Origin of the sequence: Vibrio sp. Makdt (genome assembly GCF_027587015.1) — a bacterium.
Taxonomy (GTDB): Bacteria; Pseudomonadota; Gammaproteobacteria; order Enterobacterales; family Vibrionaceae; genus Vibrio; species Vibrio chagasii_B.
This window is the reverse complement of record NZ_JAPPTH010000002.1, coordinates 57,672-173,014: the sequence shown is the minus strand read 5'-3', so window position 1 is coordinate 173,014 and position 115,343 is coordinate 57,672. Positions and strand designations below refer to the sequence as shown.

The 115,343-nt window shown below is 43.7% G+C and carries 109 protein-coding genes and 2 pseudogenes (2 of these 111 cut by a window edge); 44 read left to right on the top strand and 67 right to left on the bottom strand.

The genetic code is table 11. From position 1 onward, the window contains the following. The 3 genes in view from OH460_RS03060 to OH460_RS03050 are tightly spaced (at most 48 nt apart) and all read left to right on the top strand, a layout consistent with a single transcriptional unit that may run on beyond the window. A protein-coding gene (locus OH460_RS03060; RefSeq protein WP_061030959.1) for an SgrR family transcriptional regulator crosses the window boundary here: on the top strand, positions 1-705 show its 3' end. Its footprint begins 987 nt before the window's first position; 705 of the gene's 1,692 nt are visible here — the last part of the coding sequence; the start codon falls outside the window, past its left edge; it ends in the stop codon at positions 703-705. Positions 706-753: 48 nt separating this feature from the next. Then, positions 754-1,659, top strand: a complete 906-nt coding sequence (locus OH460_RS03055) for a DMT family transporter (RefSeq protein WP_269994954.1) — start codon at positions 754-756, stop codon at positions 1,657-1,659. A 19-nt stretch (positions 1,660-1,678) separates the two neighbouring features. Continuing rightward, on the top strand, positions 1,679-1,930 hold the full coding sequence (locus OH460_RS03050; protein WP_269994952.1) for a hypothetical protein: 252 nt from the start codon (positions 1,679-1,681) through the stop codon (positions 1,928-1,930). Positions 1,931-2,023: 93 nt separating this feature from the next. Here the strand turns inward: OH460_RS03050 and OH460_RS03045 are convergent, their stop codons facing one another. Then, positions 2,024-2,629, bottom strand: coding sequence for a DUF2238 domain-containing protein (locus OH460_RS03045; protein ID WP_008221455.1), 606 nt, complete (start codon positions 2,627-2,629; stop codon positions 2,024-2,026). A 199-nt stretch (positions 2,630-2,828) separates the two neighbouring features. Here OH460_RS03045 and OH460_RS03040 point away from each other — a divergent pair, with 199 nt between their 5' ends. Together OH460_RS03040 and OH460_RS03035 are read left to right on the top strand one after the other, a co-directional pair. Further along, positions 2,829-3,668: an isopenicillin N synthase family dioxygenase gene (locus OH460_RS03040; RefSeq protein WP_269994950.1), complete on the top strand. Its 840-nt coding sequence runs from the start codon at positions 2,829-2,831 to the stop codon at positions 3,666-3,668. Between the two features lie 164 nt (positions 3,669-3,832). Further along, complete coding sequence (locus tag OH460_RS03035) at positions 3,833-4,468, top strand: DNA-J related domain-containing protein (protein ID WP_239937383.1); 636 nt, start codon at positions 3,833-3,835, stop codon at positions 4,466-4,468. Between the two features lie 81 nt (positions 4,469-4,549). On the opposite strand, the gene mrdA is transcribed toward OH460_RS03035, so the two are convergent. The 5 genes from mrdA to OH460_RS03010 form a co-directional block, all read right to left on the bottom strand. Beyond that, positions 4,550-6,448, bottom strand: a complete 1,899-nt coding sequence (gene mrdA / locus OH460_RS03030; protein WP_269994946.1) for a penicillin-binding protein 2 — start codon at positions 6,446-6,448, stop codon at positions 4,550-4,552. Between the two features lie 270 nt (positions 6,449-6,718). Continuing rightward, positions 6,719-8,374, bottom strand: a complete 1,656-nt coding sequence (locus OH460_RS03025) for an ABC-ATPase domain-containing protein (protein ID WP_269994944.1) — start codon at positions 8,372-8,374, stop codon at positions 6,719-6,721. Between the two features lie 120 nt (positions 8,375-8,494). Continuing rightward, positions 8,495-10,402: a sensor domain-containing phosphodiesterase gene (locus tag OH460_RS03020; protein ID WP_269994943.1), complete on the bottom strand. Its 1,908-nt coding sequence runs from the start codon at positions 10,400-10,402 to the stop codon at positions 8,495-8,497. A gap of 178 nt (positions 10,403-10,580) precedes the next feature. Beyond that, positions 10,581-11,780, bottom strand: coding sequence for an enoyl-ACP reductase FabV (fabV, locus tag OH460_RS03015; RefSeq protein WP_269994942.1), 1,200 nt, complete (start codon positions 11,778-11,780; stop codon positions 10,581-10,583). Positions 11,781-11,861: 81 nt separating this feature from the next. After that, positions 11,862-12,485 (bottom strand): arylesterase, encoded by a 624-nt coding sequence (locus tag OH460_RS03010; protein ID WP_269994940.1) that lies wholly within the window; start codon positions 12,483-12,485, stop codon positions 11,862-11,864. Between OH460_RS03010 and OH460_RS03005 the strand changes: the two genes are divergently transcribed. From OH460_RS03005 to OH460_RS02995, 3 genes are all read left to right on the top strand, one after another. After that, positions 12,484-13,158: an ABC transporter ATP-binding protein gene (locus tag OH460_RS03005; RefSeq protein WP_004738017.1), complete on the top strand. Its 675-nt coding sequence runs from the start codon at positions 12,484-12,486 to the stop codon at positions 13,156-13,158. The two genes, OH460_RS03010 and OH460_RS03005, sit on opposite strands and share 2 nt — an antisense overlap. 1 nt (position 13,159) lies before the next feature. Next, positions 13,160-15,598, top strand: a complete 2,439-nt coding sequence (locus OH460_RS03000; protein ID WP_269994937.1) for an ABC transporter permease — start codon at positions 13,160-13,162, stop codon at positions 15,596-15,598. Positions 15,599-16,150: 552 nt separating this feature from the next. Continuing rightward, a complete protein-coding gene (locus tag OH460_RS02995) occupies positions 16,151-17,605 on the top strand; it encodes an FAD-dependent oxidoreductase (protein WP_269995345.1) in 1,455 nt (484 codons plus the stop codon). A gap of 82 nt (positions 17,606-17,687) precedes the next feature. On the opposite strand, the gene OH460_RS02990 is transcribed toward OH460_RS02995, so the two are convergent. From OH460_RS02990 to OH460_RS02980, 3 genes are all read right to left on the bottom strand, one after another. Beyond that, positions 17,688-18,638: a biotin-dependent carboxyltransferase family protein gene (locus OH460_RS02990; protein WP_269994935.1), complete on the bottom strand. Its 951-nt coding sequence runs from the start codon at positions 18,636-18,638 to the stop codon at positions 17,688-17,690. Continuing rightward, the gene (locus OH460_RS02985) at positions 18,631-19,392 is read right to left on the bottom strand and encodes a 5-oxoprolinase subunit B family protein (protein ID WP_269994933.1); all 762 of its coding nucleotides are present in this window, start codon (positions 19,390-19,392) and stop codon (positions 18,631-18,633) included. Before OH460_RS02985 ends, OH460_RS02990 begins: the two co-directional genes overlap by 8 nt. Positions 19,393-19,494: 102 nt before the next feature. After that, positions 19,495-20,238, bottom strand: a complete 744-nt coding sequence (locus OH460_RS02980; protein WP_105058197.1) for a 5-oxoprolinase subunit PxpA — start codon at positions 20,236-20,238, stop codon at positions 19,495-19,497. A gap of 171 nt (positions 20,239-20,409) precedes the next feature. Between OH460_RS02980 and OH460_RS02975 the strand changes: the two genes are divergently transcribed. The 4 genes from OH460_RS02975 (at position 20,410) to galE (ending at position 26,049) form a co-directional block, all read left to right on the top strand. Further along, the gene (locus tag OH460_RS02975; RefSeq protein ID WP_269994929.1) at positions 20,410-22,473 is read left to right on the top strand and encodes a TonB-dependent receptor plug domain-containing protein; all 2,064 of its coding nucleotides are present in this window, start codon (positions 20,410-20,412) and stop codon (positions 22,471-22,473) included. Continuing rightward, entirely contained in the window at positions 22,463-22,981 is a 519-nt protein-coding gene (locus OH460_RS02970) for a YfiR family protein (protein ID WP_269994927.1), read from the top strand. The genes OH460_RS02975 and OH460_RS02970 overlap by 11 nt, the downstream gene beginning before the upstream one ends. Further along, positions 22,981-24,954: a sensor domain-containing diguanylate cyclase gene (locus tag OH460_RS02965; protein WP_269994925.1), complete on the top strand. Its 1,974-nt coding sequence runs from the start codon at positions 22,981-22,983 to the stop codon at positions 24,952-24,954. Before OH460_RS02970 ends, OH460_RS02965 begins: the two co-directional genes overlap by 1 nt. An 81-nt stretch (positions 24,955-25,035) precedes the next feature. Next, complete coding sequence (gene galE / locus OH460_RS02960; protein WP_269994923.1) at positions 25,036-26,049, top strand: UDP-glucose 4-epimerase GalE; 1,014 nt, start codon at positions 25,036-25,038, stop codon at positions 26,047-26,049. 339 nt (positions 26,050-26,388) lie between these two features. On the opposite strand, the gene OH460_RS02955 is transcribed toward galE, so the two are convergent. Then, the gene (locus OH460_RS02955; RefSeq protein ID WP_269994921.1) at positions 26,389-28,536 is read right to left on the bottom strand and encodes a TonB-dependent hemoglobin/transferrin/lactoferrin family receptor; all 2,148 of its coding nucleotides are present in this window, start codon (positions 28,534-28,536) and stop codon (positions 26,389-26,391) included. Positions 28,537-28,762: 226 nt separating this feature from the next. On the opposite strand from OH460_RS02955, the gene OH460_RS02950 reads away from it, so the two are divergent. Beyond that, the gene (locus tag OH460_RS02950; protein WP_269994920.1) at positions 28,763-29,650 is read left to right on the top strand and encodes a LysR family transcriptional regulator; all 888 of its coding nucleotides are present in this window, start codon (positions 28,763-28,765) and stop codon (positions 29,648-29,650) included. On the opposite strand, the gene OH460_RS02945 is transcribed toward OH460_RS02950, so the two are convergent. Beyond that, complete coding sequence (locus OH460_RS02945) at positions 29,639-32,323, bottom strand: bifunctional acetate--CoA ligase family protein/GNAT family N-acetyltransferase (RefSeq protein WP_269994918.1); 2,685 nt, start codon at positions 32,321-32,323, stop codon at positions 29,639-29,641. The two genes, OH460_RS02950 and OH460_RS02945, sit on opposite strands and share 12 nt — an antisense overlap. A gap of 216 nt (positions 32,324-32,539) precedes the next feature. On the opposite strand from OH460_RS02945, the gene OH460_RS02940 reads away from it, so the two are divergent. Both OH460_RS02940 and OH460_RS02935 read left to right on the top strand, forming a co-directional pair. Next, a complete protein-coding gene (locus OH460_RS02940; RefSeq protein WP_008221412.1) occupies positions 32,540-33,103 on the top strand; it encodes an SPOR domain-containing protein in 564 nt (187 codons plus the stop codon). 179 nt (positions 33,104-33,282) lie between these two features. Then, positions 33,283-34,278, top strand: coding sequence for a D-alanine--D-alanine ligase (locus OH460_RS02935; protein WP_269994915.1), 996 nt, complete (start codon positions 33,283-33,285; stop codon positions 34,276-34,278). Positions 34,279-34,390: 112 nt separating this feature from the next. On the opposite strand, the gene OH460_RS02930 is transcribed toward OH460_RS02935, so the two are convergent. Next, positions 34,391-35,359 carry a tyrosine-type recombinase/integrase gene (locus OH460_RS02930; RefSeq protein WP_269994913.1) on the bottom strand — a complete coding sequence of 323 codons (969 nt, stop codon included), beginning with the start codon at positions 35,357-35,359 and terminating at the stop codon, positions 34,391-34,393. Positions 35,360-35,459: 100 nt separating this feature from the next. Between OH460_RS02930 and OH460_RS02925 the strand changes: the two genes are divergently transcribed. Both OH460_RS02925 and yciH read left to right on the top strand, forming a co-directional pair. Further along, positions 35,460-35,828: a DUF3319 domain-containing protein gene (locus OH460_RS02925; protein ID WP_008221406.1), complete on the top strand. Its 369-nt coding sequence runs from the start codon at positions 35,460-35,462 to the stop codon at positions 35,826-35,828. A 3-nt stretch (positions 35,829-35,831) separates the two neighbouring features. After that, positions 35,832-36,143: a stress response translation initiation inhibitor YciH gene (gene yciH, locus OH460_RS02920; RefSeq protein ID WP_008221404.1), complete on the top strand. Its 312-nt coding sequence runs from the start codon at positions 35,832-35,834 to the stop codon at positions 36,141-36,143. 170 nt (positions 36,144-36,313) lie between these two features. On the opposite strand, the gene OH460_RS02915 is transcribed toward yciH, so the two are convergent. Continuing rightward, positions 36,314-36,682 carry a DUF3693 domain-containing protein gene (locus OH460_RS02915; RefSeq protein WP_269994908.1) on the bottom strand — a complete coding sequence of 123 codons (369 nt, stop codon included), beginning with the start codon at positions 36,680-36,682 and terminating at the stop codon, positions 36,314-36,316. Between the two features lie 195 nt (positions 36,683-36,877). Here OH460_RS02915 and OH460_RS02910 point away from each other — a divergent pair, with 195 nt between their 5' ends. The 11 genes from OH460_RS02910 (at position 36,878) to OH460_RS02860 (ending at position 43,422) form a co-directional block, all read left to right on the top strand. Then, positions 36,878-37,069, top strand: coding sequence for a hypothetical protein (locus tag OH460_RS02910; RefSeq protein ID WP_128164302.1), 192 nt, complete (start codon positions 36,878-36,880; stop codon positions 37,067-37,069). A 2-nt stretch (positions 37,070-37,071) separates the two neighbouring features. Next, entirely contained in the window at positions 37,072-37,272 is a 201-nt protein-coding gene (locus OH460_RS02905) for a hypothetical protein (RefSeq protein ID WP_128164305.1), read from the top strand. Next, the gene (locus OH460_RS02900) at positions 37,262-38,374 is read left to right on the top strand and encodes a replication initiation factor domain-containing protein (RefSeq protein WP_269994905.1); all 1,113 of its coding nucleotides are present in this window, start codon (positions 37,262-37,264) and stop codon (positions 38,372-38,374) included. The genes OH460_RS02905 and OH460_RS02900 overlap by 11 nt, the downstream gene beginning before the upstream one ends. Beyond that, entirely contained in the window at positions 38,362-38,709 is a 348-nt protein-coding gene (locus OH460_RS02895; RefSeq protein ID WP_128164307.1) for a DUF1293 family protein, read from the top strand. The genes OH460_RS02900 and OH460_RS02895 overlap by 13 nt, the downstream gene beginning before the upstream one ends. 2 nt (positions 38,710-38,711) lie before the next feature. After that, positions 38,712-38,945, top strand: coding sequence for a hypothetical protein (locus OH460_RS02890; RefSeq protein WP_128164309.1), 234 nt, complete (start codon positions 38,712-38,714; stop codon positions 38,943-38,945). 2 nt (positions 38,946-38,947) lie between these two features. Then, entirely contained in the window at positions 38,948-39,172 is a 225-nt protein-coding gene (locus OH460_RS02885; protein WP_171761997.1) for a hypothetical protein, read from the top strand. 41 nt (positions 39,173-39,213) lie between these two features. Then, positions 39,214-39,414: a hypothetical protein gene (locus OH460_RS02880; protein ID WP_116871524.1), complete on the top strand. Its 201-nt coding sequence runs from the start codon at positions 39,214-39,216 to the stop codon at positions 39,412-39,414. A gap of 130 nt (positions 39,415-39,544) precedes the next feature. Next, complete coding sequence (locus tag OH460_RS02875) at positions 39,545-41,323, top strand: hypothetical protein (RefSeq protein ID WP_269994898.1); 1,779 nt, start codon at positions 39,545-39,547, stop codon at positions 41,321-41,323. A gap of 2 nt (positions 41,324-41,325) precedes the next feature. Further along, positions 41,326-41,667, top strand: coding sequence for a DUF2523 domain-containing protein (locus OH460_RS02870; protein ID WP_108167722.1), 342 nt, complete (start codon positions 41,326-41,328; stop codon positions 41,665-41,667). After that, positions 41,667-43,031, top strand: coding sequence for a zonular occludens toxin domain-containing protein (locus OH460_RS02865; protein WP_269994895.1), 1,365 nt, complete (start codon positions 41,667-41,669; stop codon positions 43,029-43,031). The genes OH460_RS02870 and OH460_RS02865 overlap by 1 nt, the downstream gene beginning before the upstream one ends. A 145-nt stretch (positions 43,032-43,176) precedes the next feature. Beyond that, on the top strand, positions 43,177-43,422 hold the full coding sequence (locus OH460_RS02860; protein WP_171731987.1) for a hypothetical protein: 246 nt from the start codon (positions 43,177-43,179) through the stop codon (positions 43,420-43,422). A 768-nt stretch (positions 43,423-44,190) separates the two neighbouring features. On the opposite strand, the gene OH460_RS02855 is transcribed toward OH460_RS02860, so the two are convergent. Continuing rightward, positions 44,191-44,559, bottom strand: coding sequence for a regulator (locus tag OH460_RS02855; RefSeq protein ID WP_269994891.1), 369 nt, complete (start codon positions 44,557-44,559; stop codon positions 44,191-44,193). A 1,225-nt stretch (positions 44,560-45,784) separates the two neighbouring features. Here OH460_RS02855 and OH460_RS02850 point away from each other — a divergent pair. Next, the gene (locus OH460_RS02850; RefSeq protein WP_269994889.1) at positions 45,785-47,050 is read left to right on the top strand and encodes a GGDEF domain-containing protein; all 1,266 of its coding nucleotides are present in this window, start codon (positions 45,785-45,787) and stop codon (positions 47,048-47,050) included. A 704-nt stretch (positions 47,051-47,754) separates the two neighbouring features. On the opposite strand, the gene OH460_RS02845 is transcribed toward OH460_RS02850, so the two are convergent. From OH460_RS02845 to OH460_RS02805, 9 genes are all read right to left on the bottom strand, one after another. Continuing rightward, complete coding sequence (locus tag OH460_RS02845; protein ID WP_008224757.1) at positions 47,755-47,907, bottom strand: YoaH family protein; 153 nt, start codon at positions 47,905-47,907, stop codon at positions 47,755-47,757. A gap of 41 nt (positions 47,908-47,948) precedes the next feature. Beyond that, on the bottom strand, positions 47,949-49,097 hold the full coding sequence (locus OH460_RS02840) for a conjugal transfer protein TraF (protein WP_061030935.1): 1,149 nt from the start codon (positions 49,095-49,097) through the stop codon (positions 47,949-47,951). Positions 49,098-49,147: 50 nt separating this feature from the next. Beyond that, positions 49,148-50,035, bottom strand: coding sequence for a DUF2861 family protein (locus tag OH460_RS02835; RefSeq protein ID WP_171762131.1), 888 nt, complete (start codon positions 50,033-50,035; stop codon positions 49,148-49,150). Next, complete coding sequence (vxrB, locus tag OH460_RS02830; protein WP_061030933.1) at positions 50,035-50,694, bottom strand: response regulator transcription factor VxrB; 660 nt, start codon at positions 50,692-50,694, stop codon at positions 50,035-50,037. Before vxrB ends, OH460_RS02835 begins: the two co-directional genes overlap by 1 nt. Continuing rightward, the gene (gene vxrA / locus OH460_RS02825; protein ID WP_269995343.1) at positions 50,669-52,141 is read right to left on the bottom strand and encodes a sensor histidine kinase VxrA; all 1,473 of its coding nucleotides are present in this window, start codon (positions 52,139-52,141) and stop codon (positions 50,669-50,671) included. The genes vxrB and vxrA overlap by 26 nt, the downstream gene beginning before the upstream one ends. Positions 52,142-52,418: 277 nt before the next feature. Then, a complete protein-coding gene (pntB, locus tag OH460_RS02820) occupies positions 52,419-53,816 on the bottom strand; it encodes a Re/Si-specific NAD(P)(+) transhydrogenase subunit beta (RefSeq protein ID WP_269994882.1) in 1,398 nt (465 codons plus the stop codon). A 10-nt stretch (positions 53,817-53,826) separates the two neighbouring features. Beyond that, positions 53,827-55,374: a Re/Si-specific NAD(P)(+) transhydrogenase subunit alpha gene (gene pntA, locus OH460_RS02815; protein ID WP_061030931.1), complete on the bottom strand. Its 1,548-nt coding sequence runs from the start codon at positions 55,372-55,374 to the stop codon at positions 53,827-53,829. 391 nt (positions 55,375-55,765) lie between these two features. Then, positions 55,766-56,047 carry an HlyU family transcriptional regulator gene (locus tag OH460_RS02810; protein ID WP_008224143.1) on the bottom strand — a complete coding sequence of 94 codons (282 nt, stop codon included), beginning with the start codon at positions 56,045-56,047 and terminating at the stop codon, positions 55,766-55,768. Positions 56,048-56,087: 40 nt separating this feature from the next. Beyond that, positions 56,088-56,456 carry a late competence development ComFB family protein gene (locus tag OH460_RS02805; RefSeq protein ID WP_008224142.1) on the bottom strand — a complete coding sequence of 123 codons (369 nt, stop codon included), beginning with the start codon at positions 56,454-56,456 and terminating at the stop codon, positions 56,088-56,090. Between the two features lie 395 nt (positions 56,457-56,851). Between OH460_RS02805 and OH460_RS02800 the strand changes: the two genes are divergently transcribed. Next, positions 56,852-58,093 carry a GGDEF domain-containing protein gene (locus OH460_RS02800; protein ID WP_269994875.1) on the top strand — a complete coding sequence of 414 codons (1,242 nt, stop codon included), beginning with the start codon at positions 56,852-56,854 and terminating at the stop codon, positions 58,091-58,093. 95 nt (positions 58,094-58,188) lie between these two features. On the opposite strand, the gene OH460_RS02795 is transcribed toward OH460_RS02800, so the two are convergent. Together OH460_RS02795 and OH460_RS02790 are read right to left on the bottom strand one after the other, a co-directional pair. Further along, positions 58,189-59,199 (bottom strand): Solitary outer membrane autotransporter beta-barrel domain, encoded by a 1,011-nt coding sequence (locus OH460_RS02795; protein ID WP_008224135.1) that lies wholly within the window; start codon positions 59,197-59,199, stop codon positions 58,189-58,191. A gap of 81 nt (positions 59,200-59,280) precedes the next feature. After that, positions 59,281-60,249, bottom strand: a complete 969-nt coding sequence (locus tag OH460_RS02790) for a diguanylate cyclase (protein ID WP_269995340.1) — start codon at positions 60,247-60,249, stop codon at positions 59,281-59,283. 131 nt (positions 60,250-60,380) lie between these two features. Between OH460_RS02790 and OH460_RS02785 the strand changes: the two genes are divergently transcribed. Beyond that, a complete protein-coding gene (locus OH460_RS02785; protein WP_008224132.1) occupies positions 60,381-60,818 on the top strand; it encodes a DUF3069 domain-containing protein in 438 nt (145 codons plus the stop codon). A 318-nt stretch (positions 60,819-61,136) separates the two neighbouring features. On the opposite strand, the gene modC is transcribed toward OH460_RS02785, so the two are convergent. From modC to OH460_RS02765, 4 genes are read right to left on the bottom strand one after another with little or no spacing between them, the layout of a single operon-like run. Continuing rightward, the gene (modC, locus tag OH460_RS02780) at positions 61,137-62,243 is read right to left on the bottom strand and encodes a molybdenum ABC transporter ATP-binding protein ModC (protein WP_269994871.1); all 1,107 of its coding nucleotides are present in this window, start codon (positions 62,241-62,243) and stop codon (positions 61,137-61,139) included. Then, on the bottom strand, positions 62,240-62,938 hold the full coding sequence (gene modB, locus OH460_RS02775; protein WP_061030927.1) for a molybdate ABC transporter permease subunit: 699 nt from the start codon (positions 62,936-62,938) through the stop codon (positions 62,240-62,242). The genes modC and modB overlap by 4 nt, the downstream gene beginning before the upstream one ends. Next, positions 62,939-63,697 carry a molybdate ABC transporter substrate-binding protein gene (modA, locus tag OH460_RS02770; RefSeq protein ID WP_269994867.1) on the bottom strand — a complete coding sequence of 253 codons (759 nt, stop codon included), beginning with the start codon at positions 63,695-63,697 and terminating at the stop codon, positions 62,939-62,941. It abuts the gene before it with no gap. Between the two features lie 5 nt (positions 63,698-63,702). Further along, a complete protein-coding gene (locus OH460_RS02765; protein WP_269994865.1) occupies positions 63,703-65,202 on the bottom strand; it encodes a cobyric acid synthase in 1,500 nt (499 codons plus the stop codon). A 196-nt stretch (positions 65,203-65,398) separates the two neighbouring features. Here OH460_RS02765 and OH460_RS02760 point away from each other — a divergent pair, with 196 nt between their 5' ends. From OH460_RS02760 to OH460_RS27390, 3 genes and pseudogenes are all read left to right on the top strand, one after another. Next, positions 65,399-65,776 (top strand): YgiW/YdeI family stress tolerance OB fold protein, encoded by a 378-nt coding sequence (locus OH460_RS02760; protein ID WP_269994862.1) that lies wholly within the window; start codon positions 65,399-65,401, stop codon positions 65,774-65,776. 98 nt (positions 65,777-65,874) lie between these two features. Then, positions 65,875-66,399, top strand: a complete 525-nt coding sequence (locus OH460_RS02755; protein ID WP_061030923.1) for a hypothetical protein — start codon at positions 65,875-65,877, stop codon at positions 66,397-66,399. Positions 66,400-66,704: 305 nt separating this feature from the next. Continuing rightward, positions 66,705-68,589: pseudogene (locus OH460_RS27390) on the top strand (methyl-accepting chemotaxis protein). A 126-nt stretch (positions 68,590-68,715) separates the two neighbouring features. Here OH460_RS27390 and OH460_RS02740 read toward each other — a convergent pair. From OH460_RS02740 to OH460_RS02725, 4 genes are all read right to left on the bottom strand, one after another. After that, positions 68,716-70,323: an ABC-F family ATPase gene (locus OH460_RS02740; protein WP_269994856.1), complete on the bottom strand. Its 1,608-nt coding sequence runs from the start codon at positions 70,321-70,323 to the stop codon at positions 68,716-68,718. A gap of 290 nt (positions 70,324-70,613) precedes the next feature. Then, a complete protein-coding gene (locus OH460_RS02735) occupies positions 70,614-71,300 on the bottom strand; it encodes a putative ATP-dependent zinc protease (protein WP_061030920.1) in 687 nt (228 codons plus the stop codon). A gap of 11 nt (positions 71,301-71,311) precedes the next feature. Then, the gene (locus tag OH460_RS02730; RefSeq protein WP_269994852.1) at positions 71,312-72,496 is read right to left on the bottom strand and encodes an amino acid aminotransferase; all 1,185 of its coding nucleotides are present in this window, start codon (positions 72,494-72,496) and stop codon (positions 71,312-71,314) included. Positions 72,497-72,688: 192 nt separating this feature from the next. Next, positions 72,689-73,537, bottom strand: a complete 849-nt coding sequence (locus OH460_RS02725; protein WP_269994851.1) for an AraC family transcriptional regulator — start codon at positions 73,535-73,537, stop codon at positions 72,689-72,691. A 90-nt stretch (positions 73,538-73,627) separates the two neighbouring features. Here OH460_RS02725 and OH460_RS02720 point away from each other — a divergent pair, with 90 nt between their 5' ends. Beyond that, positions 73,628-75,055 carry an MATE family efflux transporter gene (locus OH460_RS02720; RefSeq protein ID WP_269994849.1) on the top strand — a complete coding sequence of 476 codons (1,428 nt, stop codon included), beginning with the start codon at positions 73,628-73,630 and terminating at the stop codon, positions 75,053-75,055. Between the two features lie 117 nt (positions 75,056-75,172). Here the strand turns inward: OH460_RS02720 and nrdG are convergent, their stop codons facing one another. Next, positions 75,173-75,643, bottom strand: coding sequence for an anaerobic ribonucleoside-triphosphate reductase-activating protein (gene nrdG / locus OH460_RS02715; protein WP_012600613.1), 471 nt, complete (start codon positions 75,641-75,643; stop codon positions 75,173-75,175). A gap of 156 nt (positions 75,644-75,799) precedes the next feature. Further along, positions 75,800-77,920: an anaerobic ribonucleoside-triphosphate reductase gene (gene nrdD / locus OH460_RS02710; RefSeq protein WP_269994845.1), complete on the bottom strand. Its 2,121-nt coding sequence runs from the start codon at positions 77,918-77,920 to the stop codon at positions 75,800-75,802. Positions 77,921-78,223: 303 nt separating this feature from the next. Between nrdD and OH460_RS02705 the strand changes: the two genes are divergently transcribed. Beyond that, the gene (locus OH460_RS02705) at positions 78,224-79,102 is read left to right on the top strand and encodes an endonuclease/exonuclease/phosphatase family protein (RefSeq protein ID WP_269994843.1); all 879 of its coding nucleotides are present in this window, start codon (positions 78,224-78,226) and stop codon (positions 79,100-79,102) included. A gap of 97 nt (positions 79,103-79,199) precedes the next feature. On the opposite strand, the gene OH460_RS02700 is transcribed toward OH460_RS02705, so the two are convergent. The 5 genes from OH460_RS02700 to OH460_RS02680 form a co-directional block, all read right to left on the bottom strand. Continuing rightward, a complete protein-coding gene (locus OH460_RS02700; protein ID WP_269994841.1) occupies positions 79,200-79,631 on the bottom strand; it encodes a YeeE/YedE family protein in 432 nt (143 codons plus the stop codon). After that, positions 79,631-80,092: a YeeE/YedE family protein gene (locus OH460_RS02695; RefSeq protein ID WP_269994839.1), complete on the bottom strand. Its 462-nt coding sequence runs from the start codon at positions 80,090-80,092 to the stop codon at positions 79,631-79,633. Before OH460_RS02695 ends, OH460_RS02700 begins: the two co-directional genes overlap by 1 nt. A 209-nt stretch (positions 80,093-80,301) precedes the next feature. After that, positions 80,302-81,534, bottom strand: coding sequence for a glycosyltransferase (locus tag OH460_RS02690; protein WP_269994837.1), 1,233 nt, complete (start codon positions 81,532-81,534; stop codon positions 80,302-80,304). A 97-nt stretch (positions 81,535-81,631) separates the two neighbouring features. Beyond that, complete coding sequence (locus OH460_RS02685) at positions 81,632-82,096, bottom strand: GNAT family N-acetyltransferase (RefSeq protein ID WP_269995338.1); 465 nt, start codon at positions 82,094-82,096, stop codon at positions 81,632-81,634. 22 nt (positions 82,097-82,118) lie between these two features. Then, on the bottom strand, positions 82,119-83,216 hold the full coding sequence (locus OH460_RS02680; protein WP_105058219.1) for a ketoacyl-ACP synthase III: 1,098 nt from the start codon (positions 83,214-83,216) through the stop codon (positions 82,119-82,121). Positions 83,217-83,338: 122 nt separating this feature from the next. On the opposite strand from OH460_RS02680, the gene trxC reads away from it, so the two are divergent. After that, positions 83,339-83,773, top strand: a complete 435-nt coding sequence (gene trxC / locus OH460_RS02675) for a thioredoxin TrxC (RefSeq protein WP_061030910.1) — start codon at positions 83,339-83,341, stop codon at positions 83,771-83,773. Positions 83,774-83,881: 108 nt separating this feature from the next. Here trxC and OH460_RS02670 read toward each other — a convergent pair whose 3' ends face one another. Continuing rightward, positions 83,882-85,549: a GMC family oxidoreductase gene (locus tag OH460_RS02670; RefSeq protein ID WP_269994834.1), complete on the bottom strand. Its 1,668-nt coding sequence runs from the start codon at positions 85,547-85,549 to the stop codon at positions 83,882-83,884. Next, positions 85,542-87,149 carry a long-chain-fatty-acid--CoA ligase gene (locus OH460_RS02665; protein ID WP_269994832.1) on the bottom strand — a complete coding sequence of 536 codons (1,608 nt, stop codon included), beginning with the start codon at positions 87,147-87,149 and terminating at the stop codon, positions 85,542-85,544. Before OH460_RS02665 ends, OH460_RS02670 begins: the two co-directional genes overlap by 8 nt. A gap of 389 nt (positions 87,150-87,538) precedes the next feature. On the opposite strand from OH460_RS02665, the gene OH460_RS02660 reads away from it, so the two are divergent. Together OH460_RS02660 and OH460_RS02655 are read left to right on the top strand one after the other, a co-directional pair. After that, positions 87,539-88,570: an AraC family transcriptional regulator gene (locus OH460_RS02660; RefSeq protein WP_186170593.1), complete on the top strand. Its 1,032-nt coding sequence runs from the start codon at positions 87,539-87,541 to the stop codon at positions 88,568-88,570. A gap of 262 nt (positions 88,571-88,832) precedes the next feature. Continuing rightward, on the top strand, positions 88,833-89,984 hold the full coding sequence (locus OH460_RS02655) for an MFS transporter (protein WP_269994828.1): 1,152 nt from the start codon (positions 88,833-88,835) through the stop codon (positions 89,982-89,984). 151 nt (positions 89,985-90,135) lie between these two features. Here OH460_RS02655 and OH460_RS02650 read toward each other — a convergent pair whose 3' ends face one another. From OH460_RS02650 to OH460_RS02640, 3 genes and pseudogenes are all read right to left on the bottom strand, one after another. Further along, positions 90,136-90,471: a winged helix-turn-helix domain-containing protein gene (locus OH460_RS02650; protein WP_269994827.1), complete on the bottom strand. Its 336-nt coding sequence runs from the start codon at positions 90,469-90,471 to the stop codon at positions 90,136-90,138. A 147-nt stretch (positions 90,472-90,618) separates the two neighbouring features. Continuing rightward, positions 90,619-91,041 (bottom strand): annotated as a pseudogene (locus tag OH460_RS02645) (winged helix-turn-helix domain-containing protein). Positions 91,042-91,125: 84 nt separating this feature from the next. Next, positions 91,126-92,019, bottom strand: coding sequence for an AraC family transcriptional regulator (locus tag OH460_RS02640; RefSeq protein WP_269994823.1), 894 nt, complete (start codon positions 92,017-92,019; stop codon positions 91,126-91,128). 50 nt (positions 92,020-92,069) lie between these two features. On the opposite strand from OH460_RS02640, the gene OH460_RS02635 reads away from it, so the two are divergent. Next, positions 92,070-93,467 carry an MATE family efflux transporter gene (locus OH460_RS02635; RefSeq protein ID WP_269994821.1) on the top strand — a complete coding sequence of 466 codons (1,398 nt, stop codon included), beginning with the start codon at positions 92,070-92,072 and terminating at the stop codon, positions 93,465-93,467. A 103-nt stretch (positions 93,468-93,570) separates the two neighbouring features. Here the strand turns inward: OH460_RS02635 and OH460_RS02630 are convergent, their stop codons facing one another. Further along, positions 93,571-93,966, bottom strand: coding sequence for a nitrous oxide-stimulated promoter family protein (locus OH460_RS02630; RefSeq protein WP_269994819.1), 396 nt, complete (start codon positions 93,964-93,966; stop codon positions 93,571-93,573). Positions 93,967-93,969: 3 nt separating this feature from the next. Continuing rightward, on the bottom strand, positions 93,970-94,485 hold the full coding sequence (locus OH460_RS02625) for a GNAT family N-acetyltransferase (protein ID WP_269994817.1): 516 nt from the start codon (positions 94,483-94,485) through the stop codon (positions 93,970-93,972). 97 nt (positions 94,486-94,582) lie between these two features. Between OH460_RS02625 and OH460_RS02620 the strand changes: the two genes are divergently transcribed. Continuing rightward, positions 94,583-94,792, top strand: a complete 210-nt coding sequence (locus OH460_RS02620) for a DUF2986 domain-containing protein (RefSeq protein ID WP_269994815.1) — start codon at positions 94,583-94,585, stop codon at positions 94,790-94,792. A 139-nt stretch (positions 94,793-94,931) separates the two neighbouring features. On the opposite strand, the gene OH460_RS02615 is transcribed toward OH460_RS02620, so the two are convergent. The 9 genes from OH460_RS02615 to OH460_RS02575 form a co-directional block, all read right to left on the bottom strand. Then, a complete protein-coding gene (locus tag OH460_RS02615) occupies positions 94,932-95,855 on the bottom strand; it encodes an ABC transporter substrate-binding protein (protein WP_269994813.1) in 924 nt (307 codons plus the stop codon). A 2-nt stretch (positions 95,856-95,857) separates the two neighbouring features. Next, positions 95,858-96,733 carry a metal ABC transporter permease gene (locus tag OH460_RS02610; protein ID WP_065206162.1) on the bottom strand — a complete coding sequence of 292 codons (876 nt, stop codon included), beginning with the start codon at positions 96,731-96,733 and terminating at the stop codon, positions 95,858-95,860. Then, positions 96,733-97,467, bottom strand: coding sequence for a metal ABC transporter ATP-binding protein (locus OH460_RS02605; RefSeq protein WP_269994811.1), 735 nt, complete (start codon positions 97,465-97,467; stop codon positions 96,733-96,735). Before OH460_RS02605 ends, OH460_RS02610 begins: the two co-directional genes overlap by 1 nt. Further along, on the bottom strand, positions 97,467-98,402 hold the full coding sequence (locus OH460_RS02600) for a metal ABC transporter solute-binding protein, Zn/Mn family (protein ID WP_269994810.1): 936 nt from the start codon (positions 98,400-98,402) through the stop codon (positions 97,467-97,469). The genes OH460_RS02605 and OH460_RS02600 overlap by 1 nt, the downstream gene beginning before the upstream one ends. A 16-nt stretch (positions 98,403-98,418) precedes the next feature. Continuing rightward, entirely contained in the window at positions 98,419-99,015 is a 597-nt protein-coding gene (locus OH460_RS02595) for a DUF6162 family protein (RefSeq protein ID WP_269994808.1), read from the bottom strand. Further along, entirely contained in the window at positions 99,012-99,347 is a 336-nt protein-coding gene (locus tag OH460_RS02590) for a hypothetical protein (protein ID WP_048608222.1), read from the bottom strand. Before OH460_RS02590 ends, OH460_RS02595 begins: the two co-directional genes overlap by 4 nt. 115 nt (positions 99,348-99,462) lie before the next feature. Continuing rightward, positions 99,463-100,299, bottom strand: coding sequence for a DUF4198 domain-containing protein (locus tag OH460_RS02585; RefSeq protein WP_269994803.1), 837 nt, complete (start codon positions 100,297-100,299; stop codon positions 99,463-99,465). A 118-nt stretch (positions 100,300-100,417) separates the two neighbouring features. After that, positions 100,418-100,936, bottom strand: coding sequence for a DUF2271 domain-containing protein (locus tag OH460_RS02580; protein WP_269994801.1), 519 nt, complete (start codon positions 100,934-100,936; stop codon positions 100,418-100,420). 71 nt (positions 100,937-101,007) lie between these two features. Then, positions 101,008-101,637, bottom strand: coding sequence for a PepSY-associated TM helix domain-containing protein (locus tag OH460_RS02575; RefSeq protein ID WP_269994800.1), 630 nt, complete (start codon positions 101,635-101,637; stop codon positions 101,008-101,010). A gap of 342 nt (positions 101,638-101,979) precedes the next feature. On the opposite strand from OH460_RS02575, the gene OH460_RS02570 reads away from it, so the two are divergent. Then, positions 101,980-102,300 (top strand): hypothetical protein, encoded by a 321-nt coding sequence (locus OH460_RS02570; protein WP_102425148.1) that lies wholly within the window; start codon positions 101,980-101,982, stop codon positions 102,298-102,300. A 130-nt stretch (positions 102,301-102,430) separates the two neighbouring features. Here the strand turns inward: OH460_RS02570 and OH460_RS02565 are convergent, their stop codons facing one another. The 7 genes from OH460_RS02565 to OH460_RS02535 all read right to left on the bottom strand — a co-directional run bounded on the left by OH460_RS02565 (position 102,431) and on the right by OH460_RS02535 (position 109,648). Next, complete coding sequence (locus tag OH460_RS02565; protein ID WP_137407428.1) at positions 102,431-103,609, bottom strand: tetratricopeptide repeat protein; 1,179 nt, start codon at positions 103,607-103,609, stop codon at positions 102,431-102,433. Then, on the bottom strand, positions 103,606-104,226 hold the full coding sequence (locus tag OH460_RS02560) for an energy transducer TonB (protein ID WP_008219721.1): 621 nt from the start codon (positions 104,224-104,226) through the stop codon (positions 103,606-103,608). The genes OH460_RS02565 and OH460_RS02560 overlap by 4 nt, the downstream gene beginning before the upstream one ends. Positions 104,227-104,245: 19 nt before the next feature. Then, entirely contained in the window at positions 104,246-104,650 is a 405-nt protein-coding gene (locus tag OH460_RS02555) for an ExbD/TolR family protein (RefSeq protein WP_269994792.1), read from the bottom strand. Continuing rightward, entirely contained in the window at positions 104,647-105,207 is a 561-nt protein-coding gene (locus OH460_RS02550) for a MotA/TolQ/ExbB proton channel family protein (RefSeq protein ID WP_060981266.1), read from the bottom strand. The genes OH460_RS02555 and OH460_RS02550 overlap by 4 nt, the downstream gene beginning before the upstream one ends. Continuing rightward, on the bottom strand, positions 105,207-106,583 hold the full coding sequence (locus OH460_RS02545) for a MotA/TolQ/ExbB proton channel family protein (protein WP_269994786.1): 1,377 nt from the start codon (positions 106,581-106,583) through the stop codon (positions 105,207-105,209). The genes OH460_RS02550 and OH460_RS02545 overlap by 1 nt, the downstream gene beginning before the upstream one ends. Beyond that, positions 106,583-107,350, bottom strand: a complete 768-nt coding sequence (locus OH460_RS02540) for a DUF3450 domain-containing protein (RefSeq protein ID WP_269994784.1) — start codon at positions 107,348-107,350, stop codon at positions 106,583-106,585. The genes OH460_RS02545 and OH460_RS02540 overlap by 1 nt, the downstream gene beginning before the upstream one ends. A gap of 177 nt (positions 107,351-107,527) precedes the next feature. Beyond that, positions 107,528-109,648, bottom strand: a complete 2,121-nt coding sequence (locus OH460_RS02535; protein WP_269994782.1) for a TonB-dependent siderophore receptor — start codon at positions 109,646-109,648, stop codon at positions 107,528-107,530. A gap of 560 nt (positions 109,649-110,208) precedes the next feature. On the opposite strand from OH460_RS02535, the gene OH460_RS02530 reads away from it, so the two are divergent. After that, positions 110,209-111,513 (top strand): dicarboxylate/amino acid:cation symporter, encoded by a 1,305-nt coding sequence (locus OH460_RS02530; protein WP_008219735.1) that lies wholly within the window; start codon positions 110,209-110,211, stop codon positions 111,511-111,513. Positions 111,514-111,654: 141 nt separating this feature from the next. On the opposite strand, the gene OH460_RS02525 is transcribed toward OH460_RS02530, so the two are convergent. The 3 genes from OH460_RS02525 to OH460_RS02515 form a co-directional block, all read right to left on the bottom strand. Further along, entirely contained in the window at positions 111,655-113,049 is a 1,395-nt protein-coding gene (locus OH460_RS02525; protein WP_269994777.1) for a sensor histidine kinase, read from the bottom strand. Beyond that, positions 113,046-113,711, bottom strand: coding sequence for a response regulator transcription factor (locus OH460_RS02520; RefSeq protein WP_032498470.1), 666 nt, complete (start codon positions 113,709-113,711; stop codon positions 113,046-113,048). The genes OH460_RS02525 and OH460_RS02520 overlap by 4 nt, the downstream gene beginning before the upstream one ends. Before the next feature lie 80 nt (positions 113,712-113,791). Then, positions 113,792-114,265 (bottom strand): LabA-like NYN domain-containing protein, encoded by a 474-nt coding sequence (locus tag OH460_RS02515; protein WP_061030885.1) that lies wholly within the window; start codon positions 114,263-114,265, stop codon positions 113,792-113,794. Positions 114,266-114,514: 249 nt separating this feature from the next. Here OH460_RS02515 and OH460_RS02510 point away from each other — a divergent pair, with 249 nt between their 5' ends. Further along, on the top strand, positions 114,515-115,054 hold the full coding sequence (locus tag OH460_RS02510; RefSeq protein ID WP_269994771.1) for a DUF4174 domain-containing protein: 540 nt from the start codon (positions 114,515-114,517) through the stop codon (positions 115,052-115,054). Positions 115,055-115,084: 30 nt separating this feature from the next. Here the strand turns inward: OH460_RS02510 and cobA are convergent, their stop codons facing one another. After that, a protein-coding gene (gene cobA / locus OH460_RS02505) for a uroporphyrinogen-III C-methyltransferase (RefSeq protein ID WP_269994769.1) crosses the window boundary here: on the bottom strand, positions 115,085-115,343 show its end. The gene runs 512 nt beyond the window's last position; only the last 259 of its 771 coding nucleotides appear in the window; its start codon lies beyond the right edge, outside the window; the stop codon is at positions 115,085-115,087.

The window sequence follows — 115,343 nt, the reverse complement described above, 5'->3', positions numbered from 1 at the left end:
GTAGAGCTCGATCCGGGATGTACGTATCTATTGCTCAACAGAAAGAAAGGTATCGCGAAGGACCCTGCATGGGCGGAGTTTTTATCCAATGCGCTAAATGCTGCCGATCTTTTTGTACACATTCCCAAAGAGACCGTCATTGATCTGGGTGTATTGCATGCTTATGGCATCAAGCCTGGTTGGTACGATATCAAGTTAAAAGTTCCGCAGTGTCCACCAGCCGATACTAAGCCTGCAGTAAAGTTAGCCTATCAGTGCCAACACCCGATGTTTCCTACGCTCGCGAAAGCCATAGTGACGGTTCTCAAGCAATATAACGTTGATGTTGAGCTTTTCGGTTACGAAACCGATCCACCGCATGCGGACGATGTAGATATTTGGATAAACCCAATGGGAATTGCAAACAACAGAGACGATGCGTTGGCATGCTGGCTTATGGATTACAGTTTCCTTGATGAGTCGAGCCCAGCAGAAGATTTTGATCAGTGGTGCCATATGATCGATCGTTGGCGCTCTGGTGAATTTGAGCAGTTCCCAGCAAGGCAGCTTGGTAAGCAACTGGTACAAAGCAATCAATTGATTCCCATGTTCCATTGTTGGCTAGGGGTAAACAAAGACCAATGTGGCACCTTGCAAAACGCGAAGTGTAATGCGCTTGGTTGGTTCGACTTTAGCCAAGTTTGGGTTAAACCTGACGTTGATTAATATGCGGATAGCGTCAGCAAGGGCAAGGGCAAGGGCAAGGGAACAATAATGCAAACCGTCTTAGTGACATTAATTACGCTGGTGGCCTTTGCGGCCAACTCAGTGCTCTGCCGATGGGCATTGATGGATCAAACCATCGATCCTTTGAGTTTCTCCGTTATACGTATTTTATCTGGCGCGTTTACTCTATTGATTTTGCTAGGTATAGCGTCCCACAATCGCAATAACACAGCTGAACTTAGCCCTACATCGCTGTTTTCTAAGCTCAAATCTCAATTCAGTCTAGTCTCTGTCGTGTCATTGATCGTTTATATGTTCGGATTCTCGTTTGCATATTTAGAACTGGGAGCAGGGCTTGGCGCGTTAGTGTTGTTTGTTGCAGTACAATTTACCATGATTGCGGCTCATCTCATCTCAGGTAATAAGATGTCCTTGATTGAGTGGGCGGGTTGTTTGCTCTCTGTTTCAGGACTTGTTTATTTGTTAATGCCGACCAGCACAACCAATACACCTGATTTAGTTTCAATTGCGCGAATGTCATTGGCAGGTATCGGGTGGGGTATTTATACCTTGGCCGGAAAGCGATCTTCAAATGCTCTGCTGTCAACAACGGCCAACTTTGGGTTCTGTTCATTGATTGTCTTGGTGTTTATCTCACCATGGCTAGTAGTACCAAGTTCAGCTCTTGATATTTCGATGTCTGAACAAGGGTTCATTTATGCCGTATTGTCTGGTTCTGTAGCTTCAGGGGTTGGTTACAGTTTGTGGTACTACGTAGTGAAGAAGCTCAATACTGTCGTGGCATCAATCGCACAGCTTTCGGTTCCGGTTATTGCGACGCTCGGCGGCGTGATGTTGCTCTCGGAGCCTATCACCATGCAATTTGTTATTTCATCAACCATCATATTAGTCGGCATAAGCTTAGTGCTTGTAGCGCCTAAACTTAAACAATAAGAATCAGCACGTTACCTTTATGGCGAAACCAAACAAGAAGCAACCTACGAAAACCGTTCAAATATTTTGCGCGAAATGCAAAACACAGTTATTCAAATATCGAAAAGGCGGTAAGGGTGCGCTCGTAAAATGTTTTAAGGAAAGGATTGTCGAAGACTTTACTACAGAGCCGTGCATTTGCCCTAAATGTGGAATTGAGTTTGCTCGAGATACCTTAGTACGAGGCACACCCGCATTTAAATTCGTGGGTGGTAAGGTCACTATGAAATAGCCTTGAAGCTAAAACACAAAAAATGCCACAGCGTATAGGGCATGTGGCATTTGAAAGTGAGTCTTGAATAAACTGAGTTAACGAAGTGTTCGGCTAAACTTTGGTACGTCCTTGAAGCTTTAGAAGCAGCAGTGAGACGATAGCTCCGGTCGTATCACATAGCATGTCTTTTTGCGCATCCCAAATATCACCTTGTGAACCAAGAAAAGCGATACCTTCATCACCACCTGCGATTTCAGCATACCACCACTCAATAATTTCATAGCCTGCCGCAACACTCATGATGGCAAACAGTGCAAAGAAGCACGCAATCACGGGTTGAGCCAATTTCTTCCGAATAAGATACTCAGCGAGTGGGTAGGCATAAAGCCCGATAGAAAAGTGCGCGACTCTGTCAAAATTGTTGCGCTCAGAGCCAATTAACTGATTAAACCAATCGAACGGTACCTCCGCAAAAGTGTACTTAGCGCCAATCGTGTGCAGTGCCAACCAAATGAACATCAAAACATAAGCGGTTTTTGAAAATGTTAATTTAGTGGATAGCCACCAAATACCGATAAGAATCATTAATGCCGGTACGATTTCCGCAATCCATACGGCTCTCGAAGAGGGAGCAAACGCTGAGAAAAGAAAAACAACGAGATACAAAACAGTGAGCGAAAGTAGAGGTCTATTTTGAGCAAGTGGCGTAATTGTCATCATCAGATCCTATATAAGTTTTATGTATAGTTACACAATAATGAACGCTGTTCAATTGGGTTTTGATTACCAAATTTGTTGAAAAGTAGCGTTATCGCCCAGTATCTAGACAAACGGTTGCGAGAGTTTCACTAAAGTTTGATTTACAACAAAGCGGACCATAAAATCCCCGTATCACTACATAACAAGAAAGAAAGTCATGAAACTGGAAACTGTCGATTATCTTGCTGACGACGCAGCAGAACAATTTGTTCGCTCTTTACGTGAAACTGGATTTGGCGTACTGAAAAATCACCCAATCCCAAAAGAGCTTGTTGAGTCAATTTACGAGAACTGGTACCAATTCTTCATCTCTGAAGAGAAAGAAAACTTCCACTTCAATGTTGAAACACAAGATGGTTATTTTCCACCTTCAGTATCTGAAGTTGCAAAGGGCCACACAGTAAAAGACATCAAAGAGTACTTCCACGTATATCCTTGGGGGCAAATTCCTGAGCAGCTTAAAGAACAGATTCTAGATTACTACCAACGTGCTAATGCTTTTGCTCAAGAGTTGTTAGGTTGGGTTGAAGCGCACGCACCTCAAGAAGTGCAAGAGAAGTTCTCTATCGCTCTATCAGAAATGATCAATGGTAGCGAACAAACTCTGCTTCGCGTACTTCACTACCCACCAATGCAAGGTGATGAAGAACCAGGAGCAATCCGCGCTGCAGCACACGAAGACATTAACCTTCTTACTGTTCTACCAGCGGCTAACGAGCCTGGACTACAAGTTAAGTCTCAAAATGACGAGTGGCTAGATGTACCGTGTGACTTCGGTAACATGATCATCAACATCGGTGACATGCTGCAAGAAGCATCTGGCGGTTACTTCCCATCAACGACTCACCGCGTTATCAACCCAACTGGCGCACGCCTAGAAAAGTCTCGTATCTCACTGCCACTTTTCTTGCACCCGAAACCAGAAGTGGTTCTTTCTGAAAAGTACACAGCAAACGAGTACCTAATGGAGCGCCTAAGAGAGCTTGGCGTTATCTAATTCGTCTGTTTTCGTATACTAAAGGTCAGCATAATGCTGGCCTTTTTGCTTTGTAAATACATAACTGGTTGAAATTTATTTAGTTTGAAACTCGACAAACCACGACAGATCGCTTATCAATTAATTAGATACACACATGCATATGGCTTCGGGCTCAATTAATTATGTCAGACAATCTAGACTCATCGAGTCATCAAAATATTAGTTGCCAGTTTCAAGCACACATGGAAAACCCGTTGCTTTGGCCAATCATGGAAGTGCTCAAACAAAAGCCGACGGGGTGGAAAGTGCACACCTTGGCTGCGCATCTCAACGAGCTCGGCTTTATTCCTGTCCTTGATCCGGTTCCAGAGAAGGAGTTATTCAAGAAGAACTTCTTAATCATGAACGCGCTTTACCAACTACAAGAGACGCTATACCCAGATAATTGGCTGCAAGTTCAAGCGATGGAGATAGAACTAATGTGTGGCCGATATCACGGAAGTACACACGCTATTGACCACCAAGACCCGTTGCGTGAGTACTACATTGATTGGTTGAACTATGAAGCCGAAGAGGGTGAAGTTAAGCGGCTATTGAATGAGTTTTGGACCCGCTATAAGAAGTTTGTTGGTGGTAGTGAAACAGACATGGACCGAAACCGAGCATTGAGCTTGTTTGAGTTACCACTAGACGCTTCACCGGAAGAAATACGTAAACAGTGGAGAAGGCTTGCGCTTCGTTGGCACCCAGATAGAGATGAGGGTAACACCGCCCAATTTCAAACCTTGTGTGAAGCTTGGCATGTGTTGCGAAGCTAGGTTTTTTACCTAGATGCAATGTTGTTTATAAACGATATAAAGCCCCACTGAAGACTCGTGGGGCTTTGTGCTTCTTGTGTGTTATGAGTTACCTTTACTCACACCGCTTTTATGTTCGAATGCATAATCAAGCACTTTGCGAATGTAAGGAGCACCGACCTTAGAGCCACCATTACCATGTTCAATAACGACAGTTGCAACGTAATCCGGGTGTTCATACGGAGCAAAGGCAGTGTAGAGTGCGTGATCAAGCAAGTGCCTTTCTAACTCTTTCGAGTTGTACACCTGATCTTTTGCTAAGCCAAATACTTGAGAGGTACCGGACTTACCACCACTCGTGTATTTTGTTCCTTTAAACGCTCTTCTACCACTACCACGACTACCGTGGTTCACTAATCTCATCGCATTAATTGGTACATCCCAAATCTTGTCTGGGACTTCATCGATTGATGTCATTTGTTTAGGTTCTACTAGCTGTTGAGTCTCTAAGTCTTCACCGTGATCGAGTGTTGCTCGTAGGATATGCGGAGGCATCACCTTGCCATGGTTGACTAACACAGAGGTCGCTTTAGCAAGTTGTAAGGGAGTCGAGGTCCAGTATCCTTGTCCAATACCGATCGGTACCGTGTCACCTTGATACCAAGGCGTGCGGTAGCGCATCATCTTCCAATCTCGTGTCGGCATGTTGGCGTTACTCTCTTCGTAGATGTCGATGCCCGATGGTTTACCAAAACCAAAACGGTTCATCCACGTGCTAATACGGTCGATGCCTAGGTCGAAAGCCATTTGATAGAAAAAGGAATCGACCGACTCTTCAATCGCTTGTGTCACATCAACAGGACCGTGCCCCCAACGCTTCCAGTCGCGCCAGGCTTTAGAGTTAGATTTAGACCCAGGAATGCGCCATACGCCGTGGTCATTACGAATGGTATTTTCAGAAATAACATGTTCTTCCAAGCCCGCAACAGCCATAAATGGCTTAACAGTAGAAGCGGGCGGATAAACACCTAACGTCGCTCTGTTTACCAATGGATGAGCAGGGTCATTGAGAAGTGTTTGGTAATTCTTGCTAGAAATGCCATCAACGAATAGGTTCGGGTCGTAACTCGGGCTTGATGCCATAGCCAAAACACTGTTGTCTTTCGGGTCTAGGACAACAGCACTGCCAGTGCGATGATCAAGTTGTTCGAACACATACTTTTGCAGTTCAAGGTCAATGTTGAGTACGATATCTTTACCAGCCACAGGCGGAACGTATTTTATCGTTCTGACGATGCGGCCTCGGCTATTTACCTCAACCTCTTGATAGCCTTTTTGTCCATGAAGTATGTCTTCGTAGTATCGCTCAACGCCGAGCTTCCCAATGATAGTCGTCGCTTGATAATTCGCTTCTTTGCCTTGTTCTTCCAGTTTTCTTAAATCGTTATCATTGATATGAGCAACGTATCCTAGTACATGAGTCAGTACCTCACCATTAGGGTAAAATCGTTTTAAGCTGGTATCGATAGATAACCCGGGGAATAAGTATTGGTGAACAGAGAATTTTGCGATCTCTTTTTCCGTCAGGTTCTCTAATAGCGTAACGGACATAAAGCGGCGGGTATTGCGGTAACGCTTTTTAAAACGCGTAATTTGTTCTTTATTCAGCGGGATGTACTCGTTGAGTTTGCTGAGCATCTCATCCACATCTTTTGTTTGCTCTGGGATCATGGTGAGAGAAAAGACCAGTTTGTTTTCAGCCAGCAACACACCATTTCTGTCGTAAATTAACCCTCGCGTAGGGGCGATCGGGAGCACTTTAATTCGGTTCCCGTCGGCGCGGGTTTGGTAGCTATCAAAGTTTTGAACTTGGAGTCGGTATAGGTTACCGACTAAGACGAGAGTGAAAAGCAGAATACCTATGAATGCGACAATAACACGGTTTCTAAACAGGTTTACTTCACTTTTATGATCACGCATTTTTACGCGTTTGTGGTACATCAAATCTTAGCCTGTTACATTTAGTTACACTTGTTTAGGCGGACTTTACCATAGCTTCGTAAAAACAATGTCATGTTTTATGAGCTTCTCAAAGATAACCAGAGTTATATAAATTATGGGAAAGGAAGTGAAGGGCGATAACCAGCTTATTTATCGTGCACAAAGCTCGTGACTTAACATTTGTGGTTCGATAGAGCGCTTTCTAGGACGAGTAGAAATAAAAACGGCCCCATTTGTGGGGCCGAAAAGTTGTATTTGGTTGAGTAAAACTTAGTTCGAAGGCTTGAACTGAGATTTGCGCATGCGGTTAAGAGCTGCCATAACATCCAACGTTCTTGGTTTCGCTAGGTCACCGTAGTTAGGCATATTTTGGTGCCAATCGTTAGCTAGGATCGCGTTAAACTCTTTTGCTGGATTATTTGACCAACCAGGCGTTTGTGCAAACTGGAACCAAGCCCAACCAATCGCGTTGACTTCAGAAGTTGACTCTAGCTGCTCAAGAGCAGACAGGTCGGCAAACTCTTTACCAAAACGCAGAGATTCCTTACCTTTAGCACTCACGCGGAACTTTCCATCAGTAAGAATGTTCATTAGTGATGCACGGTTCAGTGAGCGAGGAACAAACATCTCCAACGGTGTTTCGCACTCGTTAGTACGTTGGGTAGGGTGCTGAGCAATAACATCTTTTGCTTTCTCTGTCACATCTACCGCTTGGTAATCATGCATTTGGATCACGGTGTCTGCTACATCTAGGTAATCACCCGAGCCACCCATAACGACGATAGTAGAGATTTCCATTTCATCACGTAGCTGGCCAATACGGTCAACAAGCGGAGTAATTGGCTCGTCACCTTTTGAAACCAATGCCTGCATACGCTCATCACGGATCATGAAGTTAGTCGCTGACGTATCTTCATCAATCAATAGGGTTTGAACACCGGCTTCAATCGACTCTTGTAACCAAGCCGCTTGAGAAGTAGAGCCCGAAGCATCTTGGGTACTGAAATCAGAGGTATCTTTCTTCATTGGAAGATGATTGATGTAGTTTGACAGATTTAAGCTGTGCACACATCGACCATCTTCAGCGCGAATCTTCATTGTATCAATGGCAGTCACGATGCCTTCACGGCCATCACCAGGAATATGATTGTAGATAGAGCGTTCAACCGCATTCAATAGTGTCGATTTACCGTGGAAACCACCACCAACGATCAATGTAATCCCTTTAGGAATTCCCAAGCCTGTTACATCGCCTTGGTTTGGCGTGTTTAACGTAACGCTCAGTGATTCTGGTGCTGTAAATGGAACCGCATCTTTCATTGGAAGATCACAGTTACCGGCGATACGTGGTAATACACTGCCATTTGCCACAAATGCCGATAGGTTGTGCTCATCTAGCTGTGCACGTAGCGCTTCTTGGTCTTCGATTGTTTCACAGTGCTTGATCATTGCGTCTATGTTTAGCTCACGCTCAAGCGTTGCGCGACGGATAAACTTCGGCAGGTAGAAGGTGATGATGTTGTTCGCTTTCTTCGCAAGAATGCTACGACCATCAGCAGGCAGGTTAATACGGAAACGAATTTCGATACCGTGCTCAGTAAACACGACTGCAGTGTTGTCGAGTACTGTTTGACCCGTTAATGCGATAGAAACGGTCGCTTCTTGTTTTGCGAACTCAGCAAAGCTGCGAGCAATAAAATCACGAGCTGCTACTTGGTATTCGTAAGATTTTTCTTTCAGCCAATCTAACCCAGTCAACGACCACGCGCGTGTTGCACGAAAACGAGAGGCTGACGCGTACGGGTCACCTTGAATGTGGTCGATGTGTAATTCGAAATCAGCAAAGTCGTATTGACCTTTAATTTGTTGATATGCACGGTAGTTTTGTTTTTCGAGCTTTTTAAGCTTTGCAGTCAACTGATCCATAACGAGGAATGCCTATATAAAGGGGAAGATAAAAACAGAAAGGCGGCGATTATAAAAATCACCACCTATAGAGTAAAGAGAAACTAGGCCTAAATCCAAAACTAACTGTGCTTTTCTGCTTTAAGCGTAACGAGTTGTCCCTAAATAGTTTTGATTGACTAAGCTATGCTCGAATTCTTGGCATGGCATCGGTCTGCCATAAAGGTAACCTTGTCCTACGTCACAACCTTCATCAATGATAAATTTCTCCTGAACTTCTGATTCAATGCCTTCGATCGTCACTTTTAGATCTAACTTTTTCGCTATCTGAACGATGGAGCGAACAATTTCTGAATCTTCACTTGAGTTGAGCATTTGGTCTATGAAGCTCTTATCAATCTTAATTGCATCGAATGGAAATTTCTTGAGATAGCTGAAAGAGGCATAGCCGGTCCCAAAGTCATCCAGTGACAATGTAACACCAATATCATGTAGCGATTCTAAGGTGTTCTTTGCGACCACTTCATCTGCAATCAATCCGCTTTCTGTCACTTCAAGCTCCAAGAAATGAGGCTCAAGGTGGTAGGTTTCTAGCAAATGAACCACTTGCTCTGCAAAATGCGCGTTTTTGAGTTGCACCGCAGACACATTGACCGCCATCTTGAAGTCCTCAACATATTCAGACCATTCTTTGGCTTTCTCAATCGCGTTGCGCAGGACAAAGCTGCCCACTTCGAAAATCAATCCGTTTTGCTCGGCCATGTGAATCAAGGTTTCATTGGATATGTCTCCCAAAACGGGGTGGCGCCAGCGGAGCAATGCTTCAGCACCGACCCAACGATGGGTTAGCGGGCATACTTTGGGTTGGAAGTAGAGCATTAAGTCATCGTTACGTACCGCTTGCAGCAAGTAACCTTCGATCTTATTGATATGACTTTGCTCTTCAGTGTGAGATTGGGAGTAATAAGCAAACTTTTGCCCGGAATCCTTGCAGGCCAGCATAGCCTCTGACGATTTCTGAAGAATACTTTCTGCATCGTCTTCGTTATTAGTAGTAGCAATTCCGATAAATGCGTGCAGGTGAACCTTATCATTTTCGATAGCAAATTCAGAATGACCGACTTTTACTAGAGTTTGGCAAAGCTCTTCGAGGCGATTATGCAAATCTTTAACACTGAACGCTAACACCAGATCCACAGAAGTAGGGCGCGCGGTTAACACCTCAATATCGGCAATGCTATCGATACGTTTTCGGTATTCAACTAATACTTGGTCCAGTGCTGTATAGCCGTATCGAGCTTGTATACGCCTGCCGTTGGTAAAACCGATGTGAATGACAGCAAATGAGCAATCCGTCAGCCTGCGTTGAGAAGAGAGTTTGTGGTTTAAACGCGACTCAAATGCACTACGATTTAAAAAGCCAGTTCCTAGGTCATGGTTCTTTTGGAAATTGATTTTTTGTTCAGCGGCTTTTCGCTTATCTATTTCTTGATTCAAGGAGTAATTCAAACTGGCGAGATCTTTGGTTCGTGTATAAACCCGGTTTTTGAGGTCACGATTCATTTGAGTCAGTTTGGCGTGCTGAAAGAGGGTTTTAAGCTGGGACTCTATTGAGGTCCGAAAGCTTTCCAGGAGTTTAATGTAAGTCGGCGTGTAGTGATTTTCTTTAGAGTCCAAGATACAAATGGTGCCGAAAAGCTCACCATTCGGCCAAAGCAGAGGGATACCACAATAGGATATCAACCCTAGCTTGATGTCAGGGTTACTTTCCCATGCCGGGTCAGCGAGAGCGTTGGGGACAAGAAGTTGCCGCTGAGATTCCATAACGGTTTCACAATACAGCCCGTTGCCTAATGTTTCAGAATCGCCCTTATTGTATGGGTTGTTCTCACTACGACTGGTGGAGAAGACTTCGATGTAATTGGAATGAACACGCATAATAAGTGCTGCTGGCACTTGCGTTATTTGAGCCAACAGATCAACGATGTTCTGCCAACCGTGCTCCATATCGTCTGGAATATCTAAATCGAGAGTTTTTATTTTCTTCATATGACTCCGAGTCAATTATGCTAAATGCATCAACACATCCTGTGTTAATTATGATGAACCAAATAAACTGTGAATCTTAAGTTAATTAAGTATAAGAAATGTTGCACAAAAAAACCTCGGCAATTTTGCAGAGGTTTTCAAATGTGAATACGGGTCTCAGTAATGAGATAAATTTCGACTAGGGCTTTAATTTTATAAAGTCTTCGCTATTCAATTTCTTATTGTAGTCTACCGATAGTTGTGCAAAGCCGTTTAGTTGCAAGAATTCATTTTTAAATCCTTGGTAATCGCCCAGAGTTTGGAAGTTGTTTTCATCCATCTTATTGAGCAACTCTGTCACATGGGCTTGTGTCTCTGGGTCTAGTTCCCAGTCGTCCATTCGTATCAACCGTTCGCCATCAAGTGGTACTTTAGATTGACCGTACAGCTTAGTGCTAAACAGGCGCTGCATTTGCTCGATACAGCCTTCATGTGTCTGTTTTTCTTTCATCACTTTGTACAACGCAAGCAAGTAGGGGCTTAAGCCCGGGATGAATACACTTGCTTTGGTAACCAACGCCTTACACACAGTCACATAAGCGTTGCCTTCAAAGTTAGCTAATTCAAGGTTAAGCGCATGACTGGTTTGATGAAGATCGATTTTTGCACGACCTAGTGTACCATCGAGATAGATAGGGTGTGTTACTTCAGGGCCAACATAAGAGAAGGCGATAGTCTTACAGCCGGGAGCGATAGATTCGGCATTGATGAGTTCGTCGATCCAACTTTCCCAATCTTCGCCCCCCATCACTTTGAGTGTGCTTTCTGCTTCCTCTTCAGTGGCAGCTTCAAGCGTGTTGGTCACCCAATTATCGTGCTCAAGAGAAATGGTTGCGCCAGTTACGCTTTCACCAATAGGTTTAATCGCAGAACGCCAAAACTCATCGGAATCAGGTTTAGGGCGAAGGCCAGCAGCCAAGCTATAAATAACAAGATCAACTTCACCTTCGAAGTAAGTTTCTATCGCTTCTACAACTTGAGCGCGTGTTTCTTTAGAGAAGGCATCACCTACGATATTTATAGCTGTGCGCTGTTCGCGTTCCGCTTCTTTTTTGAAGTAGATGTTGTTGTACCAGCCGGCACTACCAAGAGATTTTTCGTTTGGGCCACGTTCGAATGAAACGCCAATGGTGTCGGCTTGAGCACCGCCAAAGGTAAGGGCGATACGAGCGGCAAGGCCAAAGCCTGAAGAAGCGCCGATGATCAATACTCGTTTAGGGCCATCTTTGATTTGCGGCGCACTCTTAACGAATCTAATTTGTTGCTTTACGGCTTCTTGACAGCCAAGAGGGTGAGCGCTTTTTGCTACCACACCCTTGATAATAGGTTCGATCAGCATAAATAACCTTACAGTTAACGGTGATATGCACTCAGGCTAACGTAAAGCTGTGTAAAATTTATTGAGCTAGACCATTAAAACCTAAAGATACTGATATAATTCTTCGGCGACAAATTCAGCAATCCAAGGTTGAGCTTCTGGTTTAGGATGCAAACCATCGTTCATCATCCACTCCGGTTTTAGGATGATGTGCTCTAGGAAAAATGGAAGCAGGGGTACATTTTGTTGATCAGCCAACGCTGCAAATACGTATTCAAACTGCTGGTTGTAACGCTTGCCATAGTTAGGTGGGATTTTAATTTGCATCATAATTGGTTTTGCACCCGCCGCTTTTATCTGCTCGATGATTTGATCTAAGTTTGAAGACATTAGCTTAGGTGGGAAGCCACGAAGACCATCATTGGCTCCAAGCTCAATAAGGACTGTGTCTGGAGCGTGTTCTTCTAGTAGTTGGGGTAAACGAGCTAAACCGTTACCTGTTGTGTCGCCAGAGATACTGCCGTTGACCACGGCAACCGCTTTATCATGTTTCGCTAACGCATCTGGTAACAAACTTGGCCAACTCTGTTTGATATCCATGTTGTAACCAGCACTCAAGCTGTCACCAAGTATCAGTAACTTCGAATCTTGAGCTGACGCAGAGCCTTGAGCCAAAGAAGCGGTAGAAAAGAATATAAATAATAAAAAGGAAATTAGTCGAGTCATGCATACATCCATCATTAAAGCAGAAGCTGTTTCCAAGACAGTGTCTACTAATCAAGAACATTTAACAATCCTAGAGCACGTCGATATTGATATTCGTGAAGGTGAAACAGTCGCGATTGTCGGTACATCTGGGGCAGGTAAATCGACCTTGATGACACTGCTGGCTGGCCTTGATGTCCCTACCAAAGGCGAAATCCATTTATTGGGACAACCACTTTCACAGCTAGATGATGAAGCTAGGGCGAAAATCCGAAGTGAATCGGTAGGATTTGTTTTTCAAAGTTTCTTATTGATTCCGAGCTTATCAGCGCTGCAAAACGTGACACTACCATGCTTACTAAAAGGCGAAGATGAAGACATTGAACGCGCAACTGCGTTACTTGAGTCGGTTGGCTTAAAAGACAGGCTCGATCATCTACCATCTCAATTATCAGGTGGAGAACAACAGCGTGTTGCTTTGGCTCGTGCGTTCATGATCAAGCCCAAAATCCTATTTGCTGACGAGCCAACTGGTAACCTGGACCAACAAACCGCGGCCAAAATCGTCGAGCTACTGTTCGAACTGAACTCTTCTCACGGCACCACACTAGTACTGGTGACACACGATCCTAAGCTAGCACAACGATGTCAAAGAACGCTTAAGATGCATGTCGGACAGATAGAGGAAGTCTAAATTGAATTCATCAAACGGACTGAACAAACGCCTGTTTTCATGGAGCATTGAAGAGATTCGACATGGTCAACTATGGCCGGTATCGATCGCTTTAACACTGATCATTGCCTGTGTTTTCGCACTATCAGCATTGGCTGAGCGCATGGAACAGGTCATCGTAAAACAGGGGAAAGATGCACTCACTGCTGACAGCGTGTTCATCTCAGCAAACCCAATCCCGCAAGCATTGTTAGATGTCACTCAAGTTGAGCAGTTAGAAAGCTCTCAATTAACTCGCTTTTCAACCATGGCATTTAGCGATAACTCGATGCAGTTGGTGACAGTTAAAGCGGTGGAGAGTAACTATCCATTGCGTGGTGAAATGCTACTAGAAGGTGCAGACAATGCATCGAGTAATCACGTTAAGCCCGGTGAGCTGTGGCTCGACGAACGCATTTTCGCGCAGTTGGAAGTAGAGATAGGTGACAATGTCACTATCGGCGATGCCGACTTAACCATTACAGGACGAATCACCCAAGAGCCAGGGTTAAGTTTCAACCCATTCCAACAAATGCCTGCGGTACTGATACACAATGACGACATTGATTCGACAGGTGCCATTCAACCGGGAAGTCGTGTAAGTTTCAGACTGTTCTTAAACGGTGATGATGCAAAACTCAAAACCGCTCAAGACAGTATCGAACTAACCCCGAGTGATCGTTGGCGTACACAAGACTCAGCAAGCCGTACCAACGACATGTTTGAAAGCACCACGCAATACCTATCGTTAACTGTTGCAATTGTTGTGATCATGGCGGCGACCACTTTGGTCTTAACGTGCCAACATTATGTCGCGAGCCGTAGAAAAACCATTGCTATGCTAAAAAGCTTGGGGGCGAGCAAACCGTGGATCATTAAGTGGCTAGCGGTACAAGTATCATTACTTGTCGTTATTGGTGCCGTACTCGGTATTGCGATTGGTATCGGTTTAGAGTTTCTTTTACGTATTCCGCTTGGTGATTTACTGCCATCGCCGCTTCCAAGCTACGGTATCGAACCTGCGATTCTTGCAATCTTATCCAGTGTTTTAATTGGTGTGCCTGCACTTGGCATTCCGTTGATTGGGTTGGTAAATACCTCTGCGATTAGCGTGATTCAATCAAGCCATAAGACGCGCGATAGCTATAAGAAATTCGCTTTGCTGTTGGTGCCTATCATCCCAATGATGTTGATGTATGGTGACAATCTATTGGTGTGGATTGTTTTAGCCGGTATTGCGTGCCTATTTTTAGTCCTAGCCCTGGTTAGTACGTTTGTACTGCGCCTGTTTGGCAAGCTTCCGACATCGACATCAATGCGCTTAGCTTTAAGTCGAATTAATCGTACACCGCTTGCAACGGGCATACAATTTGGCTCGTTAGCGCTTTCGTTGATGTTGCTATCGATTATCTGGTTGGTGAGAAGCGATCTGTTGTCAGACTGGCAACAAACCCTGCCTGAGAATGCGCCCAATGCATTTGCACTGAATATCGCCAGTTATGAGAAAGAGAGCTATTTGGAAACCATTGATGCTAACGGAGTCGAGCGTACTCAAGCTTTCCCGATCATTCGTGGGCGACTGACAACAATCAATGGTGTCGAAGCATCTGAATATAGCGAGACATCTGAACGAACTGATGCGCTAAGCCGTGAAATCAACTTCACGTGGAGCGACTCATTACCAGAGTACAATGAAGTGCTTGAAGGCACTTGGACGAAAGAGCAGGGCGTGTCTGTTGAATCTGATGTAGCAGAACAGCTAGGTTTGGAAATTGGAGATGAGCTCGCTTTCACCATCAATAGTCAAAAGGTATCAGCGAAGGTTAACAGTATCCGTAAAGTAGAATGGCGTGAAATGAAGCCAAACTTCTACTTCATCTTTACTCCAGACGTCTTGAGCTCAATTCCTTCAACTTGGTTAGTGAGCTTTAGAGTCGAAGATCAGCACAACCAAATGCTCAACGAACTCTCACGGAATCATCCAACCGTTAGTTTAATGGATATCCGTGTAATGGGCAGCAAGATCCAAGAGCTGCTTAAACAGATTGTTTGGTCGATTACCGTGTTGGCAGCACTTGGCGTCGTTGCAGGATTATTGCTTATTTTTACGCTCTTACGTCTTAGCTTATCTCAAAGGCAACAAGAGATACGTTTGTATCGTACGTTAGGGGCAAGCAAGAAACGCATCCTTAACACTATCTGGTGTGAATATGGGCTAATGGCACTGGTAGCAGGCTCAATTGCTGCGCTGGGTTCTGAAATGAGCGTGGCAGGTGTGATGAGTTTCGGCTTTGAACTCGCGCCTTCGCTTCATCCGATGTTGTGGGTTGTTTTACCTGTGCTGACCTTTATCACACTAGCCGCTGTTGTGAACAGCTTAATTAAGCGTCTATTGGCTCCTGTAAACAAGGATTTTAGTTAACTCTCTTGAGTATTCGTGATGTAAAGCCGTAAGCTTTTATTCGCTTATTGAAACGGTCTGATTGTGAATTTTTATACTAGGGCGAAAGCTATTTATAGAATTCACGGTTAGACCGTTTTTTATTTGACCAACGGCCAGCACAACTTAGGCATTTAGCACTTTAAAATTGACATTTTTTAGCATTTTTTGAAACGTATTGTGTATTTGTGTCGATTTAATGAACAGCGGTTAGTCCCTGTAAACAAAGGGTTTGCGCAACTTAGCATGAACGTTATCAACAGTTATCCACAAAAACGGTGGATAACTTTAGGGATAAGTTAACATCTTTGTTTTAAGAGTACTGAGGCAGCCTTTGTGTGGCGTCACTTAGGACAAATTTGACTGTTAGAATAACCTCGAAAACAGTATCGGAAGTTAATGAGTCAAGAGATTATTTAAGTTTTTTACATAAGTTCAACGAACCACCAAGCTAAGACCTTGATAAAAATGTGTTTTAATTCATCGTCGAACAAAAGTAGAATAGTGGCAGTTAATCTTATTCTACAGAACACGATGAACCACAACAAAACGGATACAAATCAAGCTTCTATTGCCATTGTTGGCGGTGGTATAGCCGGAACAACAAGCGCTATTCACTTCAGTGAGTTGGGTTTTAAGGTCACTATATTGGAAAAAGGGCCAAGTTTGGTTAATGGTCCACCGATTTGCCACCTACATGCTGGCGGCAATTTGTATCGAGATATTTCTGTAGAGCAGTGTCTTCAATTGCTCACACAATCAATTGACACCGTCCGTTTGTTCCCTCACACGATCAATATTCGTCCAACCGTCATAGCCGTTCCACACAGCGATGGTGGGGAGCCATTGGACTTGCTTCCTCGTCTCAAGATAATAAAAGACGCTTATGCTGAACTCGTTAAGCAAGACAAAAACAATCAAGTACTTGGGGCCCCTGAAGAGTACTACAAGCTTTATGACAAAGATGAGTTATTGGCGCTAGCTAAACTAACGCAGCCACTAAAGCCAACAACGCTTGATGAGTGGTGTATTCCTTTCGCCAAACATACTGATTTAGAAACGCTTAAATATCCCGTTGTCATGGTTCAAGAGTATGGTTGGAGTGTATTCCGACTGTCTGCGACGGCTCAACTATCGTTGGAGCAACAGCCAAATTGTACAGTGTTGACCAACAGCCGCTTACAATCGGTTCAATCTACGGGACAAGGTTGGTCATTAACCTACACGGACATCGATAACAAAAGCCGCACACTAACCACCGATTATTTGATTAATGCCAGCGGCTTTGAAACCGGCATCGTGGATGACTTTGTAGGTTCGAAACAGCAACGACTTGTTGAGTTTAAAGCCGCTTATGTGACGGAGTGGCCATATTCCCAAGAATGTAAGGAAGAGTGGCCCGAGGTTATCTTTCATGGCCCACGAGGCACACCACAAGGTATGGCTCAATTAACACCATACGCCGATGGAGTATTCCAGCTTCATGGTATGACGGAAGGGATCACTCTGTTTGAAGGCGGCTTGGTTTCATCTTCTACAGGCTCTTCACAGCCTCAGCTACCTTCTAAGCTACTGAAGAAAATCGTATCTGGTTGGAGTGAAGAACAACTAGAGCTAAGAACACTTGCGGCGATTACCCACATGTCTCAGTTCATACCAAGCTTTAGCTCTGCACAAGTTGGTGGTAAGCCTCTATTTGGAGCGCAGCAAATTCCGGGGACCGACCCAAGCCTACGCGCTTCAGATGTCTCTTTCTGCGGCGAGCGTTATGCAAGGCTTGAGGTAGTAAAGGCGTCTTCAACATTAGAAGCAGCGCAAAAGGTGGCTCAACACTGGTTCGATATTCCCGAGTCTGACTCGATTGAAGATACACACTCAGTGACAATGTCACTTAAGTTAAACGATATTGAAAATAAAGCGATAGGGTTGACCCAAGAGCGTGGATACCCAAATGCACTGGCGAAAGTTTCAGGCCAAGACCACCACTAAAACGAAAAATCGGCTTACTTAGGTAAGCCGATTTTTTATCCTTTGACAATCACCACTGTGAACGGTGGCTGAAAGCTCATTATCAATAACCGAAGAATCGCGCCCACTGACACCACACATCTTGCAACCCCAAGCGATCCCCCTTACTAAATGAAATCTGATGCCCAGGTTTTGCTTGCGCTAAACGTGGCAAGTCAATTCTTGCAACACACCCGATCTTTGGATAACCGCCAATGGTCTGCCTATCATTAAGCAGAACAATAGGTTGCCCATCTTGTGGTACCTGAATAGCACCCAGCGCAATGCCTTCGGATAACAGTGAGATCTCTGGAGAGTGAACCGATTCACCACTAAGACGATAACCCATTCGATTGGAGTTTTGGTCCACAGTATAAAGAGAGCTATAAAGTGTCTCTTTAGCTAATTCAGAAAATTGTTCGCTCTGATAGCCTTCAATCACTCTCAAATTGACCGGTAGGTTGTAATCTGGTGTGTATCGAAAAGTTACACAGAGAGGTCTAAAGTGCTTTGCAAGAGGGTGCTTAGTGAAGCCTAATTGGTACCCAGATTGGCACGCTTCACCGTCTCGAGTTAATCCACCTATTTTTTCACGAGTTACCGTTGCACAACTGTTGAGTACGACGGGAACATCAAAGCCCCCTTTAATTGCGAGATAAGCTCTTAATCCATTCTTTGGTAAGCCAAACGAAAGCATTTGCCCTTTAAACGCTTGAAATGTACTCCAGTTGGCCAGCGGTTTTCCATCCAAAGTCGCCTGTAGATCACCACCGCAAATCGCCATCTCGCAATCGTCATTAACCTTTAGCGTGCATTGGCCAAGAGTGATTTCTAAAGCTGCTCGATTAACAGGATTTGCTAATAAATGATTAGCCCAACTGTAGGAATAATCATCTACGGGTCCACCTTGTGTTAAACCTAGATGAGAAACGCCAAAACGTCCGAAATCTTGAATCAAACTTAAAGGTCCCGGTTTAATAACGGTGAGTGTCGCCTTATTGATTGATTTAGCCATTATCGACATCTCCTCCAAGTTCAATGAATTCTTGCCTTGAAATTGCTTTAAAACGAACAGAATCACCTACATTGAGTAACGAGAGTTGTCCTTGTGGATTATGTGAACCATGCTGTTGGCTACCGTCGAGCTGGCTATGATCAAACAATGACAAAGGGCAGTTACCAATAATGTTCCAGCCACCTGGTGAGTCAGATGGGTAAACCGCAGTTTTTGAGTCTGCTATCCCGATACTGCCTTTGGGCACACTTAACCGTGGAGTGGATTGACGAGGTAATACCAACGGCTCAACAACATCTGACATGAATGCAAATCCAGGAATGAATCCGATAGCGCTAACACTGTAGATCTGAGAGGTATGATATTCAATGATATCGCCCAGCGATAAGCCTTTCGCTTGGTACTTATCTAAATCAAGGGCAGTGTCAGTAGAGTAGTAAGCAGGAAGTTCGATTGCATTACGCGTATTACTCGTTATCGAAAACGTAGCAACTGCCTCTTTCAGCATCGAATTGAGTTGAGCAATGAAGTGTTGCTCGGAGATTCGATAGGGTAAGTAATCGATCAGTAACGTGTTATAGGCGGGCGTGACATTCATCAACACTGTGGTCAGTTCTTCGCGAATCACCTTTGAAAAATGTGCCATGTATTGAGCGCTAACCACGCTTGAACGATTTCCTGAAGGCAGTAACGTAACAAGTACGCTGCACTCAGCGACGGGCGTGATATTAAATTCTATCTGATTATTCGTCATTTCCTTTCCATACGTTCTATTTCAACGTCCGTGTTTAGCGAGGCATGAGAATGTCGACTTGTCTCAGTCAACGAGCAGAAGCACACTCACGCCACACTGATACTAATTAAATGCGTTAAGGTCTTGGCGAATTTTCCTAATTAATGCGATGGATTGGGGGTTATCACCATGGACGCAAATCGTATCGGCTTCAATAGGTAGTCTTTCACCTTCGATAGTCGTTACCGAGCCGTAATTGACGATTTGCATCACTTGGTTATAGATATCGTCTTGATTCACGTACACCGAACCTTTTTGTGTTCGTGGTGCGAGGTGGCCGTTATTTAGGTATGCACGATCTGCAAACGCTTCGAATAAAAGGGGGAGATCGTGGTCGTCGGCAATATCTAGATATTGTTGGTTGTCAGAGGAAGAGAGGATCATCAGTGGGATATTAAATTCAGCTACCGCTTGCGCCACCGCATTAAAAATATCGGTGCTCGACATCATATCGTTATAAAGCGCACCATGAGGCTTTACGTAACCAACGGTAGTATGGTGATAACGGCACAGGGCTTGTAATGCGCCCACTTGATAACAAACGAGCTCACTGATCTGCTCCATAGTATGGGGGATAGATCTACGACCGAATCCGACAAGATCTTGATAACCCGGATGAGCACCAATTTGAGTATGGTAGTGCTGAGCAAGCTTTATCGTTTTCGACATGACGTGTGGATCGGACGCATGAAAGCCACAGGCAATGTTGGCCATATCTACCCATTCCATGACCGATTCATCATCGCCCATCTTCCAATTGCCGAAACTTTCTCCCATGTCGCAATTAAGCAATATCTTCGTTGTCACTTGCCGTCATTCCTTTAGGTTTAGATATCTAACGACACTCGTACAAATGACGAAATGAAACAGTGACCTGATTCAAAGTTTTGCTACTGTACATTTATTAGTACGCCATTTCATATATAGTTCATCCATCAACAAAGAAGAACCATTTTTATCTTTATATTAGGTGAACGCATGATTTCCCGCCCAATTAGCTTAGGACTAGCATTAACCACATCGGCCTGTGTGGTGGCTCAGGAGAACTCTTTAGATCAACTCATGTCGATGAGCCTTGAAGAATTGTCGATGTTAGACGTTGAGATGGAAACGGCGTCAAAAGTGACTCAAAAGCTCACGGACATTCCGTCGTCCGTGTATGTGCTTTCGAATGAGCGTATTCAACGTAGCGGTGCTAAGACCATTGCGGAAGCGTTGAAGCTCGTGCCGGGTCTAAAAGTCACTAAGTTCAACGAAACTTCATGGTTTGTATCTGCTCGTGGCTTTCATGATGGCTTATACAACAAAATGCTAGTAATGATGGATGGACGAAGTTTATTTAGCCCAGTGTATGGCGGTACGTATTGGAGCGACGTTGACTATGTTCTTGCCGACATTGAACGAATTGAAGTATTAAAAGGGCCTGGAGGAACAATTTGGGGTGGTAATGCGGCTAATGGCGTCGTTAACATTATCACGAAATCAGCCAGTGAAACCCAAGGTACTTATATCTCAGGTCTTGCCTCGAATACTGACAATTATGAGTTCAGTGTTAGGCAAGGGCTTAGCTTTAACGCTAGTGTCAATGCGAGAGCCTTCTATAAATACCGAGAAGAGCCAACGTATCGTTCTAATGAATCCGAGAAATGGAAAGCGCAGTCCGCTGGTATGGTGTTTCAACCAAGCGACAGTGATCAACAATGGTCACTAAGAATCGGCGGTGAAAAGAGCTTTTCCGAATCAGAGTTGTATTCAGTTCAATACGATAGCTCTGGTACGCTCGTTGATTACCAAGCTAATGATTTTGATAATGAAAGCCACTCTTTTTATCTGCAATTTAACGACTCACGAAGCATAAGCGATACCTCGACCTTCTCATATTCGTTGTGGGGGGAATACAATGAAGATAATGCACCGGATGCACCTGGGAGTTATACCACGGTCGATTTTGATTCGACGCTTATCAAGCAACTGTCGGCGACTCATCAAATCACTGTTGGTGGTGGGTTGCGATACCTGTATCTAGATTTTTCGTCGAGTCAGGTTAACGAGGTTGATTGGTACAATCCTGATTACTACGGGCGTGCCTATGACGTAGAGAGCGCCAACGATTACATCGCCAATGCATTTATACAATCACAGGTACAATGGACTGAAGCACTTTCCGTTACCCTTGGTGCAAAGTTAGAGCATTTCACTCAAAATGACTCAACAGAGGTTTCACCTCAAGTGCGTGGGTTATACAAGTTGAATCTTCGCCATTCACTTTGGGCAGGGGTAAGTAAAGCGGTAGTTGCACCATCTTATATGGACAGCAATTCAGCCTATTACTTTAACAGCTACTATCCAGAGACCGGAGTTAGCTATTTGGATTTGTTTAAGCCAAACAACCAATTAAATAATGAAGATGTTGTCACAATAGAAATGGGATATCGATATACGAATAACTGTGATTTTGAGCTCGATGCGACCATTTACTTGAGTGAACACGATAACCTTCGTTTCCATAGTTATGATCCGAGCGACATTCCAGCTAATCATGTTTATGTCGGCACGCTATCGGATGATTACCAAGCGACAACTTATGGGTTAGAGGTCGGTGCGTCATATCAATTAGCACCAGACCTCAGCAGCTATTTCGGATATGCCTATTCGACACTAGAAGGTAAGCGTAAAGGCGATGATCCGAACTCAAGCGCTCAAACCAGTGTCTATTACGATATCGACAATCAACATTTAGCCACAGTACAACTCATGTGGAGCATTACCGACAGTTGGCAATTTGATGTTATTGGGCAATACATCAACGTGAACTACCCAGATTACTGGGTTGCGGAAGATGGCACTCAATACTCATGGCAATCTTACCCACATGAACTCGTCTTTGATGCACGTCTAGCATGGAAAAAATCTCATGCCGCGCCATTAGTTGAAGTAGTGATTGAAAACATTGGAAAAGGCAGTGGCTACCAGGCTGAGCTCACTTCACCAAAGAGTGTTAATCAAGAGTCTGTTTATGTGAGGGTTTCTCATGAATTTTAGACGCTCAGCCAAGCGAGTCGTTTCGTGTATCGCTCTTGTATTTCCCTTATTCACTGCTCTCAATATCGGGGCTGCAGGCTTCAAGCCTTATGAAGTGAAAGCGGTCTACCTCTTCAGAATTGCCAACTTTATTCAGTGGAATGATGAAAACTTGATGGATACGGTTCACTTCTGTGTACTTGGGAACCAAAAAATAAACGATGCGCTTGTTTCCATTACTAACCAAAAGACGCTCCGTTCACTGCCAATCCAAGTCCACCAAACGCTAACGCCACGGTGCAATATCACTTATTTGTCTGATGTGAATGGTCAGCTAAATGAACAGATTTACTCACCGAATATGGTCACTATTAGCGATGACGGCGATTTCACCCAAATGGGCGGCGTGATCGAGCTTATGCACGTTGACAACAAACTTAAGCCTAAAATCAATCTCACCAATGCTAAAAAAGGTAATTACATCATAGGCTCAAACCTCCTTCGTATTTCTGTAGTGGAGGGTAAATAATGCTGTCTTTCATCAATAATATCTCGATAAAAAACAAGCTTATCTTACCGATCATTCTGTTTGTATCGGTTGCCTTTGTTACTATTCAATCAATAAATTACACTGTCACGTTCGAGCGAGAGACACAGAACCTGATACAACGTGTTAAAGTGCTTGCTCAAGGGGTTGCGTATAACCTGCAAGCTGCAATATTGTTCGAAGACAAAGCGTCAGCTAACGAAATCTTATCCGCATTTGTCGCAGACGAAGATATCGTTCGAGTAAAGCTATTCGACACTCAAGAACAGCTCTTTGCCAGTTATCAAATAGGGGACTCGAATATTCCTAGGCCCACCAGCGAAGAGCGTGAAGATATCGCATCTCAACAATTTGCGATTTCAAAGCAGTACATCTATTTATTAGTTCCTGTGGTTCTCGACAACGAAATCATCGCGAATCTACGTGTCACCATTTCAAAGAAAACATTTGAGAAGATCTTAACCAATATTATTAAGGTCGCTGGGATCTATTTCGTACTGCTGGTTATTTTGGGCGCTGTGCTCGTTAAATTAATTCAACGCTTTATCATCGACCCAATGTTTGAACTCAACGAAGCAATGCAAGCGTTTGTGGAAAGGCGTGCTGAGCAGCCAAGATTGGTTACTTCGAACAATGATGAAATAGGTGAGTTGGTTCGTGCATTTAACACCATGCTACAACGATTAAAGCAGCGCGACAGCCAGGTTCATTTTACGCTTGATAAATTACAAGAAGAGAAAGCATTTGCGAATGAAGTGATCGAAACGGTGCAACACTCTTTGCTGGTGGTCGATAGCAAAGGGGCGATCGTACATGCCAACATGGCAACTCGCGATATCTTCAAATGCAGCGAAGCATTTCTCGAAAGCCTATCCATACAAGAGCTTATTCAAACCAAGCAACAGGGGTTCTTGAAAGGAGTTATCGATTCCAATATTGAGCTGAATGACGAGTTAATTGAAGCAACTGATCTATTTCATAATAAGCAATGGCTACAGATCAGCAGCCGATCTTTATCAAAGAATGGCAACACCTTGTTCGCGATCCAAGATGTGACCGACATTGAAACAGCGATGAGTCGCCAACGTATCGCAGCCGGTGTATTTGAAAACAGTAAAGATGGACTCATCGTAGTTAATTCATCCAATGTCATTACCATGGTTAACCCCGCCGTCACTCAGATGCTTGGTTATCACGCGGATCTGCTGGTGGGTAAAACTCCGTTCGAAGTTTTTTCTTGGCAACAATTCTCGTCGTTGATGCCAACTATTCGCACCTCACTAGAGAATTATGGTCAATGGCAGGGAGAAGTATCGGAGAAAAACGTTTCAGGCACCTTAGTTCCGATGTTCATAAAGGTTAACCGAGTCACGTCAGACAACAACAAAGGCGCGTTCGATATGGTGTTGACACTATCTGACTTATCCAATGTCAAAGAGATGGAAAGGCTTGAGCATTTAGCTCATCACGATGCATTGACAGGCCTCGCGAACAGAGCGCAACTGTATAAATTTCTTGATGATGCTGTCTCATCGAACCAGTATTCAAACAAGCATTTTGCGGTCATTTATTTGGATTTAGATGGATTTAAACACGTAAATGATACCTATGGGCATGACGCGGGTGACGAAATCCTTAAAGAAGTCTCAAATAGGCTGTTATCTCAAGTAAGAGCCGGCGATCTTGTTGCTCGTTTGTCGGGTGACGAATTTGTTCTTATTATTAAACAAACCGACAAGATCTTGCTTGGCAAATTGGCCGAGCGCTTGTTGAGGCTTATTGAACAGCAAGTGAGTTATAAACAGCGCGAACTGCACGTAGGCGCGAGTCTTGGAATTCATTTAGTCAAAGGTTCTGAAAGTAATATCGACGTAATCTTACAAATGGCTGATGAAGCCATGTATCACGCGAAACACCGAGGGAAAGGGCAATTTGTGTTCTCAAGTGATGTTTGATTGCTCTGTGGGGTGTGACCTCGCACTAAGTTGTTGTATCATAAGCGATAGATTGAGTATTCATAATTAAAAGGTCTAAACATGAATGTTTTAGTAACCGGTGGCATGGGCTATATCGGCAGTCATACAAGTATCCAAATGATCAACGCAGGTATGACACCTGTAATTTTTGATAACTTGTACAACAGTAAGCCAAGCGTTCTAGAGCGAATTGAAAAAGTGTCTGGCGTTCGTCCTATATTCGTTGAAGGTGACATTCGTAATAAAGCACTGTTAACTGAAACATTGAAGCAACACGACATCGAAGCCGTTATTCACTTTGCTGGCTTAAAAGCTGTGGGTGAATCAGTTGAGAAGCCTCTTGAATACTATGACAACAATGTAAACGGCACTTTGGTTCTCGTTGATGCAATGCGCGAAGCGAATGTTAAAACGTTAGTATTCAGCTCATCAGCAACAGTATATGGTGACCCTGCAAGTGTGCCTATCACTGAAGATTTCCCGACTAGCGCAACCAACCCTTATGGTCGCAGTAAATTAATGGTCGAAGAGTGTCTCACCGATTTCCAAAAAGCGAATCCAGATTGGAGCATCACGCTACTTCGTTACTTTAACCCAGTAGGTTCACACCCAAGTGGCGAACTAGGTGAAGATCCACAAGGCATTCCAAACAACTTGATGCCGTTTGTTTCTCAAGTTGCCGTTGGCCGACGCGAATTCTTATCTGTATTTGGTAGTGACTATCCAACTAAAGATGGCACGGGCGTTCGTGATTACATTCACGTTATGGACCTGTCGGATGGCCACATTGCAGCACTTGATAAAGTAGGGCGCAAAGATGGTCTGCACATCTACAACCTGGGTACAGGCAACGGTTCTAGTGTTTTAGACATGGTTAAGGCGTTTGAACAAGCAAGCGGCAAACAAATCCCATATAAACTTGTTGAGCGACGTGCTGGTGACATCGCAGAATGTTGGGCAGATCCGGCAAAAGCTCAGAAAGAATTAGGTTGGAACGCAACCCGCACACTGACTGAAATGACCGAAGATACATGGCGCTGGCAGTCAACAAATCCTAATGGTTTCCCTGGCTGATCTAGTTGTTTCATGAATGATTAACTTATAAAAAGATGCTTTAGGGCATCTTTTTTGATCTAAATCGAATAAAAAGTAAATTAGTGGTTAAAAAGTATCATTCTGTATTCATTGTGTTACTATGCACGCGAATTATATGTTTAATGTTAATTTTCTTTGGAGTTAATCATGGAACTAGGCCTAATCATCACTTTCATCATTGCTGCTGCGGTAATGGTAAAGAAAGAAATGGCAGAGAAGTAATTTCACTTATTCCTTTTTGATACAATTTTTAGTGAAATAGATAAAAGCCAGCATAAAGCTGGCTTTTTAGTTTCTGCAATTTAGGTTTGTAACGAATTAGAATTCGTACTTAGCTGAAATACCGTAGTTTCTTTCAGCTTGAGAGTTCTCTTTGTAAAGCTCATCATCGCCGCGAATATCATTCCAACGGTAGTACTCTTCGTTAGTTAAGTTGAACACACCACCACGAATAGTCAAATCTTTCATTGGTTTGTAGTAAGCAGTTAAGTCAACAACCGTTGCACTTGGAAGTTCAGCTTGACCAGCATTACCGCCATTCTCGTCATCAAAGTTGATGTCTGAGCCAGATTTATCAGCCGTGTAATTTAACTTAAGGCTTGTACCCCAATTTTGGTTCGGTGCATCGTAGTTCAGACCGAACACAGCGTTCCATGGGTTAACACTGTTTAGTGCATTACCGTTTCCATCTTCACCCTCAGTGTAAGATGCCACGAAATGAGTAGAAATACCCTCTGGCGCACCCACTAACACATCCCAAAGTAACGTATTCGAGAACTCAACACCCTTGATTGTCGCTGACTCTAAGTTAACGTTAGAGTAGTGTGTCGTACCGCCGGTTTTTTTCGTTACTACAGTTTCAATGAAATCATCGTAATCACTGTAGTAAGCTGCAATCTCAGACGATGAAGCTTGCGTGTTGTGACGGTAACCAAGCTCGTACGAGATACTTGTTTCTGACTTAAGGTCAGGATTCGGATCATTTACGTAGCCGTGACCAGGGTTGTCGTATGTGTAGTAGAGTTCATCAAATGAAGGGGCTCTAAAGCCTTGGCTAATTTGACCAAATACAGTACCTGTGTCTGTTAGTTTGTACGTTGTACCTAAACGACCTGTTACTGCAGAATCTGAGAAGTCAGTTAGAGATTCGCCAGTGTTTTTACCAGGGTCTGTAGAGAAGTAGTCGAAGCGAACACCAGGAGTCACAACCAGCTTATTGTTCATTAGGCTGATTTCGTCTTGAACAAACAAACCAAACTTCTGCTCTTTCGCATCAGGCGTGTACACGTAAAGCTGATCGTCAGTCGCTGGATCTGAGTTGTACTCCATATTGGTGTTGCTGATGTCACTATGTGTATAAGTCGCACCATAAACTAGGTAGTGATTGTTAATCTCTTTGTCTAGTTGCGTCTCTATTTCAAGCTTATCTTCGGTGTAATCATAATCTTTGGTTTGAAGGTTGTCGTTATTAGCAGGAACGTAAGGAGGGAAACCTGGGCCTGCAGGCTTAAAGCGTTTCGTAACACCGTTCTCTTCTTTAGAAATGTACGACACTTTACTCGTCACTGTGTCAGCAATCGCGCCGTCTGCAAACCAAATGTGCTTGATTGCGAATCGGTTTTGTTTCGTGTCATCTTCACCAGTGTAGCTATCATAACTAGAGTGGTAGATGTCTGAATCAGAGGTATCTTTAATGAGCTCTGCTAGAAACTCAATGCGATGGCTTTCATTCAATTGGTATTGAAGTTTAACCAATAGATTATCTGCTGATGTGTCTTGATTTTCTACTGCGTAGTTCTCTAAATCACCCGAGTTACGGAAGTTTTGAAGCTCTTCACCATCACGGCGAGTGTAAGCAACCAGAGTTTCTAAATCTCCAAAACGATTAGCTAATGCAACATGTTCGCTGAACGAGTTATCTTCAGAAGAGTAAGACAGTTTAGCTTGACCACCGAAGTCTTCACCATCTTTTAAGAAGTCAGAGGGATCTTTAGTTTCAAACGCCACAACACCGCCAATGGCGTCACTTCCGTGTAAACTTGAAGCAGCACCTTTGATGATTTCGACACTCTTCAACATATCAGGGTCGATAGAAATACCACTAGAATTGATAAATGCATAAGGACCACCGTCAAATGAACCAGGTTGCGATGAACCGTCGACTAGAATCTTAACGCGTTTTCCTTCCATGCCTCGGATGTTGATAGTTTGTGCACCTTGGCGTGAGCTTGAGTTCATCGTTACACCAGGCGTGTACTCGAAAATCTCGTCGACATCTTTTGCCATATTCTCTTCGATTTGCTTATCAGAGATTACGGTGACTGAAGCTGCAGTATTGATAAGTGTTTGATTCGTACGAGTCGAAGATACAACAACCTCGTCAAATAGGGCATAATCTTCAGCTAAGGCTGAGGTTGATGAAAGCGCTAAAACGATTGAAGCAGAGAGTAGGGATTGCTTATACATCTGATAGTTACCTTAATTCCATAGTATTATCTTGATTTCGCGAAAGATAATATTGGATCTAAATGATAATTACTATTATTTGCATTTCAATTTATTTGTAGTTTTGTCATTAAAAGCTCACTTAAACCGTATAACTCATTGTATTAAAAGACCTTTAATGGTTCCATTTATCTGGTGAATGCTTCCATTTTTGTGACCAACCTCTCATTTACAAAGTAGGAAACTGATGCATAGCCCAATAACACTTGAAGCGTTACACATCCTAGACGCCATCGACAGACGTGGGAGTTTCGCAGCTGCGGCCAACGAAATGGACCGCGCGCCATCATCACTCAGCTATCAAATTCAAAAGCTTGAACAAGACTTAGATATCATGATTTTTGACCGTTCTGGCCATCGCGCAAACTTCACAGAGGCCGGTCAGTTGATACTTGAACAAGGTAGGGTGATCCTTGGTGCGACAGAAAGGCTCGTCAACGAAGCCAGCATTCTAGCTAATGGATGGGAGTTGGATTTAACCATCGCTTTTGATGGCATTATCCCAATTGCTAATTTCTTCCCACTTGTTGATGAACTAGGAAAAATCAGTAAAACGCGTGTACGTTTACAAGAGGAAATTTTGGCGGGGTGCTGGGAATCGCTGTCAGATGGTCGAGCTGACTTACTGGTTTGCCCAAAGGTAGATACCATTCCCAATGACATGAAAAGTGACGTAATAGGAAGAATGAAAATGGTTTGGGTAGCAGCATCCAACCACTACGTACATAAGCGCTCTGGAGATTTCGATCAAAAGGCTAGAGAAAGTTACAGGGTGATCGCAATTGCAGATACTGCACGCGATCAGCCAGCATTAAGCATCAATATTTTAGAGAAACAACCGCGCTTAACGGTGACGAGCTTCCCAGCAAAAGTAGAAGCTTTAACTAGTGGGCTCGGCATTGGTACCTTGCCGTGTAGCGTTGCTAAACCTTTGATCGAATCTGGTGTTTTAAAACAGATTGCAGGGACGGAGCCGCAACCGATCGACATTGTGATGGCTTGGCGACGCAACAAAATGGGCGACGCCAAATCTTGGTGTATTCAACACCTTAAAAAAACATGGTCACTCAAGTAACGGAAGCACCATATCTGCCGTGCCGTCTTCAAAACAGATATCTAGCTTGAAACCAAGTTTTTGAGCTAGTGTCAGCATTCCTCTGTTGGTTGGCATTGTCATTCCCGACATCTGTTTAGTTTGCTTGGCACGGCAGTAATCAATAACCTTAGTCATCAGAATTCGACCTAAACCAACGCCTTTGAGATCAGAGCGAATCAATATCGCGAATTCGGCATCCGTATTCTCTGGGTTAATCAGAGCCCGAGATACGCCAATGATTGCAGGTACACCTTGTTCTTCACGCACCACAACAAAAGCAATCTCTCTATCAAAATCAATCTGAGTAAAATTAGCTAACGCTTCATGATTGAATTCACCCACATCACTAAAGAAGCGTTTGTAGAGATCCTCTTTAGACACTCGGTTAATAAAGTCGGCATGAAGTGGTTCATCTTCAGGAAGAATAGGGCGTAGCAACACTTCTGTACCATCTTTTAACTGGATGCGTTCTTCAAGCTCCACGGGGTATGGGCGAATCGCCAGCCTTTCTTGCGGATCACCTTCGTAGGCTTTCAATACAATATCTGCATCCAATATCGTGAACTTATCGCCATTCGCAAGCACTGGATGTATATCCAGGTCATGTATTTCTGGGCAATCAACCACCATTTGTGAGATACGAACCAGCAACTCCGACAAGCCTTCTATGTCGATAGGGTTAGGAAGCTTCTGTAGACGAATCTTGCCACTCTTTATCGCTCGAATAATCAAGTAGCGAGCCAGTGTCATATTCAGTGGTGGGAACGCTGCAGCCGCATCAATCGACTCATCCCATTCCGAACCACCTTGACCGAGTAGAATAATAGGACCGAATGTTTCATCGGTTGTGACTTTCACGCGAAGCTCTTGTCCGCCAGCAAGCTTCGCCATGCCTTGTACCAGCAAGCCATGGATATGTGCTGTAGGAAACGACAGTTGAGAGCGATCAAGAATCGCTTGAGCCGCATTTGCGACTTCACTGCAGTTTCTTAAATTAAGCATTACGCCTTGAACGTCAGATTTATGCGCGATATCTGGAGAGCGGAGTTTAACTGCGACAGGATAACCAATCGTTTCTGCAATATGTACCGCTTCACTAGGATCTGAAGCGATCCAAGTAGGCAGCACATCTAGGTTGAAGTGTTTGAAAAACTGACTGTTTTGATGGGTATCAAGGCTAACTGTATCTTTATCCAGTAATTGGCGTTCTATCCAATTTCTGGCATCGGCTAAATCTTCAATATGGACTTTCTCAGCCGTGGTTGGCGTCTCCATAAGCTGACGTTGGTTGCGTCGGTACTCGACCAAGTGCATGAATGCGACCACTGAGCTCTCTGGTGTTCGATAGGTTGGAATACCAGCTTCAGTGAACAGCTTTCTAGCAGGCCTTGCCGTAAGCTCACCAGACCAATTGGTAAGAATATTGAATCGCTTATGGCGAGGGTGCTTTTTAATCGCTTCGATGATGCGCTCAGCAGTTTGAGCAGAGTGTGCGATAGCAGAAGGGCTATGCATGATGAGAATAGCATCTGCCTCATCACCATCGAGCAGGGTGTTGATCGTATCAATATAACGTTGATCACCTGCATCACCCACAATATCGATAGGATTGCTATGTGACCAACTTGAAGGTAGCACCTTATTAAGCTTTTCGAGCGTCTCTTCCGATAATTCAGCGAGTTTACCACCGCGCTCAAAAAGCGTATCTACTGCCATAATCGCAGGCCCACCACCATTCGTGACAATGGCCAGTCGCTCTCCGCGTAATGGGACAGAGTGAGTTAAAGTTTCTACGGCAGCAAACAGTTCATGTAAGTTCTTAACTCGCAGCATACCACTACGACGAATAGCCGAGTCATAAATAATATCTAAAGTGTCTGCGCCGCCGGTATGTGCCATTGCCGCAGCTCTGCCTTTTGCAGTCCTGCCGCCTTTTAAGACCAATATTCTCCGGTTGCGTGACGCAGCTCGTGCTGCCGAAATGAAACGCCTTGCGTCTTTAATGCTATCGACATAAAGCAATATTGCTTCCGTGTGGGAGTCGGTGCTCAAATAATCCAACAGTTCCGAGAATTCGATGTCTGTGCCGTTTCCGATAGAGATAAACGCAGAGAAACCGATCTCTTTGTCGTTCGCCCAATCAAGTATCGTCGTGCACACCGCTGCAGATTGAGAAATAAAGGCAATCTTACCGGGGAGTGCGGTAACAGGAGAAAAGGAAGCATTGAGATTCAGCCAAGGTATGATCACACCTAAACTGTTTGATCCCAGCATTCGTATATTGTGCTTTTTCGCAATCGCTAGGCATCTTGAGTCGTACGTTTCGCCGTTTTCACTCGGCTGCTGCATATCCGAAGACAGAACAATGACAGACGCAATGCCTTTCTCCGCTAACTCCTCAAAGACTGCTATGTTCCGAGTCGCGTTAGTGCAAAGAATCGCCAGGTCAGGAACAATAGGTAACGACAAAATGTTTTTGTATGAGAGTACGCCCGCTACAGAATCGTATTTTGGCGTAACCGGCATTACCGCGCCTTTAAAATCCCCGTGCAACAAATTATTCATAACGATGTATCCCGCTCGATTCTCACGCTGAGAAGCACCAACAACGGCTATCGAACGGGGTTTAAGTAGGGGATCAAGATGATTCATAGACATATCCTAGCAATGCACGTAAGTTCATCGTAACTTACTTTTCGATGACAGGTTGATGGCAAATTCACCGAATTCAGATGAATAAGCAAACACTGCATTAAGTTTGTGAAATAGGTCACCCACTAATGGTGTATAATCTCAAAGTTAACTTGATTCTAAACCGACGTATCGGCATGATTTATAGTAATTATTATTAAGGATATAGAGCTTTCCATGAAAAAAATTGCAATTGCGACTTTGCCACTGCTCTTGGCTGCATGTGTATCTGAAAACTACATCACGGATGTGACTTCAGACAGTTATCAAGAAGAGTACAAAACTGCCAAAGTTGAAGCTCCGGTTGTGTCTCAATCACAGCAATCAGGCGTTGTTGAAGAGAATGTAGTTAACGTTATCAGAACAGAACCTGTTGAGCAGAAAGTCACTCAAACAACTCAAGCTAAACCCGTTGCGGCAGTGAAAGGTCCAACTAAGAAGCAACAAGACATGAACCAGCGTTTTGGTTACACAGTTCAAGTTGTTGCGGTTGGGAGCCAAAGTAAAGTCGACTCTTTCGTGAAAATGCTACCGACGACTTCTCAACCAGTTTGGGAAAACTACAAAATGGTTAACGGCACAAAGTGGTTCACAGTACTTTACGGTGACTACGCGACACGCCTAGAAGCGAAAAAAGCTATCTCAACACTGCCTAGTTCACTTAAAAACTTGAAGCCATTCGTGAAGAGTATTGATGACATCAAGAACTCTGAATACCCAACGCTTAACAAGTTAAACTAAGTTTTAAATCATAAAGAAGGAGCAAATGCTCCTTCTTTTGTTTTATGACGAACCGTTTTGTCTAATAGTTAATCGCTCGACCTTTCGGACGCAATTTTAACAATCAAAACACTGTACCTATCTCGACTTTTGTTTATCATTGAAGTCAGTACTCCTCGTTTCAAGGACCGAATTTACCCATGAACACCACAAACATTCTTCTACTATGCGGCGGTGGATCTTCAGAGCACGAAGTGTCTTTAGTTTCAGCCAATTACCTTTTTGATCAGCTTAGGAGCGTTGACGACTTTAACGTTGTGAGAGTTGAGATTAAGAACGAAGGCTGGTGTCTAGATTCGGGCGAGTTGGTCTATCTTGATATCAATGATCAAACGCTGCGTGGCGACAACCTAGAGTCAAAAGTCGACTTCATCGTTCCATGTATTCATGGTTTCCCAGGTGAAACCGGTGATATCCAATCACTGTTCGAAATGGCGAAAATCCCGTACTTAGGCTGTGGTTCTGAAGCTAGCAATAACAGCTTCAACAAAATTACGTCAAAGCTTTGGTATGACGCACTGGGGATTCCAAACACGCCATATCTATTCCTATCTGACAATACAGACGAAGCACATTCACAAGCAACTCAAGCTTTTGAAAAGTGGGGTAAAGTATTCGTGAAAGCGGCTCGTCAAGGCTCATCAGTTGGCTGTTATCAAGTCAATCAAATTGCAGACTTGAGTGAAGCGATCAACAAAGCATTTACGTATTCAGATCAAGTACTTGTTGAAAAGTCAGTGGTACCGAGAGAATTAGAAGTTGCTGCTTACGAAATAGACGGCCAGCTGCACATCAGCAAGCCGGGAGAGGTGATTGCACCGAACGGCGCATTCTACTCTTACGAAGAGAAATACAGCGCAGACAGCCACTCAATAACAGAAGTTGAAGCAAGTAACCTCACTGATGAGCAGCGTGAACTGATTGCAGAAAGCGCTCGCAAAGTGTTTACACAGATGAAGCTTCGCCATTTGTCTCGCATCGACTTCTTCTTAACACAAGATAACGAAATCTACTTAAACGAAGTGAATACCTTCCCAGGTATGACACCAATCTCGATGTTCCCAAAAATGGTAGAACACGACGGGCATAAGTTCGCTCAGTTCCTAGAAAACTGCGTAAGAACCAGCCTTTCTTAAGGGTATTTTCTAAATTTTTGTATAACAGATTAACTCTAAAAAGCGGCTCGGATTTCTCCAAGCCGCTTTTTTTGTTTGCGATGTTTTTAGTCTACTGCCGACCTAATATGGCTTATTGCCACGGTGTTAACGCTTTGAACTTCATTTTCTCGCTCTCTGCCGTACCAGCATATCCAACGTATTGGGCTGGCATCGCAGGGCTAAGCCAACGTCCGAAGTCTTGTATTTCTCTCACTTTAAGCCCTTGTTTTGAAAGCTCTTGCGCCGCGCCAACTCGAATCGAATTACCTGAAAAATGGTGATTGTCGGCTAAACCAAGTAAGTCACTTGCACGCCTTAAAATCCGATAGATCGACGAATCATCTAATGGTTGTAGGCCGATGTTTTCGTGCTTATCAATCGCCCGAAATACAGGTAATTCCTCTTCCAAACCAGTAAAGCTCAGCCAGCGTTCAAGAGCAGAACTTGCAACTGGTGAAAGCTTGTAGACCAAGCCCTTGATTGTGATTTGATAGTCATGAACAATACTTTCCACATCACTCGCTGATAAAGACTTGAGTTCAGAGCGCTTCAACGCACATTCGAACATTACGTTATAAATCGCTATGTCGCGGATCTCTTTTAGTGTCGCTTTGTCATGTGAAAGTAACGAGTTCAATTGAGTAAGGTGTGAAGAAGTCATCGCGTTTGTCTGCTTAGCATCACCAACCATTCGAGCTTGCAGATGGAGCAGGGTAAAGCGAACTTGTCTATGCTTGATAGGGTTGGCGAAGTTGAGTACAGTGTGCAACAAGCTAAGCGTTGCAGTGTAACGTTTTAACGATGCATACTTTCGTTCACTAGACTCCGTCTCAAGAAAACGACGAACAGCCGTAATAGAGGCAGGGAGTGTATTGATTCGATGTTTGGTACAAAAAGCGTGGTAGCGATTCCAATCACTGTAGATACCCAACAGTGAATTATGAGAATACTGGAAACCTGTTAGCTCATCGATAATTTCAACGGTAACGTTGCTGTTTAATTTTTCAACAAACGAATTAATTATCACAGAGTCGGTTAAAATAGGGACTTTTTTTCTCAAATTACCGTACCTCGACAGGTGTTTTTGCCATATTATGCTTGCTATCATTATTAGTATACTTATGATTAATGCAGTGAAAACAAAAAGATGATCAATAGATATGGCTAATTCAATTTACCGAGGGATCCATCTCCAATCGACGGATGCCACGAACACAATTTGGCGTACCAAGTTAAAAAACCACGTTATTCAAGGTAACTTAGCTGCCGTGAAAAAGAGTATCGATTGGTGGATTGATACTGCATCTATTATTGACCCAAAAGAGTTCACAGCGTTAAGTAAGTCTAGAGGGACCGGTGGCCAAACTGAAAATTTCAATGGCTACCAAATCAAAAATGACACTGGTGAGCCGAATGCGTGGTACTGCATGTTTAACGGACGCCTTATTAAAGGCGGAAAGATTGCAATACAGCGTCATATAGAAGCTTACTTACTTGCTAAACAAAAAGCAGAGCAACAAAAGAAATAAATTATGAGCCTAGTATATTCAACAGAAACAGGTCGTATCAAACCTGAAGAAGAGAAAGTCCAACGTCCTAAAGGCGATGGTATCGTTCGAATCCAAAAAGAAACCAAAGGCCGTAAAGGCAAAGGCGTTTCTGTCGTAACTGGCTTAGATCTAGATGACGCACCATTAAAACTAATGGCAGCAGAACTTAAGAAAGTTTGCGGCTGTGGTGGCTCAGTAAAAGATGGCAACATCGAAATTCAAGGCGACGCGCGTGACAAGATCAAAGCGCACCTTGAAAAGAAAGGCTACAAAGTTAAATTTGCTGGCGGTTAATCTCTAACTAATACCAGGGTTAAAATCGAAGATTATTATCACTGGATATTAGGTATTTTATGGTAAATAACCATTATGGTTAAATACACAGTATAATTCAGAGAGCATCGACACAATACAAAGGCAGGGCATCACACAAAGAGTCCTGCCTTATAAACAACAAATCCAATTTAACATAACGTACATAATACGCAGTTGGCTATCGCATCTTTAGTCTGCATCATCCATAACGCAAAACCTCCGCAAGCCATTGAAATGCTTGACAATCCAATCCCATCAAACTTTTTTGCCATGTGTTCCCATAGCTGTTTTATCTGTGGATTATCGTTGCGATCAGCGTGTAAACCTATCAAAGCGACCTGTGGGTCTAATTTTGAATTTTCCGCCAGAAAAACCGCTTGAGAATCAGTTAGATAGCGACGACCTTTGCGAAAATCACTGATTCGTTGCTTTGGCACGTTCATATCGTGCGCTATTTGCTTGTCTTGTACGTAGTTATGCGCCTTTTTGTAGGCGTCTAACAGTTCATTTTGGTACATGGCAAATCCTCCGTTTTCCTAATCATAGCTTATTAGTGACCAATTTTTGTGACTTGTGGTCTCCAATCTTGGTGACTATAGTACCCAACATTGGTTACTCATTTGACTGTCTAGGTCTGGGCTGTTTGCCCTTGACGCTTTCAGCTCGGCTTAGACGGTCACTCTAACTCTCAATAATCAGTCAAGGTGGTTGTTATGTATATCGTTCAAGTGTGCTCTGGGATTCTTCCTCGCTATCTCGCTCATTATCAAATCACGGAAACTGGTCTAACTCCTGTTATCACCATTCACAAATCTAAGGCTATGCCTCTGACGGATGCTGATGCAAAAGACGCGTTCAACAGACTGCTTCCGGCTTGGCCTTTGTTGAAACTGGTTAAGGCTTAGTCATGGATTCTATCTACTTCGACAACGAACCTAATCACGGTATCAATGCCTATTTTCCTTGGGGTCATAACTTCTTTAAGACTCCACGCGATTTCTTCCAGTTCATTGAGTCGCATTATGGAATGGTGTCTTTTCAGGTTGTTGAAATCACGGATGAAAACTACCAAGAGCTTTTGGTTAAGGGTGTGTTCAGTGCCATCTAAGAAACCACATAAGTTCCATGACGAAATTCGTCCGGTTCAAGTCGATCACCTAGCCTTTTCGTTTTCTTATGGCTCTCTTAGGCATTTGGATAGCTCCAACGAACAAGACTTTATCAATATGCAGTTTCCTGAGTTCAAAAAGCAGACTGTTAAAGGCCGTCTTGATTCACCGGAAGCTATCGAAAAATCCATGGAGTTACACCGTAACAAGTGTCGTAAGGTTTTAGCTGATAGGTTCAACGAGTTCATGGCGAAAGTTTTTAACTTCCGCTTGTCTCCTATGCGTGGTCGTGGCTTGCATGGCTATGAAGATTCGATGGTGATTTATGACTCTACCGGAACGGTTGAATGTGGCTTGGTCGGTGTTGGTGGCAACAATGACACCGTTTATGTGCAAATCAATGGCACAGGCTGCGCGAAGCTGTTTGAGTTCACGACACACAAGAAGGTGCATTGGTGGCTGTCTCTGTTGGGTATCACTCGCCTAGCCCGCCTTGATTTGTGTGTTGATGACTACACCGGAATTTTTGACTGTCAGTATGCTGAGAAATGTTTTTATGAGGGAGCATTTCGCACTGCTCCACGTGGACGTGGTCCCACAATGGTTCCTCATAAGCGCGTTTCACAGTCTGGTGAACTATCAGAAGAAGCGGTTTTGGTTGGTTCTCGTACGTCTTCAGTTTACTGGCGTATCTACAACAAGAAGTTCGAACAAAACATCGCTGACCCCGAGGTGATTTGGTATCGCAACGAAGTGGAATTGAAGAAGTGTGATTTATCGCTACTCGCCTCGCCTGCTTCGGCCTTTGCTGGTCTTTGTGATTTCGCAGCCAGTATAGACCCTGCTGAACCAATGAGAATTGAACTGAACAAGAAGAAAGCCGGACTCGAATTCATGGCGCGTATCGCTTGGGTTCGTCGTCAATGTGGTAAGGCTCTTGCTGAGGTCGTTTCTATGACTGAGGGTGATTTGGGTGAAGCGTTTGGGATGCTCATTCCTTCGCATCATAGACGCGCTAACTTTAATAGCTCGTTGGGGATTCCTGACGAATACACGAAACAGAAAATCGAAATTTTGGAGTCAAGAATATGCCTACAATAACTGGTATCTCAATCAAGCGTTTCCCTAAATCTGGTATGGAGTTCGCGGAGCTGTCTGTACTTCGTGCCGTTGAAGAAGTCGATAACGAGAAGTTTCAACAAACGGGCATCGGCTTTTCAACTGACATTCCATACAACAAGCAAGCACTGAAAATTGATGTGGAATACGCACGTCAGCTTATCCAATCGCGCGCTTTTGTAGCTAACCGTGAATACGAGCTGAGCTTTGGTGCTAACCAAAATGACCCGCTCGATATCTTGGTAAACAAGCTTGTGCCTGTCGATGAAGAAATCAAAAAGCACTTCGATAACTTCATGAAAGCAAATAAGGCTTAATCATGGAAACGGTAATTTATCAATTAACTGGCGATGATGTGCATTCACTGATTGAAGCTCTAGTCATGACCATGGTCGTACTTTCACTATTTGGTCGTGTTTGCTCCTTTGTAATTGATTGGATTGACCGCTTGCTTCTGACAAGAACTATCCGTGATTTAGAGGCTAAAAGAGACTTTCTTTTGTCTGAAATTGGCTCTCTTAATCGTCAAAAAAGCGCTTCAAGTAAGGCTTAACAATGAACTGCATTACGACCACTCAACAAGGTTACTTAAGAACGTCAACCGACTTTGACTGTCAGCTCGTAATGCTTAGCGACAGCGAATACAACAAATTAGTCTCTGGGGCGCAGTCTCTAACTATCGATTCAGAGCTATACACAACTGTTTCAGGTTGGGTTTTATTATCTTTCGTTTCAGGCCATGTGCTCGGACGAATCTTAAAAACTCTTGGCAAAGGCTAAGAGTCAACGTTTAGTAACACACTCTTAAAAAAGGAAATATCATGAAAAAACGTCTATTGGTTCTAGGTTCTACAGCTCTTGTATCGGCTTCATCATTCGCTGATACTTCACCTATCACAACCGCAATCAATGAAGCGGTAAGTACTGGTCAATCTAACTACGGTCTTGTTGTCGTTGGCTTGATTGGTCTTGCTGCACTTGGCTTTGGTCTCCGCGCTATCGTCAACTCTATGGGGAACTAATGGGAGAGATTGTCTCTCAAGTTGTAACCATCCTATTTGGGGTGGTTATGGCGATGTCATTCGTATATGGCGTATATACGGGTATCAATGCCTCCTAGCTTGGAGGCGTTTTCTTATCTAGGGTTTTACAGTGAAACGATATCGACAATATCTCTCGCTTTCTTTGGCTCTTATCGCTTTCAATTCAAATGCTTTGCAGTGTGGCGCGGGTGAAGTTGAGGTTGATGGCGTTTGCGTGAGTTCTTGTAAGATACTTAAGGGAAGCGGAAAAAACTTAACGTGGGACTCATACATTTGGGGGGATAATCCCCGCTCTTACTGTATTGGTGATCGGTCTACTGGTGCAGCCTGCAACATGGCTCCGAGTACGGTGTCAGTTTCTGTTGAAGCGGGACGTTGGACCAATAAGTTTTACTACACGGGCTCTACTTGTGGCTTTGACCAAATCAACCGTTATTCTGGTGACGTTCCTGAGCTCTTTCCATTTGAAGGTGATGTTAACCAAAATGGCGTTCAAGATGACTTAGAGGATTGGGATGGCGATGGCATTAAAAACGGTGAAGACCCTAACCCTTATAGCAATGACAATCAGGTTGCGGATTCTGATGGTAACAATGTTCCTGATAATTTAGACGAATTTTATGAACGTCTAGAGGAAGCACAAACTGTTAATAATTGTTTTGTCGACGATGATAATAGAGATTGCCTCCATTACCGTTATGTTATGGATGATTTGAATAATAATAACTCTAAGTTAATAGGAATAGTTTCTGATTTAAGTAGACGCAATTTAACCAAAGAAGATTTTAATCGAGCGGTTGCTGAATTAATCAATACGCAAAAGACCAATGATTTATCTTTTTCTCACAAGATAGACGCTTTAACGGCCGCTCAAGGTGGATTAGAAAACACCGTTAGAGATAGTGTTTTTGCTGCGAGACAAGACATCAAAAATCGTTTGGAGGATCGTTATAAACAGACCTTTCATAGATTTGATGATCTAGATGAAGAAGTCGCGATTGTTAAGCGCAACACTCAATCCATAATACACTCCATTTCCGATTTCCCTGCTGGCGATGGCGGCGCTCTCACTGGCGCTCAAAGCAATTGGCTCTTAGACTCTGTTCGAAACAGTGTTAGCAATATGACTAAAAATGACCAACTCATTGCCGGACAAAAAACCGAGCGAGATTTGATGGTCACTTTGAATCGCGATTTGGCCAGTAAGATTCAAGCTTTGGAGGTTTCTGGCGGTGGCCTTACTGATCTACAAAAAATTCAAATAAGGAACGCAGCAAAAGCAAACCTTAACAACAAGCTCTTAAAAGCCATGTCCCCTGATGTTGCCCGTCTCTCAAATATCGAAGAAAAGGTTTTAAGCAATAACACTATGATTGACGGTCTTTACTATGAGTTCGAAGACGTTAATTCAAAAATAGATTCTTTAGGTACTCCTGATTTGTCCGGCGTTGAAGCCAGTCTTTCGGACCTATCCACAAAGTTAGACGGGCTTGAAACTGGTGACATGTCGGGTGTCGAAAACAAATTAACAGACCTTATCGATAGTGTAACCAATACCAATAACTTTGATGAACCCAATTACGGATTCAACGGCGAAGACTTCATCATCACTCCAACTCAAATCGCTGAAGCTCAAAATGAGGTTTTAGAGATCAAACAAGAGATGGCAGATGAATATGAAAAGTTCAAAACGCTCTTCTCTATCGATACCAGTTCTTTTAACAACGGTACCTATAAAGAGCACTCTTTGAATCTTAACGTAAACCACGCAGAGCGCTCTTTTAAATCGGGTGTCTTCGAGGCGTTACTCGATAACGCGTCATTCATTGCAGCCGTTATTATGTTTTTGTTTGTTGTGTCTGGCATCAAAATGTTAGGTAAGGATTAGTCATGGATTACATCTACTCTTTTATCGATTGGATCAGCTTACAGATGTCATTTATCACTGACTTCTTTAAAGCCATTCCGCAGATGACACTAGACCTATTTTCATACATTCAAATCTTCATGATTAAGATGAAATTAAAGGCCGAATTAGAGTTCATCAAGCTCTCTTATAACTCAGCAAAAATCCTATTACAGGAAATCGGCTTCAATGAAATTCTCTCTCATGCTTTTAACGCTTTACCTGATGAATTGAGGTTCTATGCGTTTAAGTTTGGCGTTCCTCAAGCCCTTTCCGTATGGGCCAACTTCTTCACTACAGCTTTGGTTATGAGGCTCTCTAGATAATGGCGATCACGATTAGAACGGGAGCAAATGGCTCTTACAAGTCGGCTTACACTGCTTATTTCTCCATCTATCAAGCTCTAAAGGCAGGACGAACCGTTGTTACCAACATGGAAGGTATGCAGCCCTTAGCTGTCATCGAAGAGCGCTTTGATATTAAGTTTCCAAGCACAGCTAAACTCTTTCGTGTTAGCTCTAGAGATGAATCAGGGGTTCACCTCTGGACTCATTTCTTCTGTTGGTGCCCTATTGGCGCGCTGATTGTCATTGATGAGTGCCAGGATATCTTTTCTAAGAACGTGGGTTTTGATATACGCAAAGTGAAGTATAAACCGCTCTCTGATTTCATCACTCAATCACCACAAGACGGGCTACTCCCTAAAGATTACGAGCGCTTTTTTAACTCTCGTTACACGCCTGCCAATATGGACGCGTTGAAAGACTCAGAGATAGATGATCGCGGAATTGCTGAATACGATTCTGAAGGACGAATCATCTATCCACACAGCTTTAATGAAGGCTTCATGAGGCATCGAAAGTACGATTGGGACATCGAGTTACTTTCCCCTGATTGGAAGCAAATCGATTCAGGTATCAAGGCATGTGCTAACCAGAACTTTTTTCATAAAGGCCGTGACCAGTTCTTTTGGACTAAGCGCAACCCTTACATTTGGAAGCACGACAAAGCAGTAACAACGCCAGCCATTCCTAAGAAAAAGGACGTCAACTTAACCAATCAAAAAATCCCCCTAGACTCTTTCCTACTCTACAAATCAACGGGGACAGGCAGCGCCAAACAACAACTTGCCATGAATACGCTGTTTCGTAGCCCTAAAGCTATTTTGATTTTCCTACTATCCATATTCTGTTTCGGGTACATAATTTATGACTTATCCAATCGTTTTTTTGAAACTACTGAGACGGTGGAGGAAGCGAGACAAACAACGTCTACAGCTGCCGCTCCTAAGCAAAGTGAAACACAACCTAGCCAAGATAATGAAGCTTCTGGGGATGTACGTTCTAGTGGGGATAGCAGTAAAGGTAATCACAAAAATGATGTTACTCATGTTCCTATAGCCGAGGTGCTGCCGTTTGAGGGCATCAAGAAAGCTTTTGTCACGGGTGTGAATTTCGCAATCAAAAATGGCACGATTGAAAGACATGTTAGCATTGAGGTGGAAGCTCTTGACGGCTTCTACTCAGTAAACGAAAGCTTCCTCAAAGCTTACGACATTACGTTTGACCGTATTGATGATTGCTTGTTGAAGTTAAACAGAGGCGAGCTAACCAAGTTAATAACATGCAAGCCCTACTCAGCTGCGGTTGCTTTACCAGAAGTTAGACAAGCGGAAGTAAGTTTGTTTTAGTCAATCGTCTAATGCTATCAAAACACAAACCGGCAATCGGATCGATAACGTGAAAATGCTATCAAATCCGTATATTTAGCCAGGAACAAACCTCAAAAAATGCTATCATAATTAAACCAGGACAAACCGGCATTAAGGAAAAATGATGGCTATTACTATTCGAGATACTGAGAAGCATGAAGAAATGCTATCCAAGCTAAAAGAATTGACGAAGACATCGACCATGTCTAAAGCTCTAGTTCAAGGTGGCTATGACGCACTTAAGTATCAAGAGTTGTATCACAAAGAACGAATACTGAATGAGAAGCTAAAGCGGAAGCTCTACGATAATGAGCTTGCGGTAAATGACTACCTTGATGCTTTGAAAGGATTACAGTCTGTCGTTGAATAGCCCCGCAGGGATAAGAGAGTGCGAAGCGCGAACGATGCACCGAGCCACACCGTAGAGTTTATTAGTCCGTATGTCTCAACTGGCGAGTGTTTCTAACTGCCAATGCCTATTGAGCCGCACCCTCCCTCATCCTGCCAGAATCGCTCTTGAAAGCCTTACCACATCGGTAAGGCTTTTTTGTGTTCACTGGCTTTCTTTAAGCTCATTTGAGTGCCGAAAAGGATCTCTTTTCAGTGCTGACGGACAACAAGTGAGGACGACGAAGACTGAGGAGGACGAGCGCGGCGGGAGGAAGCCAACCCCCGTGTTGTATCACGGGGGTAAATTCGACCTAAGCATCAGCACTTTGTTCACATTCTCTTCACTGCGAACTGAAAAAAAACACATAAAAATGCATAGCATGTTCTATAGTATCTAATAGACATTACTGGAGATAACTATATGAATTCACATGTAACAATTTTATTATCGACTCTACTTTTTATATCTATTGTACTTGGTGGCTATTTCACAGTTAAATATCTACGGATGAGAGAAAACGATTTAAAAGAATTAAACAAGAGTAACAAACGGGACGATAAGTAAAAAAGCCGAACTCAATGAGTCCGGCTTAATGATCCTTGATATGACCAAAAAGGAGAACCAGTACTTAAACAAAGGAATGTTGCCGTGCCAGTCAAGTCCACCTTATCAACATCAATCACATCATATAACCCAAAACCAATTGCTCTTTGAAGTCACTTTAGGAAAACCATTCTTTTGTAATACTCATTTCTTTATATTAGCTATAGCTCTAGCAAGCCCTAATAGGTGTGTTGATGTCTTGATTTCTAATTCTGACTGAATCCCTAATAGTGCAATCCCTGCCAATATTTGTTGTGGCCTCACTACTTGGCCAGTCGGCAGCTCCATCCTGTCGTATAGCATTTTGAACTGTATCCAGTCTTCACTAATGCTTAGTTCTCGACCTTTTACCATTCTCATAAGCCGTTTACACTCGGGCGGGATTGGGTTTCCCTCATCCCAACCTGTGACAGTTCTCACAGATTTAAAACACAGTTCAGCGACCTCTTCCTTTGTCATTTGGCACTCTAACTCTCGAAAAATGTAATTCTTACTCATTTCGCGATACTTCAATGATAAAACCTCTAAATACAAGAGGTTGCACTGAATTGATAAGATATGCACCATTAAACATAATCAGACATAATACGCAGTTACGGACATTGAAATCTGGGAGACTTATTAGCCTTATTCCTGTCAGATTTTACATACGCGCTGCTTAATTTCATTCGTTTAAGCACTTTTTTAATTTGGATACACGTTAGCTCCATATAATTCACGCCATTTTCATTACGCCAGTAAAACAAACTTATAGGCTCTAAACCCAGCGCACCTGTTCAAGTCGCATTTACCCCAATTTCTAATGTTAGAACCATTGCATTGCTTTGTTCACGAAAAAGAAATTCTCATCTGATGTTAACCACTGAATTTTAAAACGTTCAATTCCACCTAACTTACAACAATGGCTAAAGATTCCTGTGTGTAAACTTTGTAAGTTATCCTGCTGTTGTGCTTTCAGATTTCACATACGCGAATGCTTCAACTACATAACAAAATCTACGTACTTAATTTTATCCATTGTGATGCAATGCTTCCTGCGCTTGGTTGTTTCAAGCTTTAACAGCGGAGACGCCTATACCAAAGCTATCTACGAGCACATTTGAGTCTATAGGTTTGAGCACACTCTTTGGCAAACTGCGCTTCGTAGTACCCGTGCCTATGAACCTGTGGAGACTTAAGATCTTTAACCTAGCCATTACCAGATCTCGTGTATCACTAGCTATTAGCTCTATGTTCAACGTGACCAGCGCTCAAATCTACAAAAATCGGGCTCCGATCGTGTATAAGTGCCAACAATTCAGGTGTTTGTTTAGTGGTTATCTTCATACGTTCTACTTACTCACTAAAGTCACACACCTTAAAAGTGACAGTGCAACATTGTTGAATTAGAACTAATGAACAGTTTGCTGATGGCCCGCTACTTGGCGAGCTTATAAAGGACGTAGATTCGCTCTAATCACGACGAACAGATCCACTTAAAATTTAACTGTATATTTATACAGTTAAATTTATCTACCCGTAAAAACGGTACTTACTGAGTAAATTACATTCAAAATCAATGCTCTGCGTTCAATTTTTAAACTTCATCTTGGTCTAATGGCGCAGTTTGCTGTATAACCGTCACTTCTAGAACAGTTTTAGGTATAGCAATTCCAACGATACTAATACTCTAATCTTCGATTACGCCAACTCTAAGGCATTTCGTATTAGGTTCGAATCACGTGTACGGATTAACATCATGAGCGACAAAGCATTCCGCAAACTCAACATATTCCTCTCGATTTTTTGCTTGGCAATCACCCTATTGTCGCTAGTCTCTTTTGATAAACTAATGAACAAGAGCTACGTCATTAGTCCAGACAAATACCCTACACTCGCCAATACAGACAGAGATCATGATGGCGGTACGGTGGCCTCATTATACCAATCAAATAGCGGAATTGAGTTACAGTGTGACTTTAAGCGAACCTACAGCAAGCCTTTCTGTGAGGTTGAATTCGTTATATCGAAAGAAGGAAAAGGGTTAGATCTCTCTACGTACGACTCGGTAACCATTAACATGGATTACAAAGGACAAGAAAACCCAAGATTTCGCTTCTACATTCGGAACTACGACGAAGGTTATAGTGTGAAAGGCGATGCCATGTCTAACAAGTTCAATCGCTTAGACTTCTCGCTACCTGACGCAAGCCACATTGACTTAGGCTACTTCAATGTCCCTTTCTGGTGGATTGATCATTATAACCGCCCTGTCTCTGATAGCGCGGTAGACATCACGAATGCGGTATCTGTTGAACTCGGGCTTGGTGCTAGCACGCTTGCTGGACATCATTCACTTAATATCTCGAGCATTGTGTTCCACGGTAAAATCATCAGCAAGGCTTTACTCGGTGAGCTCTTAGTTGGGCTATGGGTAATATATGCCGTCTACTATGTCTGTTGTGCTCTACATATCGCTCGACGAAACAAAAGGCGCTTAGCACAGCAACAACGCCATCTAACCCAAGAGATTGAAGAGTTAAAGGTAAAGGCCACAACAGATCCGTTGACTGGCTGTAGAAACAGAACCGAAGCGCTAGATACCTTCTATGATTTCGAATGGTTAGCACAACAAGGAAAAATGATTCACGTCGCGTTGTTTGACTTAGACCATTTCAAACAGATTAACGACCAGTATGGCCATGAAGTTGGTGATAAGGTTCTCATCCAATTTGTTACTACCGCAAATGAAACACTTGGCGAGCATTATTTGCTTTATCGCTGGGGTGGTGAGGAATTTCTACTCGTTTGCCTAGAACAAACAACGCTACAGTGTCACGAATCAATCGATGATCTGTACTTGGCCATGGACAAAACTGCATGGCCTAATAAGCTTACCGTAACGACTTCTACTGGTGTAACGCAGCTTAAGCAAAATGAGTCGATACGTTCTGCGATTAAACGTGCAGACAAAGCGCTGTATGAAGCAAAGAATAACGGACGAAACCAAGTCGTGACGTTTTGATTCCACCTCTTCGTTTTTCACCTGCGCGTCTCTAAGTCCCTGTAAGATTGCGCCCAGCCAACTAAGTCCCTTAATGCTCGCCACTTTTGCATGGCAAGTCTTCTAATCTACCAGCTCACTCTAGTGGCTGTGAATCAACTTGTTTTAAGTTCAAGCCACACACTTAAATAAATCACTATCCACCTCAACACAAACCTTGTATTTGCCGCACCAAAGCCCCCTCAGCTAATGCGTTCTGCTGCACTTGAAGTATGCGTATTTAAGTCTAAACAGCGTTAGATGCACAGATCTGTCGCTGAGTATCTTAATATCGGTGCTTGTAACGAACACTCCCACACTCAAACCACAAAACCTTACTCATGAGGCTTACCTTAATCTATTAGCTAAGAATTGAAGTCACAGCGTCACGATCGTTTAAAAAGCCCGAATATTGAACAACTTATGCCTAGTGACATGAATACTGACACCAGAAATGCCAGCTGTTTAACTTTCAGATCTTGCTGTAATTTAATTACAAATAGATACCAAAAAAAGCCCTTAAAGTTGATTACTCTGATGTAACTTACTGAATAAACTTAACTTAAGCGTTTTGGATAGGTCAAAACTGAGGACGAATAAAGTGTTGGTATGAACGAGAGAATATACTAGAGGGTAATATATTTAGTTATAGTGCATTAGATGGGTAAAAAAGAAGGGCTAATGCCCTACTCTTCTTTATTACTCATTTCTTCACGAATTTGCTCAGCAACGATTTTGATAGCTTGTGCTGTGCTGACACCTTGGGTCATCATTTCTTGAATTCGCTCAACAGCTTTCTGTTGCTCTTCGTGAGAAAGGGTTGGTAAGTCGTTTAGCATGCTCTGCTCCTTTGTTTAGGAGCAGAACTATATAAGGACTGTTAGTAACTAGCAAGGAAATTGATAGATGCACCCATTGCATTTTCGTTTGTGTAGTTAGCACTTAGATCTAACTGAAACAAGTTAAGAGGCGACAAACCGATACCCGCTGTGATGGTCCCTTCTGAATCAGAGTAAGCAAGGTTCTTGTAGTACCCTGCCCTTAGCTGCATTTGACGCAATAGGTCAACTTCAGTACCAACACGAATCATCTGCTCATTGTCTTCAAACGAAGTAAACTTTTCAGTTTCATTCAAATCGTAATCGACACTTAACGAGAAGTAATCAGACACGATACCCGCACCTACAGTGTAAACTGGCTCAAGCTGATAAGCGTATTTACCACCAACTTGGTGAGTGGCACCACTTGTGCTGCTAGTTAACGTTCGGGTTGTATCTTTCGTCTCAATATCTCTTGAGAACAAGTTGGTCGCAGCAACACCTACTCGGAACGGTCCGAAGAACCAAAGCGCACCTGCATCCATGTTAAATGCAGTTTCACCATTGCTGTTTTCTCTTACGTCAGAGAGATCGTAATCGTTAACCGATGCAATGTAGTTGTATGTGTAGATGCGTTGAATCTTAGGAGTAATACCAAAAGAGATGTGTTGGCCCATAAAGGTTTGGTATTTAGCAAGAGAAAGACCAACTTCAGCTACACCAATTGAAACCGCTTCAACGGTAGACAACTCAACTTTGTCCGTATCGGAACCGGTTGTGTAAACATCAGGTGTCGCAAAAGATTCTGTGTAGGCTTTAGCAAATAGGTTTGCAGCAACAAATTGGTTAGGTAGCGCGAACGCCACAACACCACCAAGCTCTACGTTCGCCTGGTTACCATCAAGTTTGTTAAGAGCGGCATCTAAGTCTGCAGTATTTGAAGCGTCAATGACACTATCGATATTTGATTTCATATCGTTAGGATCATTATAATTACCACCAAAGCTAGGCGTAATCATACCCATATCATCATTGCGACGGTAAATGGCAACCAATGCTGGGTTATAGAATGGAGCGGTTAGGAAGTTTGCAGAAACAACACCAACACCACCCATTGCATCACCACGCGCTTCAATGGCGTAGTTTGCTGCTGAAATAGGAAGACTGGCGAATGCAATTGACGCTGCGAGTAGTTTAGTAGTTTTTTTCATGCCGTTTATCTTTGTTAGATCCCTTACATAGTTAACGGCACAATTTTAAATTACTTTAACTCTTCTTCGCTAGAAATATCATAAGTTTTACTGATAGTTTGTGCTTGTTCTATCGCTATGTCACCTTGCCAACGCGAATGCACCATAGAAACCGCCAGAACATAACGGTCATTGGGCAGATCTTCGCCTGTCAGGTTCATCGGGTAATCCGATTCATAGCTCTTACCCCACACTTGTTCATAGTGCTCGTCGACATAATCGTACAAACCGATTTCTAGCTTAGGAAGCGGACAGTATGGGTTAAGCAGGTCTTTCTTATCTATTCGCCACGTATCTTTTGAAGCCCAGCGTACTTGCTGACGCATGGCAACTTCACCCAAAATGATCCATGTGCTCCAAGAGTTGCCCCCTTCGCCCTTCACGTTCAGGCGATACAAGCCAGAATCGAGCTGTGACGCTAAGTTATAGCGCTTGCGGTACAAACTGACCGAGGCGTTGTTAACCACTTCACTTTCTTTCGTAAACTCGCTATCGGAAGAAACGACTTTATCTACCCACTTTTCGAAGGTGATGTTTTGGATTTCTTGTTCAGATTCGACATCAATTGAAACCCGAAATGTGTCTCGACCTGGGCTTTGGATGATGTGTCTCTTAACAACAACCGAGCTAATCCAGTCCGGTAGCGTTTTCTTAGTGAGGGTTTTACCACAATCTTTGTTCAACGCTTGGTCGAACAGTTCATTGAGGTGCTCTTCTCGAGATTGAGAAACATTGATTTGCCAAACTTCCACTAGAGAATCAAACATCTGCGGTAGATCATTATCCAACAAATGTTTATGCACTTGAGTGAGAGCATCGCTGCTCTTAAACCAATCTGTGGCGTACGCCGTGTTAACCACGCTCGACAGTATTAATAGTGGAAGTAAGGCTTTTTTCATTACGCTTTCATCTTGTAGCCAACGCCACGTAGCGTTTCGATCTCTAGACCTGGCAGTTTCTGTCTTAACTGAAGAACGTGCGTGTCTACTGTACGTGTTGTTGGGAAGTGGTTGTAACCCCAAACGTGGTCAAGCAGTTCGTCGCGTGTAAATACGCGGCCAAGATTGCTTGCCAAGAACAGCAGAAGATCAAACTCAGTACGTGTTAACGTGACTTCTTGCTCATTGAAAAACACTTCACGTGTTGCCTTGTCGATAACAAGGTTTTGAGCGATAACTTTTGACGCGTCTTGCTCTTCAGCATCTGGTAGGCGAAGTTGAGCACGGATACGAGCAAACAACTCTGCTTCTGCGAATGGCTTCGTTAGGTAGTCGTTAGCGCCTGAATCTAGGCCCGCTACTTTGTCTTTTACCGTAACCAGTGCAGTCAGCAAGATTACAGGAATATCTTTCTTTTTCTTCCAGCTTGGAAGTGAGTCTACTGAGTCACCATCAGGAAGTTGACGGTCTAGAATAACTAGATCCGCTTGTTCCCAATAGCCTTCAACTTCAGAGATCAGTTCAGCATGTAAACATTCATACCCAGCTTGCTCAAGGCTAACTAATAGGCCATCAGCTAAATTTTTATCATCTTCAACGAGAAGCAATGTCTGTTTCACAAGGTATCTCCAAAATAAATGTTGTCGGGGGGCCGATTAGCGTCATGTGACCGCCCATTTTTCCGACCATAGATTCTACTATCGTCAGACCTAAACCAAGTCCACTCTTACTAACGAATGGCTTTCTTAGTTGCCCCCAGTCTTTGCGGGACAAGTCTCCATTATCTATAACTTTGAATGTCAGCTTCTTGTCAGAAGTATTCAGTTCTAGTATCACTGGTGCGACACCGTATTTAACAGCGTTCCTGATCAGGTTATCGATACAGGTTCCTAACCAATATACGTTCACTTTTGCAGCGATATCTTGGTTGATGCGCAGTTCAATACCCGGCGCAAAATCTTCTTCAACTTTGTACTCTAACCACTCTTGGACACTTGGCACCCACTCAGTCGCGAGTGGTTGGTTGTCCGACTGAAGGTAGTCTTTACTTGCTTCTGCTAGCTGCCTTAAACGACGCGTGTCTTCACACAGTCGACGGAACTCATCATATACCGATTCAGGTAAGTGTTCGAACTCACGTCTGAAGCCTTCAACGGTCAATGATAAGCTCGCGATCGGTGTTCTCAGTTCGTGCGTTAAGATCTGAAGAACCAACATACGACTCTTCAATTCCTGTTTCTTACTGTTCCAACGGTATATCGCCCAACCTAGCACAAGCATGATGTTGGCAATCACCAAGATGAACATTGCGACCTGAAGCAGTTCAGAGTGATCTTCAATTTCCCAACACACATTACCACGTTGGACGAAGCAGCTCTTACCTTCTGAAGATAAGCTGAACGACAACCCTGCTACCGTCGCGTTTTCATGCCAGTCAGACTCTTTATATAGGTAATATCTGTCGCCACGTTTGACCCACATTTCGTCGAGCTCAACAAACATGCTTGCACCAGCCAAAAGCGCGGTAATGGCTTCATTGTCCATCTGCTGCAAACGAGATAGCAGTTCATCGTGTTCAGTATTTGGACGCTCTTGGATGTGCATAAAGCGTTTTAGCGCATCGAACTTTTCTGGGTATTTCTCAACGTAACGTGCTGCATAAGAGCCACCACCTGGGTGAATCAGACCGCTACGGCTAAACCAACGGTCAGATAGCTTAGTGCCTTTACACATCGCACGTGTAAACACCAAAGGCTCCGTTATCAATGGGCTTAACGGCAATTTACCGCTACAGGTTTTTGATAACTGGTATAAGCGTTGAATATCTTTTAATGGGTACTCTGCTGTTTGCGGCAGCATTGAAGAAGGCGTGATCAAACGTGTCGGATAATCAGCCTGAAGCAATCGAATATCATAAGATTCGATTGCCGTTTCATGATCAAATAGTTTGGTGAAATTATCGATACGCTCAGGCAAAGAATCAGCAAACGCGTTTACTGATACTGATAACGTAGCGATAAGAAGAGTAAATGTTCTTTTGATGATCACAAACCAGCGCAAATTCATATAGATCAAACAAATATATACCATTCGCTTTCAAAGATAAATTTTAACCGCATGAAAAACAGCAAGAATGACGACTAACTGTCATTAAATTGACTTGATTGCGCTCAAAGCGAGCGGAGGTACTAGTCTAACGCATTAGAGCTAAGCCATTTCATCGTCGCTATGGGAAGCAATTAGTGCGCTCATGTTCTCTCGCATTCGCACTATTTTCCCCCACTCTGTAGGCACAAAAAAGGAGCTCAATTGAGCTCCTTACTTTTGTTTCTAGAACCGACCTCTATAGGTGCTCTAGAATACCTAGACAGCTTTGTTTAGCATCGCCAAACAGCATCTGTGTGTTGTCTTTAAAGAACAATGGGTTTTGTACGCCTGCGTAACCCGTGTTCATAGAACGCTTGAACACGATAACGTTTTGAGCGTTCCAAACTTCAAGCACTGGCATGCCAGCGATTGGGCTGTTTGGATCTTCCAGAGCTGCTGGGTTTACGGTGTCATTCGCACCAATAACCAATACAGTATCTGTCTCGTCAAAGTCATCATTGATCTCGTCCATTTCAAGAACGATATCGTAAGGGACTTTAGCTTCAGCAAGCAGTACATTCATGTGACCCGGTAACCTACCGGCAACTGGGTGGATACCAAAGCGAACGTTTACGCCTTGTGCACGCAATTTCTCAGTAATTTCATGTACTGGGTACTGAGCTTGAGCTACTGCCATGCCGTATCCAGGAGTAATGATTACTGACTTAGAGTTCTTAAGCATTTCAGCCACGTCTTCCGCTGAAGTTTCACGGTGTTCACCTTGATCTTCATCGCCTTCAGACACTTGTACTTCCTGACCGAAACCACCAGCAATAACACTAATGAACGAGCGGTTCATTGCTTTACACATGATATAAGACAGAATCGCACCCGACGAACCAACCAATGCACCAGTTACGATAAGCAGGTCGTTTGCAAGCATGAAACCTGCCGCCGCAGCAGCCCAACCAGAGTACGAGTTCAACATAGAAACAACCACTGGCATATCTGCACCGCCGATCGACGCCACTAAGTGGTAACCGAATGCGAACGCGATAAGTGTCATCACCATCAGTGCGAACATGCTGCCATCTGCTTTAACGAACATGATCATAAGTAGTGTTGAAACCACGATAGCCGCTAGGTTCCATTTGTGCTTGTGAGGAATGTTCAGTGCAGACGAAGAGATAACGCCGCGAAGCTTACCAAACGCAACAATCGAACCTGTGAACGTCACAGCACCGATAAATACGCCAAGGAACACTTCCACTAGGTGGATAACGTGCTCTGCATGAATATCAGCAGGGTTAAGTGACACAGCCGCCGGTGGATCGATGTAGCTGTTGTAACCCACAAGTACCGCAGCCATACCTACGAAGCTGTGCAGAATTGCCACCAGCTCTGGCATTTCAGTCATTTCTACTTTTCTTGCGTAGTGGATACCAATACCACCACCGATCACCATTGCAATGATGATCCACACAATACCTGCAGAGTGAGGGCCAAAGATCGTAGCGATCAACGCGATTGCCATACCCGTGATACCGTAATAGTTACCTGCACGTGCAGATTCCTGCTTCGATAATCCAGCCAAGCTCATAATAAAGAATACAGCAGCAACAATATAAGCTGCTTGTACTAATCCTTCAGACATCTGTTACTCCTTAGTCTTTACGGAACATTTCAAGCATACGTTTGGTCACGGTAAAGCCACCAAAGATATTGATACTTGCAATTAAAACGGCAATAAACGATAGGAAAGTCACGACGCCGCTTCCCTGTCCAATCTGTAATAGCGCACCCACCACAATGATCCCTGAAATCGCGTTCGTTACAGACATCAAAGGCGTATGAAGAGAATGGCTAACATTCCAAACTACGTAATAACCCACCACACAAGCGAGAACAAAAACGGTAAAGTGAGATAAGAACGCAGCAGGAGCCACCGAAGCTATCCAAGCGAATGCACCAACCGCGATTGCCATACCTGCCGCTTTTTTAACTGGAGAAGTAGGCTCTTCAACTTTTGGCTCAGGTTTCGTTGCTTTTGGCTTAGCCTGTTGAGGTTGAGCAGAAACTTGAATTGGTGGAGCTGGCCAAGTGACTTCGCCCTCTTTAACGACTGTGACACCACGAAGTACAACATCTTCAAAGTCGATATTGATGTTACCGTCTTTCTCTTTGCAAAGTAGTTTCAGTAAGTTCACTAGGTTAGTCGCGTACAGTTGGGAAGACTGAGTAGGTAGACGACCAACCATATCGGTGTAACCGACAACCTTCACACCATTCGCTGTTGTGATCACTTGATCCGCAACCGTGTATTCACAGTTACCACCATTTGCTGCCGCAAGGTCCACAATTACGCTGCCTGGGCTCATGCTATCGACCATCTCTTTGGTGATAAGTTTAGGCGCAGGACGACCCGGAATCAGTGCTGTGGTAATAATGATATCAACGTCTTTTGCTTGAGCCGCGTAAAGCTCTTCCGCTTTCTTGTTGAACGCGTCAGACATCTCTTTTGCGTAGCCATCACCAGCGCCTGTATCTTCCTGAAAATCCACTTCCAAGAACTCAGCGCCCATCGACTCCACTTGCTCTTTAACTTCAGGACGAACATCGAATGAACGAACAATGGCACCTAAACTACCAGCTGCACCAATTGCCGCCAAGCCAGCAACACCCGCACCAGCAACCAATACTTTCGCTGGTGGTACTTTACCTGCCGCTGTAATTTGACCCGTGAAGAATCGACCAAATTCGTGCGCCGCTTCAACAACAGCACGATAACCCGCGATATTGGCCATAGAACTTAGTGCATCGAGCGCTTGAGCTCTTGAAATACGAGGCACAGAGTCCATTGCCATCACATTAATGTTACGGCTCGACAGCTGCTCCATTAATTCCGGGTTTTGAGCCGGCCAAATAAAGCTGACCAATGTTGCGCCATCTTTAAGTAGGTCGATTTCATTCTTAGTATCATCAACGATTGGAGCGTTAACTTTAAAGATAATATCGGATTTCCAAGCTTCATCTGCGCTTACAACTTTTGCACCAGCTTGTTCGTAAGCTGAATCTTCAAAACTTGCTAGCGCACCTGCTTGTGATTCAACACAAACTTCAAATCCTAACTTTAGAAGCTGTTCGACCGATTTCGGCGATGCAGCGACTCGCGTTTCACCAGCGAGCGTTTCTCTTGGTACACCTATCAACAAATTAGACTCCTTGTGTATCAATTTGTGATTATTATTCTTACCAAAGGCAAATTAAAGAGATCGTAAGCGCACTTGGCTACACCAATTTGCATAGCGATACTTTAACAATTGGTACAATGACTTATTCGTTTGTATCTAACGACAACTAATACTTCAAGCGTTTTGTTCAAAGAACAGCAAAAGTTATTACTTATAACGATTTGGATGGAATTTGAGCACTTAATTTAGATAAATGATGCCCCTCTCGAATAAAGAGGTCAAACCACTTGCCAATAATCCTTTTAATAACAACCGACTAGCTGCTCTTTGTCCCTAAAACTAAAAAGAGCTTTCAGCATATACACTGAAAGCTCTCTAAATTATGACTAGCATCAAATCTAACCCTAATTGGTTAGCTAAATATGCTATCGCCCATTTGGTCGATGAACATTTGCGACTTCTTGAGCATCAATTCGTTGGCGTCTTCTTTGTTTGAAACAACATCTGAACGAATAAAACGATGACTTTTAATCTCACCATCAATTTCTTTCTCGATACGCCCAGCAACACGGTATTGACCAGATTCAGCAATGGCATCTTGATAGATATTGAACCCTTTATATTCGACTGGCTCAATCTCTACTTTTTGTTCGGTTTTTTCTTTGCCACCAAATAATCTAGAAAAGAATCCCACGTTTTTTTACTCCTTAAATGACGTTACTGATACTAACCTATCATGACTGTTTACGGTTCAACAATGGCTTTTCATACCATTGCAATTCTACGTCATCATCAAAATTGTGTTGACTGAAGATCACGGGCACATTGTCCTTACGATCGCGTCGTCTGTCGTCAATAATCATACTTTCTGCATTTTTGACCGCGATCTCACTATTCCTTTTGTACAGAACCAATTTATCTTCTGGTAAGGCCGAAAGGAAATCGATATCAAAGCGAATATAGATAGGTTTTAACTGACCTAATGCTAAACATGCGAGATCAGCCAACTGCTCGTTTGTATAACTAGACACGTATTCTTCGGTAGACAATACATGGCCCACCAGCGTCTCCATATAGTTATGTACATCCACACTAATTTGCATACTACACCTCCGTTTGTAGCTCTATGTAAGATCTAATCTTCAACCTTGTCTTAGACGTTATGCCAACCTGGTTGGTTTTGGCTGTTAAAGCATTATATCGGTCAATTTTAAAACAAATATTAAACCGTTTTAAAATCGAATATGCCCCTTAAGCATTAACCACATAGGTTTTGTTAAGTATCTATAACGACTAATTAATTTCTCATATATACTGTGTAGTTCGTTCTGTGGTTAATAGCAACCTGAATACATATAAAAGCGGTTGCACCAATAGCGACCTATGACTATGTTTTCACTCTCGTTTAAGCAAAATGCTTGGCAATCGCTTGTTTAACCGTATCCTACGTATAGTATTAATTAATAAGATCATCATTATAGTTAGGCTCACCACATAAATGGCATCTTCTTTTGTAACGTCGAGCATGTTTCGATTTTGCTTCCCTTTACTCCTTCTAGCAATTTTACTTGCAGGTATGAACAACGTCATTCTGGTGACGGATTCAAACTTAGGGTTTGCTAGCAACCTTCCGTACATTCTATTAAGCGTTGCGGTATTGCTATGCCATACATTCAGGCAAGGGCGCATGGCCATGGTGTCAGTGACCATGCTTGTCGCCTATCTTGTTATCCAAGTTCGTTTGCAAACCCCGTTAAATACCGGAACGACACTATTAGAGCTCTCTCTACTCGCGGCATTAGTGCCTGTCACCTGCCTACTTGTGTACGCCTTCCCTGATACAGGCGTAAATTCTAAGTCGATGTTCTTGTATGCTCTGGTATTGGTGTTATTTGTGGTGTGGGCGCAACTTATCGTTTCTCATTTTCATGCCGGAGGTTTTGAATCATGGAGCGAAGGTATCCTCTTCACCGTCAGAGACTTTTCTAAACTGCCTTTCGTTTTAGTCTTATATAGTCTGTGTTTATTGGGTTTAACTGCGATTTTAGTTCTGGTCTACAACCGTTCAATCGATGTGGTTGTGTATAGTGCGATCCTGCTGGCGTCGAGTACCTTTATCTTTTTCGATGTTCAGTACATATCGAGCACGATGTTTTCTTTGTCAGGCACTTTAATCATTGTTTATGTGATGTCTGCAAGCCACGATATGGCATTTAATGACCAACTGACAAACATTCCAGGGCGTCACGCCTTAGAAGTCGATATGAAGCATCTAGGGCGCAAGTATTCAATGGCGATGGTCGATATCGACCACTTTAAGAAGTTCAATGACACGTACGGGCACGACATTGGCGATGACGTGTTGAAATTAGTGGCGAGCATCTTAAAAGAGACGACAGGTGGCGCTCGAGCTTATCGTTATGGTGGAGAGGAATTCACGATCATCTTCAAAGGTAAACATACCGAACAAGTCAAAGAACACCTGCAATCGCTCGTTTCACAAGTGCACGACTACGATATGACGATTCGTAACACAAAAGAGCGACCTGATGATCATGATGAAGGCATCAAAAAGCGTGGTAAAAATGGTCAAGCATCTGAAATTGTCAATGTGTCAGTGAGTATTGGATTGGCAGACAGTACAACCACCAAGCACCCTGAAGAAGTATTGAAGCTTGCCGATCAAGCATTGTACAAAGCCAAAAAGACGGGCCGAAACAGACTCTGTATTCATAGCTAAAAAAACAAAAGCCAAGCTCTATACATGCTTGGCTATGATTCTTTGGTTAATTAGATATTTGGTGCTAAATGCAGTTCGCTTTAAACAGCAAGCAACTAGTCTTGGTTGAAGAACAGAACGAGGCTACCACCTTTTAAGCTACTCCCGTAGTTGATCGTAAAACCGATGCCTACATTATCAACCCATTCATTGAATAAGTTGGGGTTCAGCAACCAACCTACACTACCCTCATAATACGAGGTCGTCCCCATCGACTCCACGGTGTCCCCACCGATATCAATTCTTCTAATGCTCGAATACATCGATGTAATGTTTTTATCCCAACGCACGAGATCGTAGAAGATCTTAGCTTCGTTAGCGATATACCAACCTTCCGGGTTCCCTACATCACCGTTGTTAGCTTCTCCCCAACCAACACCATTAAAATAGTGCCAACTGGTACTCAGTTTGTATCTCCCCCAATGATTTTTATCTTCAAAAATCAGCTTAATTTTCGGCTCTATGATATATGCCCACGCATCTGTGTTGTAATAAAGTCCATCCAATTGGTCCTGAATAGGCTCAAGTAGTGACGAGCGGTATTCAAAGTCGTTGCGATAATAAGAGATATGATTACCAATACCTGAATGAAAGCTCCAGTACTCATTTAATTGAGAGACATTAGCAAACTCGACGTAACCAGAAACCACAGACTCTTTTTGATAATCGCTTTTTATCGTCGCTGCATATTCAACGTCGTTCTCGATACGCAATGCTGATAAGCGCAACGTTATCTCTTGATGGTTGTCTTCAATGTAGTTGGGCAGCTCGAAGGTGTAAGGAAGACTGAGAGATGTGATGTTTTGACGGCGACTTACCGAATCATTCGAGCCAATATCTTCATTGTCTAAACTAAAAACTTCATTTGGATCGAAATTATTAATACCAAAAGTAAAAACATCGGTATCGTTGAGTAATACACTGGTGGCAAAACGCTGCTCTAGCTCCTTGCGAAATGCATCTGACAAAGCGTTGGCTGAAACCGTAGGAGAGGTAATCAAACAAAGCGCAGGGACAATCAGTGTCCAACGCGAATTAGCCATAGAAAATGACTTTGATTGTGGCATGTCGTTTATCACTTAAAACACTTCCTAGTTCAAACGCTACTAGGATTATAAATTCAAATTACTAAAAGAGCTCAACAGCTATCATGTATGCTCTAAAATGTTGCACTGGATATAGGTGTTTCTACCGCTTTGTTTTGCTTGATACAGCGCTTGGTCGACCTTCTCATAGATGGAGGCTAAAGACTCATCGCCATTAGGCACAAACGACAACACCCCTTGTGACGCTGTCACTCTGTCTGAAATCGTAGAATACTCATGTGCGTAGTTCATATCATAAAGCGCTTCTTTGATACGAATCGCCTGCTGTTCTGCAGCATCACTGTCGGTATCACTCAAGATAAGCACAAACTCTTCACCGCCATAACGGCCGACAAACTCTCCAGCTCTTACAAACAGTACCTTTAGGGTATTAGCAAGGCCTTGTAAGCACTTATCTCCTTGAATGTGCCCGTAATTATCGTTGTAAGGCTTGAAGAAGTCTACATCGAGTAGAATCACCGTCATGGATATATTACGTCTTCCGTGCCACGCAATGCTCTCTTCAAGCTTAGTATCCATATATCGACGGTTGTACAATTTGGTGAGGCCATCTTCATTGGCTTGCTGTTGCAAGAGGATGTTGAGCTCTTCTAACTTGGCGGTACTTTGCTTCAGCTCACGCCTCATGTAGGCGATGCGCTGCATGGCAATCAGTTTAGAATTGAGTACGACTTTATTTACCGGCTTGATCAAATAGTCGTCACCACCCGCATCAATGGCCTTGGCTATCATCTCAGGCTCTTCGTGACCGCTCAGAAAGATAATAGGTACCCATTCAGGAAATCGTTCACGGATCTCGTTCGCTACTTCAAAGCCATCCATTTCAGGCATACTAATATCAAGCAAGACGAGCTCTGGATCAAAACCAGAATAAACGTTCAGGGCTTCTTTACCGCTGCCGACAGCTTCAACAATATGACCTAATTGTTTTAGTCGAATAGCAAGTTGCATTCTGTCTAGCTGAACATCGTCAACCAGCAATATGCGCATCGAAGATCCCTTTTCTATCATCGCATCACCTTTATCGAGTGTTGAATATTCAAAGTAGCTCATTTTTGGGCTTAAATCATGCCCTAATCTCTATATTATATTGACTTTTTTACAGATCTTTTTAGCATTGTTTCTTTTTAAAGAGAAATACTATGTCAGACGCTACAAACACAGAGCAACAAGAAATCGATTTAACCACAATCTCTCCTGAACTTCGCCAAGTTATCGAATTTGATGAAGTGCCAAAAGAGATGCACTTTATGGTTACTTCTATTCATGAAGTGTCTGAAGAAGCAGTACGCGAAGCTTGGGACAGCCTGCCAGCAAGCGCACAAAATGTTTTGGACAACTTCGAGCAGTTCCACGCTCTAATCACGGTTAGCCAAGCTTTCGCTGGTGTTAACGTGATGGAAGAGTTCCCTACTCTTAAACTTCCAGAAGGCATGACTGACGAAGAAAAAGAAGAGTACCGCGCTCAACTACTAGACCAAGTTCTACACAACTGTGTAAAAGACATGGTTAAACAAATCAAGAAAGCTCGTCGTGATGCTATCTTGAAGCGTGATTTTAAAGAAGTTTTCACTAAGTAAGCCATTGCTCAACCTTAAATCAGGTTGAACGCAAACAGTGATACTGATACTAAGCCGCCTGTTGCTTTAAACAAGCGGCTTTTTTATACCCACTACTTTTTCTATTGGTCGCTTATCTGCGACTCATCAATACTTCACGCCGCTCTTTCGCTGTGCAAATAATATGAATTTGCACTCATACAGTGTGGCTCAAAACCGAAGTTTATACCGTATAAAAATGACGCATGTTCCCATTCATGGAATCAAGATCGAGTTTTACCCAATCTAAAGCCAATAACTTCAAACAAGAACTTCAAAGCAGGCAAGTCGCGTTAACTTTTAATGAGTAACGGCAATGTCTCTTTGAGCTACACTCACGCCCTTAATCTGGGCAAATACTTGCTGGCCGACTTTAAGGTCAAGCTCATCCAATGCCCAAGAAGTAATGGTTGCCCATAGATAACAGCCAGACTCCAATTCCAACTCAACCGCCACACTCTGCTTATTGCTCCCTTGTTGATGCGTCTCTGCGCTTTTAATCGACACAGGAAGAATGTTACGGATTGAAGTGCCTTTTGGCTCCTCTAGCGTGATTGAGACATCATTTGCCCTGACCTGAAGCCTTACGGTAGCCCCAATCTCACTCGACACTTTCTGAACCCACAAAGACGTCGACTCTCCGAGCATTAAACGAGACAAAGCGTAATCGTCGTTGTGCTCTGCCAGTTTCGCTTCAAACAGTGAGCTTTGCTCTGAGAAAGACTGCCAAGGCTGCATCGCACGTGACGCCCATACCTGTTCGGTCACACCAGACGACACTACCTTACCTTGGTCAATGATGACCAAGTGATTCGCTAATCGTAAAATTTCGTTGAGGCTGTGAGTGACGTAAATAATCGGAATTTGTACGGTCTCGGATAAGTTCTCCAGAAACGGCATCACTTCACGCTTTCTAGGTAAATCAAGAGATGCCAATGGCTCATCCATCAACAAAATGTTTGGCTTAGATAACAGAGCTCGGCCAATTGCCACACGCTGCTTCTCTCCGCCAGATAAACGAGCCGGATAACGATCTAGCAACGAGTTTAATGAAAGCAGCGACACGATCTGATCAAAGTGCGCTTTATCTGTGCCTTTAACACCGTATTTAAGATTCGCCGATACTTTCATATGAGGGAACAGCCTTGACTCTTGGAATACATAGCCGACATTGCGCTTATGCGTTGGCAAGTTTATCCCTTGTACACTGTCGAACAAGGTTGTCCCCGACACACTGATCAAACCTTTGTCTGGCTGTTTAAGGCCACTAATGGCATTGATTAAAGAGGTTTTACCCGCGCCAGAGCGACCAAAGATCGCCGTGATACCACGGCTTGGCAGTTCTAAGTCGATATCGAAGAAGGTTTCACCAAGCTGCTGTTGGTATTGGAGGATCAAAGCACTCATGCATTACCTCCCAAGCGTTGTGCCGACTTTCTGTTTAACCATTCAGACAACATCAATGAACCCAGCGCTATCACAATAGAAATCGCACACAGGCGTGCGGCTTCCATTTCAGCACCTGGAGTTTCAATAAACGTGTACATAGCCAGTGGAATGGTTTGAGTTTCACCCGGGATATTGGATACAAAGCTGATCGTAGCACCAAACTCACCAAGGCTTCGCGCAAATGAAAGCATGGTTCCCGTAATGATCCCAGGGATCATTAAAGGCAAGGTGATAGTAAAGAATACTCTGACTGGTGAAGCACCTAATGTGGCGGCCGCCTCTTCCAATTTACTATCGACGGTTTCTAAGCTTAAACGAATTGAACGAACCATTAATGGTAGTGCAACTACGACGCAGGCTAATGCCGCGCCTTTCCAACTAAAGCTGAATACGATACCAAACACCTCATTCAGCCAAGAGCCGATAATGCCTTGTCTACCCATCATCACCAGCAACAAATAGCCAATCACCACTGGAGGCAACACCAAAGGTAGGTGAACAATACTCTCTAGAATGCTTTTTCCCACAAACTGCTTTTTAGCAAGCAGCCACGCGAGGCCAATCCCGATTGGGATCAGCCATAGGATGGCAAATCCAGCCACTTTCAAGCTAAGCATTAAAGCTTGGTATTCGTATTCCGATAGGTACATCATTTAACGCACTTCAAAACCAAAACTGTTCAAAATTTCCTTCGCTTGCTCGCTGCTAAGGAAAGTATAGAACTCCTGAGCAACCGCTTGATCACTCAATTTCGCTACAGGGTAACGTATTGGTGTGTGCAAATCTGCCGGGAACGTCGAAACAAGACTCACTTCCTTAGATAACAGCGCATCCGTTTTGTAAACAATTCCGAGTTTAGCTTCACTGCGTTCAACTAAAGCCAGAGCCATACGAACATTGTTACTTGGTGCCAATCGACTGCTCACATTATCCCAAACACCGAGCGATTCTAATGCTTCTTTTGCATAGATGCCCGCAGGAACCGACATGGTGTTGCCAACCGCAAGCCTTTCATTATCAAGAAGTTTAGACCACTGATCACCTTTTGAAATATCAAATGAAATTGAATCTTCCTTTGGAGAGATTAGCACAAGCTCGTTCTCACAAAGATTTGTGACATTGTCACTAGAAACATAGTTTCGATCGACAAGATGAGTCATCCATTTTTCATTTGCCGAGATAAAGATGTCTGCTGGTGCACCTCTTTCGATCTGTCGTACTAATGAAGATGTGCTGGCATAGACAGGAATCACGTCAACAGAATGTTTTTTCTCAAACTCTTCAACTAACAGATTCACCGCATTAGTCATAGACGATGCCGCATAGACACGGAGTTTCTCGGCAGCCAAAGCATGAGCAGAACTCAATGAGGTGGTTAACGCTACCGCTAAAAGAGTGACTAGTTTTTTCATTGCTCTCACTTATCTGTTGTTCTTTTAATTTCTTGGTCAGTTTGTTTCAGCTCAGGCCAAAGCAGGTCAAGATTTAAGTGCTCTTCGATGGCATCGGCGATTCGATTAATACCCAACTCTTTCAGTTGTTCGTGGTCAATCGCTGCTACTTCATTAGCACCTGCCCATTCACAAATCAGTGATAACGCATCGCTGTTATCCAATACACCGTGCAAGTAAGTACCAAATATCGAGTTGTCAGAGTTTATCGCGCCATCAAGGCTGCCAGATTCTAACTGAACCGGTAATGCCATTTCATTGACATCAGTCCTACCTACGTGAATTTCATACCCTTTTACTGGTGCTGACTTTCCATTTAAGCTTAAATTCCCAAACACGTTCGTTAACGTTTTCTGTTGTGTTAACGTGGTTTCAGCATCAAGATACCCTAACCCTTCGCTGCTTCCCGGCTCGCCTTCAACACCATCAGGATCGTGGATAAGATTACCGAGCATCTGATAACCACCACATATGCCCATCACTTTGCCACCTAAACGCAGGTGACGCTGAATGTCTTTGTCCCAACCTTGCTGCTTCAAATAATCCAAATCGGCTCTTACTGACTTAGTACCCGGTAAGATGATCAAATCAGCGTTGTTCAAACGCTCACCTTTACCGACGTAACGAAGATCAATCGAAGGATTAAGTCTCAACGCGTCAAAGTCCGTATGGTTGCTGATTCGTGTTAGAACAGGTACCACGACTTTTAGCTTAGCCTCTCCAACGGATTCTTGAGCGGAGGTAATGGCATCTTCAGCTTCCAAATTAAAGCCATGCAGATATGGCAACACACCTATTACAGGCTTGCCCGTTTTCTCTTCTAGCCAATCAAGGCCCGACTGAAGCAACGCGATATCGCCTCTAAAACGGTTAATCACAAACCCTTTTACACGAGCTTGTTCAGATTCAGATAACAGAGCTAATGTGCCATACAGGTGCGCAAATACACCACCACGGTCAATATCAGCCACAATAATCACTGGGATATCTGCCTTTTCAGCGAATCCCATGTTCGCGATATCATTCTCGCGAAGGTTGATTTCTGCAGGACTTCCCGCCCCTTCGATCATCACGCTTTTGTATTCATCCAAAAGTCGATCAAAAGAATCGATTACTGTATTCATCGCGACTTTCTTATAATCATGGTAGCCCGTAGCCTCCATGTTGCTTAATGCGCGCCCTTGCAGAATCACTTGAGCGCCAGTATCAGAATTGGGTTTAAGCAATACAGGGTTCATGTGCACTGAAGGTTCAATATTACAAGCTTGTGCCTGAACGGCTTGAGCGCGGCCAATTTCGCCGCCGTCTTTGGTCACGGCACTATTCAAAGCCATGTTCTGTGGCTTAAAAGGTGCCACTTTAATGCCTTTCCTAGCCAAAACACGGCATAAACCTGCCACCAATACACTTTTTCCGGCATCTGACGTGGTTCCTTGAACCATAAGGGCGTTCAATGGTGCTCGCATTCGTACTTAAATCCTTAATTTCTCAGCCCGCAGGCAATACTTCTCTTTAACCATCTTAACGTCAATGGCGACTCGATGCTCAATAAAATGAATGGAAAATGAATGTGTTACTCACTCTAGATTCAAACCGAGTGTTGTTTAATAGCCTCATCGAAACAAAACGTTTCAACTAACAAACAACATTAAGGGATTCACCATGAACAAAACTGTATTAGCTATCGCAACCACTATTATCCTTGCTCCAACTTTCGCAATGGCTGGTGACCACAAAGACAATAAGCACGAGAGCTCTATTGCTTACACAGGACCTATTGAAACCGTTTCTGTCGCGACCCTGCTTGCAGACACAAGCATGTTTTCTGAGCAAGACGCGATTGTAGACGGCAGGATTGTTCGTCAACTTAAGAACGACACATTTATCTTCTCTGACGGCCAGAGCGAAATTCAAATTGAACTGGACGACGATATCCGTCTAGCACAACCGTTAACAGCAGATACTAAAGTACGTATCTTCGGTGAATACGAAGGTGGCAAAACACCGGAAATCGAGGTTGACCACATCCAAATTCTATAACCGACAAATATAAAACTAACGACTTCAAATAAATTGGCCTGCATATTGCAGGCTTTTTTGTATTATACTGCCGCAAAATACATTTATATGGAGTCACCATGCTAGGTTGCACTAACAAGACTGTCCTTTTAGGACTAGCTGCACTGTGTTCATTCTCTGCGTCTGCAAACAACTTTAACTACAACACATTCGAGCTGCGCATGGGTACCAGCCCTAGTACTTTCGGTGGTGAAGTCACAACCATGTTTACTCAGAACTCACACTTTGTAGCTCGCATCGATTCAGAATTTGAAAGCGATTGGGATGCTGCTGTCGGTATGGGTTTTAACGGTCCAATTAGTCAATTTGCTGATGTGACTGGCCAAATGCTACTTCACAACATTGAGCGCAATGACGACAACCACATCAAGACTGAAATTAACCTAGGCTTAAGAGCATGGTTAATGGCAAACGTTGAAGTTAACGCTCGCCTTGGACAACTGATCGACAATGATGATACTCGCTCAATCGTGGGTATTGGTGCCCGTTTCCATTCAACAGAACAACTGTCTGTTGGTCTAGATATGCGCAATAACGGTACATACGGACATCAGCTGTTAATGTCTGCTCGATTCGGCTTCTAAGCTCACTATACCCCCTAATGTAAGTGGCTAATTCTTATTGATTATTCATTTACAGCATGATTTTTAAGGCTAATAGGTTCTTTATCTGTTAGCCTTTTTTCGTTCTCATCCTTTACCATCAGTTTTATACAAACAGCTTCACGACACGCTGCATTCTGTTCTTGATTTGGGCCATCCAATCACACCCGCTCTAGTACCTTTTATACAATTAAATTATTAATAAATGACAATTGATAAAGCAGCTTTGCAGCAGTATGCCGTACTTATACTCTTTGCGAAAATTTTGCTTAAAATGGAGTACCTTAATGGGTGTAAGCAGCATTTCTATTAAGAACAAACTAACATTGATGTTTGTTGTCATTATCTTCGCCATGACGATGATTCAAACTTATATCACTGGCAAGCAACTGTTGAACGAAACTTACCGCTCTATCCAACAGTATTCGACCACGCTTACCGAGGCCAATGTTTCTGGAATTGAAAAGTGGATAGAAGGTCGTATTAACGTTGTAAATGCAGCGAAAGACGCGTTCAAATACACGGACGATCCAATAAGCTATTTCACCCAAAGTACTAACGCAGGTCGATTCCAAATTGCGTATGCTGGACTTTCTGACGGCCGTTTCCTACAAGGTGTCGATTTGCCCGTACCCGAAGGTTATGACCCTCGCACTCGCGACTGGTACAAAGTGCCAATGTCTACAGGCAAAACAGTCGTAACTGAACCCTACGTCGATGTGGCAACCAATGACCTTGTCGTGACCATTGCCAGCCCTTTCAATACCAACGGGTATTCAGGTGTTATTGGTGCAGATCTTAACCTAAATACGCTGATTAACGATGTTGTAAGCATTGAGCAGCCAGGCGTTTACGCATTCCTTGTCGATGGAAATGGTAAAATTGTTGCCCACAGAGACCGTGACCTTACGCTTAAATCAGTTGCTAACGTCTCACAAAACCTCACTGCGAATAAGATCAAATCGCTATCTCAAGATCCGGGTTTTGAGGAGATGCATCGACGGCGCGGAGTCTCTGCTTTCAGCGAAAAAAGTTCCTCATACCGACTGGTACTTCACTGTCGTTATCGATAAATCCCAATCTTTTGCTTCTTACCGCTCGTTGCTTCGCCAATCGGCCATCTTTGGCCTGATTCAGCTTGCCGTTATTGCATTTGTGGCAATGTTTGTCATTAAGAAAGCACTCGCACCCCTAACAACGTTAAGTTCAGCAATGGAAGCACTATCTAAAGGCGATGGTGATTTAACCCAACGTATTACCGTCAACAGCAAGGACGAAATTGGCACACTTGCTCATCACGTGAATGCGTTCATCGCTAAGCTACAAGAAATTGTCCGTGATATCGCAGACTCTTCTAGCCAATTGAACGAGCAATCTGAAGTCAGTACCAATGTTGCTCGCCAAACGAGCGATGGCCTAACAGTTCAACTGCATGAGATCTCGCAAATCGCAACCGCAGTTCACGAGATGTCGGCAACGGCTGAGGAAGTGGCAAACAACGCACAGATGACAGCAGATTCAGCGATCAGTTCTACTGAAAACTGTGAGCAAGGCAAGCGTGTGATTATTCGTAATCAAGATTCAATCACTAACCTTGCACAACAGGTAGAAAATGCATCGGGCATCATTCAAGAGCTTGAAAAGAATGCCCTAGACATTAACGCGATCCTTTCAACAATTTCAGACATCGCAGAGCAAACTAACCTACTTGCACTTAATGCAGCGATTGAAGCGGCACGTGCTGGTGAACAAGGTCGTGGTTTCGCAGTGGTTGCAGATGAAGTACGCGTGCTATCTCAACGCACTCACAGCTCTACTGATGAGATTCGTGAAATGATTGAGACTCTGCAGAAAAACAGTGTTAGTGCCGTTGAATCAATGCAGCGTAGCCAAGACTTAGCTCAATCTAGTGTTGATGATGCGAACAATGCCACCACAGCGCTTGAAGAGATCGCAACATCGATCCAGCAGATCTCTGATATGGCGTCACACATCTCGAATGCGGCATCTGAGCAAAGAACCGTGACTGGCGAAGTAAGCAAAAACATCTAATTAGTTAATGATGTGTCAGACAAGATGTCGACGGAAGCCGATAACTCGCGTCACCTTTCAGAAGAATTACGTGGCATCGCCCAACAATTGAATACCCAAGTTCAGTTGTTCAAGTACTAATAAGATTATTGGCCAGAAGCCAACAAAAAGCCCCCGACCACAGCAGTGCTCGGGGGCTTTGTTTTCTTCTGGTGGTGAACCATTAGTGTCAGTTCACCTACCTCAACTTGTCTCGCATAGTGATAGCTACAGGTTAACCATCAGCATCTTTTTCTGGTGATCTAGGTACTCTTCATAAGTACCTTGGAAGCTCACCAGTTGTTGGTCTTTCACATCAATGATGTGTGTTGCCAGTGAAGATACAAACTCACGGTCGTGACTCACAAAAATAAGCGTACCTGGATAAACCTTCAGCGCATCATTTAGCGCTTGGATCGCTTCCATATCCATGTGGTTCGTCGGTTCGTCCATCACAAGAACATTAATGTCTTGCATCATTAGCTTGCCAAATAACAGACGGTTCTTCTCACCACCAGAACAGTTACGTGCTTTCTTGTTTGCATCATCAGCAGTAAACAGCAGACGACCTAGAATGCCACGTACCATTAAGTCATCGTGCTTCGCTGTACGCCACTGTGAAATCCAATCGAATATGCTCAAGTCGTTGTCAAAGTCCGCGCTACTATCTTGCGGGCAGTAGCCGACTGATGCGTTTTCAGACCATTTTACGATACCTTGGTTTTGCTCCAATTCACCAACTAGACAGCGTAGTAAAGTGGTTTTACCTACGCCGTTCTCACCGATAACCGCAAGGCGCGTACCCGCCTCAAGTAACAAATTACCACCAGCAAATAGCGTCTCGCCTTCGAAACCGTGGCCTAGCTCTTGAAGCTCAAGCGCTTGACGATGCAGCTTTTTACCTTCACCGAAGTTAATTGATGGGCTCATACGGCTCGAAGACTTCACTTCATCAAGGGTGATCTTTTCCATCTTCTTGGCACGAGAACTCGCTTGCTTCGCTTTTGATGCATTGGCACCAAAACGGTTTACGAAGTCTTGCAGTTCGTTTATTTCTGCCGTTTTCTTCGCATTAGAAGCCAGAAGTTGTTCACGACGTAAACCCGATGCTTCTAGGAAGTACTCGTAGTTACCTGGGTAGATGCGAAGTTCACCGTAATCGATGTCCGCCATGTGCGTACATACCGAGTTCAGGAAGTGTCTATCGTGCGAAATGATGATCATTGTACATTTACGCTGGTTTAGCTCTTCAGCAAGCCAGTTGATGGTGTGAATGTCCAAGTTGTTGGTCGGTTCATCAAGTAACAGAATGTCTGGGTTCGCAAACAATGCTTGCGCCAAAAGCACACGCAGTTTCCAACCTGGAGCCACTTGCTGCATCAGGCCAAAATGAAGCTCTTCTTCAATACCCGCTTGAATAAGAATATCGCCAGCACGACTTTCCGCTGTATAGCCATCCATTTCAGCGAACTCGCTTTCAAGCTCTGCCACTTTCATACCGTCTTCTTCGCTCATTTCAGGCAAAGAGTAAATACGGTCACGCTCTTGTTTTACTTCCCATAACTTTCTGTCGCCCATGATCACAACGTCGATTACGCTGTACTGCTCAAAAGCAAACTGATCTTGGCTCAATACGCCCAGTTTTTCTCCTGGAGTGATTGAAACGTTGCCCGAGCTTGGCGTTAATGTGCCACTTAGGATTTTCATGAACGTCGATTTGCCGCAACCATTGGCGCCGATCAAACCATAGCGATTGCCGTTACCAAATTTAGCGGAGATGTTCTCAAACAAAGGCTCTGCGCCAAATTGCATTGTGATGTTCGCGGTAGATATCAAAGAAGTAATTCCTAAGCGTGTACTCGATAGATCGTTATTAGGTCACTGAATAAACCAAAATAAGGACTACGAAAGTATGGATTAAACAAAAACGAAGCGCGGATTATATAGAGATCTGGATCACGTTGTCGAGGCTAAACAGTAACCTGATGACGAACAGAGCCGAATTAACGATATTTACTAAGATTTTAGACCGTAAAACGAAAAAATCCCCGCTAATTCAATTAGCAGGGATTCAATTTTCCAAAAGAGAAAGTCTCAGAACAAGTCTGAATCAACAGAAGCTAAGTCTATTTAGTCACTTTCTTCTGAACGTACTTCTGGCTTACATCGACAACCGCAACATCTCTAAAGAAGCTTCTTCCCAAAAGAAGTGGGAAAGAAAGATGCGTTCGATCTGCAAGTGTAAATTCAGTTTTGTCTTTCAGGTCACCAATTTGGATAGAAGCTACAACCACGGCACGACGTTGTGTGCCTTCAGCGCTAGATTGTTTGATCTTCACCCAACGCTCTACAGGTAGGCTGATCTCTTCTGTTGTGATGCCATCATGTTCAATCTTGAATTTAACCCAGTCTTTTCCGTCACGCTCAAAATCGACGATATCAACCGCACTGATTGAAGACGTTGTCGCACCAGTATCGACACGTGCTTTAAACGCTTCTTTCAAACCTGGCACAAATACCCACTCTTCTTCACCAAGAATCAATTTACCATCACTGGTTTTTGTAGGTTTCGCTACCGGCTTTTCTTCAGGTTTTGGCTTTGCTTCTGGTTCAGCTGGTTTTACTTCTTCTGGCTTCTCAGTAGGTTCCGTTACTTTGTCGCCTTCAGTTGCGTCAGGCTTAGAAGAGTCATCAACTACTGGTTGTTCGACCTGAGGCTTTTGCTCTGGTTCAACTGGCGCTTGAGTCGTAGTTGAACAAGCAAACAGACCGCCACTTAACATTAGGATTATAATCGCTTTCCAATTATACATTCAGTCACCTTCTATTTTGATACGTTGGCTATCGCTTTTGCTACGTAAGGAATGTGGGATTCAGAAAGGCCTGCAATATTGATGCGTCCATCACCAACACCGTAGATGCCATATTCTTCACGTAATTGATTCATTTGAGTTTCTTTAAAGCCTAGTACAGTAAACATACCTTTATGGCTTTCAATGAAATCAAATTGTGACGTGTTATAAGTATTTCGCAATTCATCACATAAACTTTGGCGCAGATTTAACAAACGTTGCTGCATTTCACTCAACTCTTGCTTCCAAATCGTTGTTAGCTCTTGATTCTGAAGTATTGTTTTCACCAAAGCTGCACCGTGATCTGGCGGCATCGTGTAAGTTGAGCGAGCAAGCGTCAGTAGCTTACCTTTAGCATTGCCAACGTGTTCGCTGTTCTTTCCAATCACGATCGCCGCGCCCGTTCTTTCTCGGTACAAACCGAAGTTCTTTGAGCAAGAGGTGGTAATCAACATTTCTTCCACGTTGTTCGCCATATGCTGAAGACCTTTCGCATCTTCTTCTAGCCCGTCACCAAAGCCTTGGTAAGCAATATCAACGAACGGCAAGAAGCCATTTCTCTGTGATAGTTTGGTAATTTCCTGCCACGCTTCAAAGTCGATATCCGCACCCGTTGGGTTATGACAGCAACCGTGCAGTAATACCACATCTGATGGACCCGCTTTTGAAAGGTCATCCAACATTCTTGCAGTATCAACTTGCTTCGTTTCAGGACTGAAGTAATTGTAGTATCGAACTTTTAAGCCTGCCGCTTCCATTACAGGTTTGTGGTTCACATAGCTTGGGTTTGAGATCCAAACTGTGGTGTCTGGTTGAGAAACTTTCATTAAGTCACCCAACATACGCAGTGCACCACTTGCACCTGGTGTTTGAATCGCAGCAACGCGATCCATTGCAGAAGTCCCTTTAAGCAGTAGATCAACCATGCTTTGGTTGAACTCTTCACAGCCCGCTAGGCCAACGTAAGCTTTGGTTTTCTGCGTTTCAACAACGATATCCTGAGCCATAGAGACGGCTTTCATGATCGGTGTTTCGCCTTGGTCATTTTTGTAAACGCCAATACCTAAGTCGACTTTATCAGTACGAGTATCGCCGCGGTAAGCAACTGAAAGAGATAGAATTGGATCTAAAGTTGGTTTTGGTAGATGTGAAAACATGAAAGTCACAACCCTTTGAAATTCAAGTAATGTACTTCACGTTAACATTATCGTAGTCAAATCAGAAACATTTTTTAATAGAAGCGCTTAGTTACCATAAGTAATCAGAGCTTGGTCATTTTACGTCGATAATTAGCGCAAATTTCAAACAACCATTTGTACTTTTACCAGTTAAAGCCTACCTGCATCGATTCAGTTCTCATTGTGGACACCACGTTTGAATTGCCTTGGTGTCATTCCCGACCACGCTTTAAATCGTGTACTAAAATTGGCGGCGTTCGGATACCCAACTATCTCGCCAATGTGTTGAATGGACCAATCGCTGGATTTCAACAAACGAGCCGCGTACTCCATCCTCATTCGCATGATGTGTGTCATAGGAGCATGCGAATAGTAACGCTGGCATAAGCGATGAAAATGCGGTTCTGAACACGGAAACAGGCTTGCAAGTTCATGCACGTTCCACTCTTTGTGAAGCTGCTTTTGAACGCTGTCGAACACTCGTCTCAAACGAATCAAATTTCTTGATTGTTGCTGCGGAACCGGCGCGTTAATCATGAACTCGATTTGAGCCACACTGTGATTGGCAATCGCTCCACCTAAATCAATTGGCAAAGCAATACTTCTTAGCAACGTATGTATGCAAGATGAGACGACTTCTGCTGCTGGGGATAACGTGTAACTCACCTCATCAGTAACGACATTCTCCCATTGTTTATCAGGCGATAGAAAGATCCACGCTATCTGCCATGTTTCTTCTTCAATACCAAAACCGTTCTCAAGTCCTGCTGGCACAGTAATGCACGACCCCGGTTCTAGAATATATCGACACCCTTCACTTTCGAGCCACCCTTTGCCTCTTACGGTGTACAGCAGCATATGTTTTTGTTGGTTCTTTCGATAAACAGAAAAGAAATCGCGGCACGATGCTGTCCCACATTGAACGATACCTAGCTCTTCAAATGCCAATACATGGCTTTGATCGACAAACTCTTGATGGGTCTTTTCAGAAATGTCGTAACGTTCTTGTTTATCACTCATAACACTGTTAACTCATTCAATTGGCCAACCCATAAAAGTAGATAGTTTGGCAAAAGTTTGTGATTAACCTGAACAATACAGCTAAAACAAATGCCGATACACTTCTCGCATATTCACCACAGGGGAAATGCGATGCTCTCGACATATCGTCATTTAGACAAAGATTTTTGGCAAAAGTTACTGCACATCGGTTTACCTGTGTCTCTGCAAACCATGTTGTTTTCATTGCTCGGCGTCGTCGATATTTTCATGGTCAATCAGCTTGGTGATGCGGCAACCGCAGCAGTTGGTGTTGGCAACCGTATCTTCTTCTTTAACCTAATCATGGTATCGGGAATCAGCGGTGCAGTCAGTGTGCTAGCTTCGCAATATTTTGGTGCGGGCGATTTCAATGGGATTCGACGTGTCTTGTCGCAATCTTGGGCTTTGTCTATCTTTGCCATCATCCCTTTTATTTTGATTTACACATTGGCACCTGAATCAGTCGTGTCTGTGGTGGCCTCAGACCCTGATTACATCCGCTTGGCAACGGATTACCTTTGGATAACAGGAGCCAGCCTTATTGGTACGGCAATCGTTGTGCCGCTAGAAAGCGCACTGCGATCGGTTGGTGAAGCCAAATTGCCCACCAAGATCAGTATTTGGGCAATCATCGTCAATGCGATTCTCAATGCTCTGCTGATCTTCGGACTATTTGGCTTTCCAGAACTCGGCGTGGTTGGCGCAGCGATTGGCACCACGGCTTCTCGATTCTTTCAGACGATTGCATTGCTTGTTATGGCGAGAAAACATTACGCGCATCTATTCCCTACGATTGAGAGTTGGCGTGATGCAATATTGCCTAAGCACAGAAAGAAGTACTTCAAGATTGCGATTCCTATGCTGATTCACGACACGGCATGGGCTGGTGGAATACTGATTTACAACGTTATTGTAGGTCAGATCGGGGTTAGTGAACTTGCGATTATCTCACTGCTATCTCCAGTGGAAAGTATCTTAATTTCAGCCTTCTTAGGTTTTGCCGTCGCTGCTTCGATCATCCTTGGTAATGAGATTGGTGCTAAGAACTATCAACGTGTTGAAAACACCGCTTGGGGCTATGTATTTGTAAGCTGTGCGCTTGCGACACTATTGGCACTGCTGTGTTTTATCGCCAAGCCTGCCATTATTCAATTAATCGATTTAACGCACCTAGAACTCAAAGATACAGCGGTCAACGTAGCCTTGGTGATGGCGGCAGGGATGATATTGAGAGTGTTCAACATGGTTGGCATCGGAGGTGTTTTAAAGAGTGGTGGGGACATCAACTACAGCATCTTTATCGACATATTCGGCCAGTGGGCCATTGGTATTCCCCTCGCCTATTTCACCGCTTTGGTGCTTGGTTGGTCGTTAGAGTGGGTGTTGATGATTGTGTTACTGGAGGAGCTGGCGAAGATCGCGTTAACTAGCCAGCGAATTCGTTCTAAGAAATGGATAAACAACCTCATAGAAGAGCCTAACCAACTAACCACTTAATATTTATTTGAACTACTAGAACAAACGAAAAGAACTCACACCCAAGGGCTGATTGATTGCATTGCGCTAACCATGATGCCCTTTTTCGTTTTACAACAATACGAAGTGACGACAGCCTTAGATATCAGTGAATCGATGGATAATTTGGTTTGAACTACCACGCCAATCCAACATCGGATCCGCTTTATCTTGCTCAAAGCGACCATCAATCAAAGTATCGACATATTCCAGCACTTGCTTCTGCTTTTCATCGAGTTCGTCTAGCTCGTAGCCCGTCCACATCCAGATATCTTTGCCTTCGCATTCAGCTTTTACACGCTGAACAAGCTTAAGCACTTCAGACACATTCGCAGGATGCAGAGGATCACCACCAGAAAGCGACAAGCCACGACGTTTGATTCGCGGGTCATTCAGATCGGCAATAATGTGGTCTTGTAATTCTTGAGTGAACAAATGCCCAGAATCCAACCTTTGCGTCGACTGGTTATAACACCCACGGCACTGGTGCACACAACCCGATACGAACAAGGTGCAACGTGTTCCGGGGCCATTTACAACGTCGATTGGGTGATATTGATGATAATTCATAAGGCAGTATTGATAACTCGTGATGGCTTAGTGGTTTAACTCGAGAAATAGCGAGAAGTGAAACAAATGAATTGGTATCGACATAGCGCCGATACCAATCTTATTTCTTCGAAACTTAGCTCTTCTAAATAAGCTAGCTATTGATCTTAGGGCTTATTAAAGATGCTTCACGCGGCGTTTAACTTCTTCTTGCTTACCGAAGTTAAATGGGCGTGCGTCTGGACTACCAAGGTAACCACAAACACGGCGTGTTACCGATACTTTGGTTGAGTCATGGTTGCCACACTTAGGACACGTAAAGCCCTTGCTTGTACAGTCAAACTCACCGTTGTAACCACACTCGTAACACTCATCAATCGGTGTGTTGGTACCGTAGTAAGGAACACGTGTGTAGCTGTAATCCCATACGTTTTCTAGCGCTTCGATGTTCTTCTGCATGTTCGGGAATTCGCCGTAACAGATGAAACCACCGCTAGAAATTTCAGGATAAGGCATCTCGAAATCGATCTTGTCGTATGGGTTCACTTTCTTCTGCACATCTAAGTGGAAGCTGTTTGTGTAGTAACCACGGTCTGTTACACCATCAATCACACCAAACTCTTTGGTATCGATGCTGCAGAAGCGGCTACATAGGTTTTCACTTGGTGTGCCGTAAAGGCTGAACGCGTAACCTGTCTCTTTCGTCCAAAACTCGACTTCACGCTTCATGTACTCCACCAGCTCAAGCGCTTTAGCACGCATTTCGCCATCGTCGTACAAGTGAACGTCAGTGCCGTAAAGTGCAGTCATCGCTTCATGGATACCAATGTAACCAAGAGAAACAGAAGCACGGCCGTTCTTGAAGATATCTGCAATTGAATCATCAGCTTTCAAGCGTACACCACATGCACCTTCCATGTATAGGATTGGAGCAACACGTGCCTTCACATTTTCTAGACGAGAAATACGAGTTTCTAATGCGCGACGAGCAAGCTTTAGTTTTTCATCAAGCAACTCGTAGAACTTAGCCATATCTTGTTTTGCGTTGATCGCAATACGTGGCAAGTTCAAGCTCACAACACCTAAGTTGTTACGACCTTCATGAATAAGCTCACCATTTTCTTCGTATGTATTCAAGAAGCTACGACAACCCATAGGTGTTTTGAATGACCCTGTCACTTCTACTACCTTGTCGTAGTTAAGAATGTCTGGGTACATACGTTTAGACGCACACTCAAGTGCCAGTTGCTTGATATCGTAGTTTGGATCTTGTGGCTTGTGGTTCAAGCCATCTTTGATTGCAAATACCAGTTTAGGGAACACCGCTGTTTTACGGTTCTTACCCAAACCTGCAATGCGGTTTTTCAAGATTGATTGCTGAATCAGTTTCGAGCCCCAGCTTTCACCTAAACCAAAACCAAACGTCACGAATGGTGTTTGACCATTAGCGGTGTGCAACGTGTTTACTTCGTATTCAAGAGATTGGAATGCGTCGTAGCACTCTTTCTCAGTACGAGAGATAGCAAAAGCTTCTGGGCTATGAATGTCCCACTCTTTCGCTAACGATAAATGCTTCTCGTAGCTCGCCATTACGTAAGGTTCTAGAACCTCGTCGATGCGGTTGATCGTTGTACCGCCGTAAATGTGGCTCGCCACTTGTGCGATGATCTGCGCTGTTACCGCTGTTGCTGTAGAAATAGACTTAGGCGTATCAATTTCCGCGTTACCCATCTTGAAGCCATGCGTTAACATACCTTTCAGATCGATAAGCATACAGTTAAACATTGGGAAGAATGGTGCGTAGTCTAGATCGTGGTAGTGAATATCACCACATTCGTGAGCATGTACGATATCACGTGGCAAAATGTGAGTTTTCGCATAGTGTTTAGCCACGATACCCGCCAACAGGTCACGCTGAGTTGGGATAACTTTGCCATCTTTGTTCGCGTTTTCATTAATTAGATCAACGTTGCTTTCTTCGATCAAACCTTCGATTTCACGAGTTAACGCACTTTGCTTTTCACGTGCGATATCGCGATCATGGCGATATTCGATGTATGCGCGTGCCAGAGACTTATATGGTCCCTGCATTAACTCGTTCTCGACCATGGTTTGAATTTCAGAGATATGAACTTCATCGTAGTCTTCGAGCTTCAACTCAACTGCTAATGCCACATTCAATGCATAAATAGCAATTTCCTTATCGGTTTTCTCTGATGCTGCTTCCACTGCAGCCTGGATGCGATCTCTACTGAATGGAGCTCTTGAGCCATCACGCTTGATTACGATTGATTTCACCACTTCTCCTTACTCTTGAGGTATTCACAGACTTATCCACAAACACACTATATAGAGCGATTTACCGTTAAACTAACACTAGATATTGTGGCGTATTTAACGAGAACCACCAAACTTGAGTATTGATTTGGATCAATAAAAAGAGAACGCTGACTAAGATCAATTCAATATTATTACGCTAGTTCTCAACTCGAAAAGAAACAATGTAACAATAAAAAAACTACTAAAAAGAGTTGAATTTTTGGTAAGTGTTGTAGGATAACGGCTCATCAATATTGGTCGACAAATTTAGGGATATTTGGGATGAAACGACTACAAAAGTGGTTAATGTTAGGCTGCCTAATCGGTAACCAAGCAATTGCTGAACCTTTAACCATATCCAGTTGGAATATCGAATGGTTATCAACCAACGAGGCTGTGAATAAGTTTTCCGATAAACGAGATCAAGCCGACTTCGATAAACTCGGAACGTATTTTCAATCCTTAAACGCAGATGTGGTTGCGTTTCAAGAAGTCGATGACGTAAATGCCATTCAGCGTGTGGCTGGTGATCAATACAAGATATTGATGTCTGACCGAGCATTACCAGAAAACAGTAACCGCCGGTTCAAAGAAGTGAACCAATACACTGGATTTGCAGTTCGTAAAGGGGTAACCCACACCGACTATGCCGACTTTCCGCTTGAAACTACTTCCAACAGTAAACTTCGGTTTGCCAGCTATATCGTTATAGAAACAGAGACCAAACCCATTCACATGCTCTCTGTTCATTTAAAGGCAGGATGCAGTGGTGCTTATAAGTCCAACCGCGATTGTTCACGCCTAAAAGACCAAGCTCAGCAACTGAACAAGTGGATAAAGCAAAGAGAGCGCAATAACGAAGACTACGCCATTCTTGGCGACTTCAACCATAACCTATCCTACTCAAGAGATTGGATGTGGAAGGATTTAACTGAAAACACGGATGCTCGTTTGGCGACAAGAAAGACCCGTGCGGATTGTAAGGTTCGCTCAAATCGTAATAACCACCGCACACACCAATTCCGGTCTGTTATTGACCATATTGTGGTGAGTGAATCATTGAATGCAGCTCCTGCTAAACAACAGGTATATAAAACACAAGATGTGCTGGACTACAAACTCAGCGACCATTGCCCAGTATCAACGACCATCAAACAATAGATAGATCTAAAAAGAGGCTGACTGGCTTTTTACTCAAAAGCGAGTCAACCTCTCAAATGCTCATATCAAGCCTATCAAGTACACGATAGGTTTAACTCTAGCAAGTTTTATTCGTTCGACCTGCCAACCACATGCCTGCCAACATGCTGACCATAAATACCCATACGGTTGGGTTACCGCCACTAAGGCTGGTTACTGCAGGGCCCGGGCAAAAACCTGCAATCCCCCAGCCTAAGCCAAACGCTGTAGAACCCACAATCAGTTTTCTGTCGATTAACGGATTATTGCGGCTATCTAATCGTTCACCATTGACCGCTTTATCGCGCTTTTTGATCACTAGGTGATAAAACGGCGCAAACACCATCAGTGCGCCGCCCATTACGAATGCCAGGCTTATGTCCCAATCGCCAGTCACATCTAAGAAGCCGAGTACCTTGTTAGGATCGACCATGCCTGAAATGATCATACCCGAGCCAAACAAGACTCCAGCAAGTAAACCAACAACGATAGTAAATGAAGAGTTTTTCATTATGCCCCCAAACCCATTAGGCTCTTAACAAGCACAGTAGCCATTGCGACCCCCATGAATACACACGTTGCGATAATCGAACGTTTAGACAAACGCGCCATGCCCACAATGCCATGTCCACTAGTACAACCATTCGCTGTTTTGGTGCCATAACCGACTAATAGACCAGCAATAACGACCACCACGAGATTCATCTCTGCCAGTTGAGGGAGTTGGTAACCGGTAGGAATCAACAACCAACCACTTACGACCATTCCAACAATAAATGCGATACGCCAATGCTTGTCAGTTTTATCAGTATCCACGCCTTTGCTTTCGTTGTTGCTAGTGCGAACTGGCAGTAAACGGCTAACAATGCCACTTATACCTGCAACTCGACCAATGCCCAACATTAAAACAATGGCCGACACACCTAACAACATGCCACCGAAAAACGCATCCCAAGGAATCAAACTCAACACAGGCCTCTCCTATCCACAAACATCATTAATTCTCAACACCCTTAAATTAGATTTTACTAATAAACCCAAATTAGTCAATGCTAATGTAACTTGACCAATTTATAACGATGACTGTTTCACCTGTCATTCAACTAGCTGTAAGCTCCTAACAACCAAAAAGCCCTTAGGCGTTAACCTAAGGGCTTTTGATTTCATTTGAGCTGTATCAGTTACTTAGTCTTATTCTTTTCAGCTATCCACTGTGACATGTACTTAGTGCTTGCCATGCTGTGGTGCTTGAGCATTGAACCGAAGAAGTTATTCAGTCGATGAGATTTAAGCTCAGAATCTAGTGCAATCAATCGCTCGATTAATTTGTCGCCCAGTTGATTCTGTTCATAGTGTGTTTCAAGAATTGAGTGACACTGACTTTGAGCCTTAAACCACCTCTCTTCATCTTTATAGAGAGCAACAGCTTGTTCAACAAACTCATCAATATCATCAGCAACCGCACCCGGCCATTGTAGTTCGCCTTGCGGTAACATGCCTTCACTGCCGATCTCGCTGGTTACATTCGGAGTTTGCAGCTTCATCGCATCAAGCAGCTTGCCTTTAATGCCAGCGCCAAAACGTAATGGCGCAACACAAACACGCGCCTGTTCCATTACTTCTTGAGCGTCTTTAGCCCAACCTTTGATATGGAAACCGGTTTTTGGATTATGCAAAGCGGTTGCTTTCGGCGGCGGATAAGATCCGTAAATATGAAGTTCACTATCAGGCAACTGCTTACGAATCTTCGGCCAAATCTTCTGTAACTGAAGCACAGCATCCCAGTTAGGCGCATGTCTAAAATTACCTATCGTCATGAAATGCTTACGTTCTTCAAAGCTTTTCGTACTTTCAGGCAACGTGTTGAGATCAACCATGAACGGCAGGTGATGTAACAGTTTTGGATCGATATTGAACTCAGATTGGAGCAATTCCATCTCGTAACTTGAGATGATCAACGAAAGATCACAGCGCAGGATTGCAGCGATTTCACGTTTCGCCAAGTCACTGTACAGGTGCTCTTTCGTTAACTCTGTCTCTTTCTTAACCGCTTCATGTCGAGCATTGCGTAGAAATTGTAAATCTTCAGTATCCAGTAGCTTAAAGGCATTCGGACATACCTTCTCGACGCGCCAGCCGAATTGCTCTTCCATCATAAAGCGGTCAAACATCACAACATCAGGTTGCAGCTCTTCGATGTACTGGTCAAAGCTATCGCAATTTAGCTGAATAGATTGGCTTGTAATGCCCTCTTCAGAAAGATCAATCATATGCTCGGTTTCTTGAGCTGGCGTTGCGAACTCAACGGACCAACCTTGTCTCTTGAACAGTCGTAAAAGTGACATCATATGGCTGCCAGCCGCCGATGAATTCGGTTCTGGCCAAACGTAGCCAATTGCTAAAACTTTCTTCAAAACACTTCCTAAGAAATAACAAAGGGGCCACAGAAGCCCCTAATAAAACGTTAATCGAGTTATGCCGCTGATAATAATGGTTCTAAGAACTCAGCGATCAGATTCGTTCACCAACATTGCGAGCTATCATAAGCACTTCATCGGCTGAGTAAAGGTTTGAAATCGTGGTTTCGACTTCTGCGCCCAATGTCGACTGATAGAGCTTTTGTGCAAAGTTATCTGCTCTGGTGGTCACTAATACATGTTTTAGTGTCGAGCCCTGCTCTGATAGCTTCTGCTTCACTTGAGGCAAAGAGTCTAGAATCAGCTTTTTGCCCAATCCTTGCCCCTGAGCACTCGGTAACACAGCAAGTTGTTCTAGCTCCAAAACAGCTTCAGGCCTAAACCCACTCTTTTGAACCCAAATAATGTAGCCGACAATCTCGCCATCGCTTTCAGCAACAAAGTTAAGAAAGCGTGGCGCAGCACTTAAGTTACATTGTAACCAACTTTTTGAGTTTTGCTGTCGAACAAAAGTAGCTTGGTGAACTAAAGCTGCTCCATCGAGGTCGGCTTCTGTCATAAAACGAACTTGCACCATGCTGCTACTCATTCTCAGAATTAGGACGCGTTTTACAGTGTAAAATGGCTCTCTCTAGAAGTTCTAATGCCGAGCTATCTGCTTCTGGAAGCTTAGCGTCCGATTGACCTAACGGCTCAACACGGCTACCCCACTTAATATGGCCTGCCCCCCAAGTTAAACCGGCACCGAATGCCGCCACAAGGATGTTTGAGTTCGGTTTAACAAAGCCTTGCTCTAACGATTCACACAATGCAATTGGCACAGTCGCAGCCGACGTGTTGCCATAGTTTTGAATGTTCACAAACGCCTTATCGCGCTCAATACCTGCCATGTCACACAGAGTTTGAATAATTCGGATGTTTGCTTGGTGTGGAATCACAACATCGATGTTGTCCGTTGAGATGCCAGTACGGCTCAACACTGTGTGCGCTGCAGCGCCCATGCCCTTAACCGCACGTTTGAAGATCTCTTTACCTACGAAATCAAAGTCCCAGTAGCCGTTGTCAGCCGCAAAACGATCCATTGAAGTACCAAATTTTGGTACTGCTAGAATGTCACGACCTTCGGCGTCACAACCGATTTGCGCTTCTTGTAGGCCAACTTGCTCTTCAGTACGCGATAGAACCACAGCGCCAGCGCCATCACCAAATAGAACCGCTGTATCACGCTTGGTCCAATCGATGAAGAATGATAGACGCTCTGCGCCCACAACGATCGCATTGCGGTAGTTGCCCGCCTGAATCAATCGAGTTGCAGTTTCAACACCGTAAATGAAGCCTGTACACGCCGCATTAAGGTCAAAAGCCGCTGCACTCTTGATGCCTAGGTTCTGTTGAACTTTAGACGCAGTATTTGGAATAAGAGAGTCTGGACTGCACGTCGCTACGATCACAAGATCGATATCTTCGGCTGTTAAACCAGCACACGCCATTGCGTGTTGAGCAGCAACAGTTGCTAGTTCAGAGGTATTTACATGACTGATACGACGGTTTTCGATACCAGTTCGAGTACGAATCCACTCGTCAGACGTATCAATGAAAGTGCTTAAATCATCATTGGACAGCACGGCTGGTGGCAGACACTTTCCCCAGCCAGTAATTTCGGCGTAAAATTTTGTCATCATTTACCTGTTTATTGTTTGTTTTTATTTAAGTATCGTATTCTTGTTTTAAACAGTATAAGCGTTCCGTACGTGATTCGTAAATCGCGTTAGACACGGAGTTGCAATAAAAAGAGAAAGTTATGTCTACATTCAACACACGTTGCCCTTCTTGTGGTGGCGTAAACCGAGTTCCTTCAGAACGAATTTCAGAAAGTCCAACTTGTGGTAAATGCAAAAACGCATTACTAGATGGCGCGCCAATCGAAGGCACGTCATTGAACTTCCAATCTATTTTGAACAGTTCACAGCCTGTGGTTGTCGATTTCTGGGCAACATGGTGTAACCCTTGTGTGGGCTTCGCCCCTGTGTTCAGCGACGTTGCCAAAGAACGTTCTGGAGATGTTCGATTCGTTAAGATCGATACCGAAGCTCAGCAGCAGCTAGCCGCGATGTACCAAATCAGAAGCATTCCTACTGTGATGGTATTTAAGGATGGTAAACGTGTCGACACGATCAACGGCGCGTTACCAAAAGGTCAATTTGATCAATGGCTTAATCAAGCTCTAGCTAAGTAAGTTTGTTTCGATTCTTTCAGTAATCAACAAACAAAATAGGTTAAGGAACCTTAAAGGATAAGGCTCCCTAACCTATTGTAATCCACCTGTTATCTCTAATATGTTCTTCTAGCCAATCATTTCGTGTTTTGCGCTCTCATTCGCGCCTTGCTTGTGTGCACCATCTTCCTTAACCAAGCGATATTGATCTTTAATCTGATCAGCGACTTTCTCAGCAATCATTATGGTTGGCGCATTGGTATTAGCCCCAACTAAGGTCGGCATAATCGACGCATCAATGACTCTTAAGTTATTCAAACCATGGACTTTAAGATCTTTATCCACCACGGCTAAAGAATCACTACTAGGTCCCATTTTGCAGGTTCCCACAGGGTGGTACTGGGTATCTGAACGATTACGGATATCTTGTTCAATCGCCTTGTCATCACTAGCATCGACAGGATAAAAAGCATCACCACGGATATCATCAAACGCTTCACTCTCTAGCATCTGATACTGCTTTTTCCACCCTTTAATCATTATTTCCATGTCTTCAGGGTGACTGAAAAACGCAGGATCGATCTTAGGCGGATCGTAAGGATTGGTGCTATTCAGTGTTACGGTGCCATGGCTTTTTGGCCTAAGTAAAGTGACATGTGAGGTAAACCCATGACTGGTATGAATTTTCCTCGCATGGTCATCGACAACTGCAACCACAAATACAAACTCTAGATCTGGCACGGCGATATGATCTTCAGAACAAAGAAAACCAATGCCCTCAGCAAAGTTGCTGCTCATTTTCCCCCGGCGCTCTTTGTGCCACAGAGGTAATGCTTTGGTCATTTCAGCGGCCATTTGCAACGAAATACCGAACGTTTCTCGCTTTTCGCTGCACTTATAAGAGTGCACCAAATCGATATGATCTTGCAGGTTCTTACCTACTCCTGGCAGCTCATGGACTTGCTCGATGCTATGTTCCGCCAGCTCATCTTTAGCACCCACGCCTGACAGCAACAACAGTTGAGGAGATCCGAAAGCGCCTGCAGATAGAATGACTTCCTTGTTGCATCGGATCTGGTAACGCTTACCGTTAGAACCGTATTCAACTCCAACCGCTTTCTTGCCTTCAAATAAGACTTTATGAGTCGTCGCTTTAGTTACGACAGTAAGGTTGGGACGCGATAGGTTTGGCGTCAAGTAAGCCTTGGCAGCACTGCACCGTTCACCATTTAACTGGGTAACCTGAGTCGGCATTGCACCGAACTGAGCGGCACCGTTTATATCTTCATTGCGAGGGACACCAATCGATTCACACGCAGTTAAATAGCGCTCCAACATTGGGCTTGGCGACCTAAGGTTCGCCACATTCAGAGGACCGCCTTGGCCGTGATACTCATCTTGGTGGACTTCGTTATTCTCTGCTTTCTTAAAATAAGGTAAACACGATTTATAGTTCCACCCTGCATTACCTAAACTTTCCCAAGTGTCATAGTCATAACGATGCCCACGCGCGTACATCATGGCGTTAATAGAACTCGACCCACCAAGCGTCTTCCCTCTTGGCTGATAACCTTTACGACCATTTAAGCCCGGCTGTTCAAGCGTCTCAAAAGCCCAGTTATTGAGTTTGGTCGGCATCATCGCTACAACGCCAACTGGAGTATGAATAAAGGGGCTCGTGTCTTTGCCACCAGCCTCGAGCAAACAAACAGTAGTATTTGGGTCTTCTGACAATCGAGAAGCCATCACGCACCCAGCAGAACCACCGCCTACAATAATAAAGTCATAGTTATCCATTGATTGCCTCCGCAACTTCTAAAGGATGTAGCTCTCGCTTTAAGATTTTTCCTGTTGCCGTCATGGGTAACGCGCTACGAATGAATACTTTACGAGGGTATTTGTAATCGGCCAGTTGTTCTCGACACCATGCCATTAAGGCTTTGCTGTCACATTGTGTATGCTCGTGCAGCACGACGTGGGCGTGGATCTCTTCACCTAGCTGCTCATGATGCTCACCCACTACTGCCACCATTTCCACATCAGGGTGACACATCAATACTTCTTCGATTTCTCTCGGATAAACGTTGTAACCGCCTCGGATAATCATGTCTTTCACACGGTCAACAATGAACAAGTTCCCGTGCTCATCGACACGTCCGATATCGCCTGTTAAAAACCAACCATCTCGGATCGCTTCTGCCGTTGCTTCAGGTCGTTGATAGTAACCTTTCATAACGCTTGGGCTCTTAATACAGACTTCACCCAACTGTCCCATTGCCACCGAGTTGCCTTGCACATCCGTAATCTTGATAAGGTGACCACACAGCGGCTGACCAACACTGCCCGAGAGACGATCACCATCAATGTGATTGAAAGTCGCGACTGGTGCCGTTTCAGATAGCCCGTATCCTTCAAGTACCGGTAATTCAAAGCGAGATTCAAACTGACGAATGACCTCAAGTGGCATCGAAGCACCACCAGACACACCAAGCCTTAAGCTGTGTTTGACCTGCTCAGAACGCTTGCTTGTTTTTTCAGAAGCATCAGGAGATTCTTCTCCTGCTCTGAGCAGTGCGATATACATGGTAGGAACGCCAGCAAAGACACTGACTTTATGGCTAATGATCTGCTCGATCACCAGTGATGGCTCGAAGCGTGGAATTAAGACCATGGTAGACCCCGTCAACACGCTCGCGTTCATCATGACGGTTTGACCGAAACTGTGAAACAGAGGAAGTGTGGCCATTGTGGTATCACTGTATTCCAATCGCATCAGATACTGTGACGACATCGCATTGGTTTGCATGTTGGTGTGTGAAAGCTCAGCGCCCTTTGGCTGACCTGTGGTACCGGAGGTATAAAGAATTACCGCGGTATCATCGCCATGACACGCTACAGACTCAAATGAATCCAAAGGTTGTGCCAACCAATCTGCAATCGTTTCTTGTTGCTCGTGGTTTTCTGAGAACGTAGATGTTGCGCCGTTTGGTATTGGCATAGACACGAAATGTTCGCAGTTATCGGCCTGCGCAAAACCTTGTAATCCATAGCGTCCAATGGGTAGCTCTTCACTGCCCTCAAAGCATAAATAAGCTTTCGCATCAGAGTCATTGAGGTGATACGCGATCTCTCTAGCCTTAAACAACACGTTTAAAGGTACTACTACACAGCCAGCTTTTAGAATGCCGTAATAGGCAATGGGGAAATAAGTCACATTGGGACACGACAGCGCGACCTTATCGCCCTTTTTTAATCCAAGTCGTTCTAGATTGGCAGCTACCTTCCCAGCAAGTTGTTCCAACTGAGCAAAACTGACTTCATCCGTGCCCATACGCAGAGCGGCTTTCGTTGGAAACAGCGAAGCGCTACGCTCCAAGTTAACAGCAAGATTGTGCATCCATGATCTCCTTATTTGGCTAGACCTAGCGGTCACATTCGCCTTAGACGTTTTAATCGTTGTAATAAGTGTTGTCTTTGTTGCTATCAGAGCCTGCACATTGGCGTGTCATGTAGGTAAAAGTGTTTATTGAGCAAAACAGTAGGTATTGAGCAAAATGTTTGAGACACCCCAATGTGCAACCCATCAAATTACAACATTTTGATAACATTCCTAACAGGTTTCAAAAAGACAAAAACCGGTGATATTCGGACATGGCTCAATCAGACCTTGTATAACCTTGTACATATAAAGCAAAAATTTGAACAAGCTTGGGAAAGTGAGAACAAGCAACAGGCGCAAATGTTAAAAGTTCGGTTAAGATGACGATATTCAACAAGAGGCAACCTATGGAATACACCGCAGTCTACGAACCCGATATGCAAGCATTCGGTATTCTTGATCTTCAACTACTGCATCGTTACCTGTCACCGGCTCTCAGTATCGAAGCGTTGTTGGAAGGCAGTAACATTGATGATCTTCAGCTCAATACACCAGACACGCACATTACGTTGGCGCAAAAGTTGGCGGTGTTTAGCAATGCATTGGCGAACAGTGACGAAGGCGGTTTAGGGCTAAGAGTCGGCCAACAAGCTCGTTTTAGCGACTTTGGTGTTCTAGGTTATGCAGTATTCAGTAGCGAAACGCTATTAGATGCTTTGCTGATTGGGTTTAAATACCTGCAACTTGCTGGCCCGGTGCTAAGAAAAACCATGTCGGTCGAAGATAACGTTGGTTACTTCAGAGCAGAACAGCTGATCGACTTAGACTCCGTGCTGCCATTTTGTTGTGAATATTGGTTCTCTGCGATTCAAAGCCTGTGTGAAGAAGTGCTGCAACAGCCCTTTCCATCACAAGTGATCCGTTTCCCTTATCCGAAGCCAGAATACGGTGATCTTTATACAGAAGTTTTTCGTTGCCCTGTTGAATTCAATAGTGACCGCCTCGAATGGCAGTTTGATGCAACCAGCTTGTACTCACCTCTTCCCACCGCCAATACCATCACATTGCAGATGTGTCTTAAATCATGTGACGACATGTTGGCAAAAGTCAGTGCATCCACCAGCCTGAAAGAGAAAGTCTCTCAAATGCTTCTTGAGAGACCTGGATGTTACCCATCAATAGAATCGATCTCCTCAGAGTTAGGGATGTCTTCTCGCACTTTACGTCGCCATCTTAAAGCAGCCGATACCAGCTACCAGAAAATACTCGATCACGTTCGTTTCCATCTTTCTCGACACTATCTATCGTCGACAAAAATGAGCATTGAAGAGATTTCTGAACGTGTTGGTTTTTCTGACAGCGCCAACTTCCGTCACGCATTTCGTAAATGGAGTGGCAGCTCACCACGTCAATACCGAAAAGACGCGCTCTTATCGTAAACTGCACTTCAAATTTAGTTTCAACACTACAAATAGATTCGTTTTCACCCTCTCAATTAAATAGCCAATGAACAAGGGTTTAACGGCTTTTTGACCACATAAAATCTCGTGAAATCACCAAATATTGTAACGGGATTTTAATTTCATCAGTCGACAAATTTCTTTTATCTTAACGACCATTTTTATTCGTTTTACCCAATTCAGTTTCTCCCCCATAGTCGCGGAAAATTCATCGTTTCTCACACTTTCGGAGGCTCCTGCATTGGACAACATCCAACCAACAACTCGCATAACCGTTCCAGTTATTGCACTGTCTTTCTACGCGATCGCTTCAGGCTACTTAATGAGCTCTTTGCCATTGATGCTGTCTGAATATGGCCTAGAGAGTAATCTATCGAGTTGGTTGGCGAGTGCCTTTTATGCAGGTCTTCTAGCGGGTACGTTATTGATCGAGCGTGCGATTGCTCGTATTGGCCATAAAGACGCATTCGTAGTAGCACTGAGTGTGTTCATCGCAACGATCCTTGTGTTGCCATTGATCCCACATCAAGCGGTATGGCTATTGGCTCGTTTTGTTGCTGGTGTTGCGGTAGCAGGCATCTTCGTAATTGTTGAATCATGGCTTATGAGCGGTGACGAATCACAACGAGCTAAACGCCTAGCGATTTACATGTGTTCACTATACGGCGGTTCTGCAGTTGGTCAGCTAGGCATTGGGTACCTAGGTATTACTGGCGGCGTACCTTTTATCGCGATGTTCACTCTACTATTTGGTGCGATCATTGTGCTGATGTACGGACAAGCGACACCACCACAGATTCATGATGCTCAATCTTTGTCTCTAAAACAGGTCAGCAAGTTAAGCCACAGCGCTTTAATTGGCTGTATCGTTTCAGGACTTACACTGGGTGCAATTTACGGTTTGATGCCAGTAGAGCTTGCTCAGCGTAACATTGCGCACGAAGACATTGGTGGTTTGATGGCTCTAGTGATTATGGGTGGCATGGCTGTGCAGCCGATGGTGACTTGGTTATCTCACCATGTAGGTCAAGTGTTGTTAATGGCTTTGTTCTGCCTACTCGGTGTGGCAAGCATTGGCGTACTAACTATCAATCATGACTTCTACGTACTAGGCATGAGCCTGTTCGTGCTAGGCATGGCGACATTTGCGCTTTACCCAATCGCGATCAACTTGGGCTGCCGTAACTTAGATCCAAGCTACTTGGTGTCAGTGACTCAAATCATGCTGCTTTGCTACAGCATCGGTTCAGTTGCGGGTCCAATTGTGGCAGACAGTTTCATGGATTCTCAAGCAGGGTTATTCACTTACCTGTTCGCGTCTCTGCTAGCGACAACGATCTACATGCTGATCGCAAGCCTAAAACGCTCTCACCTACAGATTGCAGGCGAGTAAGCTTAAATAGACAGACACCAGATACGTGTTATTAGGGCTCCGAGTTAAGATTTTATGTCTAAACGAAGGGCCCTTTTTGTTTATGTCGTCTGGAGGAAAGAACGACAATAAACATCAACGATCAGAAGATAAAATCTATTACCTCTGAACGTTAAGGTTGAAATACATAACCTTCACCAGTAATGGTAATGATTAGTCCATCTCCGAATAATGCTCTTATTTCAGATATAGCAACAATCACCGAAGAGTTAGTTACTTTTTCACTTTCCCAGCCAATCTTCTTTAATTGACCAACACTGAACAATTCACCTCGATGTCGATTCATAAATAAAATGATCTTTCGGTACGCCAAAGGCATGGTAGCCAGTACGTAGCCATTCTCTACATTGCGAATAAGTTTGGTGTTGAGTTCAACAATTTTTCCGTTTAATTCAAGTATTACGTTGTTTTCAGAGTGGTTCGTTTCTATTACAGGATAAGAGTCCATTTTTGTATCATTCCCTTATTATATAGCCAGCGACAAAGTCAGATTCAGTCGTATTTATATAACGTCGCTTATAACTGGACGTTTTAGATTTGACGATAATCAATGGAATTCGTACGGTAAAGAGATTAAATTTTTATTATTAAGATATTAACAGGATATAAATAGAGGATTATTTAGTCCGCCATAACATACCCTTCGTTGGAAACGGTTTGAATACAACGACAATCAAGAACTCTTCTGATCTCGTAAATAGCCACCAATACAGACGCACATGTCACCGCTTTACCGGCCCAACCTACACGCTTCAAAATTTGCTTACTGACTACTTGGCCTTTGTTCTGATAAAGATAAAAAAGTACCTTACGGTGTGGCCCTGAAAGCGTTCCTACTATCGAACCACAGCCCTGCTTACGTACGATTTTAGTGCCTGAACGAAACTCTTTGTTGTTTAAAATGAGCTTTGACGGGAGATCTAAATCATCCGTCTCGCTGATAATTTGTTGCATTAATTCCTCATGTTGCATAAGCAGTCGTCTTCTGAGATATTTCCAATACTATCGAATAGAGCAAAAATACTAAATTGATAGATAGCTCAATACAGTAATATTACTGAAAAGTTTGATCTTGCGTAATGGATCGAGGAAACATGCAAGGCTAACCAGGAAGTCGATGGCTCTTTCGATATTGACTGGGTGACAAACCAAAATGCTTTTTGAAACGATGTGAAAAGTTATAAGGATCTTTGTAGCCTAAACGATTAGCAATCATAGAAACTGACCAATCTTGATATTTCAGCAGACTGGTGGCTTTATCCATGCGTAATTGAATCAATTTACTGCGTGGTGAGAGGTTGAATAGCGTCTTGGTGACTCTATTGAGTTGCTCTTCACTGATGAACACTCTTTCAGCCATCCCTGCCACTGTCCATGGCTGATGCAGACTACTTTCAATCTCGTTATAGAGCGCTTGAACACGTGCAGTGGTACTGGTCGACTTCGGCTCAAACCCCGTCAATGTTCGGATAACTTCACTCAAGAGTAACTTACGGTAACTGGCTCTACCACCTATCTCAAAGTAAACCAAGTTCATTAATGACCAGATCTGCTCACACTCTCCAAAAGGTACAATCCCCTGTCCTAAACTTGCTATGTGCTGCCACTGCTTAGTGTCAGGCGTCAACATCCACGCCATTTTCCAATAATTATATTGAGGATCGAGTTCAAAACGAAATGGGGTTTCAGCAGGAAGCACCACGAGTGTATAAGGCGAAATCGCTTGTACCGATGTTGCGGTTGTTAGAATGCCGCCACCTTCCATAGTGAAAATCAACGTATGAACATTAACGGATTCGCGCTCAACCCAGTAGCCATCATATAGCTTCGCCATGCCGCCCATATAGACACCAAAGCTTTTCATCTCTGGAATATCTTCAACGGTCAAAAAACGTTCTTTACATAGTTCCGCGAGAAAAACATCATCTTGCCATGTTGATTTAGGTTTCATGGCATCAATGACGGATTCGCACAGGTTTTGTTGTTTTTTAAACATGTTGTTACTTCGCTCAAATCACTATAGTTCTGCCATAAATCGGAGAGCTTATGACAACTAACATCAACCCTAACTCATCTATGAATAACAAGCCAGAGAGCATCTTACCTCGTATCGTTAAACTTGGTTTACCTGTTGCTTTGCAAAGCGCGCTGGTTGCTATTCTTGCCCTTGCTGACGTCTTAATGGTCAGTGACTTCGGCATGGAAGCAGCTGCCGCTGTGGGAATTGCATCAAAATGGCACTTCGTCGCTATTATGATTATGGCAGGGTTGGCCTCAGCAAACGGAACATTGGTAGCGCAATATTGGGGAAAAAACGACCGTAAAAGTGCACGAACCGTGTCTTCTATCGCAATGGTATTTGGTTTAAAAGTTCTGCTACCTGTAACGGCAATCATCACTCTTGGTTCACAGTTTTTGATGATGTTGCAAACCAGCGATCAAACCGTGATTGAACTTGGTGCGACTTACCTATGGTACGGTTTCCCTGTTCTACTTCTGACTCATATTGTGGTTGTAGTTGAAGCAAGCATGCGCTCATCAGGTGACACCGTAACTCCACTTCTGCTTGGTGCGGTGACGATTGCACTCAATATCGCACTTAACTTCATCCTTATACAGGGTGCTTTCGGAATTCCAGCGATGGGTGTTGCAGGAGCAGCATTAGCAACGACTCTAGCGCGACTAATTCAAGTGGGTTTGATGTACGGCTACATGCGTATGCGCAACCACTGGCTATTAACGACACCGAGCTCACCACATCGCCCGTCATTGTGGTTATCTTACCGTCGTATTGCCCTGCCACTGACCATGAATGCCGTTTTATGGGCAATGGGTACTATGGCTTACCAGATGATCTTTGGTCACATGGGCACGACAGAGCTAGCAGTATTCTCAATGCTCGCTCCGTTTGAGTCGTTATGTTACTCGGTGTTCTTTGGCATTTCTGTAGCCTGTTCAGTGTTACTTGGCCACTCTCTGGGGCGTGACGAGTTCGATAACGCAATGAGTATGGGGCTGACGTTCATTAAAGCCGTCGTTGGATTTGGCGCGGTTGTTGGATTGCTACTGTTTATGGGCAAAGAGCATGTTCTAACATGGCTGAACCTTTCTACAGATGCGCTCTACCCGCTCGCTTCACCTGCAATGACCATTATGTGTTTTGCTGTGGTGATTCGTATGCTGAACATGGTGATCATCAACGGTATCATTCGCGCTGGTGGTGATAATGCGTTCTGCCTTCGTATGGACTTCATCGCGATGTGGATGGTCGGCATTCCAGTATGTGTTTATGGCGCGTTTGTCGCTGGATGGGATTTCAAATACATCTATGGTTTGATGTTGGTAGAAGAAGTGGTGAAACTGGCAATTTGTTCTTATCGTTACCTAAGCCGACGCTGGATCAACAACCTCACAGTGACCTACGACGAGCCTCAAGCGGCATAGGCTACTTGGCTAGATTCAAGCTGAGATAGCAGCGTATCTACATCAAAAAGGTCTGAGAAATCAGACCTTTTTCGTGTCTTCAGCAACCACGTTAAAACGCCAGTTACTTCTTTTTCATTCGGATATGGCGGTTCGACACATTCGGCAGCGGCTTCTCAGGAACTTTTCGCTTTTCATGTATCAAATGTCTGATCGCTAAAATCGGATGCTTGAGTAACATTCTTGGCCCAGCATAGCGCATTACTAAACGCATCTGCTCTTTAGGGTCAGGTTTATAGCAATGGATTGGACACTTATTACAGGTCGGTTTTGCTTCGCCATAAGGGCATCTATCCAGTCGTGTTTCGGCATAAAGCAACAGTTGCTCACACTCCTCACATAACGCGTTATTCTGACGCACTGCACCGTGGTGATCTTTACAGTAGATGTGCACCATCGCAATAACGGTTTTGTACTCCGTCGCAAGCTCGCCTTCTAGAATATTGTTATGTTGGAACATGTTTTAATTACCTAATGAGAAACCGTACAAGTTGAGATTGACACTTTCGTTTATCACATCTTCAACTCGCTCAAACACAAAACCCAACTTAGTCAGTAATGCGATACTTCGAATGTTATCAGAGGTGGTGATGGCAACTAAATGATCGATATCAGCATTCTGCTTAGCTTGTTCAATTATTGCCTCCGCTGCTTCTTGGGCAAAGCCTTGACCATACACCTCTGGAACAAAGCCATAGCCAATATCATGCGAGGATAAGGTATCTCTTTTAATTAACCCGCAAATACCAATTGGGGTTAATGAGCCCTTCATTTCGACCATCAATAGGCAAACACCCTTCTCTTCATACATCTTAAGAATGTTGTTTTTGATGTATTCAACGGCCTTGTCAGTGTCGTTGATTTCCTTGTCTCCAATGTAACGCAGGAAATCTTCTGAGCTGTATAATCGCTGAATAAACGCCGCATCTTGAGGCGTGATCATTCTTAATCGTAAACGTTCGGTCTCGACGGCCTGCATAGTGATATTTTCCTTGCTGAATACCATGTAAATATTGAGTTCTAGAGCTAAAATGATTATCCTCCACCGCCTAAACTAAATACAAGGCTATGCAGCAATGAACCGTAAGAAAAAAATCAATCAAATTCTAAAAAAGAAGCAGAAACAGGCGAATTCTAAACTGCATAGTAGCAACAAGCCTCGCTACATTTCTAAAGCTGATCGTGCAAAAATGGAAGCTGAAGAACAGGCTAAAGCCGCTCAAGAGCATGCTGAAGGCACAGTTGAAGCGACTGTTGAAGCCGAAGAGACAAAAGCTGCAGAGTAAGTTGTAACCTCGCAGTTCTCTTGTTTGATAGTCTTCCACGAGCCAACAGACAAGAACAAAAAAGCAGCCTCTAATTGGGGTGCTTTTTTGATCGTACTTTTTTCATTACGTGGTTTATTAGCTAACTTATTTTAGCCATTTAACCTTTGAAAGGCTGAACTTCCCAGCGTGCAAACGGCGCTTTTGCATTAATCCCCGATCGTCCCCAACGGTCAACGGAATCAACCACTAAGATGCGCTCGTTAGGTACTAGAGACTTAATTAAGTTCGTGGGCTTTTTCGCGGTGACTAACCATAGTGCATCGTCTTCTGAAAACATCGCTTTGAGTTTGGCTTTGTCTTGTTCTGTCCATTCCAGTTCAGCTTTGAACATACGCTCTTCAACAAACAGTTGAGAACCTGAAGCGAAATCTTCCAAGCTTTCTGCAAGCAACAAAACTGAATCTACGTCGTTATCCAATAACACCGCTTGTTGTTTGTTAATCAGTTCACGCACATCAAGCATTACACGCTGTAGGTTGCTATCAATGGTCTCAGCTTGCGCTGGCCACAATAACTTAAAGTCATCAGCAACAATCGCCGCCATGCGCGTTAAGTTGGTTGGGTTTAACCATGCGTATTTAGACACATCGCCATTTGATAACGTCAGCGCGGCAACACCTTGAGCACGCGGTGTGATCGCTTGAGCCGCATCCACTTCAACCAAACGGATATTACCCTGTCTTGCGTAAACAAAAGTTGGGTCAGCTTGCCAGATGGATGACAACGTTAATGCTACGGTCGCCTTTTTGCCGGATTGAAGGACTTTACTTGCGCCCTTGGTACCAAACCAGTTTGGCAGACGATCAATGCCATAACGCTTGGGTGGCAGATATTCGCTGGTAATGTCTGTGCCTTTAGTTAGCTCTGTCGCCAAGGCATAGGTCACAGGCGTACTGGTGAGGATATCCTCGGCATTAGCACTGATAGACACCATTGAGCCAGCCAACAATAAGCTAGTTAGTGCGCCTACTTGAGTCGTTGCCTTCACTGAACTTGAGATACGATTCATTAAAGAGGTCATGATTATGCCTTTCTTACAATTCGGTATAGCGTTGCCGCTAGGAAAAATGTCGCAGAAACGATGATGATTGAAGCGCCCGAAGGTACTGGTAGTTTCAATTCCATAGGTAAGACGGTTCCAACCAAACATGCGATGGTTGCGAGTAATGCCGAAAGCAGTACAAAACTGCCCATACGTTTAGTCAACAATCGAGCTGTCGCGCCTGGAATCAGCAATAACGCACCCACTAGAACTGCGCCTACGATCTTCACGGCCGCAATCGTTACTAAGGTGATCATCATGACAAACAAGTAATCGTAAAAGCTGGTGTTATAACCACGAACCTTGGCTATATCAGGGCTGATACAGGTCAGGAGAATGCGGTTAAACGTCGGTATCAAGAGCAAGATGATGATCGCGCAGCTGCCCGCGAGAATTGCTAAGTCTTGGTCCGTTACCGTCAGAATCGAGCCAAATAGTACGTTCTCAAGCATGTGGATGTTGATCTTACGAGCTACGTACATCAGTAACGCTGCGCCTACCGCTAGAGCTAATGCTAGAAACACACCTACTAAGGTATCGTATGGTACGTTAGTTCTATTTCTTACAAAATGAAGAAGCAGAGCGAAGATCATACAGAAGCTAAACAGACCAATGATTGGGTTTTCCGGTGGCTCGCCAAGCAAAACACCAATAGCGATACCGGTTAATGCTGCGTGGCCAACGGCTTCTGAGAAGAAGGCCAGACGCTTAGCAATCACCAAAGTACCAAGACCACCTAACAGAGGGCCAAGTAGTAACGCCGCAACCAGAGCATTCACCATAAAGGCATACATGAAGCTGTCTGATAACCAGCCCGCTTCCACACCACTAATGGCAAGTTGTCGTAACCAATCCATTACGCAACCTCCTTCGATTTGGTCATGGCAGAGCCACTGCTGTAGTGCTGAAACAAGCTCTCAATTTTGCTTGGATGCAAGACTTCTTCGTGTGGGCCACTATCCACCAAGAATCGATTCACAACATGTACGTTCGCTTCGAGTCGACGCACTGCCGTGACATCGTGGTGAACCGCGAGGATCGTACGACCTTCATCAACACATTCACGAATCAGTGATTCAAGATAACGAACGCCCTGCTCATCCATACCGGTCGTTGGTTCATCCAACACCAATAGACTTGGGTTATCCAATAGTGCTTGAGCAAACAACACACGTTGCTGCTCACCACCCGACAACTGTCCCATTCGGCGATCGCTACGAGTCGCCATACCCACACGATCCAATTGCGCGAGTGCGAGATCCAATTGCTTAGATTTACGACGCCAAAACAATGGGATTCGCGTTTGGTTAAGCAGTACGAAGTCCATTACCGTCAAAGGCAAGCTAGACTCGAAGGTCGCTTTTTGAGGTACGTAACCAATACTCTGCTTTTCTGGCCAGTGGATATTAATTTGGCCAGAGAAAGGCGTAAGGCCAAGCACAGAGCGCAGTAATGAGGTTTTACCACCGCCGTTTGGCCCCATGATCACATGGCACTCACCCGCTTTAAGTTCTAGTGAAATTTCGTCAAGAATGACGTTGTTGTCGTATTGCAGACCAAGTTGATTGATTGAAATCGATGGACCTAACATTATGCGTTCCCGCTTTTAGCTTGGTTCGCCGCCGCAAATTTCATGGCTTCGATTAACGTCTCTAGGTTCTTTTTCATCTCAACTTCGACTTTATCGTCTTCATATTCGCCGTGCGTCATGTGAGAAAAACGGTAAAGCTGAACACCTGTTTCCGCTTCAATCGTGTCAACAAAACGGTTTGGCATGTTTAGCTCGTAGAACAGAACATCAATGCCCGATGCACGGATCTTTTCGATCGTTTCTTGCAGCTGGCTCGCACTTGGTTCAACACCGTGTGCAGGCTCAATCACCGCCGCGACATCCACACCAAACTCTTGCAAAATATAGCCATAAGCATTGTGCGTGGTCGCTACCTTCATACCTGATGTATCTAGCTCACCTAATGACAACATCGCATCACGCTTCATAAAGCGAAATTGCTTTGCGTATTTACGTGCATTCTTACGATAAAAAGCCGCGTTGTCTGGGTCGAGCTTAGAGACTTCACTCGCGATGGTGTAAACCTTTTGAATTGTTGTCGAAAGCCCAACAAAGGTATGTGGGTTTACGGCGCCTTGACCAACAGACTGACCAAGTGCAGGAAGTAGAGGCACTTCTTTGTTGGCTTCGATCACAACCAAATCATCACGTTGCGCTGCTGCAATGACTTTAAGCGCAAAGTCATCGTGACCAATACCGTTTACTACGATTGCGTCCATTTGGCTCAATCGCTTAAGGTCATTCGGTTGTGGCAAGTAATTATGTGGGTTAAAGCCAGCGTCAACCAAAGGAAGAATGTTCACTTTGTCACCGACTACGGCTTTCACATAGCTGTAGTAAGGTTGAAGTGTGATACCAATCGTCAGTTTGTTACTGTCGACCGTGTATTCTTTTGCTAATGCATTCGGTGCCATGAACACCGCTAACAACGACATGAACAGAGTCATAATTCGCATAGTAATTCTCTTATTATTAGTGAGCATCGATTTCATAATGCTGTTCAATTTCTGATTCATTCACGACCATTTTCCAACCAGCAGACTCAAGCGTGTGTTGGTCAAAAGTGCCAGGCTGTTTCGCTACACCGCCGAAGAAAATCCAGATTTCAGGAGAAATGCTGTTCGCGTTTAAAATAAAGGAATCAGCAAAGCCATGATCGCTTTGTGCAGCATATTCACTTGATGTAGCTTGTTCACTTGGTGTAGAAAAGTAGTAACCACGCTCGTCCAATAACCAAGTATGAGAACCTTTGCGCTTCCAACTCTGGTCTTCTACAAATGGCGCGACCCATTCATCTTTAAGTGACGCAACACTTGGCCATTCGCCGTCTGAGTCCATACGCAGGTCACGAATCTCTTCATGCGCTAAACGTAGCTCTGATAACATCGCCAAGTTTTCTTGCTCGACATCGGTCACTAAGATTTGATGATCAAGTACCGCTTCGATATGCGATTCTGCTTGGTGAAATGGGATAGCAACCGTGGCAAAGCTCAGAATGAACACAATGATCAGCCCTAACCATTTACCTTCTCTGCCACCCGTATCGGCACGTACGCCTTGAATCATCATTTTTCGCTGATCTCAACAACGTCTACTTCAACAGGAAACTCGTGGCCTGAATCAAACACAAGGTAGAACTCAGTGTCTGGGTTTGGAAACTCAACAATAGAGCGCTTATCCGTCATCTCTTTTGCAATCAAGTTGTCTTCGTAGTCGTACATTTCAACCGCGTAATCAATCGCTTTACTACCGTCTGAATAGCCCGCTTCGCAGGCCACAGTTTTGCCTTCAAACCAGCAGCTCATCAATGGAAAGTGTGCTTGCGCAGGTAATGCAGCGAAACCAAGTCCCAGAGCTAAGCAAGGAGTCATTAATGCGTTAAGTTTTGTTTTTATTGTCATGGTTCGTACCCTAGCCACAGTGCAAATACTCAGAAGTAAATTGAGCGATAAAGGGCTCAAATGAGCCCTTAAGTTTTTTGGTTCTTAATCAGGGATTAAGCCCCGATATCACAGACTATTGAAGCAGTGCTTCGAACGTTAGGTGAACGTTCGCGCTTGCTTTGTCTGCCAGTGGGTTGTCAATCAGCTCACCTTTGTAGTTCGCTTTCATTACGTAACGACCCGCTACGTCTGGAGTAAACGTGATTTCACCGTTCTCATCACTCACTACATCAATCTGCTCTTGGTGGTTGCGGTAAAGCGTACCTTCACGAGTGATCTCCGCTTTCACATCTTTCTGGATTTCACCGTTGTAGAAGAATTGGAATGTTACTGGTTCTCCTTCAACGATGTCTGAAGGGTGAGTCACTGGCTTCATCTCAAGTAGCTTGCCTTCAATTTTGAACACTGAATCCGTTGGCTTACCTACCGTGATGTAGCTTTCTGCACGAGTGAAGCTGATTTGTGTTACCACGTCACGTGCTTTTTCTGTTAGTACTGAATCACGCTCTGCTTTGTTTGCTTTAATCCACTTCACGGTGTCGCGACGGCCCGCTTTGTACTGTGTGTAGTAAGACGGATAGTTGTTGATCGCCACTTTGTGTGTACCTTCTTCTTCAAAATAGAAGTCGAAGATTGAACGACGCTTGCCACGAATCACAAAGTTAGGACGCTCGCTGCGGCCATCAGGCATGATGACATGAGCATTTTCGCTGCCAGCAGGCTTATCAAAAACAAACGTACCGTGAGACGCAGTAACGTCGAACGTTAGCCAATCACCACCTTCTTTAGATACAGTGAAGTGAGATGGCAGAATCCAACGTGGGTGAGCTTGTGCTGTTGTCGTTGCTGCTAAGCCAAATGCCATCACACCTGCTAGAGCAAGTGCTTTAATTTTTGTTTGTTTCATCATGTTCAATTCCATTATTTATAATTGTTAGCCGTGTCGCTCTATCTGAGCCTACGATGACCACTGTCTATTCTGTTCAGCTTGGTTTTAGTTCGTACTTACTAGTTACTGTTCGCACTTACTATTTAGCGATGTAGTTCAGGGTGATTTCACCCGTCTCTTCCGTTGCTTTTAATTCGTAAGATGCGTTTGAATCTGTGAGTGATACTTTTTGACGAAGGTAGTTACGGCCACCGTGTTCGCGAACCACTTCGATATGAACCGTGTACTCACCTTGTTCTAACGTTTCACCGCTGTCGCTCTTGCCATCCCAAACGAAACGGTACTGACCAGCAGGACGTGTTGCAGACGTTACAGCATCAACCAGTTCACGATCGTAACGGCCAACCTTTCTCCACCAGCTACGCAGATCTTTAAGCCATTCATCTTTACCGACCCAAAGCTCGATGGTTTTCACTGACTTTCGTTCGCTGTTCTCTACCCACACCGCCACATAAGGACGTGCATACATAGACGTATCAATCTTTGGAAGATCAAAGCTGACATCAAGTTTTGCCGTATCAGGAATCGCTTGTGCCATACCTAGGCTTGGCAAAAGAGATAAAGCAAGAAGCGCCTTGCTCCAGTTCATTTTTTTCATGTTTAACAACCTTTTAAATCCGTTTAACCTTAAGTTCGTTCTTCAATCCGATTAATCAATCGAATCAAGCGTTAAGGCACGGCGACAAAATAGATAACAAGTGAGATTGCAGACCCAAACACCGTCCATTTGATGGAAGTATTAAGCGTCTTTTTCTTAGGTAACAGTAAGCACACGCCGGTAAGCACAAAGAAGATCATCAGTAGCGCAGTGATATCGATAAACCATTTCCATACTTCACCGCTGTTACGACCTTTATGTAGATCGTTCAATAATGCGATAACGCCGTAATTCGTAGTTTCAACTTCTACAAATTCAGACGTAACGTCAACAAACACGGAAGCGTTGTAGCCCGGTCCTTTGAAGTCCATAGACACTTCGCCAAGGAGCAGCTCACCGTCTTCGATCTCTGCGTAGATGTCCAAACCTGAAGGAACGCCAGAGAGGTTGGCTTCTTCGAACAGAAACGTTTCAAAGGCTGTCTCGTCAGCTTTTAAACGTCCGTCTTGAACCGTAAATAAACTTGTAGGAAGCGTTAGCGTAGAGCGTTGAATATTGGGTTGGCTTGATTCAAATAGTTCAGGTCGGTTCAGGGTGATACCGGTTACTGAGAAAAAAAGAACCACGAACAGAAGCGCCATAGAAATATAAACATGAAGTCGACGAGCCCATGACTGAACCGCCCTACTTTTTAACGACATACAAACCAATACCTATAAATTTTATGGCGACAATTTAGTTGATAATCATTCGTATTGGCATTCAATTTACATTGTTTACGTTTGCTGAGCGGCGTAAGGAAATTTACATAACATTACATCGGAAGTAATCGAACTGTATGCATATTCTTGCTAACGTGTACTAAAGAGATTTGATTCGTTCTATCAAAGCTTATCGATAACAGGTCAAAGCTCAAAAAACCTCAATCTCAACATGCTTGATTGAGATGGGTTTAAGGTAAAAGTTGTGGCTTTAAGGATTGAAAGTTGGGACTATTTGATCACTGGTTTAATGATAGCTAATTAAGCTTAAAAGGATTTGAAATGCGTATTATTGTTTTGGCTTTTGCTGCGCTAGCAACGGCGTGTACCAGCCAAATAACCAGCACGGAAGAACATATTCAACAATACATCGGTTCAGACATAACCGATGTACAAGAACGTTATCTCACCGAACGGTCACGCCCTATCAGTTTTTGGGCGTCTCGAAACTATGCTTGGATTGAAACCAAGAAGCCGTTAGATAATGGTTATACAGTACACGCCTTCAAAAACCCTTATCGTGACTGCACCATTAATTGGGTCGCTGATACCAGTGGCGTAATTCAAAGTGCTACGTCCAGCGGCACGATGTGCGAGCCTTAATCGACACACTGGAAAGACAAAGATTAAAGAACTATAGCCGCCAAAAATTAAAAAGGGTGTCATTTGACCCATCAAATGACACCCTTTACTCAATATAACTTTCTCTTGTCTTCTGTTGTGCTATTAGCAGTTAAACGTTGCCGTTATCACTCACTGTTCTTAGCTGAGTCAGATATTTAATCCAACCTTTTGCTTCAGAAGAAGGCTCAATGTTGTTCGCGCGTTTCGCTTGAGCAAGAGCATTATCAAGATTCTTTAGCTTGTACCATGAACGTACTTTCGCTAAAGCAACATCAGCTTGCTTGTTCTTGTCTTTCACTTTATCCAAAACAACCAGAGCACGATCGTAGTAACCTTGCTGCACCAGTAACTGAGCCACGTTCCAATGATATTGCGTATCTTTTTTAGACGCTAACGTCCACACTTCAATAGCACTGTCCCACTCTTTCGCTAACTGCCAGTAAGTTGCTTGCTCAGCCAGAAGTTGAACATCGCTGTTCGCATCATCTAGCTTTGCGATCTCTTGAGCAGCGCGCTCTGGAATGCCTCGTTTAGCATAAAGCTGAGCCAATAGTCTGCGGTCTGAGTTTTTCAGCTCCACACCTTGAAGATCTGCCAACGCTAACGTGTTCAATGCATCACGGTTGCGCTCTAGTCTTAACTGAATGCCCACAAGCTGACGCCACCAGTTGTCTTTTTCTGGTTGAAGTTCAATTAGGCTTTCCAGTGTTGGAATAGATTGCTTCCACTGCTTTAACTGTAGTTGCGCACCCAGTTTTAGCGATAGAGGCGACAGTTCTGGTTTTGCATTGAACTTGTTACGATTACCAATAGCAACCAGTACTTTTGACCAGTTTTCGATTTGGTATTCCGCTTGTGCAATTCGCATCCAAAGCACGTCTTTCTTTTCTGCCTCTGGCGCTGTTTTAACTAACTCATAGTAATGTGGAAGCGCGTTTTTGAACTGCTGATCGTTTAATAAGAGATCAGCAAGCATACGCTTCGTAACCCAAGCTTGTTCATCGACCAGCAAATTAGTGTCTACGGCGTAAGTAAGCTGCTTAATTGCCTTATCGGTTTTGCCATCTTGCCAGTAAAACACACCCAGCATACGAGCTACGTACGCTTTGTCATAGCCTTTAGATAGCTCCAAGCCTGCAAGTAGGTCAATGGCCTGTTTAACCTGTTCATCTTGAGCAAGCTTATGCGCCTTTTGAACACGAATAGCAGTATATTGGGTTAGCTCTTGTGCCTGTGTTGTAAGGGGCATTAACAACAAGCCCACTAATATCCATATCTGTTTCATCATTTTGCCAACTTAAACTCTAGTTTCACGGTTTGACCAACCTGAGCTATCGCTTTTCCATCGACGACTTTCGGTTGATATTTCCATTTTTTAAGTGCTCTCATCGCTTCACGTTCAAACATACGACGTGGGTTTGCGTCAGTGACTTGAATGTCAATTGGGCGTCCCGTTTCATCGATAGTAAAAGACATAATCACATGGCCTTCAGCGCCACGCTTAAGCGCTTTCGCTGGGTAACGAGGTTCTACTCGATACAGAGGCATTGCCTGTTGGTTTGACCCAAAATCAGAAAATGTCGGAGCGTTAATCGCTAGGCCATCAATCGATGTATTCAAATCTAACGACGGCAGTGAAGACATCGAATTCAGAGGCGTAACTTCAGCTTGTGACTGAGACGTTTGCGCTTCCGGTGGCGGCTCTGGCATTTCTGGTTTTTCAGGGACTGCACGTTGTCTTCTTTGGACTTCTTGTTCTTGTTCCACCATTACCATGTTGAAACTTAACGTCTCGCTATCGTCTGGTGAACGTTGGTGGCCATTATCGACCATCCAAGCCATAAAAGAAAACAGAGCTAAGCCCAAGGCACCCGCTAGCGGTAAAGCAAGAAATAGGCGAATCATTTATGAAGATCCTCCAAGATCATCGCTTTTCAGCTGCAAGCGAGATGTTTTTAACACCCGCACCTTTAGCGGCGTCCATCACTTTAACAACCGTACCGTTGTAAGCGTGTTCATCCGCTTGAATAACCAAAGAAGCATCAGGTTGTTCTAGCAACAAGTGCTCTAATGTCGCTTGAACACGCTCAACATCAACAACACGTTTATCGATGAAGATGTCATTCGCAGAAGTAATCGCAACAAAGATGCCAGCATCCTTTTGGCTGACTACGTTAGACGCTTGTGGGCGATTGACTTCAACCCCTGATTCACGAACAAATGAACTGGTCACAATAAAGAAAATAAGCATGATAAATACGATATCAAGCATCGAAGTAAGGTCTATTTGAGCCTCTTCGTTTTTAGAATGACGTCGACCGAGTCTCATCGTTGACTCCTTAAAGATTTTTCTAATTTCAATTCTAGGCGGTTACACACTTTCGCTAAACGAGCGTGAACAAACATGCCCGCTAATGCAGCAACCATACCCGCCATGGTTGGCAGTGTTGCCAACGAGATACCTGAAGCCATCAATTTAGGGTCACTGCTTCCTTGAGTCGCCATGACATCAAAAACAGAGATCATACCGGTGACGGTACCTAGCAAACCCAGCATAGGACAAATAGCGACTAACAACTTAATAAAATTCAAGTTCTGGTTAAGTAAGATACTCGCTTGCCCCAACCAACCTTCACGAATGGCTTTGGCATGCCAAGAAGAGTGATCTTCTCTTTGATGCCACTTAGTAATCCAAGCTTGGCGCTGCTTTGGAAAGTAGAACGCAAGATAAAGCACGCGTTCAACCACAAGCACCCAATAAACTAGGACGACAGCCGCTAGCCACCACAGGACGAAACCGCCCTGCTCCATAAAGCTTGATAAAGACAGCAGCCAGTCACTCGTTAACCAACTCGCTGGTAATAGAGAACCCGACAAAATATCCATTACGCAGCAGTCCCAACTGGTGAAACCACAGCTTTTGATTCAACCGTTTTTTCTGCCTGTTCAGCAACAAGGCCAATACCTTGTTTCTCAAGAATATTGCGAATATTTTCAGCCTGAGTGCTAAGAATGTTGTGTGCTAATAGAAGAGGCATTGCTGCAACAAGACCAAGTACGGTTGTTACCAGCGCCATTGAAATACCACCCGCCATCACTTTAGGGTCGCCATTACCAAACTGTGTGATCACTTGGAATGTTTCGATCATGCCGGTTACAGTACCTAGAAGACCTAACATTGGAGCAAGTGCCGCTAGAAGTTTTAGCATCGATAAACCTTTCTCTAGGTGAGTTTGTTCATCAACTACCGCTTCTAAAAGTCGTAACTCTAGTGCTTCAACGGTTTGGTTTTGCTCTTTGTTGTAAACCGCAAGAACACGACCTAGAGGGTTATCACCCGCTTGCTCTGGGTTCTTAAGTTGAGCGCGAATTTTCTGGCGAGCGATAGCCAAAGAAATACCACGAACTAATGCGATGATTAAGCCAATTGCAAGCAAGCCAAGAATCACTTTACCAACCACACCACCCGCTTGAAGGCGATCAGTTAGGCTTGGTGTTAGCGCTAGTTGCTCTAGCATGAACCCACGAGAAGGATCGACAACCACGTTAGACACGTCGCCATTCGCTAATGTAGATAGCGATGCTAAAGTTGGACCATTCGATGGCTGTTTCAGATACGCAATCGCATCTTCACGCTGAGTGTTCCAGCTAGCATAGCCTTGGTCTGTTACTAGGCCGATTGAACCTAAACGATAAGCGTCGACAGTTTGTGTGTTGCCTTCACCATTGATAAATGCAATTTGAGATTTGCTAAGCTCAGAGCTCGCTTGGATCTGTTCAACCATGCTCATCCACAAACCGGTCAGCTGTGGCATTGAAGGCAGTGATTTAGCATCAATGATTTGATCAACAGTTGCCGTGTGTTCAGCGCGATCAACACTGTTTACTGTTGAGCTAAGTTCTGCGCCCAGTTCTTTCGCGTTTTGACGAACGACACCGAACAGCTCGCCTAAGCTACCGGTTTCTAAACGCAGCTTCTCTTCTAAGCGAGCAAGCTTGTTTTCGTTATCACTGAAGGTTTGAGTCAGAACATCTGTCGCACCTTGGATAGACGTACGCTTCGCTTCAAGCTGAGCTTTGATCGCTTTCAGTTCTTGTTCTGTCTTTTTGAAATCAGCTTCACGCACTACGTTGTGAGAAGCTTGAGTGCGACTCTCTGATTTTGCTTTATTAACTAGCTGAGCCGTCGTGTCTGATGCAGAAAAAGCAGAAAATGAAATAGACGTAATGCAAAGCAATGCTGCTAATGGTTTTAAGTTCATTACTTAACCTCCGCAACAGTTAAAGAAACAGGTAAAGTAATTAGGCTTGGCGCCGCTTGTTGGCTTGCAATGTCGTAAGCTTTATCTAGCTCAGATTTCATTGAAGAATCTAGCTCCTGCCACTGATTTTGTGTTTGATTCCAAGACCAGTATTGGCTGCCATTTAGGTTACGAGCCACCAAAGAGATACGACCTAGGTGCAACACGTCAGCTTCAATCGTTCTGTCGTTGCTCAATGCAACACGACCTTGGTAAGCACCGAGCTTGATGCCGTAGTCCATCTCGATTTGGTAAGCTTCTAGGATACGACGATACTTCTCAGCATCACTCACATCAGCACGAGTCATCATTGCTTGCAGCTTTTCAACTCTTTCTAGACGCTGCTCTTTCCTGATTGGCACATCTTGCTCAACTAACTGTTGAAGGCTATCAATCATCTGATACATCAAAGGCACGACACCTTGACGTGTATATTTGATTTCGTCGATCTGCCCTTCAATGCTCTGAGCTTCTTGATTCTGGCTTTCAACCAATGCAGCAAGGTGATCGTGATAGATTTCTAGATTTTTCACTTCTTCTTGCAGACGCTCAATCTCAGCTTGCAGCATTAAAGTCGCTTGTGAGCTTTTATCAATAACCTTTTGGCTCGAAGCCGACGCGTTATTGGTCTTGTTTTGAATTGATTGAGCTTGATCCAAGCTGTTTGCCATAGAAGACGTTGCAACCAAACTGATGGCAAGCGCTAGGCTAGTTTTTAAAAGATTCATAATTGTAGTCATTTACTATAGAAGAAGGTCAAATGAATTTTATTGATAAGCACTCTCATTATCATTAAAAGTCACTCGCATTACTAGGGATATTTTACTGAATAGCAGAATCACGAAAGGGGAAAGCCGAAACTTTCCCCTTAGTATTTAGGCTAACAATAGTACCCTACTAACAAATTAGTATTTTACCTGTAAAGTCGCCATGTAGTTACGGCCTTCGCCAACAACAACGCTGCTTGTGCTGCCACCTTCAAGGTAGTCAGTATCAAACAAGTTCTCTACGTTGAAACGTGCAACAAAATCTAGGTTTTCGTCATACTTAATCGTATGTGAAACACCCATATCTACGCGAGTGTAAGCATCTTTCTTAAAAGTATTAGCGCTTTCTGTGTAACGCTCACCTACATGGTAAACACCTAGGTTTACATCAGTGCCGTTGTTAAACGCATAAGTAGACCAAATGCTGGCTGTAAATTCAGGTACGTCTGCCGGTGTTTTGCCTTCTAATTCAGGGTCGTTTTTGTATTCCGCATCAAGAAACATTGTCGATGCGCTTAAAGACAATGCGTTAGTTAGGTAACCAGTCGCAGCTAATTCAACACCTGTGTGAACTTGTTCACCAGCCTGTGTTGTACGAGTCTCTGCACCGTTATTGTTAGCTGGGTCTATGTCTTCTGTTACTTGGATATTTGATTGAGTGATCTGGAAAACCGCACCCGACACGAATAAACGTTCATCAAATAATTCCCACTTTGTACCTACTTCATACAAAGTGCCTTTCTTAGCATCTTGAGACTGGCCAAAGTTGACATCATCTTGGTCAGTGATTTCACCAACAGGTTCAAAACTTTCAGAATAAACCGTATAGATAGAACCATTTTGAGCAGGTGAATAAATCACACCAAGTTTAGGTAAAACATTATTGAAGCTTTCTTCTTTACCTGAACTACTGATTGTTTTGTCGTAGGCAAAGCGTGCGCCAGCAAGTACTTGCCATTGCTCATTAAGCGTTACTAGATCTTGTAGGTAGAAACCATAGTGCTTGCTTTCTGAATGAGATAACGCGTCATCGTTATGGTAGCTAATATCTGAAGGCATATCGAAGCCATTACCACAAGCCGTTACAGCTTCCGCTTCTGTTGCGCTTGAACATGCGTAATCTTGTGAGTAAAGCTGTTTATAGTCGTAGTGAAGGCCGTTAACGCCAACAAGTACTCTATGGTTTACACCCAGAGCATCAAAGTCACCAGTAAAATCAACATAGGCTGTATCGAAGGTCCATTCATCATGACGATCCGATACTTTGTAGCCATATTCGCTATTTGATGAGTTGAAGTCGACTTCGTTATCAGATTCTGTACGTTGACGCTCATAAAACTGACGACTAACACCCGATTTAACAGACCATGTGTCATTTAGGCTTGCAGTCACTGCAACACCATAGTTCGCTACATCATTATCTGTTTGAGCAAAACGTTGATCAGTCACTGTATTAGGGTCGACAACTTTACCTGTCGCTGTATCTATTTCAGAACCATTATCTAGATCGCCTAGTTCTTGTGTTCTGTCATAATGTAGAGAAAGCATCACATCATCGTTAATGTCGTAATCAACAAACAGACCACCAACGAAACGTTCTGTTTCTACATCCGTACCATCGAAACGTGTGCGATAAGAATCTTGATTTTCTTGCGATACGATTGCTCGCGCTCGTAATGTTTGAGCTTCATTTAATGAGCCACTCACATCCGCAACAGTACGCGTATAATTGTCAGAACCGATATCTTGGCTAACAGATACTTGCGTTTCATAGGTTGGTTTTTTCGACACCATGTTGACTAGACCACCAGGCGTTGATTCGCCGTAAAGAAGACCGGCCGGTCCCTTTAATACTTCAACACGCTCTAGTAGTTCAACAGGTTGGCGGTAATGAGACCAGTGTTGAACGCCGTCACGTAAGTAGCTAGAACCACTGTCTAGTTCAAAACCACGTAGGTTAAACCGCTCACGGTTTGTAGATTTAGAACCGGCAGAGATAGATGCGTCGTTCTTTAGAACTTCACCTAAGGTACTTGCACGCTGTTCATCGATGATTTGCTCATCGATTACTGAAACTTGTCCCGGAGTCTCTAATTGAGACGCCTCCATGCGCATTGCTGTTGTGTTCGTGTCGGCTTTGTAACCGTAGTCACGACCTTCAACAACCATGTGCTCGTCTGTTTTTGCTGTTTCTGCCAATACTGCTGGTGAAGCTAATACTGCGCCGATCACTAAAGCCAATGGGCTCTTTGAAAACATGTCCTTTACTCCGCTTTTATTCTTTTTGTACGAGCACTATGGTTAATTATTTGATGTGCTCGCTGAACCGTTGCCGGTACCACTGAATCTTTTCGCGAGAGAATATAAGTGATAACTATTACCATTTGCATTAAATTTACATTCTTTGCATTCGTAAAGTTTTGTAAAGGCCTTGGTAAGCGTTATTCATTAGATGTAACAGAACCTGCTTTAATACAGATACTTAGAAGTGATTCTTGTCTTGTCCTTATCTCGACAATCAAAAATTTTGAAACAGCGTTATTTACTCACTCAATCTAACAAGCCAAAAACGATAAAAAATTTATCTTCTCTTATTTATTAGCTTTGATTTCGCATTTTTATGTATAAAAGTCTCGACAGATGTTAATTAACAGTGAATTATTTTATTTAAATTTGTTTAATTAACACAATTATCAGTGATTTTGATCACATCTATAATTCCAAACTCATTTTTTGTTTTTCGATTTGATTATCCGACTGCTAATCTCCTGCTCACTTTGAAAAGGTATCAAAGTTATAAATAATAAGGAGTGTTCTAAATGAATACCAAAAAACCTATGTCTCTGACTGGCCGTGTAATTCTTGGTATGGTCGTAGGTATATTAACGGGATTTGCCATTCAATCCCTTTTTGCAGAAAGTGGATTTGTTAACAACTACATCGTTAACGGACTCTTTGAAGTAGGCGGACAAATTTTTGTCGCCAGTTTAAAAATGCTTGTTGTCCCTCTAGTCTTCGTTTCGCTAGTGTGTGGTACAAGTTCCCTTAAAGACTTATCAACTCTTGGCCGTATGGGTGGCAAAACGCTTGCACTTTATATCGGTACTACAGCCGTTGCTATCACTCTAGCATTGACGATCGGTAACCTGTTCCAACCTGGTGCTGGTGCGGATCTGACTGCTGCGAGCTCTTTTAAATCAGCGGATGCCCCTTCTCTTGGCCAAGTAATCATCGACATGTTCCCAACCAACCCTATTCAGGCGATGGCTGAGGGCAAGACACTACAAGTAATCGTGTTTGCTGTGTTATTCGGTATCGCGATTAGTGCTGCTGGTAAACCAGGTGAGCGCATTGCTGCTGTATTTGCAGACCTAAACGAAGTTATCATGAAGCTTGTTGCTTTGCTGATGAACCTTGCTCCTTACGGCGTGTTCTTCTTGATGGCGAAACTGTTCTCTGGTTTAGGCTTAGGTGCAATTTGGAACCTAGCAGAATACTTCTTAGTACTTGCAGGTACTCTTCTACTACACGGTTTGGTGACTTACAGCGCGATGCTTAAAGGCTTCACTGGCCTTAGCCCTATTACGTTCCTACGCAAGATGGAAGATGCAATTATGTTTGCATTCTCAACAGCATCTTCGAATGCAACGATTCCTGTAACAATGGAAACGGCTAAGAACCGTATGGGTGTAGACAACAAAGTCGCTTCATTCACTGTACCACTAGGTGCGACAGTGAACATGGACGGTACTGCAATCATGCAAGGTGTTGCGACTGCGTTTATCGCACAAGCCTACAACATCGACCTTACTATGGGTGATTACCTGATGGTTATCCTAACAGCGACGCTGGCGTCTGTAGGTACTGCAGGTGTTCCTGGTGTTGGTCTAGTGATGCTAGCGATGGTATTGAACCAAGTCGGTCTACCGCTTGAAGGTATCGCTCTAATCATGGGTGTTGACCGTCTTCTAGACATGATCCGTACCGCTGTAAACATCACAGGTGATAGTGCCGTATCTATCATCGTTGCTAAGTCTGAAGGCGCTCTTGATGAGTCTCGCTTCAACGACCCTGCAGCAGGTGAGAAAGAAGAAGAAGTTAAGCTATCACGCCAAGAAGCGTAATCTAACAGCCTTGCTTCAAGCTAAAGTGTAATTAATGGCTACGCTTTAGCTATAAACACAAAAAACGCCACAGCATTTGCTGTGGCGTTTTTTATGGATTTAAAGAAGTACCATCCGAGGAATATAACCAGAGCGGTAAGATTAATTAGCGGACTCACTAATTGGGAACATAAGATTCACTCTGAGTCCCCCACTTTCTCTATTCTCCGCAGTCACATGACCATTCATCACAACCATTGCCTCTTTCACGATGGCAAGGCCCAGACCGTAACCACCAGACCGTTTGTCTCTTGCTGATTCAATACGAGTAAACGGGTCAAAGATACCTGCAATTTTGTTATCAGGGATGCCTTCTCCATCATCTTCTACAGAAATGACACTGTAACGTTGATCAATAGTCATTTCATACGTCGTTACCGAAATATGAGCATGCTCACCTGCATACTTAATTGCATTGCCAACCAAATTCCCTATCACTCTCAAAAGCAACCGTTCATCTATATTGACCATAGACGTTGGTGTTTCTAAATCTCCAACTAAGGTTTGGTTAGGTTTCAAATCGTTTTGCATTTGCGCAATAAGCATTGAGCAATATTGTTCTAACTGCATCAAGCTAAGCTTGAAATCGTAACGAGAGGTTTCTAAGCGGCTAAACTCGAGGATCTCGCCCACTAGCTTATTCATCTCTTCGGTTTCACTTTCCATACGATCGAGCAGCCCAGCACTCTTGTCATCTACCTTGTTACGCAACAAATGCAGAGCGAGGTTTTGCCTTGCTAAAGGTGTTCTGAGCTCGTGAGAGACATCTCGTATCAAGCGGCGCTGCTTTTCGGCTAAAGATTTAATCTCAAATGTCATGTGATCAAAATCATGGGCAAGTTCGTTAAATTCACGTGTCGTTGAATCTAATTCAGAGACAACACTCACCGTGAAGTCGCCTTCTGCTAATCTTCTGCTGGCCTCTCTTAAACGGTCGAGGGGTTGTTGCAGACTTTTAGCCATAATGATCGAGAACAGCGACAATACGACTAAAGCGATCACGGCTTTCAACATGTAGGAATACGGCGCAAAGGATTTTGCAGGGTGAAACTGGTGAGGAAGTTGAATAACCAACGTACTCCCGTTATCCAATGGCAAACCAAAAATAGGCTTACTCACACGGTCACTCAGTTGGTGATCTAAGGTACGCAGAAACTTCAATTTAAATTCGAAGTGTGGATGCATGTGTCGGTGTGTAATTGGGCGGTTATTCTCGTCAATAACGAACAAATAATACCGTTGGGCGTTACCCCAATCAGCGAGTTCATCCATGTCACCTTCCTCGATCAACACATTGGCTTGATAAGCAAGGTCGAGCATCTCTTCTTTGACGGATTCTGGCACCTTAAGGAGCGCCTTCATCAACGCTCTTTCCGCCACACCTTGTAAAATCAAAATACTCACAAGAATCACTGTCAGATAGCTGAACAGCTGAAAGGTTAACCCGTCTTTACGCTTAGCGATGAAATCCGGGCAACGTATTAGTGTGGAACTCATGCTCCAACCGACTCTAGGTAACTGTAGCCTTTACCACGAACGGTTTTAATGTGCTGTTTCGACAGACCCGCCTGCACCAATTTTCGGCGGATATTGCTGATGTGCATATCTAGATTGCGATCAAAGGGACACAACTCTTTCTTTAACACATGTATTTGCAGATCTGACTTGGAAACAACAATGCCGTCGTTCTTGATCAAATAATCAAGCAGATCTTTTTCTGTGCCCGTGAGGGGTAAACGGGAGATCTGTTCACACAAACCGTGGTTAGATGAAGCTAGAGACTGCCTCTGACGCTCAAATCCAACTCGACGTAAGATAACCTTAATACGAGTCAGTAGCTCAGGAACATTGAAAGGTTTGGCGATGTATTGATCGGCACCCGCTTGATAACCATCGAGCATCGATGCATCGTCATTGAGTGCCGTTAACATCAAGATAGGTGTAGCAAAACGCTGGCAAATGCGTCTTGCAACTTGAATTCCGCTAAGGTTTGGCAGCATCACATCAAGTAACACTAAATCAACAGGGTTGGATTGGATAAACTCTAGCGCAGCCTCGCCACAGTGAACGGTATCAACGTGATACCCCTCATTTTCTAAAACTTCACCCAATAATTCACACAACTGAATATCATCATCAACAACTAAAACGCGCGACATCATACAAACCAATAAACAATAATAGTTTGCATTCTAATTATCGTTATTATTGATTTCAATTATAAAGTGCGCGTTTCCCGTTATAGAAGGAAATCTTTTTCAATCGGTACAAATTTTGAGGCAGAATCGATAAGGTTTTGAGCAGTAAGCCCAGGTACACCATACACTTCCACTTTTTTGCCAAAGCGCTGTTTAATTCTTTCCACAAGAATCTCAAAGTCCCCGTCTCCAGAAACTAGAACGATCGTATCAACGTTCTCTGCTAGTTCAATGGCATCTAGGGCAATACCCACATCCCAGTCTCCTTTTGCACTGCCATCACGACGCTGAATAAATGGCTTCAATTTCACATCAAAACCCACACCGCGAAGAATATGGTGGAACTGACGCTGCTTGGGATCTTGACTAGAAATGGCGTACGCATGAGCTGCAACAACATGACGACCTTCCGTAGCAACATACCAAAACTGGTTATAGTCAAAGTTAGAACGGTATTTGTCTCGCGTCGTGTAGTAAACGTTTTGAACGTCGACCAGAATTGCTATGTTTTCCATAAATTCATACCTTTAGATTTTCGGTATACCCTATTCTATTCAACCCTAAAATGCGAGTCGCTTTATCCAATAAAAATGAACCTGTTGGTTATAGTTAACGTAAATCTAAGCATGTTTAATGTAATCCTAACTATGCTTAATAGGTGTCTGCCAGGTTGGACGCTCGTCTTTGTCCTTGATGACCATCTCACAAGGGCTAGCAATTAGAGATACAAGTAAAGCTAACAAGCTACTGAAGGGAGGTTGGCTATGCTACAACGACAACAACATAAATCGCACGGAAGCATCGGCAACATAGTAAAAGTCGCTCTCGGCCCCTCAAGTAGTTTGTTAACTATGCTCAAGCTAGTGACTGTTAGTACTGTATTGATTTTTAGCCTCACCATTCATTCGGTCCTTGCCTATCCTGCGTATTCTCACTCAAAGCCACTACCACATCGCAGCGTCATTTATTTTGCGCCTGAAGAAGATACTGTCGTCAAAGAGTTTCTCAACGAAGTCTTGATAAACAACTGCCAATTGGATGAACGTGATGTGGTTATTATTGTGATAGCAGAGAGTGGCTACACCGTACCCACTTGGTTAGAAGAAGAGTTTAACTTGGAGGCAGTAACCAGCGTTTATGAGATCCCTAAAGGGTCACACACCGCGGTATTAATTGGTAAAGACGGAAAAGAGAAGCACAGATGGAATGGTAAGACGGACTGGCAGAAAATCACCAGTATCATCGACGAAATGCCCATGCGCCAACAAGAAATGCAGCGACAAAGTAGCCGCTGCAGTATTTAACTCTATACAAATCGATAAAGCGTGACTTGATTACTTGTTAAACCAATCGAGTTTTTCATGAAGCTGAGCCACGCTGCCAACAACGATCAAAGCCGGGCTTTTAGCGACAGCCGCAAGGTTAGCTAAGTCACTCAATCCACCACGATACACCTTCTGTTCTTGGCGCGTACCGTTTTCGATAATCGCTACAGGCATGTCTGCTCGCATACCATTATCAAGCAAGTTTTTCTGAATATTCGGACTCTCTTTTAAACCCATGTAAAACACGATCGTGTGATTGTGTTGAGCA

Bases quoted from the DNA above. Each gene is read 5' to 3' on its own strand.
- OH460_RS03055 (WP_269994954.1), top strand. From the start codon at position 754: ATGCAAACCGTCTTAGTGACATTAATTACGCTGGTGGCCTTTGCGGCC.
- OH460_RS03050 (WP_269994952.1), top strand. From the start codon at position 1,679: ATGGCGAAACCAAACAAGAAGCAACCTACGAAAACCGTTCAAATATTT.
- OH460_RS03045 (WP_008221455.1), bottom strand. From the start codon at position 2,629: ATGACAATTACGCCACTTGCTCAAAATAGACCTCTACTTTCGCTCACT.
- OH460_RS03040 (WP_269994950.1), top strand. From the start codon at position 2,829: ATGAAACTGGAAACTGTCGATTATCTTGCTGACGACGCAGCAGAACAA.
- OH460_RS03035 (WP_239937383.1), top strand. From the start codon at position 3,833: ATGTCAGACAATCTAGACTCATCGAGTCATCAAAATATTAGTTGCCAG.
- mrdA (WP_269994946.1), bottom strand. From the start codon at position 6,448: ATGTACCACAAACGCGTAAAAATGCGTGATCATAAAAGTGAAGTAAAC.
- OH460_RS03025 (WP_269994944.1), bottom strand. From the start codon at position 8,374: ATGGATCAGTTGACTGCAAAGCTTAAAAAGCTCGAAAAACAAAACTAC.
- OH460_RS03020 (WP_269994943.1), bottom strand. From the start codon at position 10,402: ATGAAGAAAATAAAAACTCTCGATTTAGATATTCCAGACGATATGGAG.
- fabV (WP_269994942.1), bottom strand. From the start codon at position 11,780: ATGCTGATCGAACCTATTATCAAGGGTGTGGTAGCAAAAAGCGCTCAC.
- OH460_RS03005 (WP_004738017.1), top strand. From the start codon at position 12,484: ATGCATACATCCATCATTAAAGCAGAAGCTGTTTCCAAGACAGTGTCT.
- OH460_RS03010 (WP_269994940.1), bottom strand. From the start codon at position 12,485: ATGACTCGACTAATTTCCTTTTTATTATTTATATTCTTTTCTACCGCT.
- OH460_RS02995 (WP_269995345.1), top strand. From the start codon at position 16,151: ATGAACCACAACAAAACGGATACAAATCAAGCTTCTATTGCCATTGTT.
- OH460_RS02990 (WP_269994935.1), bottom strand. From the start codon at position 18,638: ATGGCTAAATCAATCAATAAGGCGACACTCACCGTTATTAAACCGGGA.
- OH460_RS02985 (WP_269994933.1), bottom strand. From the start codon at position 19,392: ATGACGAATAATCAGATAGAATTTAATATCACGCCCGTCGCTGAGTGC.
- OH460_RS02975 (WP_269994929.1), top strand. From the start codon at position 20,410: ATGATTTCCCGCCCAATTAGCTTAGGACTAGCATTAACCACATCGGCC.
- OH460_RS02970 (WP_269994927.1), top strand. From the start codon at position 22,463: ATGAATTTTAGACGCTCAGCCAAGCGAGTCGTTTCGTGTATCGCTCTT.
- OH460_RS02965 (WP_269994925.1), top strand. From the start codon at position 22,981: ATGCTGTCTTTCATCAATAATATCTCGATAAAAAACAAGCTTATCTTA.
- galE (WP_269994923.1), top strand. From the start codon at position 25,036: ATGAATGTTTTAGTAACCGGTGGCATGGGCTATATCGGCAGTCATACA.
- OH460_RS02955 (WP_269994921.1), bottom strand. From the start codon at position 28,536: ATGTATAAGCAATCCCTACTCTCTGCTTCAATCGTTTTAGCGCTTTCA.
- OH460_RS02950 (WP_269994920.1), top strand. From the start codon at position 28,763: ATGCATAGCCCAATAACACTTGAAGCGTTACACATCCTAGACGCCATC.
- OH460_RS02945 (WP_269994918.1), bottom strand. From the start codon at position 32,323: ATGAATCATCTTGATCCCCTACTTAAACCCCGTTCGATAGCCGTTGTT.
- OH460_RS02940 (WP_008221412.1), top strand. From the start codon at position 32,540: ATGAAAAAAATTGCAATTGCGACTTTGCCACTGCTCTTGGCTGCATGT.
- OH460_RS02935 (WP_269994915.1), top strand. From the start codon at position 33,283: ATGAACACCACAAACATTCTTCTACTATGCGGCGGTGGATCTTCAGAG.
- OH460_RS02925 (WP_008221406.1), top strand. From the start codon at position 35,460: ATGGCTAATTCAATTTACCGAGGGATCCATCTCCAATCGACGGATGCC.
- yciH (WP_008221404.1), top strand. From the start codon at position 35,832: ATGAGCCTAGTATATTCAACAGAAACAGGTCGTATCAAACCTGAAGAA.
- OH460_RS02915 (WP_269994908.1), bottom strand. From the start codon at position 36,682: ATGTACCAAAATGAACTGTTAGACGCCTACAAAAAGGCGCATAACTAC.
- OH460_RS02910 (WP_128164302.1), top strand. From the start codon at position 36,878: ATGTATATCGTTCAAGTGTGCTCTGGGATTCTTCCTCGCTATCTCGCT.
- OH460_RS02905 (WP_128164305.1), top strand. From the start codon at position 37,072: ATGGATTCTATCTACTTCGACAACGAACCTAATCACGGTATCAATGCC.
- OH460_RS02895 (WP_128164307.1), top strand. From the start codon at position 38,362: ATGCCTACAATAACTGGTATCTCAATCAAGCGTTTCCCTAAATCTGGT.
- OH460_RS02890 (WP_128164309.1), top strand. From the start codon at position 38,712: ATGGAAACGGTAATTTATCAATTAACTGGCGATGATGTGCATTCACTG.
- OH460_RS02885 (WP_171761997.1), top strand. From the start codon at position 38,948: ATGAACTGCATTACGACCACTCAACAAGGTTACTTAAGAACGTCAACC.
- OH460_RS02880 (WP_116871524.1), top strand. From the start codon at position 39,214: ATGAAAAAACGTCTATTGGTTCTAGGTTCTACAGCTCTTGTATCGGCT.
- OH460_RS02870 (WP_108167722.1), top strand. From the start codon at position 41,326: ATGGATTACATCTACTCTTTTATCGATTGGATCAGCTTACAGATGTCA.
- OH460_RS02865 (WP_269994895.1), top strand. From the start codon at position 41,667: ATGGCGATCACGATTAGAACGGGAGCAAATGGCTCTTACAAGTCGGCT.
- OH460_RS02860 (WP_171731987.1), top strand. From the start codon at position 43,177: ATGGCTATTACTATTCGAGATACTGAGAAGCATGAAGAAATGCTATCC.
- OH460_RS02850 (WP_269994889.1), top strand. From the start codon at position 45,785: ATGAGCGACAAAGCATTCCGCAAACTCAACATATTCCTCTCGATTTTT.
- OH460_RS02845 (WP_008224757.1), bottom strand. From the start codon at position 47,907: ATGCTAAACGACTTACCAACCCTTTCTCACGAAGAGCAACAGAAAGCT.
- OH460_RS02840 (WP_061030935.1), bottom strand. From the start codon at position 49,097: ATGAAAAAAACTACTAAACTACTCGCAGCGTCAATTGCATTCGCCAGT.
- OH460_RS02835 (WP_171762131.1), bottom strand. From the start codon at position 50,035: ATGAAAAAAGCCTTACTTCCACTATTAATACTGTCGAGCGTGGTTAAC.
- vxrA (WP_269995343.1), bottom strand. From the start codon at position 52,141: ATGAATTTGCGCTGGTTTGTGATCATCAAAAGAACATTTACTCTTCTT.
- pntB (WP_269994882.1), bottom strand. From the start codon at position 53,816: ATGTCTGAAGGATTAGTACAAGCAGCTTATATTGTTGCTGCTGTATTC.
- OH460_RS02805 (WP_008224142.1), bottom strand. From the start codon at position 56,456: ATGCAAATTAGTGTGGATGTACATAACTATATGGAGACGCTGGTGGGC.
- OH460_RS02800 (WP_269994875.1), top strand. From the start codon at position 56,852: ATGGCATCTTCTTTTGTAACGTCGAGCATGTTTCGATTTTGCTTCCCT.
- OH460_RS02795 (WP_008224135.1), bottom strand. From the start codon at position 59,199: ATGCCACAATCAAAGTCATTTTCTATGGCTAATTCGCGTTGGACACTG.
- OH460_RS02790 (WP_269995340.1), bottom strand. From the start codon at position 60,249: ATGATAGAAAAGGGATCTTCGATGCGCATATTGCTGGTTGACGATGTT.
- OH460_RS02785 (WP_008224132.1), top strand. From the start codon at position 60,381: ATGTCAGACGCTACAAACACAGAGCAACAAGAAATCGATTTAACCACA.
- modC (WP_269994871.1), bottom strand. From the start codon at position 62,243: ATGAGTGCTTTGATCCTCCAATACCAACAGCAGCTTGGTGAAACCTTC.
- modB (WP_061030927.1), bottom strand. From the start codon at position 62,938: ATGATGTACCTATCGGAATACGAATACCAAGCTTTAATGCTTAGCTTG.
- modA (WP_269994867.1), bottom strand. From the start codon at position 63,697: ATGAAAAAACTAGTCACTCTTTTAGCGGTAGCGTTAACCACCTCATTG.
- OH460_RS02765 (WP_269994865.1), bottom strand. From the start codon at position 65,202: ATGCGAGCACCATTGAACGCCCTTATGGTTCAAGGAACCACGTCAGAT.
- OH460_RS02760 (WP_269994862.1), top strand. From the start codon at position 65,399: ATGAACAAAACTGTATTAGCTATCGCAACCACTATTATCCTTGCTCCA.
- OH460_RS02755 (WP_061030923.1), top strand. From the start codon at position 65,875: ATGCTAGGTTGCACTAACAAGACTGTCCTTTTAGGACTAGCTGCACTG.
- OH460_RS02735 (WP_061030920.1), bottom strand. From the start codon at position 71,300: ATGTATAATTGGAAAGCGATTATAATCCTAATGTTAAGTGGCGGTCTG.
- OH460_RS02730 (WP_269994852.1), bottom strand. From the start codon at position 72,496: ATGTTTTCACATCTACCAAAACCAACTTTAGATCCAATTCTATCTCTT.
- OH460_RS02725 (WP_269994851.1), bottom strand. From the start codon at position 73,537: ATGAGTGATAAACAAGAACGTTACGACATTTCTGAAAAGACCCATCAA.
- OH460_RS02720 (WP_269994849.1), top strand. From the start codon at position 73,628: ATGCCGATACACTTCTCGCATATTCACCACAGGGGAAATGCGATGCTC.
- nrdG (WP_012600613.1), bottom strand. From the start codon at position 75,643: ATGAATTATCATCAATATCACCCAATCGACGTTGTAAATGGCCCCGGA.
- OH460_RS02705 (WP_269994843.1), top strand. From the start codon at position 78,224: ATGAAACGACTACAAAAGTGGTTAATGTTAGGCTGCCTAATCGGTAAC.
- OH460_RS02700 (WP_269994841.1), bottom strand. From the start codon at position 79,631: ATGAAAAACTCTTCATTTACTATCGTTGTTGGTTTACTTGCTGGAGTC.
- OH460_RS02685 (WP_269995338.1), bottom strand. From the start codon at position 82,096: ATGACAGAAGCCGACCTCGATGGAGCAGCTTTAGTTCACCAAGCTACT.
- OH460_RS02680 (WP_105058219.1), bottom strand. From the start codon at position 83,216: ATGACAAAATTTTACGCCGAAATTACTGGCTGGGGAAAGTGTCTGCCA.
- trxC (WP_061030910.1), top strand. From the start codon at position 83,339: ATGTCTACATTCAACACACGTTGCCCTTCTTGTGGTGGCGTAAACCGA.
- OH460_RS02670 (WP_269994834.1), bottom strand. From the start codon at position 85,549: ATGGATAACTATGACTTTATTATTGTAGGCGGTGGTTCTGCTGGGTGC.
- OH460_RS02665 (WP_269994832.1), bottom strand. From the start codon at position 87,149: ATGCACAATCTTGCTGTTAACTTGGAGCGTAGCGCTTCGCTGTTTCCA.
- OH460_RS02660 (WP_186170593.1), top strand. From the start codon at position 87,539: ATGGAATACACCGCAGTCTACGAACCCGATATGCAAGCATTCGGTATT.
- OH460_RS02650 (WP_269994827.1), bottom strand. From the start codon at position 90,471: ATGGACTCTTATCCTGTAATAGAAACGAACCACTCTGAAAACAACGTA.
- OH460_RS02640 (WP_269994823.1), bottom strand. From the start codon at position 92,019: ATGTTTAAAAAACAACAAAACCTGTGCGAATCCGTCATTGATGCCATG.
- OH460_RS02635 (WP_269994821.1), top strand. From the start codon at position 92,070: ATGACAACTAACATCAACCCTAACTCATCTATGAATAACAAGCCAGAG.
- OH460_RS02630 (WP_269994819.1), bottom strand. From the start codon at position 93,966: ATGTTCCAACATAACAATATTCTAGAAGGCGAGCTTGCGACGGAGTAC.
- OH460_RS02625 (WP_269994817.1), bottom strand. From the start codon at position 94,485: ATGCAGGCCGTCGAGACCGAACGTTTACGATTAAGAATGATCACGCCT.
- OH460_RS02620 (WP_269994815.1), top strand. From the start codon at position 94,583: ATGAACCGTAAGAAAAAAATCAATCAAATTCTAAAAAAGAAGCAGAAA.
- OH460_RS02615 (WP_269994813.1), bottom strand. From the start codon at position 95,855: ATGACCTCTTTAATGAATCGTATCTCAAGTTCAGTGAAGGCAACGACT.
- OH460_RS02610 (WP_065206162.1), bottom strand. From the start codon at position 96,733: ATGGATTGGTTACGACAACTTGCCATTAGTGGTGTGGAAGCGGGCTGG.
- OH460_RS02605 (WP_269994811.1), bottom strand. From the start codon at position 97,467: ATGTTAGGTCCATCGATTTCAATCAATCAACTTGGTCTGCAATACGAC.
- OH460_RS02600 (WP_269994810.1), bottom strand. From the start codon at position 98,402: ATGCGAATTATGACTCTGTTCATGTCGTTGTTAGCGGTGTTCATGGCA.
- OH460_RS02595 (WP_269994808.1), bottom strand. From the start codon at position 99,015: ATGATGATTCAAGGCGTACGTGCCGATACGGGTGGCAGAGAAGGTAAA.
- OH460_RS02590 (WP_048608222.1), bottom strand. From the start codon at position 99,347: ATGACAATAAAAACAAAACTTAACGCATTAATGACTCCTTGCTTAGCT.
- OH460_RS02585 (WP_269994803.1), bottom strand. From the start codon at position 100,299: ATGATGAAACAAACAAAAATTAAAGCACTTGCTCTAGCAGGTGTGATG.
- OH460_RS02580 (WP_269994801.1), bottom strand. From the start codon at position 100,936: ATGAAAAAAATGAACTGGAGCAAGGCGCTTCTTGCTTTATCTCTTTTG.
- OH460_RS02575 (WP_269994800.1), bottom strand. From the start codon at position 101,637: ATGTCGTTAAAAAGTAGGGCGGTTCAGTCATGGGCTCGTCGACTTCAT.
- OH460_RS02570 (WP_102425148.1), top strand. From the start codon at position 101,980: ATGCGTATTATTGTTTTGGCTTTTGCTGCGCTAGCAACGGCGTGTACC.
- OH460_RS02565 (WP_137407428.1), bottom strand. From the start codon at position 103,609: ATGATGAAACAGATATGGATATTAGTGGGCTTGTTGTTAATGCCCCTT.
- OH460_RS02560 (WP_008219721.1), bottom strand. From the start codon at position 104,226: ATGATTCGCCTATTTCTTGCTTTACCGCTAGCGGGTGCCTTGGGCTTA.
- OH460_RS02555 (WP_269994792.1), bottom strand. From the start codon at position 104,650: ATGAGACTCGGTCGACGTCATTCTAAAAACGAAGAGGCTCAAATAGAC.
- OH460_RS02550 (WP_060981266.1), bottom strand. From the start codon at position 105,207: ATGGATATTTTGTCGGGTTCTCTATTACCAGCGAGTTGGTTAACGAGT.
- OH460_RS02545 (WP_269994786.1), bottom strand. From the start codon at position 106,583: ATGAACTTAAAACCATTAGCAGCATTGCTTTGCATTACGTCTATTTCA.
- OH460_RS02540 (WP_269994784.1), bottom strand. From the start codon at position 107,350: ATGAATCTTTTAAAAACTAGCCTAGCGCTTGCCATCAGTTTGGTTGCA.
- OH460_RS02535 (WP_269994782.1), bottom strand. From the start codon at position 109,648: ATGTTTTCAAAGAGCCCATTGGCTTTAGTGATCGGCGCAGTATTAGCT.
- OH460_RS02530 (WP_008219735.1), top strand. From the start codon at position 110,209: ATGAATACCAAAAAACCTATGTCTCTGACTGGCCGTGTAATTCTTGGT.
- OH460_RS02525 (WP_269994777.1), bottom strand. From the start codon at position 113,049: ATGAGTTCCACACTAATACGTTGCCCGGATTTCATCGCTAAGCGTAAA.
- OH460_RS02520 (WP_032498470.1), bottom strand. From the start codon at position 113,711: ATGTCGCGCGTTTTAGTTGTTGATGATGATATTCAGTTGTGTGAATTA.
- OH460_RS02515 (WP_061030885.1), bottom strand. From the start codon at position 114,265: ATGGAAAACATAGCAATTCTGGTCGACGTTCAAAACGTTTACTACACG.
- OH460_RS02510 (WP_269994771.1), top strand. From the start codon at position 114,515: ATGCTACAACGACAACAACATAAATCGCACGGAAGCATCGGCAACATA.